Below are 96,349 nucleotides of genomic sequence, written 5' to 3'. Positions count from 1 at the left end.
TCCAAGCGGGAATGAAATTCATCTGGATGAAAATAACAAAAACATGAACTTTACGTCTCCCGAAACGGTCACTTTTAATTGCAAAAACTTTATAATAAATGCCTCAGAGGGGATTACTTATAATGCAGGAACAGATATAATACAAAAAGCAGCGCATGATATTGATATTAATGCTGGTGGAAATATTAATGAGGCCGCAGACAATAAAAGTGAAAATATAGAAAAAACAATTACCCGAAGCTCTCACGAATCTACCCATTATGCCGAAAAAGTAACTATTTTAAGTACCGACGAAAATATGCTTTTGGAGAGTAGCCAGAAAACAGTAGAAATAAATAGCGCAGAACAATCCAACTTTTTTTAATATTTAAAACTCATTTTATGGCAATTAATAAAACCGCAAAGAACTTAACTATAGAAATTAAGAATAAATATACCTGTATTGCAAAGACGATTTATGAAACCACTGGAAAGGTCGAGATTGTAGCAACCAAAGATAACCTAACACTAGTTTCGAATAAAAAAGTAATCATAAGAGGTAATAAATCATAACAATATGTCGAACATAATATTTGGAAAGCCCCGATTTGTAGTGCCAAAAAAAGATTTTGATGAAAGAAATGACGTAACGATTGGTGTATTCTTTGATGGAACATCGAACAATAGAGAAAATATTGAAGGGCGAAGAAAAAATCCTAATCTAAAAAAAGGGCTTGGAAACGTGAGTTTTGGTAACGACAATACCAATGTAGACAAACTCCAAAAAGCATATCCAGATGAAACACATTATTTCTCTATTTATGTAGAAGGTATTGGTACTAAAAACCCAAAAGAGAACAAAGATGGTTCATTGAGTTATTATGGTGATTTTACACGTGGACAAGCAGGTGGCAAAGGAGAAACAGGACTTTATGAAAAAGTAGAAAAAGGATGTTTTGATCTTATAAGGAAATTAAAGAAAAAAAATGAGGAAAATATAAGCACTTTATATATCGATGTTTTTGGTTTTAGCCGTGGCGCAGCCGCAGCACGCATTTTTGTAAATGAGTTGTATAAGACCAAAGATTCCGGAGACAGCGCTAGTTATGCAATGGGCTGTTTAGGCAAAGCCTTTAAAGAGCTGGATTATAAAGAAAAACCGTACCGTATAAAAATAAGACTCTTAGGTTTATACGATACAGTTTCGTCTTATGGAGGTAATGTTTTCGACGATATTACGGTCGATAAAATACCCTTACACATTCCTATAGTAGGCTTTACAGTACATCTTACTGCTGAGGATGAACATCGCGAAAAATTCCCACTTACTAATATTGCCAGTGCAGGTGCAAACAGTAAAGAGCTATACTTACCAGGGGTACACTCAGACATAGGTGGCGGGTATAAAAATAAAGAGTGGGAACAAACCATTTTATCAGAATCCTCACACATGTTAAGGAGCGAAATGCTAAAAATGCAGGAACAGGGTTGGTTCAAAGAAAAAGAAATGATAGAACATTTTGAATTTCTCGAAGGCAACAGATTCCCAAGCAATGAGTACAGTCTTGTAATCCTACACTTAATGGCAGAGTTTGGAAAACGTAAATATAAAATTCCGTGGGATTATAGAAAAGTTTTAAATAAAGAATATGAAATCCCGTCAGCACTTGATGCTATCAAAAAACGTCTTGACGAATATGCCTTTGAAGGCAAGCCCAAGATGACATTTTTTAGTAAAAAGGAATTAGAAGAAAAAGAGAAACGCTTAGGAAATAATGAAACCGAAATAGATAAATTTTATTCCCAAGCCGAAGATCATAAAATGTTAATGACATTACGCAATAAATACTTACATTGCTCTGCGAGCATGGACGGCATAGGCATGGAACCCCGCATGACAAAACCTACCGGAGTGGGATCAAACTCTTATAGAGAAATAATTTGGGAACGATTTATAATAAATGGATAATATGAAAAACAAAATAAAAGTAATCGTATTACTTACATTATTAAACCTAACACTGGCTTCGTGCCAAAAGAACATGGAACAAAAAAAATACAGCTGGACCACTGCTGCTTGCACGCCAAAAAACTATCCTGCCGAAATTTTCTCAGGGCATTTAATATTAGGAACGAAACCTAACAGTGCATATGTGTATATGCCTTTTGATTGTATTATTGATAGTAAAAATCTAGGAGATAATGATGGGTCATCTTCTGGTGAAACTACAGGAAATACACCAAAAGTATTAGATATTACTTGGATGTCTTATACTGAAAACAAAAGTTATTCAGGGATTTTTAATCTTGATACTGATAAAATAGAGGCATTGATGATTAACGGTAGTGAAAGACCTTATTGGGATGTACCAACTAAAAAAGCAGGAATTGTTAAAGATTATGATTTTACAATCAATGCAGCACTTTTCCCTGGTGGGATAGTGGTGTTATACGTATTTAGCCCATCTAGTATGACAATTGTAGGGCGTTACCAAGCCCATGAAGATAAAAATGTAGATTGGAAAGTTGCACATAAATCAATGACGGATAAAAAGGGAATTGATGAATATGTTAATTATATGAATGAAGATTTACCTCAAGAAATAAAAGACCAGATTACACAAGAAACAATACCTTTTGGCTATTGGGATACTTTGTTTCGAACCTACTCATTAACACCTGTAGTAAAACCCGAAGACAAAGTAGAGACGATAAAATTTAATTATATTAACGGTGAGTTCGAATCTATTTTCCTGAGTTTAAACAATAATATAATGCCAATAAAAAAGAGAGCAGCACCACGAAAAATGAATATTGTTTGGCACGATATAAACGACAGGCGCATGGAAAGCTATGTTTACTTTGATGAAAAAAAAATAAAAACTCTATTTGAGCAAACCAAACCCAATGAAGGTATTGGTTTTGTAATTAATATAGATAGAAATACCAAGCCACGAGAAACAACAGGAATCTCTATAAAACTAAAAACTAATGATAGAGAAATAGATTTACAAGAAGCAATAGTATCGCAAGAAACGTTTACAAAACCAGTACCGTATTAATTGATCCAAAACTAAAAATCCCAAAACCGATAAAAGTTTTGGGATTTTTTTTATTTCTGAAAAGAGTATTTTAAAACTGACTATTGTTTTTAAATACCTCTTGGTTTACTTCATCAATGTAATTTAAGACTTCATCTTTACCTGTTGATTCTGTTGCTGATGTTACGAAATAATGAGGCATTTCGGCCCAGTTATTGGCGAACATTTTCTTTTTGTAAGCGGCAACATGAGAATCGATTTTTACTTTACTGATTTTGTCAGCTTTGGTAAAAATGATGCAAAACGGAATTTCGCTTTCTCCCATGTACGACATAAATTCAATATCGATAGCTTGAGCTTCATGACGAATATCGATTAATACAAAAGCGCAAACTAATTGTTCGCGAGTTTCAAAATAATCAGTAATGAACTGTTGGAAAACAGATTTTGTTTTTTTAGAAACTTTGGCATATCCATATCCTGGTAAATCCACAAGGAACCAATTGTTGTTAATCAGGAAATGATTTATCAATTGTGTTTTTCCAGGGCGACCAGAAGTTTTTGCCAAGTTTTTATGATTGGTCAGCATGTTGATCAAAGAAGACTTTCCTACATTTGATCTTCCTATAAAAGCATATTCTGGCAAGAAGTCCTTAGGACATTTGCTAACATCAGAATTACTAATTATAAATTCGGCGGTATTTATTTTCATATCTATACTATTTCTAAAACCTCCTCAAATTCGAAAGCATTTATTATAAATTGGTTTTTTGCAACCATTCTTCAAGAATTTTGTTAAACTCTTCCGGATGTTCCATCATGGCAGCATGTCCACATTTGTCTATCCAGTATAAAGAAGAGTTAGGAAGTAATTTGTTAAACTCTTCGGCTACGTCTGGAGGAGTTACTTTATCATTTTTACCCCATATGATACAAGTTTCAACTTGCATCTTAGGTAGGTCTTTTGCCATATTGTGACGAATAGCACTTTTGGCAATCGTAAGTGTTTTAATTAATTTTATGCGATCATTTACAGAGGCATAAACTTCATCGATAAGCTCTGGTGTTGCAATTTTAGGATCATAAAAAACATCTTCAGCTTTTCTTCTTATGTATTCGTAATCGCCTCTTTTAGGGTAACTGTCTCCCATTGCGCTTTCATAAAGTCCGGAACTACCTGTTATAACAAGACCTATTACTTTTTCTGGGTATAGCTTGGTGTGGTATAGGGCAATATGTCCACCTAGCGAATTCCCTAGCAAGATAACTTTGTCGAATCCTTTGAAAGTAATAAAATCCTTAACGTATTTTGCAAAGCTCTTTACGTTTGTCTTTAAGATACTTTGTGTGTATATCGGTAAATCGGGTATTACTATTCTATACCCTTTATTTGAAAAATATTCGGCTACGGCATCAAAGTTACTAAGTCCTCCCATGAGGCCATGTAATATAACAATAGGTGTCCCTTCTCCAGCTTCATAATAGCTGTATCTACCTTCTTTTTTGTAATGTTTATCCATCTAACTAAGTACCGATTTCAATTTGGACAAATATAGGGTTTAATACATAAATATGGATTTTTGAAAACAATTTTTAACTAGATAATTTTAGTAGAAGTAATAAATACCTAAAAATCAGTCGCTATATGTTCTGATTTTTTTCTTTTTTATCATAAAAATAGTCAAAAACGGACAGTGAATTTTTAACAATATCGCTTTGGTTTTTATTATGTAGAATCATTCTTACAAGGAATTTTAAAAGAGGCTAACGTTCTGACTCTGCATAATTTAAGGGTTTTGGGGTAAAAGTGGTTAAACTTATCAACAAAGTGGTATATAGTGGTAAATTGTGGTAATATTTTTTATATTTTTGCTGTGTAACATATCCATACTTTTTTTTGAACACAATTGTCGGGACATATGAGTGTAAAGTCGATGCTAAAGGGAGGCTTTTGATGCCTGCACCTTTAAAAAAGCAGTTGGCAACCTCACTTCAAAACGGATTTGTTTTGAAGCGTTCCGTATTTCAGACTTGTCTGGAGTTGTATCCGATGGAAGAATGGGATTTGATGATGCAGAAAATTAATAAACTGAATCGTTTTGTAAAAAAGAACAATGATTTTATCAGAAGGTTTACCGCTGGAGTTAAGATTGTTGAGATTGATGCATTAGGACGTTTATTGATTCCGAAAGATTTAATGACTTTTTCTGGTATTTCGAAAGATGTAGTGTTTTCATCAGCAGTGAATATTGTTGAGATATGGGATAAAGAGTTATACGAAAAATCAATTAGCGGCGAAGATATGGATTTTGCAGATTTAGCCGAAGAAGTAATGGGAAATATAAATGACGACGACAATGGAATATCATAATCCGGTTTTGCTTCATCCAACAGTAGATGGCTTGAATATTAAGCCTGACGGCATTTATGTAGATGTAACGTTTGGTGGTGGTGGACACTCAAAAGAGATTTTAAACAGGCTAGGGCCAAATGGAAAGTTGTTTGCTTTTGATCAGGACGAAGACGCTTTGGCGAATGCCTTGCCTGATGAGAGGTTTACTTTAATAAATGAGAATTTTAGATTTATAAAAAGGTTCTTGCGTTTTCATGGTGTAAGAGGAGTAGATGGGATTTTGGCAGACTTAGGTGTTTCATCACATCAATTTGATGTTGCCGAAAGAGGATTTTCTACTCGTTTTGATGCTGAGCTAGATATGAGAATGAGTCAGAAGAATGATTTAAATGCATATCGTGTGGTTAATGAATATGACGAGCAGGATTTACGCAGAGTTTTTTTGGATTATGGAGAATTGAAAAATGCACCAGTTTTGTCAAGAACAATTGTAGAGGCCAGAGAGCACAGACCAATTAAAACTACAGACGAATTGAAAGAGGTTTTGGCGAAATATTTACCTGAAAGAGTTCGAAATAAAATATTAGCTCAGATTTATCAGGCCATTCGTATTGAGGTAAATCAGGAAATGGATGTGTTGAAAGAATTCATCGAGCAATCATTGGAGATATTAAACCCAGGTGGAAGATTAAGTGTTATTTCATATCACTCACTGGAAGATAGACTGGTGAAACGTTTTATTAAAAACGGAATGTTTGAAGGAGAGCCAGAACGTGATTTTTATGGAAACTTTACGGTTCCATTTAAAACCATCGGAAAGCTAATAGTTCCGGACAATGCGGAAATTAAAATAAATAACAGAGCAAGAAGTGCAAAGCTAAGAATTGCCGAAAAAAGATAGGTACTATAATAAGGTATAATGAAACACGGAGTATTTGACATATTAAAAGCAAGATTTCTTATTAATGATGACGCTGTGAAAAATTGGCGTTTTATCGTTTTTATAATTCTGCTGGCAATAATAATGATTGCAAATACACAACGATACGAACAAAAGGTTTTTGAAATTGCAAAATTGAATAATGAAGTAAAGGAATTGCGATCGGAGTTTGTAGACAGGCGTTCGGAATTGATGAAGTTAAAAATGGAATCGACAGTATCGGAAAAAATGCTTGCTAAAGAAATTTATCCATCGACAGTTCCACCGATTAAAATTGAAGTAAAGAAAGAAAAAGAAAAGAGCTTTTTTAAACGCATATGGCAGTAGACGATAAAAATATATCCTACAGAATTTATCTGGTAGCAGTTTTCATCTTTTTGATGGCAATTGGTATTGTCGTGAAGTTAACTAATATTCAGTGGGTTGAAGGTGATTATTATCGAAAATTGGCCAAGCAACGTACTGTGAAGAATTTTGTTATTCCTGCTAATAAAGGGAATATTTATTCTGCCGACGGAAGCCTTTTGGCAACTTCTATTCCTAATTATGAAATTCGATTTGACGCTGTTGCGCCAAAAACAGAAGCATTCGAGAAGAATGTAAAATTACTTTCGGATTCTTTGTCGGTAGTTTTAGGAAGACCTAGTGGCTATTATCAAAACGAATTAAGAAAGGCTAGAGCCAATAAAAACAGGTATTTTTTGATTGCTCGCAAGTTGAGTTATACAGATTATATAAAAATAAAGAGGTTCCCATTATTTAATTTGGGAGCTTATAAAGGAGGAATCATCATTGAGCAGGAAACGGTAAGAGAACATCCTATCGGGAAAATTGCAGAGCGTACTATCGGTTATGATAAAGGCGGTGTTAGTGGGGACTCAATGGGTAAAGGAATCGAATGGGCTTTTAGAAAATATCTGAATGGAAAAGACGGTAAAATTCTAAAGCAAAAAATTGCAAAAGGGCAGTGGAAACCTATTCGTGATGTAAATGAAGTAGATCCTCAAGATGGATATGATGTAATCTCGACAATAGATGTTTTTATTCAAGATATCGCGCATCATGCATTGTTAAAACAATTAGAAGATTATGAGGCAGATCACGGTTGTGTAGTTGTTATGGAAACCGAAACGGGACATATCAAAGCAATTTCCAACTTGGGTAGAGCAGATGATGGATCTTATTACGAAACAACAAATTATGCTATAGCTGAATCGCATGAGCCGGGATCAACTTTTAAATTGGTTGATTTAATGACGATTCTAGAAGATAAAGTTGCCGATACGAGTACCGTTTATGACAGTCATAACGGGATTGTAAAATATTATGGGCGTTCGGTACGTGATTCACATATAGGCGGTTATGGAAAAATATCATTGGCACGAGGTTTTGAATTATCGTCGAATACAGTAATGGTTCAGGCGGTATATGATAATTATAAAAACAACCCTTCTAAGTTTGTAAATCATATTAATGGGTACGGATTAAATAAAATACTAGGATTGCAATTTCAAGGAGAAGGAAGACCTTATATACCACAACCAGGAGACAAACATTGGTCGGGGGTTTCATTGCCATGGATGGCTTTTGGATACGGTGTTTCAGTAACGCCATTGCAAACGTTGACTTATTATAATTCTGTTGCAAATAATGGAGTAATGGTTAAGCCACAGTTTGTTTCGGAGATAAAAGAATGGAATAGAACGATTAAAAAGTTTGATGTCGAGGTTTTGAATCCTAAAGTATGTTCGCCGGAAACAATCAAAAAGCTAAAAGCAGTTTTGGCGAATGTGGTAAAAAAAGGAACAGGATCTAAGTTGTATTCGAAGGATTTTTCGATGGCAGGTAAAACAGGAACGGCTATGGTAAATTACGGAAATGTAGGGAGAGCAGGTTTGTATTATGCATCCTCTTTTGTTGGATATTTTCCGGCAGATCATCCAAAATATTCTTGTATTGTGGTTGTTCATAAACCAAATACATCCAGAAATAATTATTACGGAGCAGATGTAGCAGGACCAGTTTTTAAAAGAATTGCTCAAAAGATTTTTACAGATGCGCCATCGACAAATGAAATAAAGAGATTAGATACTAAAATTCCTAAGCAAGAAAGTAATTACGATGCTTATTATACTCAAGTACAAAAAAAGCAACAATCTATTCCAGATGTAAAAGGAATGTCGGGTATGGATGCTATTGCCTTACTTGAAAATTTAGGGCTTAAAGTAAAAATTAACGGAATTGGAAAAGTGAAAAATCAATCACTTCAGGCAGGGCAGAATATAGCCAAAAACACAACTATAGTATTAGAATTATCGTGAGCATATTAAAAGACATATTATACAAAGTAGCTATTGAGTCGGTAACCGGTTCAACAGATATTGCTATTCATAAAATAGATTTTGATTCTAGAAAAATAGAGGGAAATGATGTTTTTGTGGCCATTCGTGGTTCACTTTCTGATGGTCATGATTATATCCAAAAAGCAATCGATCTTGGTGCAACAGCTATTATCTGTGATACATTGCCAGAGGTTTTAGTAAAAGGAGTTACTTACATTAAAGTTAAAGATACCAATTCGGCTTTGGCTTTTATGGCGGCTAATTATTTTGATAATCCATCAGAAAAAATAAAATTAGTTGGTATTACAGGAACAAACGGAAAAACTACGATTGCCTCATTGTTGTATCAATTATTTAAAAAAGCAGGATTTAAAGTAGGTTTATTATCTACAGTAAAAATATTAGTTGACGAGACGGAATATAAAGCAACTCATACAACACCAGATTCTATTACAATCAATCATTATTTAAATGAAATGATTGAGGCTGGAGTTACGTATTGTTTTATGGAAGTGAGTTCACACGGAATTCATCAAAAACGTACTGAAGCATTGCATTTTGTAGGTGGGATTTTTACAAATTTATCACACGATCATTTGGATTACCATCCAACGTTTGCAGATTATAGAGATGTTAAAAAATCGTTTTTTGATTCATTACCTAAATCTGCATTTGCATTATCAAATATTGATGATAAAAACGGTCCTGTAATGTTACAGAATACTGTAGCTCAAAAACGTACTTATGCTTTAAAAACATACGCAGATTATAAAGCGCAAATTTTAGAAAATCAATTATCAGGATTGTTATTAAAAATAAATGATAATGAAGTTTGGGTAAAATTGATAGGAACATTTAATGCTTATAATCTATTGGCTATTTATGGAACTGCAATTGAATTAGGAATTGATAGTCTTGAAGCGTTGCGATTGCTATCGGATTTAGAAAGTGTTTCTGGACGTTTTCAATTCATTGTTTCAGATTCTAATATCACGGCGATTGTAGATTACGCTCATACTCCAGATGCGTTAGAAAATGTATTGAAAACCATAAATGATATTCGTACTAAAAACGAGCAATTAATTACGGTTGTAGGTTGTGGAGGTAATAGAGATAAAACCAAACGTCCGATTATGGCACAAATTGGTTCGGAATTAAGTGATAAGGCAATATTTACATCGGATAATCCTAGAAATGAAGATCCAGAAACTATAATTAGTGAAATGGAAAAAGGTGTTGAACCACAAAATTATAAAAAAACATTGGCGATTACAGATAGAAAACAAGCTATAAAAACAGCTTGTCAATTGGCTCAGCCTAACGATATTATTTTAATAGCAGGTAAAGGGCATGAAACATATCAAGAGGTAAATGGTGTACGTCACGATTTTGATGATATGCAGGTTGTTAAGGAAATTTTAGCACAACTAAACAAATAAAACCAGATATATGCTATACTATTTATTTGAATATTTAGACAAAACTTTAGATGTGCCAGGAACAGGTGTTTTTCAGTACATTACTTTTAGATCAGCATTGGCATTTTTGCTTTCGTTGCTTTTGTCTACAATTTATGGAAAAAGGATTATCAATTTTCTAAGAAACCAACAAGTGGGTGAAACTGTTCGTGAGCTTGGTCTTGCTGGACAAAATGAAAAAGCAGGTACGCCAACTATGGGTGGGTTAATCATCATATTTGCTACGCTTGTGCCGGTTTTGTTGTTTGCTAAACTTCATAACATTTATATTGTATTGTTAATTGTTACCACACTTTGGATGGGGGTAATTGGTTTTGTGGATGATTATATTAAAATTTTCAAAAAGGACAAACAAGGACTTAAAGGAATTTTTAAAGTTATCGGGCAAGTAGGTTTAGGCTTAATTGTAGGTTCTGTACTTTATTTTAGTCCAAATGTTACTGTAAGAACCGATACAGGGAACAGTAATATTTATAGAGTTCAATCAACAACGAGTGTTATAGTTCCAGCACTTATTGAAGAAAAATCAACGGTTACAACAATTCCTTTCTTTAAAAATAACGAATTTGATTATGCCGAATTATTGGCTTGGACAGGCGAAGGATATGAAAAATGGGCATGGTTAATTTTTATACCAGTTGTGATTTTTATTATCACAGCAGTTTCCAATGGGGCTAATTTAACCGATGGGATAGATGGTCTTGCAGCAGGAACTTCGGCAATATCGGTGCTTGCGCTCGGGATATTTACATTCCTTTCTGGAAATATTATTTTCTCGAATTACCTCAATATTATGTACATCCCCAATTCGGGAGAGATGACGGTCTTTATATCGGCCTTTGTGGGGGCATTAATTGGATTTCTTTGGTACAACTCCTATCCGGCATCGGTTTTTATGGGAGATACAGGAAGTTTAACAATAGGAGGGATAATAGCTGTTTTGGCAATTGCAGTTCGTAAAGAGATGTTGATTGTTTTATTCTGTGGTATTTTCTTGGCGGAAAGTGCTTCGGTAATTATTCAGGTAGCTTATTTTAAATATACTAAAAGACGTTTTGGTGAAGGAAGAAGAATATTCCTGATGTCACCATTACACCATCATTACCAAAAGAAAGGATATCACGAGAGTAAGATTGTGACCCGATTTTGGATCGTTGCTATCATGTTGGCCATATTGTCTATCATAACATTAAAACTAAGATAATATGAGGCTAGTAGTTTTAGGTGGAGGAGAAAGTGGTGTTGGTACCGCTATTCTTGGAAAGAAGAAAGGATATGATGTTTTTGTTTCCGATTATGGAAAGATAAACGAGAGTTATAAAGAAGTTCTTATCATTAATGGAATTGCTTGGGAAGAAGAAAAGCATACTGAGGATTTGATTTTAAATGCCGATGTGGTAATGAAAAGTCCTGGTATTCCTGAGAAATCACCAATAGTAAAAAAACTTGTTGAGAAAGGGATTAAAGTAATCTCCGAAATTGAGTTTGCAAAGCCTTATACCGAAGCGCTTACTATCGGGATTACAGGAAGTAATGGTAAGACGACAACAACAATGTTAACGCATCATTTGTTAAAATCGGCAGGATTAAATGTTGGATTGGGAGGGAACATCGGAAAGAGTTTTGCATGGCAGGTAGCCGAAAACAAATTTGATGTTTATGTGCTTGAATTGAGCAGTTTTCAATTGGACGGGATTATAGATTACAGACCTGATATTGCAATTATTACCAATATTAGTCCGGATCATTTAGACAGATATGATTATAAGTATGAGAATTATATCAACTCGAAGTTTAGGGTGACGATGAATCAAACAGAAAGTGATTATCTTATTTACGATGCCGATGATGAAGCAATAACCGAATGGCTTAAAAATAACACCACAAAAGCAAAACTAATTCCTTTTTCGTTGACTAAAGAACTCAATGAGGGAGCATTTATAAAAAACAACAAAATGGAAATTAAGATTAACCAAGAAGAGTTTACAATGGATACTGAGTACATTGCTTTAGAGGGAAAACATAATACGAAAAATGCAATGGCAGCAAGTTCAGTAGCTAAATTGATGCAGATAAGAAATGCAACAATTCGTGAAAGTTTATCTAATTTTCAAGGTGTTGAACACCGTTTAGAAAAAGTTCTGAAAATTCAGAACGTACAATATATTAATGATTCAAAAGCAACAAATGTAAATGCTACTTTTTTTGCTTTGGATAGTATGAATGCTCCAACAGTTTGGATTGTTGGTGGTGTTGATAAAGGAAATGATTATAACGAATTAATGTCATTAGTTCGTGAGAAAGTAAAAGCAATTATTTGTCTTGGTGTTGATAACAGAAAAATTATCGATGCTTTTGGAAATGTAGTTGATATTATGGTTGAAGTTAATAATATGAATGACGCTGTAAAAACAGCACAACGCTTAACCGAAAAAGGAGATGCGGTATTATTATCTCCAGCTTGTGCAAGTTTCGATTTATTCGAAAACTACGAAGACAGAGGAAAGCAATTTAAGTTGGCAGTACACAATCTATAAAAGTTTAAGGTTTAATGTTTAAGGTTGAGCAACTTTAAACATTAAACAAAAATAACTTTAAACAAAATTGAAGATGAAAGAACTAGTAAACAAATTAAAAGGAGATAGGGTAATATGGTCATTCGTGGCTTTATTGGCTTTGTTTTCGTTTATGCCTGTTTTTAGTGCGAGTAGTAATTTGGCTTATATAGGTCATGGAACAGGAAATACATTAGGTTATTTGGTAAAACATCTGGCTCATATTTGTATTGGTTTTTTAATTATTTACTGGGTTCACAAAGTACCGTATCATTATTTTAGAGCAATTTCCAAAGTGGCTTTACCAGTGGTTTGGCTTTTATTGGCTTATACGCTTTTAAAAGGAACTGTTATTGCTGGGGCAAATGCGAGTCGTTGGATTCAGGTTCCGTTTATCGGAATCACGTTTCAGACGTCTACATTGGCATCGATGGTATTGTTCATTTTTGTGGCACGTTATTTATCTAAAACCAGAGATGAAGATGAACCTTTTCAGGTTTCATTAATACAGCTTTGGATGCCGGTTTTTATTACGTTGATGCTTATTTTGCCAGCGAACTTTTCGACTACGGCACTTATTTTTTCGATGGTAATAATGCTGACATTTATTGGTAAATATCCTTTAAAATATATTGGATTCATTATAGGTTCGGGTGTTGTAATGTTTCTTTTCTTTCTTCTTTTGGCGAAAGCCTTTCCGGAATCTCGCTTTTTTAGCAGGGTAGGAACATGGGGAAGTAGAATTGAAAATTTCACGACCGATAAGCCAGATGAAGATGATTACCAGATAGAAAAGGCAAAGATCGCTATTGCATCTGGAAAATTAGGAGGTTTAGGACCGGGGAAAAGTGTTCAGAAGAACTTTTTGCCACAATCATCTTCCGATTTTATCTATGCAATAATTGTAGAGGAATATGGTTTAATAGGAGGTTTGACAATATTGTGTTTGTATTTATTGTTGATGTTCCGATTTGTAATCGCATCGCATAAAGCCAATACGCTATTTGGGAAGTTAGTCGTCGTCGGGCTCGGTTTCCCAATGATATTTCAAGCGATGATTAATATGGCTGTAGCTGTTGAATTATTGCCGGTAACAGGACAAACATTACCGCTTATTAGTAGTGGAGGTAGTTCGATTTGGATGACTTGTTTTGCACTTGGAATTATTATTAGTGTTACCAAAAAAGACGAAGAAATAGAAGAGGAGCTAAAGGAAAAAGAAAAAAGAGAAGAAGCGCTTCAAAAATTAATAGACAAACAATTAGAAGAAGAGAATGAAGTAGTGAATGGTGATGAAGTAGCAGCAGGTTATTCTATAGAAGATAATGCAAAGAATCCCATGGAACCTGTTATGAGATGATTAGACTAAAGAAAGAGAATATAATAATTTTTAAAATGTAGTAACATTTAAAAATATGACAAAATATAAATTCATATTAAGCGGTGGTGGAACTGGAGGACATATTTACCCTGCAATTGCAATTGCGAATGAATTAAAGTTACAATATCCCAATGCTGAATTTCTTTTTGTTGGTGCCAAAGACAAAATGGAAATGCAGAAAGTACCACAAGCGGGATATCATATAAAAGGTCTTTGGATTGCTGGATTACAACGAAAATTAACTTTTCAGAATGCCATGTTTCCTTTTAAGTTAATGAGTAGTTTATTGCAATCAAGAAAAATAATAAAAGATTTTAAGCCAAATGTAGTTATTGGAACAGGAGGTTTTGCAAGTGGTCCGCTATTACAAATGGCGGGTTCGGCAGGAATCCCAACAGTTATCCAGGAACAAAATTCATTTCCGGGAATTACTAATAAATTGCTTAGTAAAAAAGCTAGTGCTATTTGTGTAGCGTATAAAAATTTGGAACGATTTTTCCCCGTAGATAAAATTGTTTTAACTGGTAATCCGGTTCGTCAGGATTTAATTGATATTGATGGCAAAAGAGCCGAAGCAATTGGGTTTTATAATTTGGATTCAAATAAAAAAACGTTGTTAATTCTTGGAGGAAGCCTTGGTGCGAGAAGAGTAAACCAATTAATAGAAAAAGAATTACCAAATATCCTTTCTCAAAATATTCAGGTTATCTGGCAATGTGGGAAATTATATTTTGAAGATTATAAAAAATACAATCAACCAAATGTAAAAGTGGTTGATTTTATCGAAAGAATGGATTTTGTTTATGCAGCCGCTGATATTATCATTTCAAGAGCTGGAGCATCATCGGTTTCGGAATTATGTATAGTTGGGAAGCCGGTTATTTTTATTCCGTCGCCAAATGTAGCCGAAGATCATCAAACAAAAAATGCACAAGCTGTTGTAAATCAGAAAGGTGCGGTTTTATTGAAAGAATCTGAGCTAAATAGCGAGTTTAGCATTGTTTTTGAAGCGCTGTTGAAGGATGAAGGAAAGCAAAAACTGCTTAGTGAGAACATCAAACGCTTGGCTATGCCAGGTGCGACAAAAGCAATTGTTGAAGAAATTATAAAGTTGATTAAATAAAAAAATAGTTATAAAGTTGAAGGTCTATGCATAAAGTTTAGCGCCTAAAGCCTAAAGCAAAAAAGAAATGAATTTAAACCAAATACAGAACGTCTATTTTATAGGAATTGGAGGCATCGGAATGAGTGCTCTGGCTCGTTATTTCAAGAATATTGGAAAACAGGTTTCAGGTTACGATAAAACACCTTCAACGCTTACAAATGAGTTAATCGAAAGCGGAATTAATATTCATTTTGAAGATAATATTAATCTAATTCCTAAAGATTATTTTATAGAAAATACGTTGGTAATTGTTACACCAGCAGTGCCTGTTACGCATTCGGAATGGAATTATTTTATAGAAAGAAATTACGAGGTTAAGAAAAGAGCCGAAGTTTTGGGAATTATAACCAAAGGGACTTTTTGTTATGCAGTTGCGGGAACACATGGTAAAACGACCACATCAAGCATTTTAGGACATATTTTATATGTAAGTGGAGCTGATGTTACTGCTTTTGTTGGAGGAATTGTTGAGAATTATAGTTCGAATTTAATAGGAAACGGGAAAACTGTTACGGTAGTTGAAGCAGATGAATTTGATCGTTCTTTCTTGCATTTACATCCAAATATTGCTTGTATTACATCCATGGATGCCGATCATTTGGATATTTATGGCACAAGCGAAGCCATCGAAGCTTCATTTGTAGAGTTTGCTAATAAGGTTGAGGATAAGAGGAATCTTTTTATAACCAAAGAATTGCCTCTTGAAGGAGTGCAATGTGCTATTAATGAAGATGCCCAGTTTAAAGCGTTTAATGTTAGAATTGCAAAAGGTAGTTATGTTTTTGATGTGCAAACGCCATCAGAGACGATTAAAGATTTACATTTTGCATTACCAGGTATGCATAATTTAATGAATGCATTAATGGCTATTGCAATGGCAAAAACTGGTGGTACGCCAACAGCAGCTATAGTAAAAGCAATTGCTTCTTTTGGCGGAATAAGAAGACGTTTTTCTTATCAGATAAAAACTGATAATTTAGTTTATATAGATGATTATGCACATCATCCAACAGAAATAAATGCAGTAAATCAAGCTGTTAGAGAGTTATATCCGGGGCAAAAAGTGTTAGCTATTTTTCAGCCACATTTGTTTAGCAGAACGAGAGATTTTGCAGATGGTTTTGCTAAAAGTTTATCAGCTTTTGATGAAGTGATTTTGATGGATATTTATCCGGCTAGAGAATTGCCGATGGAAGGAATTACATCGCAATGGTTAATGGATAAAATGGACAATTCTAACAAGAAAATTGTTGCAAAAAATGATTTATTAGCATCGATTAAAGCTAGTGATGCAACGATAATTGTTACAATTGGAGCTGGTGATATAGGTGAATTAGTGCCGTCAATTAAAAATATTTTAAATGAAACTAATTAATTGGACAAATATCCGTTTAGTACTCATGTTTGGGGTAGTTATTTTTTTGTTTTCGTTCACTTCACATAGAAATGGAGAGCGAAAATTAAAGAAATCGACTGTGGTTTTTATAGGGGATAACTCACTTTTTGTAAAACAAGAAGCGGTTAATAAATTGTTAATAGAAAATAAAAGAGATGCTTCTAGTATTAAAAAAGAAGGGTTAGATTTGAATAAGATAGAGAAAACCCTTAATTCGCAAGAGATGATTGAAAAATCAGATGTATTTGTGAGTATAGATGGTATTCTAAAAGCAGTAGTAAAACAGAAGACACCGATAGCCCGCGTTATGAACGGGAATGAGTCTTTCTATATTGATTACGAGGGTAGTAAAATGCCTTTGTCGGATAATTTTACAGCGAGAGTTCCTCTTGTTTCGGGGGATATAAATAATAAAAATAACGAAGATTTAGCTACTTTATTTCGCATGATTTATGACGATGCATTTTTGAAAAAAAATATCATTGCAATACAGATTATGCCTAATGGTAGCTTAAAAATGCTTAACAGAAATTTTAATTACGAGATAGATTTTGGCAGAACGATAAATGTTGAGCGAAAATTTAACAATTATAAAGCCTTTTTTCAAAAGGCTGTTTTAGATAGTTCGTTATACAAATACAATAAGATTGATCTCAGGTTTACGGAACAAGTAGTTTGCACAAAATAATAGATAATGGAAAAAGATAATATTGCAGTAGGTCTAGATATTGGTACAACCAAAATTGTTGCCATGATAGGTAAGAAAAATGAATATGGTAAGCTTGAGATTTTAGGAATCGGAAAATCAAAAAGCTTAGGTGTTGCAAGAGGTGTTGTAAACAACATTACTCAAACAATACAATCTATTCAACAGGCGATACATGAAGCGGAGAATAATTCGGGTTACAAGATTAAAGATGTAGTTGTAGGTATTGCAGGGCAACATATTCGTAGCATCCAGCATACTGATTACATAAGCAGAAGCAATCCTGAAGAGGTAATTGGAGAAAATGATATTCAGCTTTTAATAGATCAGGTTAATAAACTTGCAATGTTACCAGGCGAAGAAATTATTCATGTTTTACCACAGGAATTTAAAATTGATGGACAATCGGAGATTAAAGAGCCGATCGGAATGTACGGAGGAAGATTAGAATCTAGTTTTCACGTTGTGGTTGGACAAGCGTCATCCATAAGAAACGTAGGACGATGTATTCAAAGTTCAGGAATTGAATTATCGGGTTTAACATTAGAGCCTTTGGCTTCGGCAGATGCAGTATTGAGTCAGGAAGAAAAAGAAGCTGGTGTTGCGCTTATTGATATTGGTGGTGGAACTACAGATTTGGCGATTTTTAAAGATGGAATTATTCGTCATACAGCAGTTATTCCTTTTGGAGGAAATGTAATTACTGATGATATAAAAGAAGGTTGTTCGATAATCGAAAAACAAGCTGAGTTATTAAAAATTAAATTCGGGTCGGCATGGCCAGGAGAAAATAAAGATAACGAAATTGTTTCGATTCCGGGATTAAGAGGAAGAGAGCCAAAAGAAATTTCTTTGAAGAATTTGTCAAAAATAATTCATGCTCGTGTAGTCGAAATCGTAGATCAGGTTTTTACAGAAGTAAAAGCTTACGGTCATGAAGATCCCCGCAAGAAATTAATTGCAGGAATTGTTCTTACAGGTGGTGGAGCTCAACTAAAACACATTAAACAATTAGTAGAGTACATTACAGGAATGGATACGAGAATTGGTTATCCAAATGAGCATTTGGCAGGTAACTCGGATGAGGAAATTTCCAGCCCGTTATATGCTACTGCAGTAGGATTAGTAATGAACAGTATTGAAAATAGAACTCAAAGTGCTGTAAGACAGGATGTGATAGAGCAACCTAAGGCACAACAATATAGAGCTCCGGTGCAACAGCAACAACAATACGAGGTTGAAGAGTCTTATGTAGAGGCTGTTGAAGAAGTGAAGAAGGTAGTTAAAGAAGAATCAACTGAAACAAAAATAAGAAGATCCTTTTTTGACCGATATGTCGATAAAATCAAAGATTTTTTAGACAACGCTGAATAAGCGATTTGAAATAATACAAGAATTAATATTTAATATCAAAAACCAAAAATATGATGGGCAACTCAGAATTTGGAAGCATTTCATTTGATTTACCAAAAAATCAATCAAATGTAATAAAAGTTATCGGTGTAGGCGGTGGAGGTAGTAATGCCATAAACCATATGTTTAAGCAAGGAATTAAAGGGGTAGATTTTATCGTTTGTAATACAGATTCACAAGCGCTTCAAAATAGTTCTGTGCCTAATAAAATTCAGTTAGGTGTTAATCTAACGGAAGGTTTAGGAGCTGGAGCCAACCCGGATGTAGGACAACAATCGGCTATTGAGAGTATCGCCGATATCGAGAAAATGTTGGATCGCAATACCAAGATGGTATTCATTACTGCTGGTATGGGTGGTGGTACCGGTACAGGTGCTGCTCCAGTAATTGCGCAGTTATCTAAGGAAAGAGAGATTCTTACAGTTGGAATTGTTACTATTCCGTTTCTTTTCGAAGGAAAAGTACGTCAGGAGCAAGCGCTTTTGGGTATTGAAAAGTTACGTAAACAAGTTGATTCATTAATTGTAATTAACAATAATAAATTAAGAGAAGTATACGGAAATCTTGGTTTTAAAGCAGGATTCTCCAAAGCTGATGAAGTTTTGGCAACAGCCTCAAGAGGTATTGCCGAAGTAATTACGCATCACTATACTCAAAATATCGATTTACGTGACGCTAAGACAGTATTGTCTAATAGTGGAACGGCTATAATGGGGTCATCTATAGCTTCTGGCGAGACAAGAGCTAAAGAGGCTATTGTTTCGGCATTGGATTCTCCATTGTTAAACGATAATAAAATTACAGGAGCCAAAAACGTATTGTTGCTTATTGTTTCAGGTTCTAATGAGATTACACTTGATGAAATAGGTGAAATCAATGATCACATTCAAGCTGAGGCAGGTTTTAATGCTAATATCATTATGGGGGTTGGTGAAGACGAAACCCTTGGTGAGGCTATTGCAGTTACAATAATTGCGACAGGTTTTGATGTGGAACAACAAAACGAAATCGTAAATACTGAGCCTAAAAAAATAATCCATACATTAGAAGATGAGCAAAGAAGTGTTCATAATCTAACGAATAGAACGCTTACTTCTTTTGATTTAAATGCAGAAACACCTTCAACACCAAAATCAGAAGAAAAAATAGTTTTTGAATTAATAGACGATACTCCTGCACCTACAGCAGTTGCGCCAATTGTTCAAGCGCCAGTGATTAACGAGGATGAGTTAGTTGTAATGTCTGAATTTATTAAAAATTTGGATGTAACTTTTGAAATCGTTTCTCCGATTACCGATATTGATTTTACAATTTCAGCTCCAGAAGTTGCCCCTGTAAGAGCTGTACAGCAAAAATTTGTAGAAAAAGAAGAACAAACAACTTTCTCTTTCGACCTGCCACTTTTTAGAACAGAACCGGAAGTTAAAGCTGAACCAGTAGTTGAAGATAAAAGAGTTTTATTTGAATTAACAAATGAAACACGTGATATTAAAGTAAATCAGCCAGTTCGATTTGTTCCTGTAACAGAGCTTTCTGATAACGGAATTATCAAGCATTCTCTTGAAGAGTATATGGAAGTTGAAAATGATTTGACTTCAGCAAAACCTGTTCAAAAAGTAGTTGAAGAAGTTATTCCGGAAGAGCTAAATATTACGGTTCACCATAGAGTTATGACGCCAGAAACTAATTTTTCTGCCGAAGTATCTCCAATGGAATTAACCATCGAAGAAACATTGCGCTTAAGAGCTGATGAAAGAAGAAAAAAATTAAAAGAATTTAATTATAAGTTCCATAATAACGTTTCCAGAGTTGAAGAATTGGAGAAAGAGCCAGCCTATAAAAGATTAGGTATTGATCTTTCTAATAATTCACAGAACAATACAAACTCCAGAATCTCTGTAGGAACAGATAGTAATAATGATTTGCAGTTGCGTTCCAATAATTCATTTTTGCACGACAACGTAGATTAATACGGTTAAATCAAAATGAAGTAACCCGAAAATTGAATTTAATTTTCGGGTTATTTTTTTTATCTTCGCACAGAATTGAAATCGATAGAATTCTATATATAGATTTTGAATTAAAAAATCAAATTTTCAAATCATATAAGCTTTGCTTATTAAAAAATAATACTAAAATGAGTTTACAAACATTAATCATGGACGAAATTAAAACCGCCATGAGAGCAAAAGATACTGTTGCATTAGAGGCTTTAAGAGCAATTAAATCAGAAATGTTATTGGCTGCTACAGCTACTGGATCTAAAGAAGAATTAACTGAAGATGATGAAATTAAATTACTTCAAAGACTAGTTAAAACACGTAAAGAAAGTGCTAGAATTTTCACAGAGCAAAATCGTCCAGATTTAGCTGAGCCAGAATTAGCTCAGATTGCTGTAATCGAGAAATTTTTGCCTGCACAATTAAGTGAAGAAGAAGTAGAAGCAGTTATTGCAAAAATCATTGCAGAAACTGGTGCTTCGGGAATTGCTTCAATGGGTAAAGTAATGGGATTAGCTTCTGCTCAATTAGGTGGAACTGCCGAAGGAAAAACGATTTCTACTATTGTAAAGAAATTATTAGTATAAAAAATAGAGTTTAGATTCCCAATTGGAAATCTAAACTCTAAAATAAAATGACTGCGTAGTTCAACTGGATAGAATATCAGATTTCGACTCTGAGGGTTGTAGGTTCGAACCCTACCGTGGTCACAAACCCAAGTTTCACATGGCGTGAACATTACATAAAAAATGTGTAATGTTCACGCCATTAGCTATTTAAGGGGTAATCGTAAAATTCCTGTTTATGTTATTATCTACAAAAAAAGACTTTCACTTCCCACTAAACTTCCCAATGAATTCTAGTGGGAAGTTGACAGCGAAAATTGTAATCAATGATTGTATTTTACGCAATCAACTCCTTATACATTAAATGTTTCATTATCATTAATTAAGGATAAATTAAATCTTTCGACATTTGTTATTTTACGCGTATTATATTGATATGCAAATTCTCTACCTCTATTTATTCTGTATGAAATGGCACACAGGGTATGTTATTGTCCTATTTTTACTAGGAAAATATAATTTTATTTTAAAAATTGTAGCCTATATTCTTTAGGTGTAATTCCGGTAATTTTTTTGAAAAGCTGTGTAAAATGAGAAGCTGTGTGAAAATTGAGTTGATAAGCAATTTCAGCAATATCTTTACTGGATTGAAGGAGTGCCTTGCTATAATTAATATCCATTTCGTTAATCCATTGTTTTGGTGATTTTTGAGTTATATTTTTCACACATTTATTAAGGTAATTTTCTGTAACAGATAGTTTATCTGCATAAAATGTGACTCTTTTTTCATCTCTGTGATATTTGAACAAAATGTCTCGGAATTGAAGAGACAACTCCATAGGACGAGTAGCTGATTTATGATGACTATCAGAATCTGTACTTAATATCTTAACCAAAATAAGATGAAGCATAGTAATAATGATCTCATTTAAATTTAACTCATTAAGCCATAACTCCTGTTCCATAATGGTAAGCAATTGTTTAATGGTTCCGTAAGTAAGGCTATCCAGATTTAGGAAAGGGGGCATAAAAAAAATGCTGGTTTTATGTTTGGGTAATTCCTGTTCGGATACAATATTGTTTTCATAGGCTAAGAAAAAACCTTCAGCATCATCAGATAATTCTATGGTTGCGGTAATTGTTCCTTGTTTGATAAAAATAACACCTCCTTTTTCTACACGATATTCTTTGTTTTCCAGATATTGTTTAAGATGTCCGTTGGTAATAAACAGAACAAAATTAAAAGTAGTGCGGTACGGAACTACAGGCATAAGAATACCTTTTAGGTAATCTTCAAGTCTGTAAAGCTGTATATCCGCATTATTAGAAAGTGTTTTTTCTGTAATATTGGGAAGAAAAAGCTTTTTATATTGAAAATTAGAAAGTGTTTCCATATTAATTATAATATTATAGATCGTGTAAATTTAATAATGAATATTATTTAAAACTTATAAAATAGTCCTAATTTTATTCCAAAAGGGCTTCCCGGAGTATAAGTAATATCTGTAATGGGTGCTGCCTCATTTTTCAATTGGGTTTCTGTAGCAAATTGAGCTTCATTCCATTTTACATTGAGTAAGTTATTGATTTGCAAATTAGCACCCCATTTTACACGGTTGTAGGAAAGTATCAAATCATTTACAAGATAAGGTTTTGTTCTCAGACTATTATCTTCAACTGCTGGTCTGTCACCCAGATAGCGATACTGCATTCCTATAGAAAAACCTTTCGAAAAATCCCAATTTATAGATCCGGTGCTGGTAAGTATTGGTGCCAATGGAATGTAGTCTTCTCCTTTTGGTTCCTCTATTAATCGAGCATGAGAATAATTAATATCAGCATTTAAATACAGATTTGGTAATGGCTGGTAGCGAATACCTAAATCGAAACCATAACGTCGTGATTTTCCCGAAGGTTCCACTACGGCATCATCACCTACATAAACAAATTCCTGTTGTAGAAACAAATACCATACTGTGGGGGTAATAATCAATGATTTCAAGGGATGAAGTCTTGTTCCGAAATCAGCTCCTATAGAATATGGTAAGGTATTAAGCCCGTTTTGAGGAATTACGACTCTCATATCATTAGAGTGAAATCCCATACCAGTTTTTAATAACCACACAACTTTGTCACTGGAAGCATAAGACAAATTAAGCTTAGGACTCAGTCTGGTTGCTTCTGATGATTGTCCGACAGGCAATTGCTCCTGATCCAGTAAATTATGCATATTGAAAATAAAATGATCCAGTCTTAACGCTGGAGCAACAGTCCATTTTCCGGTTTTCCATATCAATTCTGAATAAGCATGCAAATTGGTTTCTACGCCAGTATCATCCATTTTTTTATCCAACAATAAATCTCTGTGATAAACATGATTCAGCTGCAAAGTTCCAATATCGTCATTTCGGAACCCAATTCCGGATATCAATTCTATAGAACTATTAGAAAGGATGAAATTTTTGATATGTTTAAATTCGCTTCCATAAATATTTCTGCCGTCTTTTTGTTGAATTTCATCTCCATGAATGGGATCATTTAGGAAAAATGTAAAATCAGAATAGAGATTAAAATTATACTTAGAGTACCAACCCATCGCTTCAATATGCTCTGATGGAGAAATGATATGTTTAAAATTCATCTGAATATTGGTACGGGAAGTGCTGCCTCCTTCGGTAGGATCGATACTTCCCCAGCGATCAATAATTCCATCATTAACGGCACGTTCCGGATTTTGTCCGGAAGCATTCCAGGAAGAATTGAACGTAGAAAATTGAATGTTGAAGTAATCATTATCTGTTAACCACTGGTTATATTTTCCAAAGATATTAAGCCTGTTGAAATTTTGTTTTACATCAAAAGGTCCATCCGTGTAATTGTATTCTGTTGCTATATAGAAATTTTTCTTGTTGTCGGGATCGTTTATGATATTGAACATTCCCAGAATTCTTCTTGTATTAAAAGAACCTGCTTCGAGTTTAATCATACTATTTTTCAAAGAGCTATAAGTTTTAAAATCTACATACCCCGCAGTATTAAAATCTCCTCTGTCAGCATAGTAGGCTCCTTTTCCAAAATCGATATTATTAATGGTTTCGGGAATCACAAAATGCAAATCCGAATATCCCTGACCGTGGGCATGGGATACAATATTTACAGGCATTCCGTCTACATTCACACTAACGTCTGTTCCGTGATCTGCATCGAAACCTCTCAGAAAAATTTGTTCTGCCTTTCCACCGCCGGCGTGTTGGGCAATAAACAAACCAGGAACTTTGCGCAACAAATCCTGAGCCGAATTTACCGGAAATTTATTAAGATCAACCTTTGTAATATCTGAAAGAAATGAATTGTGGTTAATAATTATTTCGGAAATCTCAATAGGTTTACGCTGAAGAAAAACGATTTTATTCTCGTACTCTGTATTGCTATTAACAACCCATTTCTTCTGATCATATCCCTCATGACTAATTACAAGCGTATCTGGAAAGGATTGAATATGCAATTTGAATGAACCATCTGGTTCTGAATGGGTGTGTATGTTTCCGTGATTGTATTCTATCAAGGCGTTACCTATTGGGAATTTGTTGTCTGTATCTTTAAGGAAAGTTTGCATTTCCTTTTCTTTCTTCTGTGCTACAGAGGCTACACTTATCATTAAGACAAGGAAGGCTATTGTATTTTTAATTGTCGTCATTTTGGTTTTTAATATGAAATGTCAGAGCAAAGGCATTGATGTTTAGGCAATCATAGATTGCTTGCCCTGAGTATAATCTACAAAATCTGCTCGTAAAAGACCCACACAGATTTTGTGGATTTTATGTTTAATGTGACTCAAAAGTTTATTATCAGTAAAGGCTAGAATCCAACCATCATGCCTATAGCAATGCGATTGACTGTAGAAGACTGTGTATTTGTATTGATGATCTGTTTGGCACCAGTATCATATTCTAAACCTATTAAGAAGTTCTTAGTTACATCATACATGGCATTGATAGTAGCAGAAGGCAAAGCAATTCGCGTATTTGAATTCGAATTATTGTTAACAAAATCTGCAGTTGAATTATCATTTATAACTTTACTATTTACAAGCGAAATAGGAATTGCATTATACGTCAAGGTAGTATAACCTACAACTAAATTAGAATGTAACCTTTTCTTTTCTCCAAAGTAGTATTCTACGCCTGCAGAACCTCCGTAGATAGGCACTCTTTTAAAATTGCCATTCTGGTCATAAATAGCGTCATACATATTTCCTGCGCCTCCATTACCAAACAATGCACCGGATAAAGTATAGGAGCCTCCTATACCAGAACCAACAACAGCCTGAGCCATAAAATAACTCTTTTCATTAAGCATGGTTTTGTAATTGGCATTAACACCCCATCCCATTGTCATAGCATTAGCATTAGCGTCTTTTTCATAACGAAGAGTACGTCCCATAACAGCTAAACGTAAGAAACCTGTTTGGTCATGCAGTTTTTTGGTAAATGCTACAATTGGGTCTACAGAAAACTGACCTGGAGTAACTCCGCCAGCGATTTTAAGATATTCAGAAGAACTTTCGATACCACTTTCAAACTTCCACGATTTGTCAACACCGAAATCATTGTAATATTTTACCTGAAGATGACGCGCCCATGTACCACTATTAGGTCCTTCCCAATCTAGTGTATTGTACCAGCTTGGAACACCATTGCCAAAGAAAGTCCAGTCCTGACCGATATGCCAATGATTGTAATCTACATATGCTACCCTTAATTGTAAGTTACCGCCTGCACCAGGAGCGCCCCACCATTGTGCTTCGACATAAGTAACTAAAGGACCTTTCGAAAATCCATTATAGGTAGTCTTCCATGCCAACTGTGTTTGGTACATATTAAAACCTGCATTTTTCTGATCGATTGGATTGTAGGGATCGGCTGAATTTAAGTTGATTGACTGAGAATTCAAGTCATTACCTCCCAAATTTAAGTAGCCATTTAGTTTTAAACGAGGGGAAAACTCCATCTCATAAAGCGGTTTTCCGTCATCTGTTTTCTGTTGCGAAGGAAAATTAATTTGTGCTTGTGCTGTATAACAACCAGTAACAAACAATAATAAAAATGCGAATTTACTATTTTTCATAATTGTTTTTATTTTAAGTATAAGGCAATTTTGATTTTTGGAGTTCAATAAGAAACAACTGTACTTGTCTAATGCTAAAAACTTTTTTAGTTTTTTTGGATAAAAAAATCTAAAGAAGTAAAGCAGAAGGGTAAGGGGATAATGATATTACCCCCTTTTATAAATTATATTTTGAGTTGAATGTTTATCAAAATGAGATGCTATACTCATCTAAATAAATGACTGTTATACTTGTGGAGGTGTTCCTTCTGCATTTGATACAACGACATCAATTTGGATTAATGCATCTTGTAGTAATGCTGACACTCCAACTGTTCTTCGTGCAGGAATACCACCTGGAAAGAATGTGGTATAAACTTCATCTACAACATTGCTATCTGTGATGTTTTTAAGGAAAATATTAACTTTAACCACATCTTCGATAGTATGGGAGATACTTTCTAAAATTGCTTTGATATTTTTCAAGCATTGTTCAGTCTGCTCTTTTACACCTCCGGCTACCATTTTACCAGTTTTTGGATTCAACGGTAATTGAGCTGATATGTGATTATAATGAGAGAATGCTACCGTTTGTGTAGACAAAGAACTCTTTGGTGCATTTTCAGTATTGCTTACCTTTATTACGATTCCGTGCCTGTCTTCAATAGCTTGCGGAGGCGTTCCGTCTCCGTGTGACACCACTGCTTCAATTTGCACTAAAGCATCCATAGATAAAGCCGAAACGGCCACGATTGTTCTTGCCGGAACATAAGCTACAGCTCTGGCAATAGCAGAATCAGGAAAGAATGTTGTATAAACCTCATTTATAGCTTCAATGTCTGATAGGTTTTTAAGGAAGATATTAATCTTTACAATATCATCAAGGGGAACATCAATACTGTTTAAAATTGTTTTGATGTTTTTTAAACACTGTCCGGCTTGCTCTTTTACACCGCCTGTTACCAATCTGCCAGTTTCTGGATCGATAGGTAATTGAGCTGAAATATTATTGTAATGAGAGAATGATACTGTTTGTGCAGACAAACTACTCATAGGTGCATTTGCCGTGTTATTGATAAGTTTTATCAGATTACCTGCCTGAGGTGCATTGGGGATTGTACCCTCGCCATTTGAAACAAGTGCTTCAATTTGCACCAAAGCATCCATAGGTAAAGCAACAACTGCAACTGTAGTTCGTGTAGGAACATAAGTAGGGAAGAATGTTTTGTAAACTTCGTCTACAGCATCACTATCTTTTATATTCTTGACGAATATGGTGATTCTAACAACATCGCTCATGACGTGATCGATGCTATCTAGAATTGATTTGATATTTTTAAAGCACTGTTCCGTCTGTTCTTTTATACCGCCAGCTACTATTTTACCAGATTTTGGGTCTATTGGTAATTGAGCCGAAAGATTATTATAATGTGAGAATGCTACAGTTTGTGAGTATGGACCGATACTTTTTGGAGCATTTTCGGTATTTCTAGCTAGTATTGAATTTATTTTATTTGATGCCATTTTGTTTGTTTTATTAATGATTTAAGTAATTTTTAGCTGATGTATTCTGCTATCAAAGCAAGAAAAGCGGTTATTATTTGAATTTGATTTAGTGTTATTATTAGTAAAGGAGATGAGTTTAGTTTAGTTTTTTAGGAATAAAAAGTCTCTGAATAAGTAATGTAATACACGTTCCGGCAACAAAGGGAAAAGTTAATACTCCGCCTACTTCAGTCAGGATATTATTATCAATCAGGAAGTCATCAATACCAACTGTAATCAGGACTGCAATTAAGACCCACAATCCATCTGTTTTTTTGAAACCTGAAAAAACAATAGCAGAAAGTACCGCGTTAAAACCGAATAGTCCCATATGAATACCTTCAATCGATTCTCCATCCATGTAAGAAAAATAAGCTCCCAATAAAGATCCTGCAAGACCATATAAAGCTGCTGCAGGGGAACTGATAAAAATTGCAATAAAGAAAATGACTCCGGATAGTAATCCCCCTTGAAAAATAACTTCGCCAAAGCCATTTATAGGTGTTATGAATTCGCTATAAGCTACAGCTTCCGGTTTTGCGCTAATCATTTCCGAAGGTGGGATATTTGTAAAATGATGTAGTAGAAAAACACATACCCAAATTATAAAAATGAATGGAAATGTAAACACTGGAATTTTTTTGTTAATAAAAAAATGCTGGATGATACTTGCCAGTGCACCACCCAAAACAATCAGAATCCAGATTAATAGTGTGGCCTGAAAGAAAAAAGACAAAGCCACTCCCACCAAAGCCGCACTAAAGCCATATAATCCGGCATTAATTTCGTATTTGTCATAACCCAGTTTCATAGCTGTAAATGTTCCAACACTTGTAGCCAACAAAATAGCAATACCTCCTTGCCAGCTTCCTATAAAAATACCAATAAGAAACAAGAGTCCTGTCCATCTGTTTTCCTGAAGCATAATTTGCCCTATCCCTTTTAATACATTGTCTATAAAAGGAATTTTTGTAAAAATTTTATTCATCATGAATTGTTTTTTATTTTGATTTTACCATCCTAAAAAGACCATTCCAATACCACATACAGTGACTACTGCGCCACTTACAACACTCATATAGCGTTCTAGTTTGTCGGTCTTGAAAAAAGTTGAATATCCGTATCGTCCAAGTAAAACCATGCCGAGCATCGTTGCGACAGTTGTAAGTGCAAATGGTACTACTAGTGCAACAATTTCGGTCACGGAACGATTTAACCCCGAATAAAAAAGAAGTGGTGTAAGTGGTTCACTAGGTCCCATGACAAAAATCATGAACAACACAAAGGGAGTCACTTTTATTCGGCTCTGAGGCATAACTACTTCTCCGTGATTATGTTCATAAACATAAACATCATCTCCTAATACATCAAAATGCTTGTGAGGTTTATTTTTTATGGTCTGAATCACTCCATATATGAGATAAATTACACCAAAAATGAGCAATGCCCAACCTGAAATATTGCCTCTGATTTCCTGAAACCATGAGAATTTATTGAGTTGCCATCCCATAAAACCCCCAAGAGCGCCTAAAACCAAAGAACTCAAAACGTGGCCAAAACCACAGGCAATTGTTAGTAGAATTGTTTTGCTTTTGCTCCATTGTTTTGATTTCGACAAAACAATAAATGGCAAATAATGGTCTGGTCCTGATGCCGTGTGGATAAAACTGATAGATACAGCACTTAGTATTAATGCCCAAATAGTAGTATTCATAACTTATTTTTTATTCTAATTCCCAAAGGATTTCCTGGACCCTGAGAAAAAAATTATACATTACTTCTCCGCCATGTCCCAGTGTTCTAATAACGAATCCGTTATCTTCCATTGCCGAAATGCCGATTTCCATCTCGTCTTGAGATTTAATAATAGAATAGATCGTATCGACTAAGACATTTTTATCTACATTTTCTTTTGTACTATAAAAAATAAGTGTTCCCTGATGCGTAAATTCTTCCAGATTTCCTATACTATTTACAGGAATCAGATCGGGTTGGATAAGCACATTGTCCTTTACAACTAATTTATTTTTATGATAAATTTCTGTAAGATTCTGAAAACTTTTCAATTTAAAAAGCTCTCCGGAATGCTTTCTTCCACAAGTAATAATCTCACTGATTATCACTTGGCTGTTTGTACCAATACGGATTTCGGCTTTGCTTTTGAAATTAGAATTCTCATGTGGTACCACCGGATGCGGGACATAGGCAAAAGAAGTATCGTCCTCCATTGAGATAGTAAGTTGCTGCACAGCATCATCTTTCATATTAAATAATCTTTGATATGATTGTGACTGTAGCTGTAGGGCAGCTCCTTTCTCTAAAACAATATCCAATTGGTAACGGTCACCAGATAGAATTCCTGGCGAGGTACTCATCACAATTTGATAAAGCTTATTGTCACTTTTGCGTTGTCCTACTGAGACTACACGAAAAGGAGGAGATACATAGAGGTCTTTTACATAGGAACTTCCTTGTTTATAACCTGCTATAATATGTAAGCGACTGTCCATTATCTTACTAGATTCGGTTCTTCACATTCTTCCAGTAAAGCATATTTTTTGATCCAGCCTATAATTTCCGGCACACCTATATCTTTTTTAAGATTTGTAAATATAAAAGGGGTTCCTTTTCTCATTCTTCTTGTATCGTTTTCCATCACTTCAAGGCTTGCTCCTACATAAGGCGCCAAATCAATTTTATTGATAACCAGTAAATCTGATCTTGTAATACCTGGTCCTCCTTTTCTTGGAATTTTTTCCCCTTCAGCAACATCAATTATAAAGATGGTCACATCGGCAAGATCAGGACTGAAGGTTGCTGATAGATTATCTCCGCCACTTTCAATAAAAATCAATTCAATATGAGGAAATCGGTTTGCCAACTCATCTACTGCTTCAAGATTCATACTTGCATCCTCGCGGATAGCCGTGTGAGGACATCCTCCTGTTTCTACCCCAATAATGCGTTCATGAGGTAGAAGGCTGTTTTTAGCCATAAACTCTGCATCTTCTTTGGTATAGATATCATTTGTAATCACACCAAGGTCATACGTTCCGTATAAGTGTCTGCTCAATCGTTCTAATAAAGCAGTTTTTCCAGAACCTACTGGCCCGGCAACTCCTACTTTTATATATTTTCTATTTTCCATTTTTTTTGTAAATTAATTTTTAATTTTAATTAGGACATGTATAGTCTTGAATACAGTCTTTCGTGCTGCATACAGCGAATGTCAAAAGAGGTATTGCATAGTCCTACATATTCTCGCTCTAATGTTATAGTTTCCTGAGCTGTTTTTTCCATTATAGGATATAGGCGAAACAAAATATCCTGTCCGTCCAATTGTCCCAGTGGTACTAATTTTACAGCATTGGTAATCATTCCTGCGGTAGAAGTATAGTAAAATCCGAAAAGTGCTTCTTGCAAAGGAATTTTCAGCAGACAGCAATACATTCCAAAAACAATACAGTAATGAGAACTTGCTTCATGATTTCGAACAGCTTCTTCATAAGCTTCCATAAACTGGAAATTCTCATGTCTTTTAAAAATCTTAATCAAACGTAATCCCAATTTCTGGCTTGCCTGACGGATTTCTCTTGGGCACTTTAAAGCATTACATTCCTGATCCAGATCTAAAATGGTTTTTAGATCACCAGACTCAGTAGCTTCATAGGCCAATTTTACAAAAGCACCGTCGTTGTACTTGAGATTATACTTAAGCATGTTTTCTACAAATTCCTGTGCAGTTGCTGCATTGTGTACAATTTTATTTTGTATATACGTTTCAAGTCCGTTGGAATGAGAATATCCTCCAATAGGTAATGTAGGGTCGGAAATATGCAAAAGACTGGCTAAAAATTTTATATTATTCATCTTTTGGAGCTGCCATTTTTAGGATTTTAGTAAAAATTGTTGAACCCAAACTTCCATGTCCATGAGGTTCTACATTCGATTTTAGTAGATTCAATAATTTCACGGATTGTTTTTCGGGTTTAAAACCACTCACTTCCAGCCATCTGAACATTGGCATTTCGAAAGGCAGCAACACTTTGTCTTCTTGTATAAAAAGCGGAATATGTTTGTTTCCAATTTCATAGCATACGGTTCCCATTTCGAGCATTGAAAACGGAGAGATAACAATAGTTTCGGTCTCCAGAATATTGACGACAATTATTTTCTTTTCATTTTCAAAAAGAATATCTCCTTCTCGAAGACGTTGCCCTTCTCTAAGGAATTTAATCGCAATATCTTCGCCCTGACGTGTCTTTTTACGTTGAATTCTCTTTGTCGATTCGAACCATTCTAAGTCAAGATAATCTATTGATTTTCCATTAATTGTACTATTCGAAATAGTGCCTAAAGTTTCACTGATGGTCATCGTTTTTTTATTTTTTTATATTAGACCTAACAGGTTTTAAAAATCTGTTAGGTCTTTTTTAATGGATACTACTATTAAAATAAATAATACAATTGAGTCAATGGAAGTGTTTCTGCTGGCTCACAAGTAATATGTACACCATCTACCATTACATGATAGTTTTCCGAATTCACTTCAATTACTGGTGTTTTATCATTGTGGATAAGATCTTTTTTAGAGATGTTTCTGCAGTTTTTTACAGGAAGAATCATTTTTTCTAATTTGTAATTAGCAATAGATCCATTGTCAATTGAGGCCTGAGAAACAAAAGTTGCACAAGTTGTGAATTTAGCACGACCATGGGCTCCAAACATATTTCTGTAAATCACCGGTTGAGGAGTTGGGATAGACGCATTTGGATCGCCCATTTTAGCAGCAATTACAAAGCCTCCTTTTACAATCATCTCAGGTTTAACACCAAATAGAGCTGGTTTCCAGATTACCAAGTCAGCTATTTTGCCTGGTTCAATAGAACCAACATGGTTAGAAATACCATGAGCAATAGCAGGATTGATAGTGTACTTAGCTACATAACGTTTTGTACGGAAGTTATCATTTTGTGAATTTTCATCTTCTTCTAACTGACCACGTTGCTCTCTCATTTTGCTTGCCGTTTGCCATGTTCTGGTAATTACTTCTCCAGGTCTTCCCATAGCTTGAGAATCGGAACTCATAATACTGAAAACTCCCATATCATGTAAAATATCTTCGGCAGCAATAGTTTCAGGACGAATACGAGAATCAGCAAATGCTACATCTTCAGGGATATTTTTACTCAAATGATGACAAACCATAAGCATATCAAGGTGTTCATCTATTGTATTAACTGTGTAAGGACGTGTAGGATTTGTAGAAGCAGGCAATACATTTGGATACATTGCAGCCTTGATAATATCTGGAGCGTGTCCACCGCCGGCACCTTCTGTATGGAAGGTATGAATTACTCTTCCATTGATAGCTTTCATGGTATCTTCCAGGAATCCACCTTCATTTAAAGTATCAGTATGGATAGCCACCTGAACATCATATTTATCAGCTACTTTAAGTGCAGTATCAATTGTTCCGGCTGTAGCTCCCCAATCTTCGTGAATTTTTAAACCTAATGCTCCTGCTTCAATTTGTTCTTCAAGTGGTGCTTCTGCAGAACAGTTTCCTTTACCAAAGAAGCCTAAATTCATAGGAAAATCTTCTGCAGCTTCCAACATTTTTTGAATGTTGAATTTTCCTGGAGTACAAGTAGTCGCGTTTGTTCCATCATTTGGTCCTGTTCCTCCACCAATCATGGTTGTAATACCACTATAAAGAGAAGTTTCAATCTGTTGTGGGCAGATATAATGAATGTGCGTATCTATTCCTCCAGCAGTTACGATATAACCTTTACCACCATGAACTTCGGTAGAAGCCCCGATAATCATATTAGGAGTTACTCCATCCATTGTGTCTGGATTTCCCGCTTTGCCTATAGCTATGATTTTACCATCTTTGATTCCAATATCAGCCTTTACAATTCCCCAATGATCAATAATAGTTGCTCCAGTGATACAAAGATCTAATACTCCCTGATCTCTTGTACATTCAACATTTTGTCCCATTCCGTCACGAACAGTTTTTCCACCTCCAAAAACAGCTTCATCGCCATAATGGGTAAAATCTTTTTCGATCTCAATAATTATTTCGGTATCTCCTAATCTGATTCTGTCTCCAGTAGTTGGGCCTAATATATTGGCATACTGTTTTCTGTCTACATTTAAACTCATGTTATGAATTTTTATAATTTAATTGATTCGCTTTAGCTAAACTTTCATTTTTCTTAGAATCAGAATCTACCAATCCGTCAACAAGATTATTGAAACCCATTGCTTTTTTGTTTCCTCCAATTGCTACAAGTATTACTTCTTTTTCCTCTCCCGGTTCAAAACGAACAGCCGTACTGGCAACAATGTTTAGCCTTTTTCCAAATGCCTTTTCACGATCAAAACTCATCGCTTTATTCACTTCAAAAAAGTGAAAATGGGAACCCACCTGAATAGGACGGTCTCCTGTATTGGTCACTTTTATTTTTACAGTCTCTCTGCCTTCATTGCAGATGATTGTACCTTCTTTTACAAAAATTTCTCCTGGTGTCATAATAATTGGGATTAACGAATTGGATCATGTACTGTTACTAACTTGGTTCCATCAGGAAAAGTAGCTTCAATCTGGACATCATGAATCATGTCTGCTACTCCTGTCATTACATCATCTTTTGTGAGGATCTGAGCTCCTTCGCGCATTAGCTCGGCAACTCTTTTGCCATCTCTTGCGCCCTCCAGTAAAAAATGACTAATTAAAGCTATTGCTTCTGGATAATTTAATTTTAGGCCTCTGGCCTTTCTTTTTAGAGCAAGCTCTCCTGCTGTGTGTAACATGAGCTTCTCAATTTCTCTTGGTGTTAAGTGCATAGTTTTTTTTATTTTAAAATCGAATTAATTGTATTATTTGTCTTGTTAAAAATTTAAAAAAAATAAAATGAATGTATGAAAAGGAAATATTTAATCAGCAAAGAATTCATTTATAGGTTAGTATCTATTACTAAGAATTAACATGAGTTATATCAATATCTGTTTTTGGTTTTTCCAGCATATTTAGAGAATTAATCATAAAACACTGGCGGTGGAAAGAAAGTTAGCAACTCCTTTTCTGCAAAAGCAAAAGTTAAATTTTACCCGTAATTATAAACTTATAAATGAAGTTTAAAAAAGAAATTAACAACTGGGAATTCGTAGAGAATGAAATAATATATATCGGGGTAAAGTGATATATGAATAGTTATCAGTGGTTATAATAACCGGCTGGGAAGAATAAAAATGAAGATTTAAAGTATAAGGGCTCCATTTTTCAAATAATATATTAGCATCAAATAGTACTTGATTCAAGTCATCATCTATAGCAAGTCCTTCTTGAATATCGAATAAATTAAAAACATTAGTCGAAATTTGATTATCTGTTTTTTGTGAATATTTATCATTATTAGTTTTTAATAACAGATGATTTTCACTTTTAAGCATAAAGAAAACACCACAAAAAATTGTGAAAAAGAAAATGGCATAACGTCCAATTGACCCTCTTTTTGTTTTCATTATCATAAATGTAAAGGTATACTGGTGGATGTTTTTGTCACTATCAAAAAGATCACTTAAAATAGTCAAAATCGGGACAAAATATAAAAATGCAGTTTTCAACCCGTTGGATATGATTATTTGGGTTATAAAACACCCGTAAGACATTGTTAATTTGTTGATTATAAGAGTCTTTTACGTAGTTGCATTAGTAACTATTGGTTTTTAAACGTGAATTGGACGCTAAAAATGGAAAAGTAAGGATCGAAAAATTGATTTAACACATAGATATTTATGAATAAAAAGAGTGCAAAAAAAATATTTTTTTCACATAGCTAACCATGTGATTAATTTAATTATTTTTATAGAATAATCTTAAACAAAATCTCACAATGAAAACGAATTTATTTACAAAAAAAGGAATATTGTTAATGTTTGTTCTTGGATGTTTTTCTTCAAGTCTTTATTCATTTATAGATTTATCAACCAAATTGAATGTTGATGGGAAAGCATCTCAAGTATCAAATAAAGGTTCTGTTATCCGAGTAGGGTAAATTTTAAAAAAACACACAAGAAACCGTCTCAAAACAAAATAGAGGCGGTTTTTTATTAGTGTTCATTTAGATATTTATTGTATTAATTTTCTTTCTTAAGTTATGCTCTAAAGTTCAATTTCGAGTGATATTGATAGCTACACTTTTATAAAGATTGCTTATATGGAGCGTTTTATTGTTAAATAATCGTATTAAGAGTATTTCACGTAGTCATCAAATTAGGCAGTGGCTTTTTTGGGTTAAAGATTGTTTTAAACTTTTAAAAAATCAAATGCTTTTATTTTCAGACCTATGCTTGCTTAAAATCTGAAAATCTTCCAGTAAAAGATTCGAATTTTGTACCAAGGAGTTCACAAAAGCAAGTTTTCCATGGCCTGAACATTACACAAAAAGCGTGTAATGTTCAGGTTTTTGCGTGTTTAAGAGTGGCAGTTTATGCGTAAACGAAGCCTTTGAATCTTTGTTCCTTTATTTCTTCGTACCTTTTTCTAAGCAATCTTGTCACCTCGAAAGGAGTATGCAAGAAACTCCGTAATCTTTGTCGAACCACCTTCCTTCATCTGGATTGCTAGATTTGTGCGTAAACCAAGCCTTTGTACTTTCTTCAAACAAGCTTGTGATTGCTCTTTATGCACAATTTAAGCCTTTGCGACTTTGTAACTCACCAACTTTGTACCTCAATTACTAAAAGCCTTAAAACCTTACCTACTTAAACAGAACTGTAAGAACTAACTGTTTTTTGTAATAAAATTACAATTGTAACTTGTTGATATATATGAAGTTAGATAAATGATGAAAATTTGTTTTTATCTGTTGTACTACATAATAATATGCGTAATTATTTAATTATGTACAGAAATATTTGGTTAATTTTACTTTTAAATTTTTAAATATCTGTAAATCAGTAACTTATTATTTTTTTTTCTAAAGGAAAGAAATGTTGTTGATTATATTCTAATTAGGAAGCCTTTCTTTTTAATTCCCCTTATCATAAATATCTTTTACCCCAAATAATTAACTGATTTTTTTCATTATTAAAACCTACTATTATGAAATTAAAATTATTTTTATTACTCGTCTTTATTAGTTTTTATTCGTGGTCCCAGGCGGGATCGACGAAAATGTTCACCAATAACGGGACATTTCCTGTCCCCGCCGGTGTAACTAGTGTTATTGTTCAAGCGTGGGGCGGTGGCGGATCTGGCGGCGGAGCCAGTGATTCTCCATTACTTTTAGGAAGAGGTGCGGCTGGTGGAGGTGGAGGAGCATATGCCAGTGCTCCAATTTTAGTAACACCCGGAGCAACACTAAATGTAGTAGTTGCTAGTCAGACCGCGGGTACTAGTGGAGTTGGTGCTGCAGGAGGAAACTCTACTATTACAGGCTTTGAATCGTCTATCTTAGCAGCTGGAGGTTCAGGTGGAGACGCCAATAATACAGGAGGTTCACCCGCAGGAGGAACAGGAGGAACAATTGCAGCTTCTGCTGGTTCTAGTAAGTTTGCAGGAGTAAATGGAGGTAATGGTAACTCATGGAACCTTTTAGGATTATTGCTTTCGTCTGGTGCTGGAGGTGCTGGAGCAAATTCAGGAGGAGCAGGAGGAGGTGCAGTTTCAGGTTTAATACTAAGTAATGCACCAGGAATCGCAGGTTCACCAGCTGGAGGAGGAGGTAGTGGTGCTATAAATTCGGCATTGGGTGCTGCACAAATTGGGGGGGCAGGTGCTGCTGGAAGGGTGATTATTTCTTATTCTTGTCCTAATTATAGTATTACATCTACTACTGCTACAAGTATTTGTGCTTCTAGTGGTACAACATCTTCTATAGCAGTATCAGGTAATGCTGCGTCATTGCCTATTGGTAATTATGTGGTTACTTATAATAGAAGTAGCCCCAGTGGTATAGCATTAACTGCAAATCTAACGGTTAGTACTGCAGGTACAGGAACTTTTACAGCAGTAGGATTAACTACTGCAGGATCAAGTGCAATAACAATTACAAAACTTGATTCCGACACTTGTTCATCTATTATTACGACTAATAATACAGCTACAGTTACAGTATCGGCAGCAACAGTTGGCGGAACGGTAAGTGGCGGAACTACTATTAATGCAGGAAGTACAAGCGGATTGTTAACCTTATCAGGACATACAGGAACGGTTGTTAAGTAGCAATCTTCAGTAAGTTCGTTTTCGGCATGGACAGATATTGCTAATACAACCACAACCTATACTTCGAGAGTATTAACAGAAACTACTCAATTTAGAGCAGTTGTTCAGAGCGGATTATGTACTGCAGTTAATTCTGCCACAACAACGGTTATAGTAAATCCTAAACCAACTATAGAATTAGCTACCTCAGCAACTAGTGTTTGTTCAAGTGCTACCGCACAAAGTACAACCTTAAGTTATAGTGCGGTTACAGGAAATTCTACAACCTATAGTATTGTTTGGGACGCATCTCCTACGAATAGTTTTGCAGCTGTTACCAATGCTGCTTTGCCGGCTAGCCCAATTGCGATTACTATACCAGCGGGTGCATTTGCTGGTACTTATACAGGAGTATTGACAGTAAAAGACGCAAATGGTACCATTAGTAACCCAGGCTCTATTTTTAATGTAAATATAGGTTTACTCGCTAATGTTCTTGCAAATGGCAAGATTGCTTCAGTTACTACAAGCAGCAATTCGCAAAATACATCATTAGTATATACAGGAACTTTTGGGCCTCCTGCAGGTATGGGTATGCCTACAAAATATTATATTGATTGGGATGACACCGCAAATGCTGCTTTATTGGCGGATCAACCTACTTCGTCATTTACTTTTTTATCAAATGGAGGTACTATAAATACAATTGAAATACCAGCAAATGTTCCAGCGGGCACATACTCTGGTTTTATGTATGTTTTCAATGAAGTTTCTTGTGACCAAAGAGTAAAGGTATCTATAACAATAAATGGTTTACCAACTATCGCATTAGCAACTTCGGCAGAAAATGCTTGTATTGATCTTAGTCTACCTGGTAATACAACGACTACATTATCTTATAGTGGAACAACAGGAAACCCTACAACATATAGTATTGTTTGGAATGCGTCGCCAGTAAGTTATCTTAATCCTGTTACCGATGCAGTATTACCAGTTAGCCCAATCACAATTGGTATAGCTGGTCGATCAAATCCTGGAACTTATACAGGAACGTTAACTGTAAAAAATGCAAATGGTGCTGTTAGTAGTCCAGGTTCAGTTTTTACTATAATTATAGCTAATACGCCTACTATTAACACAACAGGAATAATTACTCCGGTTACTGCAAGTATTAGCAACCAAATTGCGGAATTAGCATATTCTGGAGTTACTAAAAAACCTACAAGCTATTCTATCGATTGGGATGCTGCGGCAAATGCAGCTTTATTAATAGACCAGAATAATGTAGCGTTTATTTTTGCAGCTGGCGGTGGTATTGTAAATAGCATTGAGATTCCAGCTAATGTTCCAGCAGGAACTTATATGGGTACAATGTATATTTCTAGCGAGACGACTTGTATTAAATCTCAACCTGTGTCTATAACGATTAATGATCCTGCACCAACCATACAGTTGTCAGCATCTACAGCAGATGTTTGTTTAGTAGCCGCTAGTTCTGCAGTAACTACAACATTAAGTTATACAGGAACCACGGGTGCTCCTATAACTTATAGTATAATTTGGAACTCCACTCCAACAAATTATTTTACAGCTGTCAACGATGCTGAATTACCATCTAGTCCAATCACGATTGTTGTACCTCTGGGTACAGTAAGGGGGACTTATACAGGGATATTGACGATAAAAAATGCAGATGGTGTTAGTAGTTCTGGTACTTTTTTTGATATGAATATAGGAGACTTCACTGAAATTAGTATAGATGAGCCTATTCAATCGGTTTGTTCAAGTACTAATTCTCAAACTACAACAGTAGCATATTCTTATGCAGAGGGACATCCCACAATTTACTACATTGATTGGGATCAGGCAGCAAATAATGCTTTGTTGCAAGATCAAAACAACACTGCATTTGCTGTTAATGAGAATAATAGTGGTATTATAAATGGAATTGAAATATCTGCCAATGCTCAACCAGGATCTTATACAGGTACAATGTATTACGTCGATGGTATTTGTAATGGATCTACTCCAGTAGCTGTTACAATAACATCATGTACAGCACGACCAGCAATTAGCACAAGTTTAGTACCGTCCAAGACAGATTCAGCTGGAAATACAATTTCGGTGTCTATTTTAAACAAAGTGATTAACATTAATGTTTTTGAACAGAAAATTAATCAGGTATCTGTTTATGATGTTTCGGGTAATTTACTCTATAATAGAGATAGAGTAGGAGATTCGAAATTGATTATCGATCACCTAAGATCCAGCAATCAGGTTTTATTGGTAAGAGTAGTTCTCGATAATAATCGTGTAGAGAATAGAAAAGTGATTTATTAAATATTTTAATTAGATTTTAAAAGCCATTTGTCGAAAGACAAGTGGCTTTTTTGTTTTTATGCTTGCTTGGCATACTTGATGAGGTTATTTCTGTACAGGAAACTTTTGCATCTCTGAAACTAAAACATACTGCTCTGTGTCTCTACAGAAAACCTTTGTTCCTTAGCCTCTCTGAATCTCAGAACCTATTTTTATTAATCTTCGGATTACTAAATGATTAGATTGTTTTATTTAAATTGAATCAAAATAAAAGCATATTCTTATATATTAAAATCTTATTATTGTTTTTATTGATTAAAATAGTTTGTATTTTGCCTGAATTAATTTTAGATAAAAAGTAAGTTCAACTTGTAATTTGGATCATAAGATTAATATGTTTTTTAACTAGAAAATTTGACAACTATGGAAATACTAGAGAATTTAGATCCTTTACTTAGAACTTTTTGGTTTGTAGCAATACCAGCAAGCTTAATTTTTGTTGTTCAAACCATAATGACGTTTGTTGGAGCTGACTCAATGGATGGGCTTGAGCCCGATTTTGATGGAGACTTAGGTGGAGCAGATGCACCATTTCAATTATTTTCTTTGAGAAATTTAATTAATTTTCTTTTAGGATTTAGTTGGACAGGAATCTCTTTTTATACAACGATATCCAATAAACTTTTACTTGTAATTTTATCCTTGGCAGTTGGAATTACGTTTGTTTTTTTGTTTTTTATCATTATTAGACAAATACAAAAATTAGCCGAAGACAATTCTTTTAGAATCATAAATACATTAAATAAAACAGCTGAGGTTTATTTGACAATTCCCGAAAATAAACAAGGGAAGGGTAAAATTATGATTAGTGTAAATGGAGCATTTCACGAATTGGCAGCAATGACCGAGAAAGATAAAATTCCATCGGGTGCAATAGTAAAAGTAGTAAGGATAGAAGATAATAACATTTTAATAGTAGAAACAATTTAATTTATTCAATATGACACCAATAATAGTCATTGTAGTTGCGGCAATAGTTTTCTTCGTAACAATTTCATCATTAGTATCAAGATATAAGCGTTGCCCATCCGATAAAATATTGGTTATTTATGGACGTACAGGTGGTACATCTGCAAAATGTGTTCATGGTGGAGGAGCTTTTATCTGGCCGGTAATACAAGATTTTGCATTCTTAGATTTGAAGCCTTTATCAATTGAGGCAAATTTAACAAATGCATTAAGTCGCCAAAATATTAGAGTAGATGTTCCGTGTCGTTTTACAATTGCTATTTCTACCGAAACGGATAGTATGAATACTGCTGCCGAAAGACTTTTGGGCTTATCATCAGAACAAATTCAGGAATTAGCCAAAGATATTTTATTTGGACAGTTGCGTTTGGTAATTGCTACAATGACAATTGAGGAAATCAATTCGGATCGTGATAAATTCCTTGATAATATTTCGAAAAATGTTGATAGTGAACTTAAAAAAATTGGTTTAAAATTAATTAACGTAAACGTTACGGATATTAAAGATGAATCGGGTTACATTGAAGCATTAGGAAAAGAAGCTGCTGCAAAAGCGATTAACGAAGCAAAGATTAGTGTTGCAGAACAAGAGAAAATGGGTGAAATCGGTAAGGCATTGGCCGATAGAGAAAAAGATACTCAAATAGCCGAAACTCATAGAGATAGAGATGTAAAGATTGCTATTACTCAAAAAGACAGAGAAATAAGTATAGCTACAGCCACAAAGGATGAAACCATTGGAAAGGCAGAAGCAGAAAGAGATACAAGGGTTAAAACATCCGAAGCAAATGCAATTGCTATAGAAGGAGAAAATCAGGCGAAGATTGCCATTGCAAACTCTGAAGCACTACGTAGAGAAAAAGAAGCCGAATCTTTACGTATTGCTATAACTGCCGAAAAAGTGCAGCAGGCAAGAGCTTTGGAAGAGTCTTATGTCGCAGAACAAAAAGCCGAATTGGCACGTTCGGAAAGAGAACGTTCTACACAAATTGCCAATATTGTAATTCATGCCGAAATTGATAAACAACGAGCAATCATCGAGGCACAGGCACAGGCAGAAACTATAAGAGAAAATGCAAAAGGAGAAGCCGATGCAATTTTTGCCAAAATGGAAGCTGAAGCAAATGGACTTTTCGAAATATTAACAAAACAGGCTCAAGGTTATAAAGAAGTTGTTGCTGCAGCTGGTGGAGATCCAAGTAAAGCATTCCAGTTACTTTTATTAGAAAAACTACCAGAACTTGTAAGAACACAGGTAGAAGCAGTTAAAAACATTAAAATTGATAAAATTACTGTTTGGGATTCTGGAAACGGAAATGGAGAAAATGGAAATTCATCTACCGCAAATTTTGTTTCGGGAATGATGAAAACAGTCCCGCCACTTAATGACTTGTTTAATATGGCTGGATTAAATTTACCAGCGTATTTAAAAGGAGCAGAAATTGCCGAAGAACCAGTAATTAAAAAAGACGAAAACCAAGGAAAATAAGGATTGAGTATATACTCTCATACTATTAATACTATATTTAATTAAAGAAAAATAGTTAAAAAATTAAACTACCTATTTAAAGATGCTCACATTGAGCATCTTTTTTTTTGCTTAAAATGTTTTAGCTAGGCTAATGATAATCGGGTGTTTTATAGCGGTTTGCCTATTGAGTATTTATTTTATTTGCATATAAGTGATATATCAATTATATTTGTATCAATTAAAATTAAAATTATGGCAAAACCAGAACAGACTATTTTCTACAACATAGAAGAATCGATCAAATCATACCGACAGTTTGCCCAGAAGAATATTAATGATGAAGGTTATGATATTACCATAGATCAAGGGTTAATCCTTAATATCATTCAGGAAAATCCGGGTATATCACAGAAAGAAATTTCGAGAAGAGCTTTTAAGGATCATGCATCTATAACAAGGATTATTGAACTTTTGGTTAAAAGAGATTTTTTAAAAAGAGATTTTAATTCAGAGGACAGGCGAAGATTTGATTTGAGCCTAACAGAATTTGGAAAAGATACATTGACTAAGATTGAGCCGATTGTCGATTTAAACCGAAAAAATGCTATCGAAGGGGTTTCTGTCGAGGAAATGGAATTATTGAAGAATATACTCCAAAAGATAACTGCAAATTGCAGGACTAAAGGCTAGTCTTATTTACTTGAACTTAAAGTGTTTTTTTTAATCTATTAAATCAATATACATGAAATTTCGTTCCAGATTTTTTGCCTTGGTTATAGGCATGATATTGATGTTTTCGACATCAATTACTTATGGTCAAATTAATGACAAAATAACCAATACAGACAGATATGAAAGCTATCTCAAATTTTTCGCACTTGTTCAGGGTAGTACAGTTACTCCACATTGGTATGCAGATGGGAATCGGTTTTGGTTTGCCGGAGGAACTCCCGAGAATACTGTGATTTATCTGGTTGATCCTAAAAAGAATACTAAGAAAGTTTTTTTCGATAAAGAACATCTTCGAAATAGTTTAAGACCATTTCTCGACAATGAGCCTATAAATAAGGGAATTCCTTTTACCGATTTTACTTTCGTTAACGAAAACGAAAACGGTCCGATACAGTTTGTTGTCGAGGGAAAAAAATTTCAGTTAAATTTAAATGATTATAAAATAGTACCTGTTAAAGAAATTAAAGAAGCTATTAAATTATTGCCTTCACAGATACCTTCCCCAGATAAAAAAAGTAATGTTTCTATTAAAGATAATAATCTGTGGCTTGGAGATTCAATAAATCCCAAAAAAGCACAGCTTACTTTTGATGGTGCCGATGATTATCCTTGGGATGTTCAGCCCAATGCATGGTCGCCAGATGGCAAGTTGTTGTTTGTAAAAAGGTCAGACGGGCGTAAGGTACATCATTTGCCAGTGATCAATTATTCAACACCAATTGAAACCGTTGATTATAATGTATATGCCAAAACAGGCGGAGCAATAGAAATACCCGAACTTTTTGTGCTTAATGCAAGCTCAAAGAAACAAGTAAAGATAGATCTAGGAATGGATTCTCAACAATATGTTTTTCCATTAGGATGGAGACCCGATGGCTCCGAAGTACTTTTTATGCGTTTAAGTCGTCTTGGAAATAAATTAGAATTACTTGCTGCCAATGCAAATACAGGAGTAAGCAGGGTGATTCTTGTTGAGGAACAAAAAACGTTTGTTGGTGGATTGGACTTTTTAATTAGCAACTGGAAAAAGCAGTTTACACCGTTAAAAGGTGGTAATAAATTTATATGGATTTCTGAAAGAGACGGATGGAAACATCTTTATCTCTACGGAATGGATGGAAAGCTTTTATGTCGTTTAACTACTGGTGATTTTCCAGTTACTGGTGTGGTTAAGGTTGATGAAAAAGCAAATTGGATTTATTTTACTGCCAATGGTGAAACGAATCTCTATTCTACGAATCTTTACAGAGTTGATTTTAAGGGGGAAAACTTCAAAAAATTAACCGAAGCAAAGGGATTACATAATTATTTACAGTTTTCACCATCTGGCAGCTATTTCATCGATAGATATTCTAGTCCGGAACATCCTTATTCGGTTGAGTTACGTAGTACAGATGGGAAATTTTTACAAGCACTAAGAACAACAGATATTAGTAAATTACAAGCTATTGGATTTAATCCTCCGGAAAGTTTTGTAGTTAAAGCAGATGATGGCGTGACAGATTTGTACGGAATCATGTATAAGCCGTATGATTTTGATCCTACCAAAAAATATCCTGTAATTGAATTTGTTTATGCAGGTCCCTTTATGAGCGTTGTACCCCACGGATTTATGCCATCTACAGGGCTGGCTGTAAATGCTCAGGCATTAGCACAGCTTGGTTATATCACAATCATGATCGATACCCGAGGATCAACCGAAAGGAGTAAGGCGTTTCAAGATGTCGTTTATGAAAATATAGGCAAGTATGAAATAGCCGATCGTGTAGCAGCACTAAAACAACTTGGGGATAAACACCCTTTTATGGATATGAAACGAATAGGGATTTATGGGCACTCGTGGGGAGGTTATTATGCTATTCGTGCTATGTTGATGGCGCCAGATATATATCGTGTAGGCATTGCTTCGGCCCCGGGAGAACTTACAGAGGGTGCAGAGATAAATGAACTCTACATGAAATTGCCAAGCGATAATAAGGCAGGTTATGAATTTGGAACAAATACAAATCATGCAGCAAATCTAAAGGGGAAATTACTTTTTATTCATGGTACAAGCGATATCAATGCACCACTTTCGACAACCATAAGAATGATTGATGCGTTAATTAAAGCAGATAAGCCATACGACCTGTTGTTGCTACCGGGAAGAACACATTATCTAGAAGGCGAAAAGTATGTAACCGATGCAATATGTCGTTATTTTGACGAAAACCTTAAAAATAAGAAAGAATAAAAGGCTTGGTAAGAGAATTAACTCCTTGCGGATTTATATTGTAGTGTGCAAAATATTTAAAATCCAGTCAAGACCGAAAGACAACAATTTATAAAACTTAACATTGTGACTCTGCTGTTTTATTGTAATAAACAATGAGAAGTTTTATATTACAACAAGAACTTAGCCAGACAATAGTGTCTACTTATAAAAAATATTCTCAATTATGAATACAGATCTTACATTTCGACTTGCAACAATAGATGATTTACTGGAAATAATTAGCATGCTTGCAGATGATGTTTATGGAGCCGAGAGGGAAAATGCTACTGCTATAGTTTCTGATAAATATATAAATGCCTTTAAAAAAATTCAGGAAGATCCAAATCAAGAGCTAACTATTGTGGAGCTGAATGGGGCTAAAGTGGCAACATTTCAGTTAACATTTATTCAATATCTAAATTTTGAAGGCGCATTAAGAGCTCAAATTGAAGCTGTAAGAACACACTCTAAATATAGAGGACAAGGAATAGGCACAAGAGTATTTGTGTATGCAATTAATCGTGCAAAAGAAAAAGGTTGTAACTTAATTCAATTAACATCTGATAAAAGAAGATTAGAGGCTATTAAATTCTATGAAAAACTCGGTTTTATACCAAGTCATGAAGGGTTGAAATTGAAATTAAGATGATTATGCTAATTGAAACTTATATAGTTAGCTTTTATGAAATCGTTAGACAATTTTTCGTTTTATGAGCTGTCTAATTGAAGCTAAATGTCCAAATAAAACGATAGGAACAATAAATGTAGGTAACCAACTAAATGGGAAATTTAAGATTGCGATGTTTGGTTGATCAAATGCAAACTTTTGTAATGGAGATGGAGTAGATAATAATGCATTAATAACTATATTCAATAAAAGAGCAAGGCAAATAAAGTTCCATACCAGAATGATTTTCTTATTTATTTTAGCTTTTGTGAATCCAAAATAGGCAATAAACGGTGCTGTAATTCCAGCGATTATATCAAAGTTTCGCCCTTCGAAAGTCATTAATTGTGGAATTGTATTATTCAAAAAAAGACCTAATAAAACAAGCTCAACAGGAATTCTTACAATGTTTAGATAAGTTAAATTTATCAATGGTAAATTGTCAATAAATGTTCTTCCTTTTTGTATCGAAAAAAGAAAAATGATTGTTAGAACAGGAGGTAAAATCCCAAACAATAAAATCTTTGGAGGAATTGAATTTGTGTCCGAATTATACACGCTTTTCAAAGTTAAAATTGCTTGAATTACCAACCAGATTATCAAACCCGAAAAAATTAGATTTGCATTTCTTTGTGTAGTTTCTAAACGAGATTTTTTGACAGCCGAATAAAATAGTAAGAGTGTCGCAGCTGTAGTTAGTCCGAAAATCATTGAAATATATACAGGCAAATTTTCTATCATTGCTTTTAAGATTATGTAAAAACTGTTTGATAAAATAAGTTTAGTTTACAGTTTGGAATGAAAAATCTAGTCTTGTTTAAATGTTTTTAATGTCCCATCATCATTAAATTGTATCGAATATCTTTCTCTACTACCATTTATATTTGTAGGATACCAACGTATTTGATTATCCCATATCAAGATATAAACACTTGTAGTAGGTTTTGCCCCTTCAATTTCTTTTGCTTTTTCATTGTAAATTTTAGTTACTCTGGCAGCATTCACAAAACGGGTTTTATTAAGTGCAACTAAACGATTTTGTATATCGTCCCGAACAGATAATTGGACAGGTTTAGGTTCCGACCATTTACCATCTTTATAATCATATTGATCTGCATATTTTGGAATTTTAGGATGCTGGAGCATAACATTAATCCTTCCATCATCATAAAAATAAAGAGTAGAGTAAACAAAAATTTCTTTCCCGGCATATTGAGGCAATTTCTTCAAAGCATCTTCGGCTTTTTGTAACGCACTTATATCTGTTAAGAAATTTATACTGTTACTTTCTATATGTTGTTGTGTGTGAGTTGTTGTATGATTTTCTATTACAGTATTTATAATTGTCTGAATATCGGGTTGTGTATTTTCGGGTGTTTCATTTTTCGGCTCTTTAGTTTGACTGTTTGCTAAAGTATCATTAGGATTGAGTGTATCATTAATACTTTTGGATATTTGCTCGCAACTTATAAAGAAGCTACTGCAACTTATTAAGATAATTATTTTTTTCATATCATATTATTTAAATCACTCGCAAAGACAATTTGTTTAGGGTCCTCTGGTAGATAAAAAATGTCTATTTGCTCTTGTTTTGTAAGGTCCAATTCAAGTAATCCAACAATTTTTTTCAAACTGCTTTTATGAGTATGATGATGATGATCGGTGTATTCAAGTTCAAAACGAATCATTGGTTGTTCATTAATATAAACTCCGGTTTGACTGGCTCTAATTAATTTTGCAGATGTTTTTATTCCCTTAAATTTTATAAGAATGCTGTTGTCATTTATCCCAGTAAGCTTATTATAGATAAATCTTGCAAGAAACCTGTAGAATAAAAGTATAGTTGGGCATACAATTAAAGGATGACCAAAACTCATAAAACGCCAGCCCATACCGTTACTTTCAGTTTGGTACGAATAGAGATAATAGCCTATTATTGCTGCCAAAAGAATTAACCAGCCTATTATTTTTAAGACTAGACTTACTATGTTAATTCTTGCCGTTGTAGTTGAGATAATGAAATAAGGAGGTTGTTTTGGATCTCTATTGAGTGTTAAATTTATTTTTTTTCCAATTTCAAAACGACGTTCATGAGGTTTGGCATCGGTAATAGTTGTTTTATGTGAGATTTCGGTATCAGATAGATTTTTAAACAACAATTCAAGTTCGTAGGTGTTGAGTTTAGCCCCTGATTTTGAAATTTTTTCGGCACTTATAATTTTGGCCTCACGTAGTACTCCTTTAATTTTTGCTCTTTCCAGAATTTTCTTTGTAATGAAAACCTGCAAAATCCATTTACGGAAATATCCAATAAAAAGTATTAACCAAAGAATTATAGATACCGATACAAGGATTAATGCCAACCAAGGATCTTTTTCTTTAAGAGGTATAATATCATATTCGTCATTAACAGAATAGTATATAAGCATAGGAAAAGGAATCGCAAAAAATAGCATGTAAACTGCCCCGAATGCAATAGCTAGATTTTTCTTCATTCGTTTTAATTATTTGGGGTTACTAATTAAAATGTTTTATAGATAATAATTATAAAAAACAGGAATGCCGGTAAGATATAACGAGATCATTATAAGATTGTTGTGTAATCCGATACTAACCAAATTTACATAAAAAATATAGTAGAAAAGAAATGTAGGATAAAAAATAAATTTGAAGAGTATGCTGTTTTTTTTATAAAGAAGTCTTTTGTCTATTAAGTATAGGCACATATTAAAATCGGATTTCATTTGTATGTTTTTAAAATTTGTATTTAAAGTAAATCCATTATGTATTACTTTTATGGCTTATAAGTGTTTTATTAAATAAGTTTTTTCTGAAATAATAAGAGTGATTAATTTCCGTTTTAAATCATGATGAAATCATATTTTTCCCTTTTTCTACTTTTTTTACTTCCTTATTTTTGCCAGGCGCAAATTGACACGACATATATTAAACCTTTCGAGAATAAGCTTTCGCTAAGAACATATTTTTCAATGAAACTTATTTCGATGGAACAAGAAGTAGATGGGAAGGTTAAAAATTTTATGCCCAATACTCCTATGAGTTTAGGTTTTGGAGTTTCTATAAATAACACAATAATTAATTTGAGTTATGGTTATGGCTTGAATTTTATGAAAGATAAAGACAAGGGAAGAACCAAAGCATTTGATTTCCAAATCCATAATTATGGACGAAAGTTTATAATTGATCTTTTTGTCCAAAAATATCGTGGATTTTATACTGCTGATCAAAATGATAAAAACATAGAATTATATCCAGATTTAAATATTCAGCAATATGGAGCGTTTGGACAATATGTTTTTAATAATAAAAAATTCTCCTATAAAGCTGCTTTTAATCAAAATGAAAGACAATTAAAATCGGCAGGAAGTTTTTTACTTGGAGGAGGAGTTTATTTTACAAAAATCGGTTCGGATAGTTCTTTTGTGCATAAGGATAAGAATTCATTGCGTAATTTCCAGTTTGGTGTAAGCGGAGGTTATGCTTATACTTGGGCAATTAATAAAAGATGGTTTGCCAGTGGCTCAATAACAGTTGGTGCTAATTTGAGTACTGAAAGAATAAATGATTTTGGTAAAAAGAAGATAGAAATATACCCAACTTTTTTCCCGAGAACGGCTATAGGATACAATAAAGAAAGATGGTCTCTTGGGTTGTCCTATGTTAATAATCTTATATTTTCTTCATTTTCAGATAATAACAATAATAATAGCAGTAACATAAGTTTATCTTCTGGAAATTTCCAGATTGCTTATATATGGAGGCTTGATTCTAATCCTTTTTGGGGTAAGAAGAAATCAAATTAATGTATTATAATCATATCCTGTGATTGAAGTACTGATTTGGCTAACGTCACAGATTGACTATCTAGGTATTTATAATTCAATGAAATTGCTTTAATACGATAAGTGATGCAAGTAAACATAAGCACTACTAATAATTAGCGTTAAACTTAGATGAACTTACATCACTTACATGATTATAATCTTAGATTTATTGTAATCTGATATAACTTAATTGGTATTTATTTGGCCTTAATAAGGAATTTTGCCACCGCTTCATATGCAGGCAGTGAGTAAGGATCATTTGCCGAGTTTGCAGCAACAGGATTGGATGCAAAACGCACAATAACCATATCGGCTTTTGGATCTATGTAAATAAGTTGTCCGTGTACCCCGCGAGCACAAAATGCTCCATTATCATTATTGGTTATCCACCACATATCTCGATAGCTCCATCCTTTTAGTAAAGAATAATTTGCTTTGGCAAATGCTTTTTTGTTTCCTCCTTTTTTAATATCATCAATTGCCGATTTTGGAATAATTTGTTCTCCGTTGGCTTTACCATTATCCAAGATTAATTGACCAAAACGCGCCATATCTCTTAAACCTAAATTATATCCGCCACCTGCAAAAGGTGTTCCGATAGCATCTACCGAATAATAACCATCTTGTTCGGTTCCGAGTTTTTTCCATATTTTTTCAGATAAAACTTCAGCAATAGTTTTTCCTGTAACTCTGGCGATAATCCATCCTAAAACATCCGAATTAACTGTTTTATAGCCAAAAGCTTCTCCATGAACTCCTTTTTTCTTTACAGTTGGTAGGTATTCATAATATGTTTTTGGACCATCATAATCTTTAGGTTTCGGTAGCGGATTACCAGCAGCAGAAAATTTCCATATCTCGGCATTAGGATTAGCGTAATCCTCACTAAATTGTAAAGCAGTTGTCATATCCATAACTTGTCTTACTGTTGCGTCTCCAAATGCCGAATTTTGAAGCTCTGGAATATATTCAGAAACAAGTTTGGTAGGATCTATAAGTCCTTCTTCAACTAGCATAATTCCAAGTGTACCTGTAAAAGATTTTGTAACAGACATAGCGGCATGTTGTCCTTCGGGAGTTAATGCTCCAAAATATTTTTCATATACAATTTTCCCATGATGCATAATAACCACACCATCTGCATAAACTTTTTGCAATGATTCTTCCCAAGTAATTGATTTTTTTTCGCCTAGAGGAGTGAATTTAATTTTGTCGATGTCCTCTTTGCTATTTGTTGCTAATGGGGTTGGTGTTTTTAAGCCGTTGGAAACATTTATTGTAGGCATAAATTGTCGCATGTGTGCTACACTCCATCTTAGTGCTGGAAATTGAAAAAAACTGCCATCATCAAAACGAAGAATACGATCTGTTGGTGGGGGAGAACCTATCATCCAGCCCATTTTAACAGGGTCGCTTTGTTCTGCATCTAAAAATTTGGTTTTTTCCTGAGCATTGTTACTAGTGCTCCATAGGAATATCGAGCAGGAGAATAATACACGGGGATAAAAGTAAGCTTGTTTCATGTTTTCTTAATTTGTTATTTAATGGGTAATAGAAAATCAAATTCTGAATGAATGATACTTTTTAGCCAGTCATTTGCTTAAAAATATAAGAATTTACGCTAAGTTAAGAACTTAATTTTGGATGTCTATTTTTTTTGGAAAAAAATTCATTCAAAATAATAAATAAGAGTGAGAATTAAGGAAGTTTTATATTATTAATATGCGCTAAAAAAATCACCACCAATGTCCATTTAATATCTGATATGATATAGGGTCATCTGGACAAAAGCCAAAACCACATTCCATAAAAGTGAAAAACACATTGGTTAATACAAGTATAAGAACTATTCCAAAAGCGATTTCGGTTAAGAAAAGAGGTGTGGGAGATAAATGATTTTTCTTTGTTTTTTTCTTAAATTGTTTTGGAGCTAGTAGTAAAATGCTAATTATAATAATGCTTACAACAAATGCAATTAAAGCCCACGTATAAAGATGCATGCCAAAAATAGGGGTGCCATAGCCATGATCATCTGGGTTTGGGCATATGTGTAGCAAGACTTGGCGATAAGATATAGAAGCGCCTATTATGGCGCTTAATATCGATAATCCGTAATGTGTTGGGTTAAAACCAAATTTTAAATTTAGATATAATCCGAAAATAATACCCAAAAAACACATGCGTTGCAGCAGACATAAAGGGCAAGGAAATTCATTTAATCTAAATTGGAAATAATAAGCACCACATAAAATAGCAGAAATTATAAACATTCCGAGAATATTAATATATGTGATGACTTGCTTACTCATAAATGCTAAATTTAGAATTGAAGGTTAAGCGAAGCTGTTATATGATATTGTAATAGCGCAATGATAAGTATCAAGCTAACTATAAATAGTGTTATTGCTGCTTTTCGACGGTTTCTCCATCCAAACCAGAATGCGAATGTGAGTGATAAAAACGGGAGCGCCATCGTAGGATATGTCTTTTGATTACATAAATATACTGAAAATTGTAAACAGAATATATTTCATCAGGAGAAGTATTTTGTTTAAGGTTTTGATTTTTAGATGTTAACGTATTTTTTGAATGTGTGAGTGTCCTAGTTTTTAATCTTAACTTAACTTCTTGGTAATAATTTTTTAAATCTTACTACTGCTTCTTGGATTAAAAATCACAAAACTCATTAAGGCTAATATCCAAACGCCAAACCCACCATACAATAATATCATGTCAAAACCATGTGCAAGGGCTGCGTGTACAATATATCCAGATGAATCTAACGAAGTTAGTTCGGGGAAATCCTGATGGAGAGATGAAAAGTTTCCTGCAGCTATTTTTTCTGCTAATGAACGTAATGCTATTTTGTCCAGAGATTTAGAAAAAGCATTTGTTATATGAGATAAAATTCCTTCGACCAATATAAACCCCATTAATGCAATATTAATAGATAATGTAATCAATCTGGCACTCATATCTATACCTGATGCCATACCTGCACGATTACTGGAAACAGAACCTGTGGTTGTATTGGTTACAGGAGTATTGGTTAGCCCAAGTCCTATACCAGCCAATAGAGACCCTGGAAGCATTGTTAACCAACTCGCGTTTTCGGCCAGACTCCCATATCGCATAACGATAAAACCTAATCCTAATATGAATAGACCTAATGGAATTACAATTCCAGAGCGATATCGTACCGAAAGATATTCGGCAAATGGAGGTATGATTAAAGTTGGCAAAGTGTAAGCAAGTAAAGAGAGCCCGACTGTTACTACATCGTAGCCCAAACAGCTTTGGAAATAAATAGGCAAATAAATTATAAATGGCCAAAAGCTAAAATTCATGCCTATGGAGCCAAGAATAGCGCCTGAAAAATTACGGATTCGGAATACTGAGAAATCAAACATAGGGTGCGGATTTGTTTTTTCGACCCATAAAAAAATAATAAAACTTAGTATTGCAATGATAATACTACTTAAAGCAATTGGACTTGTAAAACCTAAATCCGGACCTTGGGTAATAAAGTAAGTAAGGCCAAAAATAGCTATAGATAATGTGAGCATTCCCCAAATGTCTAATTTTTTGGCTTGTGTATCTTTGGATTCGTCTACATTGCTATAAACGAGGATTACTGCAATAATGGCTATTGGTACATGTATTAAAAATACCCATTGCCAAGAGAATAATGCGACTATTGAGCCGCCAATAATAGGACCAAAACCTAATCCTACACCAAGAATAATTCCCCAGATACTAAAAGCTTTACTGCGTTCTTTTCCTTCTTGAAATTGATGTGATAAAGTAGCCACTTGACAAATAAGCATTGCTCCGCCACTTATTCCCTGAAAGAAACGACTGATTATCAAGACGGCTATATTTTCTGCCAAACCGCAAATTAAAGATGAAATACCAAATAAAATTAAAGTAATTATGAGAATACGTTTTCGACCATATCGATCGGCTAAAGTTCCGGCAGCCATTAAGACAGTAGTACAACCAATAGTATAGATATTCATGATCCATTGCATATCTCGAAGGTTGGCATTTAAGACTTTTTCGAGAGTTGGGAGTATTACCGGAACACTCGAGATCTCTAGTGAAAACATTAGTGTGGCTAGACAAATGGCGATTAAGGCAATTGTATTTTTGGAGAGTTTAAATTTTTGCATCATTTCTTATATTTTTATATTTAGCAAAAATAAACTGAGTATGATTTATATTTCAGTATAATTTTATGATAAAGAAGTATCTTTGCAAGATGAGAAAAGAAAACATGCATCAATCTGTAGAGGTAATTTATAAGAAGGTTAATGAATGCCCTATTGGAAATTCACAATTCAGCTTTTTTCAGATGGTTTATGTTATCTCCGGAAATGGATTTCTTCATATTAATGGAAATTGTATTTCTTATCAAGCGGGGAATTTAATGTTGCTTACGCCAAATGATTATCATACGTTTGATATTGTGACTACTACAGAATTTTTATTAGTTAAAATTAATAGTGAGTATGTACGAGATTATAAGTCGAAAAGTATTGATCATATCGAATGTATATTGCATTATGCAAGTCATTTATCGGGATGTATTTTAAAGCGCAAAGAGGATGAATTCCTTGTTAAATCTATAGTAGAATCCTTGATGCAAACTATAGAGAGTAAGGATGTTTACGATGAAGATTTAATTATTCATTATGTAAATGCATTGATTGTAATTGCCGCAAGAAATATTGATAAAATAAAACCTGTTGGGATAAAAGAAAATGCCGATAAGAGAATTTTGGATATAATTAATTATATTCAGGCTAATATTTTTTGTCCTCAAAAATTAAAAGCTTCGGCGATAGCAGAGAAATTTGATATATCTGATACTTATCTGGGAACTTATTTTAAGAATCATTGTGGAGAAACAATTCAGTCTTTTATCTCCAATTATAAGATTCGCTTGATAGAACATCGGTTAAGTTTTAGTGATATGAGGATTAATGAGATTGTAGATGAGTTTGGTTTCTCTGACGAAAGTCATCTTAATAAATTTTTTAAAAAACATAGAAACATTAGCTTGACAGGGTATAGAAAGGCTAAGGTTATGTTGGATTAAGTTGTGAAAAAAACAAGTTTTTAGCATACCGTTTATCTTGTTTTTTATCCTAATTCACTTTTATATCAAATGACACTGTACTACTAAGAATAGGCATCATCTTATCATTAAATGTGTATTGGGTTATTGTCTTGATTTGATTGGGACCCTTATGGGTTAAAATTTCCTCAACAATAATTTCTGCTGGTTTTTTACTTTTAATAATTCTTTTAGCTTTGGAGTTTATCAATAGCAACATTTTCTATTTTAAAAGTTCTTTTAGCGTAAGGTATATTAGCTATTAAATAGTAATGCCTTATAATATCTCCGACTTTTATAGTGTCCTCTTTTTTAATTTCGTCCTGTTTTTTATTTATAATTTTATATAGACCAATTGGCAAAATTGAATAACCTTCGTATTTCTTAACGACTCTATCATCAAACTTAATAATAAAACGAGTATTCCCAAGACTATCACACATAATGTACTTATCTATTAAGCCTTTTGGATTGTAGTAAGTACTTTCTAAATTAACTTTACTATCTTTTCTGTAATAAACCGATTCTATTTTACCATTATCATAATAATAGAAACAATTTCCATTTGGTTCATTATTAATAAATTGACCTTCAGTAATTTTAATTCCTTTTTCATTATAATTTATAAATTTCCCTTGTAGAATTGTATCTCCATTTTTAATTATGTATTCATTTGTTCCTATTAATTTTCCTGATGGGCTGTATTCTTTTAAAGTACATACTTTTTCATCCTTAAAGTAAAAAAACAAGAATATTATACCAAGTATTACAATGAGTATTAGTAGGTATTTCTTTTTTTGTTGAGATTCCTAAGAAATCTGAATATTAGCTGACGTTAATGAACATTCACATCAAAAGAAAGTGTGTCATTAAAAACAGGCGTGACTTTATCATTAAATTTGTATTGAACAATACTTCTAATCGTGTTTTTACCTTTTTTAATTAAAACTTCTTCAACATCTATTTGGGTAGGATGTATTTGCTTTATTTCTCTCTTAATTTGTGAATTATCAATTCCTATATTTTCGATTTTAAAATTACGTTTTGCATTAGGAATGTTAGCAATAATATATCTATACTTTAAAACATCTCCTATTTTTAAATATTGATTTTCTTTAATGTTAAATTCTTTTTTATGAGAAAATTTATATTGATAAACTTCTAATTGAAAATAGCCATCATATTTTGTTGCTCCTTTCTCATCAAAATGAATAATAAAGGATGGTTTCGCCCTATCATCATATAACACATATTTATTTATTGTACCAATTGTATCATAAAAAGTACTTTCTAAAGTAATTTTGCTACTTTTTCTGTAATGGATTGATTCTATTTTACCATTATCATAGTAGTAAGAAGAAATACCATTTGGCTCATTATCTACAAATTGACCTTCTGCTATTTTTATTCCTTTTTCATTGTATCGTGTAAATTTACCTTCGAAAATAGTATCTCCTTTTCTAATAATATATTCTGATATATCTGTTATTTTTGTATCTGGAAAATATTGTTTTAAAATATGTATTTTCTCATCGTTAGAATTAAAAAAAAATAATATCAATCCAAAAATTACAGTAAACAATATCCCTGCTAATATTTTTTTTTTCATTTTTTCATTTTTTATGTTTCTCATAATCTTCCCTTCTTTCCCAAGTCTGATTTCCTGTTTTTGAATTATAGCCAGTTCTGACAAACTCATTTTCTAATGAAGGGGTTGAATTTGGTTTTTTCTTATTTGTTTCTTCTTTTACAGATTTCCCAGCCTTTATTGCATTCGCGCCATGATCTGTTGCAGTCATAAAATCATCTGCTTTGTTTTCTCGTGTTGGTTTTCCACCATTTGTTCCTTTTCCTTTGGAAGTACTTCCTTTTACTTCAAATCCCAATATTATAGTAAGAGCTTCAAATGCACCTCCAAAATCAATCCATGTAACATCTCTTCCACCCATGCGTAATGAGGTTGGGTCTTGGTAGTTTCCTCCATCGGAGAATGCAAATCCTCCACTAAAAAAGGGTGATTTCTTTTTACTAAAATTGTGAATAATTTCTCCGTTATAGGTTATTAGTTTGGTATCTCCATCTAATAATATTCTGTTACCATTAACAAACGTTTTGCCCCATGTATGTCCTAAATTAGAATAATGACAAATTTTAGCATGTCCGTCAAGCCAGATTAGTTCTCCTTTTTTTTTATTTCTGTACCAATCAAATGGTGTTCGCCCATAAAAATCGACCAATTGCAATAAATCTCTGTTGTAAGATGCATGGGAAGAATACTGCCCAAGATCGGCATTATCTTTATGAAAGTAATTTTCTGAGTCAAAGTTTTTAAACATAATACATTATTGTAAGTTATTACTTCTTTTTTACAATGATAGGTATAATTTTCAACTTACAATACCCATTTTTAATTATTTACATACTTTAAAATAAGTAATTAACCTAATCGCTCGGATGTATCGGACATAGAAAAAGCCGAGGATTTCTCCTCGGCTTTGGTATTTTTATTTGCTTCTGAAAAAATTAGAAAGAAGTCAGTATTTTTAAATCTGCAATAGTTGCTGTCGGGTTTTCGGCTTTAAAAACAAAACTTCCAGCTACTAGAACATCTGCTCCAGCTTCGACTAATTGTTTTGCATTTTTATTAGTTACACCACCATCAATTTCTATAAGGGTTGATGCATTTTTTCTGATAATTAAATCTTTTAGCTTTTTTACTTTTGCATACGTATTCTCAATAAATGATTGTCCACCAAAACCTGGATTTACACTCATGATACAAACTAAATCTATGTCGTTTATAACATCTTCTAGTAAATCAATATTTGTATGTGGATTAATTGCTACTCCAGCTTTCATACCTTCTGCTTTAATAGCTTGTAAGGTTCTGTGAAGATGTGTGCAAGCTTCATAATGCACGCTTAATATATTAGCGCCCAGATCGGCAAAAGTTTTGATATATCGATCTGGATCAATAATCATCAAGTGAACATCGATAGTTTTTTTTGCATGTTTATTAATAGCTTCCAAAACTGGCATTCCAAAAGAAATGTTTGGAACAAATACACCATCCATGATGTCTATATGAAACCAATCGGCTTGACTATTGTTAATCATCTCGATGTCGCGTTGTAAATTGGCAAAATCGGCTGCAAGAACAGACGGTGCAATAAGTGTATTTTTCATTGTGTAGTTGTGTGTTGTGTTATTTTTGCAAAGATAATTTTTTTAACCGCAAAGTTCGCAAAAGCTTTTAATCTATTTAATCCTTTTAATCGGTGGCTAAAAAATTAACCGCAAAGGGCGGGCGCAAAGAGCTTATAAATAAGATTAAACAAAACGCAAAGAACACAAAGCTTTGCGTTCTTTGCGTATCCCGAAGCTTCGGGATTGTGGCCTTTGCGGTTAAATCTCAATATAAGTGATAGAAATCTGAGGGTATTAAAAAAATAAAACTCCGGTAATCAGCCGGAGTTTCAATCATCAATCAAAAAACGAACAGTCAATCAAACTGTTGTTTGCTTTATAGCCGAAAGTCAAATGTCTCAAAGTCAAAAGGCTTTCTGATCTTAGGGTTTATTAACCTAAATAAGTTTTAAGAATTTTACTTCTTGAAGTATGTTTTAATCTACGGATTGCTTTTTCTTTAATCTGACGTACACGCTCACGAGTTAAGTCGAAAGTTTCACCAATTTCCTCAAGAGTCATTGGGTGTTGATCTCCTAGACCAAAATATAAACGAACTACATCGGCCTCTCTTGGAGTTAATGTTTCTAGTGAACGCTCAATTTCTGTACGTAGTGATTCGTGAATTAATTCTCTGTCAGGATTTGGAGATTCTCCAGAACGCAATACATCGTAAAGGTTAGAATCTTCTCCTTCTACAAGAGGTGCATCCATTGATAGGTGACGACCAGAGTTTTTCATAGACTCTTTTACGTCATTTACTGTCATGTCTAGTTCCTTAGCAATTTCTTCAGCAGATGGTGGACGCTCGTTAGATTGCTCTAATAATGCGTACATTTTGTTGATTTTATTGATAGAACCAATTTTATTTAAAGGTAAACGAACGATACGTGATTGTTCTGCTAATGCTTGAAGAATCGATTGACGAATCCACCAAACTGCGTATGATATAAATTTGAAACCACGTGTTTCATCAAAACGTTGTGCTGCTTTGATTAAACCTAAATTTCCTTCGTTTATTAAATCGGGAAGTGTTAACCCTTGATTTTGATATTGTTTTGCCACCGAAACCACAAAACGTAAGTTGGCTTTTGTTAATTTTTCTAATGCTTTTTGATCACCAGCTTTTATTTTTTGTGCTAACTCTACTTCTTCGTCAGCGGTAATTAGGTCAACTTTTCCAATTTCTTGTAAATATTTGTCTAATGAAGCAGTCTCACGATTGGTTACCTGCTTGGTGATTTTAAGTTGTCTCATGTTTTTGTCTCCTCAATTTTTAAGTGTACAAATAGTTATACGTATGAAGTTGCAAAAAAGTTACAAAATGCGAATAATATTTTTTATTTAAAATCATTATTCCACTTTGAATGTATCTTTTAAAGATACAGGGATTCCCTTTTCTGTAAAACCTTCCATGCTAATTTCGTATGTTCCAGGGATATCTGAAGTGAAAAATGAAATAGGGTTTTCAGTGCTATTTATTGTTACTTCTGGATTCCATAGTAGTTGATTCCTAAAATCAGGGATTCTTTCATATTTTTCTTTATCAGTATAGTCTGCTTTATAGTACGATTTTTTTATCGAAGGTCTAAGAACTGTAGCTTTTAAAATGTAGTTTTCTTTTTGCTGACTTGTAAAATCATTTTCTATAGTAATTAAACTTATTATACCATTAAAAAATTTTGGTCCTACGTAATATCTTCCTGTTATGATACTAATGCTATATACATTTTTCATGTTATAATTAAAAAGCTCGTTTATGTTTTGTAGTAACAAACCATCTACAAGTACTAATGCAGGCTCAGGCAACTGTGGGAAAATTTTATAGTCAGTTACATGTAAAGAATAATTATTTCCTTCTTTTTTGTGATATAGTTCGGTTGTAACTTCTATAATTGTCTCCATTAAGGATGGAAATCTGGTAAAGTCATTAAGAACATATTCTTTGGCAACAGGATAGTAAAAAGGGCTAATTTTAGCTGGCTTAATAATACTGTCTGCTTTGTCTTGATAATAAGCATTTTCTATCTGGCTTGCAATTGATCTTTCTAATAAGCTTTCTTTTACCTCGATCGGTAAGTTAAAGTCTGGTTGGAAGGATAGTTTTGAATAATCTGGTTGATTCATTTTATCCAGCTGTATAGTATAGTTTTCTCGCTCATCGCCTAGAATCTGAATGATTGTTTCGGGATTGTAATAAGCCTTGTCTAAATTAAAAACGAAATGACCGGTTTGATCTGTTTTTACAACTTTAAGAGCAAATGATTTTCCTGGAGATGATAATGCTACAAGGACATTTTGAACATTACCAGTATTGTTTTTTTGAAGAACTTTACCAGAAATCATTTCTCCGCGAAGTTCCGGAAGAATTACTTTTTCTTTATTTTGTAAATCGGTATCAATTGTTATAGGAATTTTAGAAAATTCATTTGTACTAATTTGATTTATTGTTGGCAAATTATCTATTTTTCGAACAGATAAAGAGTAGTTTCCTTTTTCGGGAGTTGTAGCGGAAGATTCAATTTCTAACGCCACCTTTTCTCTGTTAGAAAATGTTTTTTTGTTTAATTTGATTTTAAAATTTTTATCCAATACAGGTTCTTCGGTACGAGGGAGTGTAGCGGTATTTAAGTTGCCTAAATTTGGTTTTTCAGTAATTGTTTTATTTTCAAAAGTATTAGCTTCACTAACCTGATATGGATTTATAATTTTGATATCAATTTGGAATGTTTTTGAAGTCGATGAATTCAGCATCCAATTGGTATAACCGATAAGTTTGTAGTTACCAGTTTTAAGGGTAGTAGGAATAAAATAGCTTCCTTCGCCAGTACTATTTTCTAAGAATAGTTTGTTTTTAAAAATACTACTATTACTAGCATCAATAAGTTCTACATAGGCTAACTTGCTAACCGGACTTGGTGTTTTATCTATGGATTTAACACAATAAATTTTATACAAAATTGTTTCACCCGATACAAATGTTGTTGCATTTGCATGGATAAATACTGTTTCATCTACAGAGATGTTTTGTTGAGCGATAGTCTGCTTTGTATTGATAACCAATATCAATAATAAAATGTACTTTAGTTTTTCCAAAATGAAGGTATTATGTTAGATGAAAATGTTGTGCAATCTCCGCATTCAGAGTTTACCATGATATATTTTATTCCGCCGTTTGAAATGTATACAACGTTTTTGTTTACAAGCTTATAAATCATGGTTTCTCCTTCACAGTCTTCTCCGCCAAAACAGAATTTAAACGGAATATCTTCACATGTAGTAACATAAGAAGGTTGTGGGTTAGATGGGAAGAAATCTGTATAGTTAAAAAAGATTCTTTGGGATGAAACTGTTGCTACATCAAAAAAGCCAATAACTTTTTCGTCAATGTTACTGATGCATTTTATATTACCAGAAATAACACCGGGTTGCTTTGGTGATAAGACACTCGAAGAACTTGATATTTCCTTCATAGTTTTATGAAAAGTATAAGCTTCTAGGTTCTCTACATATTGTTTTACTAAAATGCTATATCTATGAGAAATGATATAATTGTTTTCTTCGATAAAGCGGATGGGAAAATTTACACGGTCTTCTGTTTGATTACCAGTGGTGGTCAAAATAATATCGGTGGATTTTTTGGTTGCGTAACAAACTTTGGTGTCAGGAGAACGTGGAACAAGTTCTACGGATTGTGGACCAGTTACAGCAGCATCAAAAGAAGTCCATCGAGGTGCTATGATTTTATAGGTTTCTTCATATTCGTATCGATAATATTTAGATGTATTGTTTGGGTCATAACTATTTACATTAATTTGTATGCCAGTTCCTTGTTTATTACTTGCTACAGAGGGAACAATACTTGTTATAGGTGTTTCTGTAGTTAAAGTTTCATTGGAGGACTTATATATTTTACCGTCTTTGGTTACTATTTCCAGATAATATGCTCTGCCTGGTGTAACAGTAAATTCCGTTTGTGAAACATAAATGCCCGATTGTTCTATAAAGCTGTATTCATTACCCTGATCGTCTTTAACTATAACATTTGCGCCTTTTTCTACGGTTACTCCCTCATCTTCGAATCTAGCTGTTTTGGTAACCTTTATTTCTTGTTTTTTAAATTCATTGGTTAAAGTGGCTTCGATAACAATAGCCTCTTCATATGTATCTGTTTGTAATGCATAGGTTTCCGTACAACTATTAGTGACATAGGTCAATAGTAGCAAAACAAGGATTTTATTTATTTTAGAATTCATTAATCTATGCTGTTTGGTTAGTTTAATTTTATAAATAATAATTTATTTAGGCTTTTTATTCTACCCAAAATGAGGGTACTATGTTAGCCGAAAACATTGTACAATCACCACATACTGAATCTACCATTGTGTAGCTACTACCACCGCCTGAGACGTATGTAATAGCTTTGTTTGTTATTTTGTAAAGCATTGTTTCTCCTTCACAGTCTTCTCCATCAAAACAAAATTTAAAAGGAATGTCATCACATTGGTTAATATAGGCAGGGTCTGGGGTATAAGGGAAAAAATCAGTGTAGTTGAAAAAGATTCGTCGAGATGAAACCGTTGTCACATCAAAATAACCAATGACTTTTTCATCAGTATTACTGATGCATTTTATATTGCTGGAGATAATACCCGGTTGTTTTGGTGATAATACACTTGAGGAGCTCGATATTTCTTTCATGGTTTTATGAAATGTATAGGCTGCTAAGTTCTCTACATATTGTTTTACCAATATGCTATATCTGTGAGATATGATGTAATCGTTTTGTTCAATAAATCGAATTGGATAGTTTACACGATCTTCTGTTAAGTTACTAGTGTTGAATAACATAATATCAGTAGATTTTTTAGTACTATAACAGGTTTTGGTGTCGGTAGAGTTTTGAATAAGATCCACTGATCGAGGGCCACTTACGACTGCTTTAAAGGTAGACCATCTGGGAGCTACAATTTTATATGTTTCTTCGTACTCGTAGCGATAATATTTAGATGTGTTGTTTGGATCATAGCTATTTACATTGATTTGTACGCCCATCCCTTGTTTATTGCTTACAACAGTGGGAACAATGCTTGTTATAGGTGTTTCTGTTGTTAAAGTTTCATTAGATGATTTGTAAATTTTACCATCTTTGGTTACTATTTCCAGATAATAGGCTCTGCTTGGGACAACATTAAATTCCGTTTGAGAAACATAAATGCCCGATTGTTCTGTAAAGTTGTATTCATTGCCTTGATCGTCTTTTACTATAACATTTGCACCCTTTTCTACAGTTACCCCCTCATCTTCAAATCTAGCTGTTTTGGTAATCTTTATTTCTTGTTTTTTAAGTTCATTAGTCAAGGTGGCTTCTACTACTATTGCTTCTTCATACGTATTTGTTTGTAGGGCATATGTATCTGTACAGCTATTAGTGATATAACACAATAGTAACAGAAGAATGATTTTATTTATTTTAGTATTCATGATTTATGTATTGAATAGTTCTTTTAATTTTAGAAAATAAGCATTTATATGTAAATAATGAATGGTTCTTAATCTATCCAAAATGATGGTTTTATATTTGATGAAGTAGCTGCTACATCAAAAAAAACAATCACCTTTTCATCGGCATTTGAGATGCATTTGAGATTTCCGTTAACCAATCCAGGTTGTTTTGGAGATAAGATACTAGAAGAACTCGCTATTTCTTTTATGGTTTTATGAAAAGTATATGCTTCCAGATTTTCTACATATTGTTTTACCAATATGCTATATCTGTTTGTTGTGATATAATCTTTATCACTGATAAAACGTATTGGTAAAGTTACACAGTCTTCTTTCAGAACCTCTTCATAGGTATCTGTTTGTAAAGCATACATTTTGGTACTACTATTTGTTATATAACATAATAGTAGTAATAGAGAAAGGGTTTTATTTAAATTTTTAATTTTCACTATTTGTGTACTATAAATTAAAATTTAAAATTATAAGTAATACTTGGAACTGGAATTGAGAAAATAGAAGTTTTGTATGCTTTTATTTGTCCTGCATCAGTTACAAAATAAATAGAGTATGGATTGCTTCTTCCTAATACGTTGTAAATAGATATGTTCCAGAAGCTATGAGCTAATTTCTTTATCTTATGATTACCTTCAATATTAATTCCAATATCTAAACGGATATAGTCAGGAATGCGATATTTATTTCTGTCGCTATATAGTGTATATTCTGCATTTCCATATTGAAAAGTCCCAATAGGATATGTGATTGGTCTTCCGGTTTGGTATAAAAAGTTGGTAGATAAACTATAGCGTTTTGTGAATTTATAATTTAAAACAGCGCTCAGATCATGAGGTTTGTCAAAATTTGCAGCAAAATAGTTTCCATTGTTTACTCTTTCTGAGTCAAATTTACTGTCAAGTTTTATAAAAGTTCGAGAATAAGTATAACCAATCCACCCGTTTAATCGACCTACTTGTTTTTTTATTAAAAACTCGATACCATATGCTTTTCCTTCTCCTTGTAAAAGCTCTGTTTCGACATTTTCATTTAATGTCAATTGTGCTCCCACTTTATAATCCAGAATATTTTGTGATCTTTTGTAATACCCTTCCAGACTAAGTTCTATTTCGTTATCATGTAAGTTTTTGTATAAACCTAGAGAATATTGTTGTCCGCTTTGAGGTTTTATATTTGAGTTAGAGAGCGTCCAGGTATCTGTAGGAGATTGTGTAACGTTGTTTGAAAGAAGATGTATGTATTGTCTCGTTTCATCAAAACTTGCTTTTATCGAGAAATCTTCAGTAAAGAAATAACGTGCAGCTATACGTGGTTCAAAACCTCCGTAAGTTTTCATTACTTGATTATTTCCATAATGTTCCGTACCAATAACAGATGCATCATCAAGAGGTACTCCGCTTTGATATATACGCTCATTAGCTTCGCCTAATGCTGCATAAAATGAATAACGCAAGCCCAAATCGATTAATAATTTATCGTTTATTTTAAAATTATCCGATATAAAAATGGCAGATTCAAGACCTTTTTCTTTGTCAATATCTATTGGAACTAAAGTTGATTCGGGCTTCTTAGGATGCTGATAACCTGGCGCGACATTGTATAATTTACTGGAAATACCATAGTTTATATTATGTTTTGGGCTATAGGCATAGTTCAGTTTTAATGCAAGTTGTGTTTCATCGATTTTGTATCCAAAATCAAAAGCATTATCTCCTGCAGAATTATAATCGATATTAAATTTATACTCGCTGTTTGTGAAAATTAAAGAACCTTTATTCTTCTTATTAAACGTATGATCCCATTTTGCAGAAGCAAGACGATTACTGTATTTATATAAAGAATCCGAACTTATACTAAAGCGGTCATGACTATAATATAAAGTTGCTTCTACAGCATTATTCTTGTTTATAGTATTGTTGTATTTAAGAATTCCATCGTAAAATCCTGCTTCACTATTTTTTAAGTTTTCATCATCCAAAGATTTTAAAATCCAATCAGAATAAGTTGCTCTGAATCCAACTATAAGGCTGGATTTATTTTTTTGAATTGGTAAACTTAACATTAGGTTGGAAGTTATTGGGCCTATAGCACCTTCACCAGAAATTTTTTCGGCATTACCATTTTTTGTAGTAATATCAAAAACAGATGATAAACGTCCTCCAAAATCAGCAGGGATACTTCCTTTGTAGATATCGGCTTTCTTTGCTGTGTATGGATTTATGGCAGAGAAGAAGCCTAAGAAATGTTGTGGATTGTAAAGAACTGCATTATCTAATAGTACTAAGTTTTGATCTTCTTTTCCTCCACGAACATTAAATCCGGCAGAACCTTCTCCAGTAGTTTTTATACCAGGAAATGTAGTTGCTATTTTAAGAATATCACGCTCTCCTAATATTAAAGGGACGTTTTTCATGGCTTCGATATCAATAGATACAAGCCCCGAAATAACAGTTTCAGTAGTTTTTGGTCTCTTGTTTTTTACAATTACTTCATCAAGTAAATTAGTGTCTTCTTGAATGCCAAAATCAAGTGTACCGTCATTGTAAACCATTACCGTTTGTACTACTTTTTTGTAATTAAGCGATTTTATTTCTATTACGTTAATTCCTGGAGGTACTTGCATACTGTAGTGACCTTCATTATCACTTATAGCGCTTATGGTCTTGTTACGTACCTTGATGTAGATATTGGATTCAGGTTTGTTTGTAATTGCATCTCTTATGTAACCAGATAGGATGCAGTTTTTTTTCTCCGTAATATCTGTTTCCTTTCCGATAAAGACTACAGAGCTATTTTTTTTGGAAGAACCTTTATTGTTTTTTAAAGAGTCATACTGTTGGTAAAAGATAGGGTTCTGAGCGATCTTGTCGGCTAGTTTGTCTGAATTATTTGTATTAGATGTAGCAAAATAATTAGGAGGTAATTTATCATGGATACTACTGCTATTTGTCAAAATTATTTTCTTCTTAAGAACTAGATAATTAAGATTTGTGTTGCTGAATACTTTATTTAATATTTCATCAATAGTAGCATCTTTATAACTTCCCGAAATTAAATTCTGGTTTGATTTAATCCATTCAGGGTCGAAATAAAACTTATATGAAGACGAAGTTTCAATAGATTGAATAACTGTCGTTAAATTGGCATTTTTAAATTCAAATGATAATTTATCATTTGTTTCTTGTGCGAATAAAAATTGATTGGAAAATAATAAAGTAAATATAATAAGTAGAATTTTTCTCATGGGTATATTTTTCAGTAATTTATAGAGAAGAGTTTATGTATTTAAATAAGTTGACCATAAATTGATTATTGTCTGATTTTCGCATTTCTCTATTCATTACATAAAAATCATTAATCTGTTTTTTCTGATTTGGAAATATTTTTAAAATATCATTCTTGCTATTAACACTATAATAGGTGTTTTTATAAAAGATAAAATAACTGTCGTTTTCTGAGAAATTGTAATATAATCCAAAATCGTTTATTCTTTTTTCAGCATCTTTATGATGCTTGGTATAAAAAATAAAGCCTTCTCGGATGGTATTTAATTCGTAGTAGCCAGTAGTTAGCTGTGGTAATGATGATATATTTTTATTTAGTTTTATGAAGTTTTTTCCATTTATAGAAAAAGAGTCTGTTTTGTCTCGTATAAGAGTTATAGCAATATATTCAGATTCTCCGTATGGGTTTAATATCAATTCATCTTTATGAGTATTGTATTTGATGTTTACATCATAATACATTTGCCCATCATAGTTTACACTACCTTTTGTGAATTTATTAGCAATATAATACATGTTGTTATCGCCAATTGTTTTGTAGGTATCTTGGTAGAGAGGACCATTATTAAGACCCATATTTTCTTTGCCAACGGTGTTGTCAAACCAATTGTTAATTGTGGCTTCTTTATTAGTTTGGCTATATAAATTGGGAATATTTAAGAATAATCCAAATAAGAGTATGTGGATGTATTGTTTTTTATGATTTTTCAAAGGAATATCTGATTTTGGTTTTGGTTGAATTCAAAAGTATTAAAAAAATGTTATAAGTATCACGTAAATATGTTAAAAAGTAATAAAATGATTATAATAAATTGAAAAACCCCAATTCAAATGAATGAATTGGGGTTTTTTCTATGAATAAACCTTTAGTAAACTAAGATCTGATTACTCTTTTTTCTCCTCACGTGGAGGTCTTGGAAGAAGTGCTTTTCTTGACACTTTTTCTTTTCTAGTTTTAGGATCAAGTCCTAAGTATTTAACTTGGAAAACGTCTCCCATGTTAACTACATCAGTAACGTTCTCCGTACGTTCCCAAGCTAGCTCAGATACGTGAAGTAAAACTTCATTTCCTGGTGCAGCAGTATACTCTACTACAGCTCCAAAATCTAGCATTTTGATTACTTTAACTTCATAAGCTTCGCCCATTTGAGGTTTGAAAGTAATAGATTGAATTTTAGCTAAAACAGCTTCAATTCCTGCAGGATCTGTACCTAAGATTTCGATAACACCTTGCTCATCAACTTCGTTGATTACAATAGTTGTTCCAGTAGCTTTTTGTAATTCTTGAATTACTTTTCCTCCAGGTCCAATTAATGCTCCAATAAAGTTTCCAGGAATAGTTCTAGTGATGATTTTTGGAGAGTGCGCTTTAACGTCTGCTCTTGGAGCAGCAATAGTCTCAGTTAATTTTCCTAAAATGTGTAAACGTCCTTCGCGTGCTTGCCCTAAAGCTTGCTCCATGATGTCGTAACGTAAACCATCAATTTTAATATCCATTTGGCAAGCTGTAATACCGTCAGCAGTTCCAGTTACTTTAAAGTCCATATCTCCTAAGTGATCTTCATCACCTAAAATATCAGACAATACAGCAAACTTTTCACCGTCAGTAATTAATCCCATAGCAATTCCAGAAACTGGTTTTACCATTTGAACTCCAGCGTCCATCAAAGCCATTGTACCAGCACAAACTGTAGCCATAGAAGAAGAACCGTTAGATTCTAAAACCTCAGATACAATACGGATAGTGTAAGGGCAATCAGCAGGGATCATGTTTTTCAAAGCTCTTTGAGCTAAGTTACCGTGACCAACTTCTCTTCTTGAAGTTCCTCTTAGAGGTTTAGCTTCACCAGTTGAGAAAGGAGGAAAGTTATAGTGTAAGTAGAATTTCTCTTCACCTTGCTCAGACGGAGAATCAATTTGGTTAGCCTCTCTAGAAGTTCCTAAAGTTACTGTAGCCAATGCTTGAGTTTCTCCACGTGTAAATAAAGAAGAACCGTGAACTCTTGGTAAATAATCAATTTCACACCAGATTGGTCTGATGTCTGTTGTTTTTCTACCGTCTAAACGAACACCTAATTCTAATACTACATTACGAACAGCTTCTTTGTTTGTTTTGTAGAAATATTTAGAAACTAAATCTCCATCAGCAGCTAATTCTTCTTCAGTAAATAAAGCTTTTACTTCTTCTTTTACTTCAGCAAAAGCAGCAGTTCTTTCGTGTTTAGCCGAACCAACTTTTGCAATAGCATATATTTTATCGTAAGCAGCAGCTTTTACTTTTTTGTAAATTTCTTCGTTTTCTTTCTCACCTTCGTAAGTGCGAATTTCTTTTTTACCAAAAGCAGCTTGTAAACGCAATTGAGCCTGAATTTGAACTTTAATAGCTTCGTGAGCAAATTTAATTGCCTCAACCATTTCAGCTTCTGAGATTTCTTTCATCTCACCTTCAACCATTGCAACAGAATCTAAAGAAGCTCCAATCATCATATCGATGTCAGATTTTGCTAAGTCTTCTCTGCTTGGGTTGATTACAAATTTTCCGTCGATACGCGCAACACGTACTTCAGAGATTAAGTTGTAAAAAGGAATGTCTGAAACTGCTAATGCTGCAGATGCAGCTAAGCCAGCTAATGCATCAGGCATAACTTCTTCGTCATGAGACATTAATTGAATCATAACTTGCGTTTCAGCATGGTAATCATCTGGGAAAAGCGGACGTAAAACACGGTCTACTAATCTCATTGTTAATACTTCGCTATCGCTAGGACGAGCTTCTCTCTTAAAGAAACCTCCTGGAAAACGACCAGCAGCAGCAAATTTTTCGCGATAATCTACCGTTAAAGGTAAGAAATCAACATTTGGGTTAGCGGTACGAGCTGAAACTGCTGTTGCAAGTATCATCGTGTCGCCCATTCTTACTACTACAGAACCATCAGCTTGTTTAGCTAAACGTCCTGTCTCGATTGTGATGCTTCTGCCATCACCTAAATCGATTTTCTCTACAAATAATTGTGGAATCATAAATTTTTCCTTATTGGTTATACAATGGGTTTTAGTTGTGTTGTAGTTGTTGTTGTGCGTAGTTAATGCCTAAAACCCAATGAAAAACCAAACTTTTTTTCTTTGTTTATGTAAAAACAAAAAGAGGCACTCTCGCACCTCTTTTTTATATTGATTATTTTCTGATATTCAATACTTTGATAATCTCACGATATCTGTTGATTTCTTTTTTCTTCAAGTAATCTAACAATGATCTTCTTTTACCTACTAGTAGTACTAGTGAACGCTCAGTGTTATAATCATGACGATTTTTTTTCAAGTGCTCAGTTAAGTGACTAATTCTGTAAGTGAATAATGCGATTTGAGCTTCTGCTTTTCCAGTGTTTGTTGCTTCACCGTGTTTTGCGAAAATCTCTTCTTTAATTTCTTTAGTTAAATACATTCCAATATTATTTAATGATTTTTATGTATGTCATACAACTTTTGTAAGACGGGTGCAAAAATAGTACTTTTTTTTCAAAAAATAAATTTTATCAAGGGTTTTTTACAATTGTTATAGGTAATGAATAAAGAACACTTATGGGAATACCTCTTTTTGGTCCTGGATTCCAATTTTTGGACTATTCAATTGATTTGATTGCTTTCTTATCCAGTCTGTAATCAAGCCCTTTTATTATTTTTTGTTTAACTAATTTTCCATCTTTGTTTACTGCAAAAGTCATAAGTATATTTCCCAATGCTGTCTTGTAGGCTTCTTTGGGGATATACATTGCTTTTACGATGTAACTATAAAAAGACTCCTTGTGTTTTTGGGTGTTGGGAATTGAAAAACAATAGTTTTTTTAATACAGCTTAGCGACTTCTTGATTTACAAATTCCAGAAACTTCTCATCAGCTTCGGTAAATGGATCTAAAACGTGGCTGTCAATATCGATTTGTCCAATATTTTGTCCATTAACAAATAAAGGAACTACTATTTCTGATTTTACAGTAAAACTACAAGCGATATAATTGTCTTGGGCTGCTACATCTGGAACAACAAAATTCTCATTTGATACTGCAACTTGACCACAAATCCCTTTTCCAAAAGGAATTACTGTATGGTCAGTTTCGGCACCTACATAAGGACCTAAATGCAATGTTTTGTTCTCGTGATTGGCAAAATAAAATCCAACCCAATTGTAATAGTCAACATTATTACTTAATAATTGACAGATATTTAATAATTTTTCGTCTCTAGTATTATTTGTATCTGCTACAATAGCAGTTATTTCTGGTTGTAATTCTTGAAAAGTCATCTTATTTAATTTTTTACAAAAGTATTTAAAGCCAGATTCAAAAAATATATAAATTTGTTAAAAATTTCTTTTGAAAAAATATTTAATTCTCTACAAGCCGTTTCTCCTCTTTATTGGGACATTTTTTGCGACTTATATTTTACTAACATTCGTTTATCAGTTCTATTTAAGTAGTTTCGGAACAGGTAAATTAGATGGGATAACAGAGTTGGTAGGGAATCATACCGAACAATTATTACAATTGTTTAATAGTAATGTTAAAATTGATCAAAATCCTTCGGAATTAAGTTTAGGAATACGGTATAATAATAGGTTGGTTGCTTTAATTATAGAAGGTTGTAATGCAATTAGTGTAATTATCTTATTTGTATCTTTTATAGTTGCTTTTTCAGGAAAATTAAAACCTACAGTATTTTATATTTTAGGGGGAAGTTTTTTTATTTATATTTTAAATATATCCAGAATCGCATTATTGACAGTTTTGTTGTATCATTTTCCAGAGAAAAATCATCTTTTACATGGAGTACTTTTTCCATTAGTAATTTATGGCTTTGTTTTTATTTTATGGATTATTTGGGTGAGTAAATTTTCGAAATATGCTAAATAAATTACTCCAAAATAAGGTGAGAATTATTTCTTTGATTGGTCTTGTATTGCTTTTGGCGATTATAAGAGCATTTGAAAATCAATTATTTTATGATCCGTTTTTAAGTTATTTCGAAGGGGATTATAATAAACTTCCTTTGCCTGAATTTAACTCGGTTAAGTTATTTTTTGGATTGTTATTTAGGTACTCTTTAAATATGATATTGTCATTGGCGATAATCTATATTCTTTTTGAAGAAATCGATTTGGTTAAATTCTCAACAGTATTGTATGTTTTGTTTTTCATAGTTTTGGTAATTGCCTTTTATAGTGTTCTTTATTTTTATACGAATAAAAATAATCTGATACTTTTTTATATTCGTCGTTTTCTGATTCAGCCAATTCTTATTTTATTGTTTATTCCGGGATTTTATTATCAAAAAATAAATAAATAAACCTTTTTTCGTATCTTTAATAGTTGGATTGTATTTGTTTAATTGCCAAATCACAAAACATATGAAGGTTGTAAAAAAGTCTGGAGATTTAGTTGTTTTTGATCGGAGAAAATTAGAACAATCTCTACTTAATTCTGGCGCTAGCCGATCGATTGTTCAGGATGTTTTGCAAAAAATCGATAAAGAAATTTATGAAGGTATTTCTACAAAGAAAATCTATAAGATGGCTTTTAGATTGTTAAGAAAGGACTCCCATTCTCATGCAGCACGTTATAATTTAAAAGAAGCAATCCAGCTATTAGGTCCGGCAGGGTTTTATTTTGAAAAATATATTGCCCGACTTTTTTCCAAGGAAAATTATGAAACCAAAACCAATCTAACTTTGCAAGGCAAGTGTGTTTCGCATGAAATAGATGTTTTGATAAAGAAAAATGACAGCATCGCGATGGTAGAATGTAAATTTCATATGGGAAAAGAAGCCAGTACCGATGTGAAAGTCCCTATGTATATCCTATCTCGATATAATGATTTAAAAGAAAGAAGGCATTCCGTTTTTACAGATAAAGATAGTATCTCAGGGTGTTGGATTGTAACCAATAATCGATTTACATCAGATGCAATTGCGTTTGGCGTGTGCTCAGGGTTAAATTTATTGAGTTGGGATTTTCCCAAGGACAGTAATTTGCGAACAATGAATGAAGGCCATAATCTTTATCCAATAACATGTTTGACTACATTAACTCTGGCGGAGAAAGATAAATTATTGGTTTTGGATGTTATTTTGGTAAAAGAGTTATTGAGTAATAAGAATCGTTTAGAAGAAATTGGATTGAGTTCTCAAAGAATAATAAGTATTGTAAAAGAAGCGTCGGAATTATGTCGGTATTCTTGAGGATAAAGTTTTTTCCAGTATAATATTAAATTCAAATGAAATGAAAGTCAAATTTATTGGAGGTGCAGGAACCGTAACTGGTTCTAAAACGTTGATTGAGAGTAATGGTGTTAGAGTTTTAATTGATTGTGGACAGTTTCAAGGTATAAAACCTCTACGGGAACTCAATTGGGAGCCTTTATCGGTTTTACCTTCTACGATAGATTTTGTGTTGCTTACTCATGGTCATTTAGATCATTGTGGTTGGTTACCAAGATTGGTATATCAAGGTTTTAAAGGGAGAATTTATTGTTCGGGTCCAACAAAAGAAATAGCCAAACTTATTCTTTTAGACAGTGCCAAAATTCAGGAAGAAGAGGCGAATAAAGCCAATGAAGAGCAATATTCCAGACATGAAATTGCAGAGCCACTTTATACGGTTGAGCAAGCCAAGAAAGTTTTTCCGCTTTTTAGAGTAGTAAAAATCAACGAGCCGTTTTTATTAGAAGCAGATATTTCAGCAGTTTTTTCTACTGCAGGGCATATTATGGGAGCATGTAGTATTGCATTGACAGCCGAGAAAAAAACATTGGTTTTCTCTGGAGATATTGGTCGTGATAATGATGTATTGTTGTACCCGCCGGAAAAACCCAAAAAAGGAGATTATATATTTCTAGAAAGTACTTATGGTAATCGACTGCATCCGGATACAGATGCCAAAGAAGAACTGGCAGAATATGTTAATAAAGCATTCCAAAAAAAAGGGACAGTCATTATACCAAGTTTTGCAGTAGAGCGAGCGCAAAGTATAATGTACTTGTTGTGGCAATTAAAAAAAGAAGGTAGGATTCCGAATATGCCATATATTATAGATACCCCGATGGGAATTAGTGCTTTGGAAATATTTATTAATAATAAAGACTGGCATAAATTAACGATGGAGGAGTGTGAAGGTATGACCAAGATGTTTTCTCTAGTCTCGGATTATCAGGAAACTATGGATATTATTTATAATAAAAGCGCCAAAGTGATTATTGCTGCAAGCGGAATGGCTACTGGAGGGAGGGTGTTGAATTATTTTGAACATTATATTAGTTTACCACAAACTACAGTAATCATAGTTGGTTACCAAGCTGAAGGAACTCGAGGTAGAAAATTATTAGAAGGTGCTGAAGAAATTAAAATTCGTGGAAAATATTTTTCGGTTCGTGCAAAAGTCTTAGAAATAGCAGGGCTTTCGGCTCATGGGGATCAAGATGATTTGCTTAATTGGCTTTCGGCATTGGAGCAAAAGCCCAAAAAGGTATTTCTTGTGCATGGAGAAAATGTTCCCGCAGATGCACTTCGTATAAAAATCAAAGAAAAGTATGGATTTAATTGTACAATCCCTTTAATGGGGCAGGAGTTTGAATTGTGATACTACTTTTTTTAATTTTTAACAAGAATTTCATTTTGGGAAATAATTATAATGCTAATTTTGCAGTATGAATTTAAAAAGATGCACTAGTTTGTTTTTGGCATTCCTGCTATTGGTCTCCAATGTAGGATTAGCTTTCGACGTGCATTATTGTGGAGGCAAACTAGCTTCGATTTCATTAAATACAACAGTACAAGCTTCATCTGGGAAAAGATGTTGCGGAGCAGCTCAGGAAAAAAAGTCATCCTGCTGTAAAGATAAAGTTGTTCATTTTGAGAAAAAATCAGATACAGCTACTATTAAGACATTTTTGTTTCAGCTTGATTTTCCTTTTACTATTCAAGAAATTAAAACAGTTGCTTTTTTCTCTGTTCCAAATTTTAAAAGCAAACAGTTAACTACTTATTATAGCGATGCTCATGCGCCACCGCTATTTAAACTCTATCATCAATATATATTTTACGCCTGATTTTAATGTTTTTAAAGTCAAATCATTTATCGTGATTTGAATGTACTTTTTTAAGCATTAAAAATTATTTTCATGAAAAAAAATATAGCGCTTTTTGCTATGCTTTTGCTTTGTATTCCTGTTTTTTCGCAAGAAAATCTAGAAGAAGTTAAGATTACTAAAAAGCAAAAAGGAATTAAAAAATCATATACCCTTACAGGAAATACTTCACTTATAACGAGTAAGGAATTACTAAAGGCAGCTTGTTGTAATCTTGCCGAAAGTTTCGAAACCAATCCATCAATAGATGTTAATTTTTCGGATGCGTTAACGGGAACTAAGCAAATTAAAATGCTGGGTCTTACCAGTCCTTATTTAATGATTACCGAAGAAAATGTTCCATCGGTTCGTGGTGCTTCTCAGGCTTATGGATTGTCATTTACGCCTGGAACCTGGGTCGAAAGTATTCAGATTACCAAAGGCGCAGGAAGTGTTGTAAATGGATACGAAAGTATTTCGGGGCAAATAAATACAGAATTATTAAAACCTATAAATGACATTCCGTTTTTTCTCAACGCTTATGGTTCTACCGATTCTCGGTTTGAATTAAATACTCATTTTACCAAACAACTTTCAGATAAATGGGCAACTAGTTTATTGGTTCATGGGAATGCACGTGTTGCAAAAACAGACATGAATCATGATGGATTTATGGATAATCCATTGGCAAAACAAATCAATATTTTAAATAGATATCAATATTATAACGCCAAAAAAGGCTGGGTAGGGTTTGTTAATTTGAGGTATATGAATGATAAAAAACAAACTGGCGAACTTGATTTTGATAAAGATCGAGATAAAGGAACAACCAATTATTGGGGATCAGAGATTAATACAGAGCGAATCGATGTATCGACCAAAGTAGGATATGTTTTTCCCGATATGCCTTTTCAGAGTATTGGTTTTCAGAATGCATTTAATAGTCATAATCAAAAATCTTACTTTGGTTTAAACCAATATAATATCAAGCAGAATAGTTATTATTCAAATTTGATTTTTAATTCGATTGTAGATAATACCAAGAATAAATTTGCAACAGGATTGAACTTTACCTATGATCAATACCAAGAGTTTGTAAATGTAACGGATTATAGCCGAATCGATAATTCTATTGGAGCTTTCTTTGAATATACATATGATAACACCGATAATTTTAGCATAATTTTAGGCGGAAGAATCGATAATCATAATCGCTTAGGGACTTTTGTAACACCACGTTTACATGTGAGATACAATCCTTGGGAGAAAGCAGTTTTGAGATTTTCGGCAGGTAGAGGAAAACGTTCTGCTAATATTTTTGCCGAGAATCAGCAGCTTTTTGCTAGTTCAAGAGTATTTTCGATTTTAGATAATAGCGGAAAGATTTACGGAATGAACCCTGAGATTGCGTGGAATTATGGATTAAGCTTTTCGCAAAAGTTTTCTTTGTTTAATAAAAATGCCGAAGTTGTTTTTGATTTATACAGAACCGATTTCAAAAATCAGGTTGTTGTAGATGTAATGCAAAGTCCGCAGGAGGTTTTGTTTTATAATTTAAACGGAAAATCATATGCAAATAGCTTACAAGTCGAATTTAACTATGAATTACTAAAGAATTTTAATTTCCGTTCAGCATATAAATATTATGATATCCGAACAGATTATTTATCAGGAAATTTCGAAAGACCATTACAGGCGAAACATCGTTTCTTTGGTAATTTGGAATATGAGACAAATCTAGTTAATGGGAAACAATGGAAAATGGATTATACCTTTAATTGGATTGGAGAACAACAATTGCCTAATACGGCCTCAAATCCTGAGAAAGACAGATTGCCCGAATTTTCACCTTCATATTCCTTAATGAATGCTCAGGTTACAAGAGTTTTTTCGGATACTTTTGAAGTCTATGTAGGGGGGGAGAATATTGGGAATTACCGACAAGACAAAGCGATTTTAGGAAGCGATAATCCATTTGGACCAAATTTTGACGCATCGATTGTATATGCTCCGGTTTTTGGACAAATGTATTATGCAGGATTGCGATTTAAAATAAAATAAAACTCAAAAATAAAATAATTAAACACTTTAAAATAAAACAAAATGAAGAATGTAATAATGGTTTTACTAGTAGCTCTTTTTTCTTTTACCGCTCAGGCACAAGATAAAAAGAATAAAAATGCTAAATACGAAACCGAAGTAAGTGGAAATTGCGAGCATTGTAAAAAACGAATAGAAAAAGCTGCTTTTGGTGTTTCGGGAGTAAAATCGGCAACATGGGATATTAGTACTCATAAACTAAATTTAATCCTTAACGAAGAGAAAACTTCTCCAACAGATGTGAAAAATGCTATTGCAAAAGCAGGTCATGATACTGACATTGCAAAGACTACACAGGATGTTTACAACGGACTTCCTATGTGTTGTAAATACGAAAGAAATTAATATTGAAGCCCAAGTGAGAATTTGGGCTTTTTTTAGCGTTAATAAAACTTTAAAATATGCCAATTTATTGTGGTTAAACTAATTTATTATTACTTTCACCAACTTATAAATTTAACGAATAAATCGCTTATATGAATAATTTTGATTGGACTCAATTAATCAATCCTGAGTTTTATATTACCCTTACCATCGGTGGATTTCAAATTGGTTTATACATTGTTTTATTTATAGTTTTTGCCGAAACAGGACTTTTTGCAGGTTTCTTTTTACCAGGTGACAGTTTACTTTTCTTAGCTGGAATTTATAGCCGTGATTTAATTCAGAACATGGTTTTTATCGAGAACGATTTTATAAATGTTTTTTTACTTGCTTTAATGGTTGCCGTTGCAGGGATTTTTGGTAACATGACCGGATATTGGTTTGGAGCCAAAAGTGGGTATTATTTATTTAAAAAAGAAGATACTTTTTGGTTCAAGAAAAAATACTTATTACAATCAAAAGATTTCTTTGAAAAATACGGAGGTAAAGCAATAATTTATGCACGCTTTTTACCAATTTTTAGAACATTTGCTCCTATAGTTGCCGGAATCGTATCTATGGACAAAAAGAAATTTATGTTCTATAATATTTTGAGTTCATTTTTATGGGCTTTTATTCTAATATTTTCCGGACATTATCTTTACGGAATATTTTTGAAACAAGGAATCGACTTAAAACAACATATCGAATACATTATTATAATTATTGTTATCATAACAACTTTTCCAGTTTTAATGAAACTATTAAAGAAAAGACCAGTAGATAAAATATAATAGATATATCTCGTCGTAAAAAACGATACAGATTATTAGGTATAAGCTAAAATGCTAAAAAGTAGTAAAAATAATTTTACTACTTTTTTTTGTTTTATATGTTCTCGTAATTAATTTTATTTTGATAACTCATTTAATTTGGAGTCACATGCAATTTAAATAGTGAGAGGATAAGTTGATTATAAATAGGGTAGGCTCTATTGTAATTTGATTGACTAATAATTGGTGCAAACAAGGATGAAGAACCCGAAATAAAACGAGAATGGTTTATATATATATGAAAGCGGTTCAACGAAATGCTTTAACCGAATTTTAAAATTTTGGCTAAAGCTGTTTTTTATTTTTATGTTATAATCCTCCGCTAAAGCAAGAAGCTAGTTATGCTAAAATTCTCTAATTTGCCAACATTGATTTTACTTCGCTTAACTTCCCGTCAACTTTATCAATTTTTAATCCTAAAATGTGGGCAATTAAAGGGTAAACAGAAACATTCTGAAATGATTTAACTTCTTTGTCTACTTTAAAAGCAGGACCTTTTGCATAAAAAATGGCATGCATATCTTTCTCTTTATTATCGTAGCCATGTGTACCTCCTTTTATATTCTGCGTTTTATTATTTACCAAACTATATCCTTTTTCAGCTTCAATAACAAAATCATGTACACGTGGATTTGTGCCGTAATGCAATCTCTTTGGAACGTCAGTTGATCTCCAGAACTTAATATGTGGTACTTTTTTTAAAGCTTTTGCAATAGAATCCTGATAACCACTTTTTGCCTGCAAACTCATAATAGGATTAATTACATTTTTATAATCCAACCATTCCGGTTTTAGATAGTCTAAGATAGCTACTTTTTTATCATTGCTGATACTAGCCATTCCGTGATCTGAAACAATAATTAAATTGATTTGTTTTCCAATGGCTAACTGATCTAATTTATGGGATAATTCTCCCATGATTGAATCCATTTTGATCACCATTTTTTTATTTTCAACAGAAAGCGGACCAAAATTATGTCCCGTATGATCCGGTTCATCAAAATACAAAGTAACCAAATGTGGACGTTGTTTCTCAGGTAGCTGTAACCATTTCAGTACTGTATCGATTCTGGTTTCGTACGGAATTTTATTGTCGTAATTTTTATAATAACTTGGTCTTTTCTGATCAGTATCAGATCCAGGCCAGAAGAAAGAAGCTGTTTTTATACCTTGCTGTTCAGCTACATTCCAAATTGGATTTCCGCCATAAAAACGGGAATCATTTTTTGCATTAGTTGATAATGAAAAAGATTCATTTAGTGTTGCATCATAAAAAACATTATTGATAATCCCGTGATGATCTGGATAAAGTCCTGTTACAATAGAATAATGATTGGGGAAAGTTTTACTTGGATAAGAAGGTTTCATAGACTTTGCGTGAATACCTTCTTTAGCAATTTGTTTTAGATTAGGGAGATTAAATTGTTTCGCATAATCCCAACGAAAGCCATCCATAGAAACTAAAACTACATAAGTGTCTTTATTGGATTGGGCATTTAAAATAAAAGAAAGGAAAAGAAAAATTAATGATAGAAGAGGAGTGAAATACTTTTTCATTTGTAAAAAATATTGAAGTAACAAAGTTACAGATAATTACTTTTAGCAGTAAAAGAAAAATGTTAAACAATTATAAAAGAAAGGTTTGCTACAGCACAATTGATAGGGAACGGACGAATTCATGTAATTTAGCAATTCATGGTAAAAAAAAAGCGTCAAATCGAAATTTGACGCCTTAAGTTTAAAAAAGAACGATTACATCATTCCTGGCATACCTCCACCCATTGGGTTTCCGCCTCCATTATCTTCTTTGATATCGATCAAAGCACATTCGGTAGTTAAGATCATACCAGCTACAGAAGCTGCATTTTCCAAAGCTACACGAGTTACTTTTTTAGGATCAATAATACCTGCTTTAAGCATATCGACATACTCATCTGTTTTAGCATTGTATCCAAAATCACCAGAACCTTCGGCAACTTTAGCAACAACTACAGAACCTTCAAGGCCTGCGTTTTCAACGATAGTTCTTAATGGAGATTCTACAGCACGAGATACGATTTGAATACCTGTAGCTTCATCAGCATTGTCAGCTTTTATTTCGCTCAAAGCGTTTTTAGCTCTTAACAAAGCAACTCCACCACCAGCAACAATTCCTTCTTCAACAGCAGCGCGAGTAGCATGTAATGCATCATCAACTCTGTCTTTTTTCTCTTTCATTTCTACTTCAGATGCAGCACCAACATAAAGAACAGCAACACCACCAGCTAATTTAGCCAAACGTTCCTGTAATTTTTCTTTGTCATAATCAGAAGTTGTAGCTTCCATTTGACCTTTAATTTGGTTCACACGGTTTTTGATGATATCTGCTTCACCAGCACCGCTCACAATTGTAGTGTTATCTTTATCGATAGTTACTTTTTTAGCAGTACCTAACATTTCGATTGTAGTGTTTTCTAATGTATAACCTCTTTCTTCAGAGATTACAGTCCCACCAGTTAAGATAGCAATATCTTCAAGCATTGCTTTTCTTCTGTCTCCAAAACCAGGTGCTTTTACAGCAGCAATTTTAAGAGCTCCACGTAATTTGTTCACTACAAGAGTTGATAAAGCTTCACCATCAACATCTTCAGCAATAATTAATAATGGTTTTCCTGATTGAGCTACTGGCTCTAGAACTGGTAAAAGTTCTTTTAAAGAAGAAACTTTTTTGTCGTACAAAAGGATATATGGATTCTCTAATTCTACTTCCATTTTTTCAGGATTTGTAACGAAATATGGAGAAAGGTATCCTCTGTCAAACTGCATTCCTTCTACAACATCTACGTAAGTATCTGTTCCTTTTGCTTCTTCAACAGTAATAACACCTTCTTTTCCAACTTTTGCAAAAGCAGTAGCGATTAATTCACCAATTACTTCGTCATTGTTTGCAGAAATAGATGCAATTTGTTTTATTTTTTCAGAATCACTTCCAACAACTTTGGCTTGTTTAGCTAAGTCGGCAACGATAGCTTCAACAGCTTTGTCGATTCCACGTTTTAAGTCCATTGGATTAGCTCCTGCAGCTACGTTTTTCAAACCTTCTTTTACGATTGCTTGAGCCAAAACTGTAGCAGTTGTAGTACCATCTCCAGCTAAATCATTAGTTTTTGATGCTACCTCTTTAACCATTTGAGCTCCCATGTTTTCTAATGGGTCTTTTAATTCGATTTCTTTAGCAACAGTAACACCGTCTTTGGTTACGTTTGGTCCACCAAAAGATTTCCCGATGATTACATTACGACCTTTTGGTCCTAAAGTTACTTTTACTGCATTTGCCAATGCATCAACACCACGTTTTAATCCGTCACGTGCTTCAATATCAAATTTTATATCTTTTGCCATTTTTTGTTTATTGTTTTCCTCACCCCAACCCTCTCCAAAGGAGAGGGAGCCAGGGTAGATGATTAATATTCTTTTTATGTAGTTTATTGCCCCCCTTCGGGGGTTAGGGGGATTTAAATAATTGCAAGAATATCGTCTTCTCTCATTATTAGGTAATCAGTTCCTTCATGTTTTAATTCAGTTCCTGCGTATTTACCATAAAGTACTGTATCGCCAACTTTTACAGTCATAGCATGGTCTTTAGTGCCATTTCCTACGGCTACAACAGTTCCTTTTTGTGGTTTTTCTTTGGCAGTATCTGGAATAAAAATCCCTGACGCAGTTTTAGTCTCAGCTGCAACTGGCTCAATAAGTACGCGATCTGAAAGCGGTTTAATGTTTAAAGTCATGATTTTATAATTATGTTATATTTATAATTTTGTTTGCTTATAAACTTTCAGAAACTATGCCACCTTAAATAAACTGACATTATTTCTTATAAAAAATGCCAGCTTTGACAGGCTGGCATTTTTATATTTTATAAAGAATATATTATTTCGCTGGATTAGTCGCAGCTGGTGTTTGTTGTGCTGGAGCTACAGGCGTTGTGCTTGGAGCAGTTGTTGTAGATTTTTCTATGATTTTAGATTCTACATCACTTAATGAACCAGTAAAGCTTAAACTAGAAAGTAAGATTAATGCAATTAAAATTGTAGCTAGAGTCCAAGTACTTTTGTCTAAAAAGTCTGTTGTTTTTTGTACTCCACCTAACATTTGAGATCCGCTAATTGTTGAAGATAATCCTCCACCTTTAGGGTTTTGAACCATAATTACTACGATCAATAGAAAACAAACTATTGTGATTAAAACTAAAAAAATTGAAAATGTACTCATTGTTTAATTATTATTGTTATTTTGTTGTAATGTCTTAATATCCGAAATACGGTCTGCAAAGAAACTAATTTTTTCTGGATATTTCAAAATTAATATTTCATATGCCTGTATTGCTTTTGTATATTTTTTTTGTTCCAAATATACTCGAGCCAAAGTCTCTGTCATTAAGTAAGAATTGTCATCTTTATTAATGTCGATTTGAATGTTTGCAGCAACAGTTGTGGTTTGTTTTACAGGAGAAATTTTTGGGCTAGTCTCAATGAATTTATCTATTAATTCGGCTTTTTTCTTTTTCTCTTCATCTATTATAGGTGATTCAACTTCAATTATAGGAGATTCAGCTTCAATAGGCGCTTCTTCTTTTTCAATTTTTTCTTCTTTCTTCTCCTCTTTTCGTTCAATAGGTTCAGTTCTGGAAAGTTGAAGCCATTCTTGAAAGGAGTGTTTTTCGTTTTTAGAAAAATCCAGAGGTTTGCCTATTTCCAGATTTTCTTCTGCAGTTTCTACAGCTTCAGTAATCTCTGTATTTATATTTATATCGATATTTGGTGCCGAAGCTTCTTTTATAGAAGTAAGAATAGATTGCTCAATAGTATTTGTTAATTTAGGTTCTGTTTTTTCTGTTACAACTTCTTCAACAACAATTTCTTTAATTACAGCTTTTTCTATTACAACTTTTTCTATTGCAACTTTTTCTATTGCAACTTCGGGTAAAAGGTGTTCACTATCAATAACTGTAATGTCTAAAAGTGCCAAAGCTTTCTTGTCGTAATATTCTTTCTGAATAGTCGAAAAAATTTCAGATGTTATAAAATCAAATAAAATAGCTCTGTCTGTAGTATGTGCAGCAGTGACTTTTAAAGCATAATTATACTTAAAGCTGTTTTGATTGTGAAGCCCTTTTAGACGCAATGCTCTTGCACTTTGAAAATATGGAAATTCATTCAACACATTACCCAATGCCTCCGTTTGCTTTTCGGTAATAGCATCGGGTCTATTTATTAGGTAAGTATAATCGTTGACATTCATTGTTTTGAAATTGTTTATTCGTTGAAATTGTTTATTCGTTTAATCCGGTCGTTTGTTTAATCACTTTTATCAGTTTAACGATTAACCAATTAAGCGAATCAGTCTTTTTTACCACTTAGCCAATGACGCATTAAATATATCCTGAGTAATTCGGTCAAAAATTTCTTTAAGGGCAGTGTCTAATGTAGCGCCTACAAGTTGTTGTTGTGCAGGATAATCATAATAAAATTCGAATGATTTCTCAAAATCATCAGTTTCTTTTTTTCTATTAGTGAATCTTACGTTAACTCTAATTTTTAATCTGTTTTGAGATGCCTGTTGATCTGCAGTTGCTGTCATTGGGCTAATTCTGTAATCTGTAATTTCTCCTTCGTAAACCAGATCACCACCTGTGCTTACCAAGTTAAGATTCGTTTGATTTTGAATAAGATCTTGAAGTTGCAAAGTAAAATCACGATCTAATCCAGGTTGAATTAAATCAGCATTGTTTTGAAAGTAATTTACTTGAAACGTCTTTGCATCGATTTTACCAGTTCCTGTAAAGTTGTAAACTGAACAGCTGCTAAAGGTGAAAACAATAGCAATTATTATTAGGTACTGTATATTTCTCATTTTATTTTTTAAAGAATCAAAGGTATTATTTTATTTTAATTATCACTTTTCAATTAATCTTGTAGAGTTATAAAGGATCAGTTTTTATAAATCGAATTGTTTTATTTTTCGATATAAAGTTCGCTCAGAAATTCCTAATTCATCTGCTGCTGCTTTTCTTTTTCCTTTATTTTTTTCTAATGATTTTTTGATCATTTCAATTTCTTTTTGCTCCAATCTTAAAACTTCTTCTTCCTCGATTGTTTCTGCAAATAAATAATTATCATCATTCGACTGGTATTGTTCCTCACGATTAGGAGTTGTCATAACAGCTGTTCTTGGTTCTTCTTCGTAGTCAATTTCACTATCATTTTCTTGCGAACCATATATTTTTTTAATCAAATTTTTATTGGTTTCCTGCACATTTGCGCTACCATTTTGCATTAATTCTAGAGTAAGCTTCTTTAAATCATGCAAATCACTTTTCATGTCAAAAAGTACTTTGTATAAAATCTCTCTCTCGGTATTAAAATCGCTGTCGTTCTTTTTCTCCTTAATGACAGAAGGTAAATTTGGCCCTTCGGCAGGCAAATAAGATTGCAATGTTGCAAGCGTGATATCGCGATTAGTTTCCAGTACCGAAATTTGTTCTGCCACATTTCGCAACTGACGAATATTACCGTTCCATCTAAACTTTTGCAGTAATTCGACTGCGTTATCATCTAGTCTTAATGGAGGCATTTTGTATTTATGAGCAAAATCAGATACAAATTTTCTAAATAATAAATGAATATCGTCTTTCCGCTCACGCAATGGAGGGAGGGTGATTTCAACAGTGCTTAAACGATAGTATAAATCTTCACGAAATTTACCTTTTTCGATTGCATTAAAAAGATTGACGTTGGTTGCAGCTACAATTCTCACATTTGTTTTTTGTACCTGAGATGAACCTACTTTTATAAATTCACCATTTTCTAGCACACGAAGTAATCTTACCTGTGTGGTAAGTGGTAATTCTCCAACTTCATCCAAGAAAATAGTTCCTCCATCGGCAACTTCAAAATAACCTTCACGAGTACTTGTAGCACCTGTAAAAGCTCCTTTTTCGTGACCAAATAATTCACTGTCTATAGTTCCTTCAGGAATTGCACCACAGTTTACAGCAATGTATTTTCCGTGTTTTCTATGCGAAAGTGAATGTATGATTTTTGGGATACTTTCTTTACCAACACCACTTTCTCCAGTTACCATTACCGAAATATCGGTTGGCGCAACCTGAATTGCTTTTTCGATGGCGCGATTAAGCTTAGGATCATTTCCAATAATTTCAAAACGCTGTTTTATAGCTTGAACTGTCTCCATTTATATTTTTTATCTTTTACCACGAATTTCACAATTTTTTGAAATCGAGTCAATGAATAACTTTTTTTGAGTAATATGATTATTATTAAATTAACCACAAATTACGCAAATTAGCGCAAATTTATTTTATGAATTTATTAATCGTTTGTGTATTAATGATTTGTTTTGAAAGTTTGCGATTATTCCAACAGGAGTATCAGCTAGTTTCATATAATTTAATGTCTGTGCAAGATGATCATTGCTTATTTTTTTTACAGATTTTACTTCTAGTATTATGTCATCATGAACTATGAAATCCGCATAAAATTTATGAGGCAAAATAACTCCTTTATATTCAATTGAAAATTCCTTTTCTCGTTGATAAGGAATTCTATGATTTTTGAATTCGATTTCTAATGCGTCTTTATATACAATTTCAAGTAAACCAGGGCCTAATAATCGATGCACTTCCATGCAGATTCCTACTATTTGGTAATTCTCATCTTTTTTGTAATAATATTCGGTTGTACTAGTCATGAAGAATTAATTTGTCAAAATTTGTGAAATTTGCGGTTAAAAGCTTAATTCATGTCACTTAATCCAACAGCTTCACCTTTTAAAGTTCCGCTGGTACAACTTGTGATTTTTACGTTTACAAAATCACCTATTTTATAATCTTCTTTTGGGAAAACTACGGTAATACTTTGTGAATTTCTTCCTGAGAATTCTTCAGTTGATTTTTTTGAAACCTTCTCAACTAGAACTTCTACGGTTTGTCCGATAAATTCTTCAGAGCGAAACCAAGCGTGTTTTTGTTGTAAATCGACAATTTCTTGTAATCTTCTTGCTTTGGTTTCTTCGGTAACATCATCTTCCATTTTTCTTCCAGCCAAAGTTCCAGGACGTTCCGAGTACGAATACATATAACCAAAGTTATATTTCACATACTCCATTAAGCTCATGGTATCTTGGTGGTCTTGCTCGGTTTCTGTTGGGAAACCTGCAATCATATCTTGAGAGATGGAACTGTTTGGAATTATAGTTTTGATTTTATCAATCAAAGTCATGTATTCCTCACGTGTATGTAAACGGTTCATTTCTTTTAGGATTCTGTTACTTCCAGACTGAACCGGTAAATGAATGTGTTTACAAATATTAGAATATTTTGCAATAATATGCAAAACACTTTCGTGCATATCTTGTGGATTTGAAGTCGAAAAACGAATACGCATTTTAGGAAAAGTAACCGCTACCATTTCTAGTAATTGGTCGAAGTTTACAGCAGTAGCTTTTTGCATATCTGTAGCATTATCGAAATCCTTCTTTAATCCGCCACCATACCATAAATAACTATCCACGTTCTGACCTAAAAGTGTAATTTCCTTAAAGCCTTTATCCCATAAATCCTGAATCTCGTTCATAATACTTTGCGGTTCACGACTGCGCTCACGTCCGCGAGTAAAAGGCACTACGCAAAACGTACACATATTATCGCAACCACGAGTAATTGAAACTAAAGCTGTAATTCCGTTGCTCATCAATCGCACAGGCGAAATATCACCATAGGTTTCATCTTTAGATAAAATTACGTTTATAGCATCGCGACCTTCTTCAACTTCACTTAATAAATTAGGTAAGTCTTTATAGGCATCGGGACCAACAACAAGGTCTACGATTTTTTCTTCTTCCAGAAACTGACTCTTTAAACGTTCGGCCATACAACCTAAAACACCAACTTTCATCTTTGGGTTAATACGTTTTACAGCATTGTATTTCTCTAAACGTTTACGTATAGTTTGCTCGGCTTTATCACGAATGGAGCAGGTATTTACCAAAACCAAATCAGCTTCTTCAAGCTTTTGAGTTGTGTTAAAACCGTTTGCCGATAAAATAGAAGCTACGATTTCGCTGTCCGAAAAATTCATCGCACAACCGTAACTTTCTATAAAGAGTTTCTTTGTATTCTCAGGTTTATGTTCTAAAACAAGACTTTCTCCTTGTTTGCTTTCTTCAATAATCTTTTCCATAAGTCACTTTCAAAAGTGTATTTTAATAAGGTTGCAAAGGTACAATTATTTGTATGATTATGACAAGATGTCATATGAAGATTTAACATTGTTTTTGTATTTTAAAATTAGCACAAAAAAAGCTCTCTTTTGAGGGAAAGAGAGCTTTGATTAACAAATTAAAAATCTATGCAATGGTTAGAACAAATTGACGTCTAACTGTACTCTTGCAATTTTATTTGCAGGGTTCCACATAGCAGTTGCGGAAACAGGTAATTTATAGTTAAATACCGAAATATCTTTGGAAGCTTTTATCCCTGTGTTTACAATATCGAAACTGCTTTCTGCTTTAGTGGTATATAAATATTTTTTTCCGTCAATTGCAAAACCAGCTCCCATGAAAACATTTAAATTTACTTTTTGATTTCGGATAACGGGGTAGCTTAATTCGACGTAAGTTGAATATCTGCTTTTGTATTTATTATTGTTGTCTAATTCTCTATCGTTTAAACCGCTATAAAGTAAAACGTCAGCTTCTATTCGTATAGGGAATGATTCAGGAAAGCGATATGAAGTTCTTAAATCAATTAGGTGAGTAGTGGTTAGTTTATTGTAATTAAAAACTTCAGGGTTTTCAATTCCTGTAGTATTAAATAAATCCCATAGTCCGATTGATAAATTATTTTTTTGATATTGAATATAATAATTTATCTCGCGATAGGTTCCGTCAAATCCAGCACCTCCCCAAATTCCAACTGTATAATTTCGTCCTTCATTTAATGCATAATGGATATTTCCAGTTGCGGTCATACCATCATTGATAACGAGTCCTCTCCATAGATGGCTGGTTTCTAGACCTACATTAAAGTCTAGACGAGATGGCTCAGTATTTTCTACTGGGGTAGAAATGCTATCTTGGATAGTTCTTTTTTGAGCGTATCCGGCTAGCCCTATAATCGAGATTATAGAGAAAAATAATAATTTTTTCATGATTTTTTGATTTATAAAGCCATACTAAAGCATTGTTACATATAAGAGTGCTGCTAAGCAAGCTCCTATAATTGGGCCAATAATTGGGATCCAGGCATAGCTCCAGTCACTGTTTCCTTTAAGAAGAAGAGAGTGTATAATACGTGGTCCTAAATCTCTAGCGGGATTAATAGCGTAACCTGTAGTGCCGCCCAAAGACAGTCCAATCGCCCATACCAAAATAGCAACAGGTAGAGCGCCAATAGATCCAAGTCCGATTTTAGCGTCAGAAGCAGTGCTGATGCTGAGCTCTGGACCTGCAATATAAAAGATTACGAAAATAAGAACGAAAGCCCCGATAATCTCACTAATCAAATTAGAAAAGGTGTTTCTTATTGCTGGTATTGTACTAAAACAAGCAAGTTTTCCGCCTTCATCCTCGGTAATGGCAAAATGATCTTTATGAAATAGCCAAACTAAGAATGCCCCTAACATAGCTCCGATTATTTGAGCAATAATATAATAAGATACCTGGCTCCAGGCAAATTTACCAATAAGAGCAAGTCCTATTGTTACAGCGGGGTTTAAGTGTGCACCACTAATTGGTCCTGCAACTGTTACGCCTACAAAAACGGCAAATGCCCAACCTGTAGTGATTACAATCCATCCCGAGTTGTTTCCTTTTGTTCCTTTAAGAACTACGTTTGCAACAACACCATTACCTAGTAAGATAACGAGCATTGTTCCTATGATTTCTGCAATAAATGGCGACATCTTTTAAAATTTAATGATTCATATTTTAGTCCTCAATCCAGTTTTTGGTACGTCCAACGGCTTTATCCCAGTTTTTTACTAGTTTGTCTACTTCTACTTTTGGCATTTTGGGAGAAAATACCTTGTCGACAGACCACTGTTGTTGTAATTCGGCTATATTTTTCCAGTATCCTACGGCTAATCCAGCTAAGTATGCTGCTCCCAAGGCAGTTGTTTCTAGTGTTTTGGGTCTTATTACGTTAAAACCAAATATATCTGATTGAAATTGCATCATTAAATTATTGATAGCTGCTCCGCCATCTACTCTTAGTTCTTTTCCTTTTCTTCCAAAATCAGCTTCCATTGATTTTGCTAAATCTAATACTTGATAAGCAATTCCTTCTAATGTAGCACGCGCTATATGCGCATTTGTCGTTCCTCTTGTAATTCCTAGAATTGCACCTCTGGCATATTGGTCCCAATGTGGTGCTCCTAAACCTGTTAAGGCTGGAACGAAATATACGCCGCCATTGTCTGGTACACTTGCGGCTAAGGTTTCAATTTCGTCGGCAGAATTGATCAATTTGGCGCCGTCTCGGAGCCATTGTACTGCTGCTCCGCCTACAAATACACTTCCTTCTAAGGCATAAGTTGTTTCACCATTAATTCTCCACGCCACGGTGGTTAGTAAGTTGTTTTTGGAATAAACAGGTTTGTTTCCAGTATTCATTAACATGAAGCAACCTGTTCCGTAGGTATTTTTTACCATTCCGGGGTCAGTGCATAATTGTCCGAAAAGCGCAGCCTGTTGATCTCCGGCTACGCCAGAAATTGGAATTTTTGTAGAAAATAGGGTAGTGCTGGTTTCTCCATATATTTCGCTGCTTTGTTTTACTTCGGGTAACATTGCTCTCGGAATGTCAAATAATTCTAGTAATTCGGTATCCCATTCTAATGTGTGAATGTTTAATAATAAAGTTCTACTTGCATTAGAGACGTCGGTCATGAATATTTTACCTCGAGTAAGTTTCCATATTAGCCATGTGTCCACTGTTCCGAAGCATAATTTTCCTTGTTCTGCTTTTTCACGTGCACCTTTGACATTGTCTAAAATCCATTTTATTTTAGTTCCGGAAAAATAGGCGTCTAATATTAATCCTGTCTTTTTTTGAATCATCTTAGCATGACCTTTTGCTTTTAATTCATCGCAATATTTTGCTGTTCTGCGATCCTGCCAAACAATGGCATTGTATAGAGGTTCGCTGGTTTCTCTATCCCAGACAATTGTTGTTTCGCGCTGATTGGTAATTCCAATTGCGGCAATTTCTTTTCCAGATACGCCTACTTTGGCAATGACTTCGGCAGCGACGCTAATTTGTGAAGACCAAATCTCGTTAGGATCATGTTCTATCCATCCCGGTTTTGGGAATATCTGTTCAAAGGGTTTCTGAGAAATGCTTACGATTTCTCCGCCATGATTAAATACGATGGCTCTGGAAGAAGTTGTTCCTTGGTCTAGTGTTAAGATTAATTTGTCTTGCATGATCGTATATTGTTAATGATGTTTTTTTTGAAATTCTGACAAAAGGAATCCGTTTGCAATGGTTTTAAAATGTGATATTTGGGTTTGTGTCCATGTTTCGTCATGCCCAAGTTCTTTTGCTAGTAATTTTCCAACTTTTTCGGATGAATCAATGGCAGCACGTGCATCTAGAAATAATAAACGTACTCTTCTTGCTAAGACATCATCTATTGTTCTTGCCATTTCAGAACGAATCGCCCAGGCTACTTCTGCCATGGTATAATCGTAATCAGGGTGTAGTTTTTCTTTTAATTCAGGCTCTTGTTTTTGTAATTCTAATATTTTTGGGATATCAGTTCCGTATATATATAAATGATTTTCTCGAGTCTTAGAATTTGTTTCTTTACTTCCATGAATTAAAATATGTTCCGTTTTGCATTTCTTTTTTGGTAAGTGGTGTACAACGATTGCTTTGTCTATGATGTCTTCGGCAATTTTTCTATAAGTGGTCCATTTTCCGCCAGTTATAGTTATCAATCCAGTTTCGGAGACAATTATTTTATGACTTCTTGAAACTTCTTTAGTGCTTGTTCCTTCTTTTTCTGGCGCGGCCAATGGTCTTAATCCTGCAAAAACGGATAAAACATCGGCTCGTGTAGGTTTTTTTGCTAAGAATCTTTGTGCTGTCTCTAAGACGAATTCAATTTCTGATTCTAGTGCAATAGGTTCTAGGCTATGCTTTTTAATTAGAGTATCTGTTGTTCCTACTACTATTTTATCATGCCAAGGCACGGCAAATAATACTCTTCCATCGCTTGTTTTTGGAATCATTAAAGCATGGTCGCTTGGTAGGAAAGATTTGTCGAATACAAGGTGAATTCCCTGACTTGGTACGATGTATTTTTTATATACAGCATCGTTTAGTTTCATTATCGCATTAGTAAAAACGCCAGTAGCATTAATAACAGCTTTACCTTTTATATCATATCTCTCGCCAGATTCATGATCTACTATTTGAACGCCGATAACTTTATCGTTGTCATTTTTTAATAGATCCATAACTTTGGTATAGTTTAAAATACAAGCGCCGTTTTCTGCTGCAGTTTGTGCAATATTTATAGCCAAGCGAGAATCGTCAAATTGTCCGTCTTGGTAGATAACACCACTTACTAAACCCTTTTGTTCTATAGTAGGGAGCAATTCAATAGTTTTTTTCTTCGAAATATACTTTGATCGACCCAGGCTTAGTCTCCCAGCTAACAAGTCATAGATAGTAAGTCCTATAGTGTAAAAATAACCACCCCACCAATTGTAATTTGGTATAACAAAAGATTGGTTTTTGACCAAATGGGCTGCGTTTTGAGCCATTAAACCTCTTTCTTTTAATGCTTCTCTTACCAAAGAGATGTCGCCTTGTTCTAGGTAGCGAACTCCACCATGAACTAATTTTGTGCTTCTGCTTGATGTTCCTTTGGCAAAATCTATTGCTTCAACCAAAACTGTTTTGTAACCTCTACTTGCAGCATCGAGTGCTGTGCCTAGTCCGCTAGCTCCGCCACCAATCACGATTACATCCCATTCAGGTGTTTGTTTTAGTTTTGTTAATTGTTCGAGTCGTTTCATTATATGTTTTATTTGTTGCGTTTTGTGTCTTTTCGCTTTCGAATAACGAAGTTAGCGAAATTAAATGAAACTAAATAAAATTAAATGAAATTTATTTTTTTATTTTATTTTTGTATCTTTCAATTATGCGAAATCTTAATATTAAAGAGGAATTATGACTATAATCAATAGAAGACAAGAGGATATACTTAAAGAATTAAATCAAAAGGGATATGTGAATGTAGTTGATTTATGTGAAACACTTAATGTTTCAAGTGTAACCATACGAAAGGACTTGAATTTTTTGGAAAACCAAAAGCTATTGCATCGTACGCATGGAGGAGCAAGTAAACAGCCTATTTATGCTTTTGAAAGGGATGTTAATGATAAAGAAGGATTGCAGGTAGAGCAAAAAAAACAAATAGCAGAAGAGGCGGTAAAATATATAAGTAATCACGATTATATTATATTAGGGTCGGGTTCGAATATTCATTATTTATCTCAGGTTATTAAAGGATTTCAAAAATTAACGGTACTTACACCTTCGTTAAAAGTGGCTTTGGAACTTAGTAAAGAAATAAATATCGATACAATACAATTAGGGGGAGATATTAGAAATAGTTCGACTTCGGCTGTAGGTCCGATTGCAGAGGCAACTTTAAGTCAGTTCTCTTGTAATAAATTATTCTTAGGGACAGATGGTGTTCATTTAGATTTTGGTTTGAGTACATCAAATGCTTTGGAGGCACATTTAAATCAAGCTATGATCGAAGTTGCAGAGAAAGTTATAGTTTTGGCCGATTCAACAAAAATGAATGTCAGAGGTTTTGGTAAAATTTGTGATTTAAATAAAATTGACGTATTGATTACAGATGCCGGTATTGATCTTGAAACTAAAACGAATCTCGAAGAAATGGGAATTGATGTAGTCATTGCCGGTAAATTATAGTTTCTCTTTCATTATTCAGATTTTTTTAATAGTCTTAATTCAGGTATTTATCGGGTAATCGTTTTGTAATAAAGTTTTCGATTTTTACTTCGTTTGAAAGAATGAGGAAAGTAATAACGCGAATATTTTTGTTATATATTAAGGTATAAATTAACAACTGCGAAAATAGATTTTTTTCAAAAAACGATTTGCGTGCACTCTCATTTAAAAAAAATAGATACTTTTGTTCCAGAAAAATAGAGTAATGGCAAAGAATTTAGTAATAGTTGAGTCACCTGCAAAGGCAAAAACGATAGAGAAATTTTTAGGAAGTGATTTTCAAGTAGAGTCAAGTTATGGGCATATTGCCGATTTACCTTCCAAAGAAATTGGTGTAGATGTAGAGAATGGTTTTAAACCTAAATATGAAGTTTCTCCCGATAAAAAAGCTTTAGTTAGTAAACTGAAAACATTAGCTAAAAATGCCGAAATGGTTTGGTTAGCAAGTGATGAGGATCGCGAGGGTGAGGCTATTTCATGGCATCTTGCCGAAGAATTAAAGCTTGATGTTAAAAAAACCAAGCGAATTGTTTTTCACGAAATCACAAAAACAGCAATCTTAAAAGCGATTGAAAACCCAAGAGAAATAGATTATAATTTGGTTAATGCACAGCAAGCGCGTCGTGTATTAGATAGATTAGTGGGGTATGAATTATCTCCTGTATTGTGGAGAAAAATTAAAGGAGGTTTATCAGCTGGACGTGTACAATCAGTTTCTGTACGTTTAATCGTAGAAAGGGAACGCGAAATTCAGAATTTTAATGCAGTAGCATCATATTCTGTTGTGGCAGAGTTTACCAATGAAGCCGGAAAAACTTTTAAAGCCAAATTACCTAAAAACTTTAATACTAAAAAAGAAGCCGAAGATTTTTTAAATAAAAATATTGGTTCTTCATATAAGGTTTCAGATTTAGAAACGAAACCTACCAAAAAATCACCAACAGCACCATTTACAACTTCTACATTGCAACAAGAAGCTGCAAGAAAATTGTATTTACCAGTTGGAATCACAATGCAATTAGCACAACGTTTATACGAAGCGGGACTTATTACTTATATGAGAACCGATAGTGTTAATCTTTCCAAAGATGCAATGGATGCAGCTCAGGCTGAAATTATTAAATCATACGGAAAAGAATTCTCTAAGCCGAGAACTTTTGCTAATAAAAGCAAAGGAGCACAAGAGGCGCACGAGGCGATCCGTCCTACAGATATGTCACGTCATACAGTGAATATCGACAGAGATCAAGCTCGGTTATATGATTTGATCTGGAAAAGAACATTGGCTTCACAAATGAGTGATGCACAATTGGAAAGAACCAATGTGAAAATAGAAGCTAATAATCATAGCGAAATTTTTACAGCATCTGGAGAAGTTTTGCTTTTCGAAGGATTCTTAAAAGTGTATCTTGAAGGTCATGATGATGACGAAGAAGAGCAAGAAGGAATGTTGCCGGCGATGAAAGTGAATGAGAAATTAATAAATAATTACATCACGGCAACCGAAAGATATTCTAGACCGCCAGCACGTTATACAGAGGCATCTTTGGTTAAGAAATTAGAAGAATTAGGTATTGGTCGTCCATCTACTTATGCGCCAACTATTTCTACTATTATCAATAGAAACTATGTAGAAAAAGGAAACCTTGACGGGCAAGAACGTAATTATACACAACTTACTTTGCAGTCTAATAAGGTAGGGGAGAGGTTACTAAAAGAAAATACAGGTTCAGATAAAGGGAAATTAGTCCCTACTGATATCGGAACAATTGTTACAGATTTCTTAGTAAAGAATTTCGAAACGATATTAGATTATAATTTTACTGCAAAAGTAGAGCAGGATTTTGATGAAATTGCCGAAGGAAATATTGACTGGGCACAAATGATGAAGGAGTTTTATGATAAATTCCATCCAAATGTAAAAGATGTTGAGGCTAATGCCGATAGAGAAAGTGGAGAAAGAATCTTAGGTAAAGATCCTGTTTCTGGAAGACCGGTTTCTGTTCGTTTAGGTAAATTCGGCCCAATGGCTCAAATTGGAGAGCCGGATGATGAAGATAAAAAATTCGCCAGTTTAATGGCAGATCAAAATATTGGTAATATAACGCTGGAAGAAGCTTTAAACTTGTTTTTATTGCCTAAAAACTTAGGGGAATATAAAGGAGAAGAAGTAGAGGTGAGTAATGGACGTTACGGACCGTATGTTCGTCACGGAAGTGTTTTTATTTCATTGCCAAAAGGAGAGGATCCTCTGGATGTAACAATAACAAGGGCTCA

At 33.6% G+C, this 96,349-nt stretch carries 88 protein-coding genes, 1 tRNA gene and 1 pseudogene (1 of these 90 cut by a window edge); 39 read left to right on the top strand and 51 right to left on the bottom strand.

Annotation, left to right across the window (positions count from 1 at the left end; genetic code table 11):
- From OIU83_RS03740 to OIU83_RS03725, 4 genes and pseudogenes are all read left to right on the top strand, one after another.
- Positions 1–364: pseudogene (locus OIU83_RS03740) on the top strand (hypothetical protein); the annotation flags it as partial.
- A gap of 17 nt (positions 365–381) precedes the next feature.
- Positions 382–552: a hypothetical protein gene (locus tag OIU83_RS03735; protein WP_264204926.1), complete on the top strand. Its 171-nt coding sequence runs from the start codon at positions 382–384 to the stop codon at positions 550–552.
- A gap of 4 nt (positions 553–556) precedes the next feature.
- Positions 557–1,948: a T6SS phospholipase effector Tle1-like catalytic domain-containing protein gene (locus OIU83_RS03730; RefSeq protein ID WP_264204925.1), complete on the top strand. Its 1,392-nt coding sequence runs from the start codon at positions 557–559 to the stop codon at positions 1,946–1,948.
- Position 1,949: 1 nt separating this feature from the next.
- Positions 1,950–3,041, top strand: a complete 1,092-nt coding sequence (locus OIU83_RS03725; protein ID WP_264204924.1) for a DUF2931 family protein — start codon at positions 1,950–1,952, stop codon at positions 3,039–3,041.
- A gap of 70 nt (positions 3,042–3,111) precedes the next feature.
- On the opposite strand, the gene yihA is transcribed toward OIU83_RS03725, so the two are convergent.
- The gene (gene yihA / locus OIU83_RS03720) at positions 3,112–3,732 is read right to left on the bottom strand and encodes a ribosome biogenesis GTP-binding protein YihA/YsxC (protein WP_264204923.1); all 621 of its coding nucleotides are present in this window, start codon (positions 3,730–3,732) and stop codon (positions 3,112–3,114) included.
- Between the two features lie 43 nt (positions 3,733–3,775).
- Positions 3,776–4,540 (bottom strand): alpha/beta fold hydrolase, encoded by a 765-nt coding sequence (locus OIU83_RS03715; protein WP_264204922.1) that lies wholly within the window; start codon positions 4,538–4,540, stop codon positions 3,776–3,778.
- Between the two features lie 377 nt (positions 4,541–4,917).
- On the opposite strand from OIU83_RS03715, the gene mraZ reads away from it, so the two are divergent.
- From mraZ to OIU83_RS03640, 15 genes are all read left to right on the top strand, one after another.
- Complete coding sequence (gene mraZ, locus OIU83_RS03710; RefSeq protein ID WP_264204921.1) at positions 4,918–5,391, top strand: division/cell wall cluster transcriptional repressor MraZ; 474 nt, start codon at positions 4,918–4,920, stop codon at positions 5,389–5,391.
- The gene (gene rsmH, locus OIU83_RS03705; protein ID WP_264204920.1) at positions 5,366–6,274 is read left to right on the top strand and encodes a 16S rRNA (cytosine(1402)-N(4))-methyltransferase RsmH; all 909 of its coding nucleotides are present in this window, start codon (positions 5,366–5,368) and stop codon (positions 6,272–6,274) included. Before mraZ ends, rsmH begins: the two co-directional genes overlap by 26 nt.
- 18 nt (positions 6,275–6,292) lie before the next feature.
- Positions 6,293–6,640 (top strand): FtsL-like putative cell division protein, encoded by a 348-nt coding sequence (locus tag OIU83_RS03700; protein WP_264204919.1) that lies wholly within the window; start codon positions 6,293–6,295, stop codon positions 6,638–6,640.
- The gene (locus OIU83_RS03695; RefSeq protein ID WP_264204918.1) at positions 6,631–8,634 is read left to right on the top strand and encodes a penicillin-binding protein; all 2,004 of its coding nucleotides are present in this window, start codon (positions 6,631–6,633) and stop codon (positions 8,632–8,634) included. Before OIU83_RS03700 ends, OIU83_RS03695 begins: the two co-directional genes overlap by 10 nt.
- The gene (locus OIU83_RS03690; protein WP_264204917.1) at positions 8,631–10,094 is read left to right on the top strand and encodes a UDP-N-acetylmuramoyl-L-alanyl-D-glutamate--2,6-diaminopimelate ligase; all 1,464 of its coding nucleotides are present in this window, start codon (positions 8,631–8,633) and stop codon (positions 10,092–10,094) included. The genes OIU83_RS03695 and OIU83_RS03690 overlap by 4 nt, the downstream gene beginning before the upstream one ends.
- A gap of 10 nt (positions 10,095–10,104) precedes the next feature.
- Positions 10,105–11,337, top strand: a complete 1,233-nt coding sequence (gene mraY, locus OIU83_RS03685) for a phospho-N-acetylmuramoyl-pentapeptide-transferase (protein WP_264204916.1) — start codon at positions 10,105–10,107, stop codon at positions 11,335–11,337.
- Between the two features lies 1 nt (position 11,338).
- Positions 11,339–12,670 carry a UDP-N-acetylmuramoyl-L-alanine--D-glutamate ligase gene (murD, locus tag OIU83_RS03680; protein WP_264204915.1) on the top strand — a complete coding sequence of 444 codons (1,332 nt, stop codon included), beginning with the start codon at positions 11,339–11,341 and terminating at the stop codon, positions 12,668–12,670.
- Positions 12,671–12,743: 73 nt separating this feature from the next.
- Positions 12,744–14,048 (top strand): FtsW/RodA/SpoVE family cell cycle protein, encoded by a 1,305-nt coding sequence (locus OIU83_RS03675; RefSeq protein WP_264204914.1) that lies wholly within the window; start codon positions 12,744–12,746, stop codon positions 14,046–14,048.
- A 55-nt stretch (positions 14,049–14,103) separates the two neighbouring features.
- Complete coding sequence (gene murG / locus OIU83_RS03670) at positions 14,104–15,192, top strand: undecaprenyldiphospho-muramoylpentapeptide beta-N-acetylglucosaminyltransferase (protein WP_264204913.1); 1,089 nt, start codon at positions 14,104–14,106, stop codon at positions 15,190–15,192.
- 67 nt (positions 15,193–15,259) lie between these two features.
- A complete protein-coding gene (murC, locus tag OIU83_RS03665; RefSeq protein WP_264204912.1) occupies positions 15,260–16,609 on the top strand; it encodes a UDP-N-acetylmuramate--L-alanine ligase in 1,350 nt (449 codons plus the stop codon).
- Positions 16,596–17,318 (top strand): cell division protein FtsQ/DivIB, encoded by a 723-nt coding sequence (locus OIU83_RS03660; protein ID WP_264204911.1) that lies wholly within the window; start codon positions 16,596–16,598, stop codon positions 17,316–17,318. The genes murC and OIU83_RS03660 overlap by 14 nt, the downstream gene beginning before the upstream one ends.
- A gap of 6 nt (positions 17,319–17,324) precedes the next feature.
- Positions 17,325–18,710 (top strand): cell division protein FtsA, encoded by a 1,386-nt coding sequence (ftsA, locus tag OIU83_RS03655; RefSeq protein ID WP_264204910.1) that lies wholly within the window; start codon positions 17,325–17,327, stop codon positions 18,708–18,710.
- Between the two features lie 50 nt (positions 18,711–18,760).
- Positions 18,761–20,719 (top strand): cell division protein FtsZ, encoded by a 1,959-nt coding sequence (ftsZ, locus tag OIU83_RS03650; protein ID WP_264204909.1) that lies wholly within the window; start codon positions 18,761–18,763, stop codon positions 20,717–20,719.
- A gap of 167 nt (positions 20,720–20,886) precedes the next feature.
- Positions 20,887–21,336 (top strand): GatB/YqeY domain-containing protein, encoded by a 450-nt coding sequence (locus OIU83_RS03645; protein ID WP_039114496.1) that lies wholly within the window; start codon positions 20,887–20,889, stop codon positions 21,334–21,336.
- A 49-nt stretch (positions 21,337–21,385) separates the two neighbouring features.
- Positions 21,386–21,459, top strand: a tRNA-Arg gene (locus OIU83_RS03640).
- A gap of 377 nt (positions 21,460–21,836) precedes the next feature.
- Here the strand turns inward: OIU83_RS03640 and OIU83_RS03635 are convergent.
- From OIU83_RS03635 to OIU83_RS03570, 14 genes are all read right to left on the bottom strand, one after another.
- Positions 21,837–22,709, bottom strand: coding sequence for a helix-turn-helix domain-containing protein (locus OIU83_RS03635; RefSeq protein ID WP_264204908.1), 873 nt, complete (start codon positions 22,707–22,709; stop codon positions 21,837–21,839).
- A gap of 47 nt (positions 22,710–22,756) precedes the next feature.
- Positions 22,757–25,012 carry a TonB-dependent receptor gene (locus OIU83_RS03630; protein ID WP_264204907.1) on the bottom strand — a complete coding sequence of 752 codons (2,256 nt, stop codon included), beginning with the start codon at positions 25,010–25,012 and terminating at the stop codon, positions 22,757–22,759.
- 161 nt (positions 25,013–25,173) lie between these two features.
- Positions 25,174–26,442 carry a hypothetical protein gene (locus tag OIU83_RS03625; RefSeq protein WP_264204906.1) on the bottom strand — a complete coding sequence of 423 codons (1,269 nt, stop codon included), beginning with the start codon at positions 26,440–26,442 and terminating at the stop codon, positions 25,174–25,176.
- A gap of 225 nt (positions 26,443–26,667) precedes the next feature.
- Positions 26,668–27,945: a RidA family protein gene (locus tag OIU83_RS03620; RefSeq protein ID WP_264204905.1), complete on the bottom strand. Its 1,278-nt coding sequence runs from the start codon at positions 27,943–27,945 to the stop codon at positions 26,668–26,670.
- A 118-nt stretch (positions 27,946–28,063) separates the two neighbouring features.
- Positions 28,064–28,957: an urea transporter gene (locus tag OIU83_RS03615; RefSeq protein ID WP_264204904.1), complete on the bottom strand. Its 894-nt coding sequence runs from the start codon at positions 28,955–28,957 to the stop codon at positions 28,064–28,066.
- Positions 28,958–28,978: 21 nt separating this feature from the next.
- Complete coding sequence (locus tag OIU83_RS03610; RefSeq protein WP_264204903.1) at positions 28,979–29,680, bottom strand: hypothetical protein; 702 nt, start codon at positions 29,678–29,680, stop codon at positions 28,979–28,981.
- 10 nt (positions 29,681–29,690) lie between these two features.
- Positions 29,691–30,476: an urease accessory protein UreD gene (locus OIU83_RS03605; RefSeq protein WP_264204902.1), complete on the bottom strand. Its 786-nt coding sequence runs from the start codon at positions 30,474–30,476 to the stop codon at positions 29,691–29,693.
- Positions 30,476–31,114, bottom strand: a complete 639-nt coding sequence (gene ureG / locus OIU83_RS03600) for an urease accessory protein UreG (RefSeq protein WP_264204901.1) — start codon at positions 31,112–31,114, stop codon at positions 30,476–30,478. The genes OIU83_RS03605 and ureG overlap by 1 nt, the downstream gene beginning before the upstream one ends.
- Before the next feature lie 29 nt (positions 31,115–31,143).
- Complete coding sequence (locus OIU83_RS03595) at positions 31,144–31,836, bottom strand: urease accessory protein UreF (protein WP_264204900.1); 693 nt, start codon at positions 31,834–31,836, stop codon at positions 31,144–31,146.
- Positions 31,829–32,341 (bottom strand): urease accessory protein UreE, encoded by a 513-nt coding sequence (gene ureE, locus OIU83_RS03590; RefSeq protein WP_264204899.1) that lies wholly within the window; start codon positions 32,339–32,341, stop codon positions 31,829–31,831. The genes OIU83_RS03595 and ureE overlap by 8 nt, the downstream gene beginning before the upstream one ends.
- Before the next feature lie 74 nt (positions 32,342–32,415).
- The gene (ureC, locus tag OIU83_RS03585) at positions 32,416–34,137 is read right to left on the bottom strand and encodes an urease subunit alpha (RefSeq protein ID WP_264204898.1); all 1,722 of its coding nucleotides are present in this window, start codon (positions 34,135–34,137) and stop codon (positions 32,416–32,418) included.
- Between the two features lies 1 nt (position 34,138).
- Complete coding sequence (gene ureB, locus OIU83_RS03580) at positions 34,139–34,507, bottom strand: urease subunit beta (protein ID WP_264204897.1); 369 nt, start codon at positions 34,505–34,507, stop codon at positions 34,139–34,141.
- A gap of 11 nt (positions 34,508–34,518) precedes the next feature.
- A complete protein-coding gene (ureA, locus tag OIU83_RS03575) occupies positions 34,519–34,821 on the bottom strand; it encodes an urease subunit gamma (RefSeq protein WP_264204896.1) in 303 nt (100 codons plus the stop codon).
- Between the two features lie 303 nt (positions 34,822–35,124).
- On the bottom strand, positions 35,125–35,499 hold the full coding sequence (locus tag OIU83_RS03570; RefSeq protein ID WP_264204895.1) for a hypothetical protein: 375 nt from the start codon (positions 35,497–35,499) through the stop codon (positions 35,125–35,127).
- Between the two features lie 371 nt (positions 35,500–35,870).
- Here OIU83_RS03570 and OIU83_RS03565 point away from each other — a divergent pair, with 371 nt between their 5' ends.
- The 8 genes from OIU83_RS03565 to OIU83_RS03530 all read left to right on the top strand — a co-directional run bounded on the left by OIU83_RS03565 (position 35,871) and on the right by OIU83_RS03530 (position 46,636).
- Positions 35,871–36,032: a hypothetical protein gene (locus tag OIU83_RS03565; RefSeq protein WP_264204894.1), complete on the top strand. Its 162-nt coding sequence runs from the start codon at positions 35,871–35,873 to the stop codon at positions 36,030–36,032.
- Positions 36,033–37,081: 1,049 nt separating this feature from the next.
- Positions 37,082–38,203 carry a glycine-rich domain-containing protein gene (locus OIU83_RS03560; protein ID WP_264204893.1) on the top strand — a complete coding sequence of 374 codons (1,122 nt, stop codon included), beginning with the start codon at positions 37,082–37,084 and terminating at the stop codon, positions 38,201–38,203.
- 327 nt (positions 38,204–38,530) lie between these two features.
- Positions 38,531–40,522, top strand: a complete 1,992-nt coding sequence (locus OIU83_RS03555) for a T9SS sorting signal type C domain-containing protein (RefSeq protein WP_264204892.1) — start codon at positions 38,531–38,533, stop codon at positions 40,520–40,522.
- 402 nt (positions 40,523–40,924) lie between these two features.
- Positions 40,925–41,491 (top strand): NfeD family protein, encoded by a 567-nt coding sequence (locus tag OIU83_RS03550; protein WP_264204891.1) that lies wholly within the window; start codon positions 40,925–40,927, stop codon positions 41,489–41,491.
- A 10-nt stretch (positions 41,492–41,501) separates the two neighbouring features.
- A complete protein-coding gene (locus OIU83_RS03545) occupies positions 41,502–43,019 on the top strand; it encodes a flotillin family protein (protein ID WP_264204890.1) in 1,518 nt (505 codons plus the stop codon).
- Between the two features lie 234 nt (positions 43,020–43,253).
- The gene (locus OIU83_RS03540) at positions 43,254–43,691 is read left to right on the top strand and encodes a MarR family winged helix-turn-helix transcriptional regulator (protein WP_264204889.1); all 438 of its coding nucleotides are present in this window, start codon (positions 43,254–43,256) and stop codon (positions 43,689–43,691) included.
- A gap of 52 nt (positions 43,692–43,743) precedes the next feature.
- Positions 43,744–45,966 carry a S9 family peptidase gene (locus OIU83_RS03535; protein ID WP_264204888.1) on the top strand — a complete coding sequence of 741 codons (2,223 nt, stop codon included), beginning with the start codon at positions 43,744–43,746 and terminating at the stop codon, positions 45,964–45,966.
- A 205-nt stretch (positions 45,967–46,171) separates the two neighbouring features.
- Entirely contained in the window at positions 46,172–46,636 is a 465-nt protein-coding gene (locus OIU83_RS03530) for a GNAT family N-acetyltransferase (protein ID WP_264204887.1), read from the top strand.
- Positions 46,637–46,678: 42 nt separating this feature from the next.
- Here OIU83_RS03530 and OIU83_RS03525 read toward each other — a convergent pair whose 3' ends face one another.
- The 3 genes from OIU83_RS03525 to OIU83_RS03515 all read right to left on the bottom strand — a co-directional run bounded on the left by OIU83_RS03525 (position 46,679) and on the right by OIU83_RS03515 (position 49,149).
- Entirely contained in the window at positions 46,679–47,395 is a 717-nt protein-coding gene (locus OIU83_RS03525; RefSeq protein ID WP_264204886.1) for a hypothetical protein, read from the bottom strand.
- 66 nt (positions 47,396–47,461) lie between these two features.
- A complete protein-coding gene (locus OIU83_RS03520; RefSeq protein WP_264204885.1) occupies positions 47,462–48,166 on the bottom strand; it encodes a hypothetical protein in 705 nt (234 codons plus the stop codon).
- On the bottom strand, positions 48,163–49,149 hold the full coding sequence (locus tag OIU83_RS03515) for a hypothetical protein (protein ID WP_264204884.1): 987 nt from the start codon (positions 49,147–49,149) through the stop codon (positions 48,163–48,165). The genes OIU83_RS03520 and OIU83_RS03515 overlap by 4 nt, the downstream gene beginning before the upstream one ends.
- Before the next feature lie 372 nt (positions 49,150–49,521).
- On the opposite strand from OIU83_RS03515, the gene OIU83_RS03510 reads away from it, so the two are divergent.
- The gene (locus OIU83_RS03510) at positions 49,522–50,478 is read left to right on the top strand and encodes a DUF4421 family protein (protein WP_319005344.1); all 957 of its coding nucleotides are present in this window, start codon (positions 49,522–49,524) and stop codon (positions 50,476–50,478) included.
- Positions 50,479–50,696: 218 nt separating this feature from the next.
- Here the strand turns inward: OIU83_RS03510 and OIU83_RS03505 are convergent, their stop codons facing one another.
- From OIU83_RS03505 to OIU83_RS03495, 4 genes are all read right to left on the bottom strand, one after another.
- Positions 50,697–52,022, bottom strand: a complete 1,326-nt coding sequence (locus OIU83_RS03505; RefSeq protein WP_264204883.1) for a serine hydrolase domain-containing protein — start codon at positions 52,020–52,022, stop codon at positions 50,697–50,699.
- Positions 52,023–52,235: 213 nt separating this feature from the next.
- Positions 52,236–52,808, bottom strand: a complete 573-nt coding sequence (locus tag OIU83_RS03500; protein WP_264204882.1) for a disulfide bond formation protein B — start codon at positions 52,806–52,808, stop codon at positions 52,236–52,238.
- Between the two features lie 11 nt (positions 52,809–52,819).
- Positions 52,820–52,972, bottom strand: a complete 153-nt coding sequence (locus tag OIU83_RS23595; RefSeq protein WP_404827641.1) for a DUF5993 family protein — start codon at positions 52,970–52,972, stop codon at positions 52,820–52,822.
- A 169-nt stretch (positions 52,973–53,141) separates the two neighbouring features.
- Positions 53,142–54,674, bottom strand: a complete 1,533-nt coding sequence (locus tag OIU83_RS03495) for an MFS transporter (protein WP_264204881.1) — start codon at positions 54,672–54,674, stop codon at positions 53,142–53,144.
- An 86-nt stretch (positions 54,675–54,760) separates the two neighbouring features.
- Between OIU83_RS03495 and OIU83_RS03490 the strand changes: the two genes are divergently transcribed.
- Positions 54,761–55,600: an AraC family transcriptional regulator gene (locus OIU83_RS03490; RefSeq protein ID WP_264204880.1), complete on the top strand. Its 840-nt coding sequence runs from the start codon at positions 54,761–54,763 to the stop codon at positions 55,598–55,600.
- Between the two features lie 209 nt (positions 55,601–55,809).
- Here the strand turns inward: OIU83_RS03490 and OIU83_RS03485 are convergent, their stop codons facing one another.
- From OIU83_RS03485 to OIU83_RS03415, 15 genes are all read right to left on the bottom strand, one after another.
- Entirely contained in the window at positions 55,810–56,367 is a 558-nt protein-coding gene (locus OIU83_RS03485) for a toxin-antitoxin system YwqK family antitoxin (RefSeq protein ID WP_264204879.1), read from the bottom strand.
- An 86-nt stretch (positions 56,368–56,453) separates the two neighbouring features.
- Positions 56,454–57,227 (bottom strand): toxin-antitoxin system YwqK family antitoxin, encoded by a 774-nt coding sequence (locus tag OIU83_RS03480; RefSeq protein ID WP_264204878.1) that lies wholly within the window; start codon positions 57,225–57,227, stop codon positions 56,454–56,456.
- A gap of 4 nt (positions 57,228–57,231) precedes the next feature.
- Positions 57,232–57,954 (bottom strand): hypothetical protein, encoded by a 723-nt coding sequence (locus OIU83_RS03475; RefSeq protein WP_264204877.1) that lies wholly within the window; start codon positions 57,952–57,954, stop codon positions 57,232–57,234.
- Positions 57,955–58,141: 187 nt separating this feature from the next.
- Positions 58,142–58,804, bottom strand: coding sequence for a ribulose-phosphate 3-epimerase (gene rpe, locus OIU83_RS03470; RefSeq protein WP_264204876.1), 663 nt, complete (start codon positions 58,802–58,804; stop codon positions 58,142–58,144).
- A gap of 393 nt (positions 58,805–59,197) precedes the next feature.
- A complete protein-coding gene (locus OIU83_RS03465; RefSeq protein WP_007137700.1) occupies positions 59,198–60,061 on the bottom strand; it encodes a sigma-70 family RNA polymerase sigma factor in 864 nt (287 codons plus the stop codon).
- Positions 60,062–60,157: 96 nt separating this feature from the next.
- Entirely contained in the window at positions 60,158–61,900 is a 1,743-nt protein-coding gene (locus tag OIU83_RS03460; protein ID WP_264204875.1) for a hypothetical protein, read from the bottom strand.
- Positions 61,888–63,060 (bottom strand): DUF4249 domain-containing protein, encoded by a 1,173-nt coding sequence (locus OIU83_RS03455; protein ID WP_264204874.1) that lies wholly within the window; start codon positions 63,058–63,060, stop codon positions 61,888–61,890. The genes OIU83_RS03460 and OIU83_RS03455 overlap by 13 nt, the downstream gene beginning before the upstream one ends.
- 55 nt (positions 63,061–63,115) lie before the next feature.
- Positions 63,116–64,288 carry a DUF4249 domain-containing protein gene (locus tag OIU83_RS03450; RefSeq protein ID WP_264204873.1) on the bottom strand — a complete coding sequence of 391 codons (1,173 nt, stop codon included), beginning with the start codon at positions 64,286–64,288 and terminating at the stop codon, positions 63,116–63,118.
- 68 nt (positions 64,289–64,356) lie between these two features.
- Positions 64,357–64,683, bottom strand: a complete 327-nt coding sequence (locus OIU83_RS03445) for a DUF4249 domain-containing protein (RefSeq protein ID WP_264204872.1) — start codon at positions 64,681–64,683, stop codon at positions 64,357–64,359.
- 92 nt (positions 64,684–64,775) lie between these two features.
- Positions 64,776–67,568 (bottom strand): TonB-dependent receptor, encoded by a 2,793-nt coding sequence (locus OIU83_RS03440; protein ID WP_264204871.1) that lies wholly within the window; start codon positions 67,566–67,568, stop codon positions 64,776–64,778.
- A gap of 19 nt (positions 67,569–67,587) precedes the next feature.
- Positions 67,588–68,319, bottom strand: a complete 732-nt coding sequence (locus OIU83_RS03435) for a hypothetical protein (RefSeq protein WP_264204870.1) — start codon at positions 68,317–68,319, stop codon at positions 67,588–67,590.
- Between the two features lie 174 nt (positions 68,320–68,493).
- On the bottom strand, positions 68,494–70,629 hold the full coding sequence (locus OIU83_RS03430) for a polyribonucleotide nucleotidyltransferase (RefSeq protein WP_264204869.1): 2,136 nt from the start codon (positions 70,627–70,629) through the stop codon (positions 68,494–68,496).
- A 154-nt stretch (positions 70,630–70,783) separates the two neighbouring features.
- On the bottom strand, positions 70,784–71,050 hold the full coding sequence (gene rpsO, locus OIU83_RS03425) for a 30S ribosomal protein S15 (RefSeq protein ID WP_129537341.1): 267 nt from the start codon (positions 71,048–71,050) through the stop codon (positions 70,784–70,786).
- Positions 71,051–71,228: 178 nt separating this feature from the next.
- A complete protein-coding gene (locus tag OIU83_RS03420; RefSeq protein WP_264204868.1) occupies positions 71,229–71,378 on the bottom strand; it encodes an energy transducer TonB in 150 nt (49 codons plus the stop codon).
- Positions 71,379–71,450: 72 nt separating this feature from the next.
- Positions 71,451–71,906 (bottom strand): GAF domain-containing protein, encoded by a 456-nt coding sequence (locus OIU83_RS03415; RefSeq protein ID WP_264204867.1) that lies wholly within the window; start codon positions 71,904–71,906, stop codon positions 71,451–71,453.
- Positions 71,907–71,976: 70 nt separating this feature from the next.
- On the opposite strand from OIU83_RS03415, the gene xrtF reads away from it, so the two are divergent.
- The 8 genes from xrtF to OIU83_RS03375 all read left to right on the top strand — a co-directional run bounded on the left by xrtF (position 71,977) and on the right by OIU83_RS03375 (position 78,978).
- Positions 71,977–72,513 carry an exosortase family protein XrtF gene (gene xrtF / locus OIU83_RS03410; protein WP_264204866.1) on the top strand — a complete coding sequence of 179 codons (537 nt, stop codon included), beginning with the start codon at positions 71,977–71,979 and terminating at the stop codon, positions 72,511–72,513.
- Positions 72,503–72,946 (top strand): exosortase F system-associated membrane protein, encoded by a 444-nt coding sequence (locus OIU83_RS03405; protein ID WP_264204865.1) that lies wholly within the window; start codon positions 72,503–72,505, stop codon positions 72,944–72,946. Before xrtF ends, OIU83_RS03405 begins: the two co-directional genes overlap by 11 nt.
- A 61-nt stretch (positions 72,947–73,007) precedes the next feature.
- On the top strand, positions 73,008–73,838 hold the full coding sequence (locus OIU83_RS03400; RefSeq protein ID WP_264204864.1) for an ATP cone domain-containing protein: 831 nt from the start codon (positions 73,008–73,010) through the stop codon (positions 73,836–73,838).
- A 40-nt stretch (positions 73,839–73,878) separates the two neighbouring features.
- Entirely contained in the window at positions 73,879–75,234 is a 1,356-nt protein-coding gene (locus OIU83_RS03395; RefSeq protein WP_264204863.1) for an MBL fold metallo-hydrolase RNA specificity domain-containing protein, read from the top strand.
- Positions 75,235–75,301: 67 nt separating this feature from the next.
- Entirely contained in the window at positions 75,302–75,703 is a 402-nt protein-coding gene (locus tag OIU83_RS03390) for an HYC_CC_PP family protein (RefSeq protein ID WP_264204862.1), read from the top strand.
- Positions 75,704–75,775: 72 nt separating this feature from the next.
- Positions 75,776–77,782, top strand: a complete 2,007-nt coding sequence (locus OIU83_RS03385; protein WP_264204861.1) for a TonB-dependent receptor plug domain-containing protein — start codon at positions 75,776–75,778, stop codon at positions 77,780–77,782.
- Positions 77,783–77,824: 42 nt separating this feature from the next.
- Positions 77,825–78,166 carry a heavy-metal-associated domain-containing protein gene (locus OIU83_RS03380; RefSeq protein ID WP_264204860.1) on the top strand — a complete coding sequence of 114 codons (342 nt, stop codon included), beginning with the start codon at positions 77,825–77,827 and terminating at the stop codon, positions 78,164–78,166.
- 131 nt (positions 78,167–78,297) lie between these two features.
- Complete coding sequence (locus OIU83_RS03375) at positions 78,298–78,978, top strand: DedA family protein (RefSeq protein ID WP_264204859.1); 681 nt, start codon at positions 78,298–78,300, stop codon at positions 78,976–78,978.
- Positions 78,979–79,371: 393 nt separating this feature from the next.
- Here the strand turns inward: OIU83_RS03375 and OIU83_RS03370 are convergent, their stop codons facing one another.
- The 13 genes from OIU83_RS03370 to OIU83_RS03310 all read right to left on the bottom strand — a co-directional run bounded on the left by OIU83_RS03370 (position 79,372) and on the right by OIU83_RS03310 (position 93,105).
- Complete coding sequence (locus OIU83_RS03370; RefSeq protein ID WP_264204858.1) at positions 79,372–80,574, bottom strand: alkaline phosphatase family protein; 1,203 nt, start codon at positions 80,572–80,574, stop codon at positions 79,372–79,374.
- Between the two features lie 195 nt (positions 80,575–80,769).
- Entirely contained in the window at positions 80,770–82,398 is a 1,629-nt protein-coding gene (gene groL, locus OIU83_RS03365) for a chaperonin GroEL (RefSeq protein ID WP_264204857.1), read from the bottom strand.
- 113 nt (positions 82,399–82,511) lie between these two features.
- Entirely contained in the window at positions 82,512–82,787 is a 276-nt protein-coding gene (locus OIU83_RS03360) for a co-chaperone GroES (RefSeq protein WP_264204856.1), read from the bottom strand.
- 142 nt (positions 82,788–82,929) lie between these two features.
- Positions 82,930–83,271: a preprotein translocase subunit SecG gene (gene secG, locus OIU83_RS03355; protein ID WP_264204855.1), complete on the bottom strand. Its 342-nt coding sequence runs from the start codon at positions 83,269–83,271 to the stop codon at positions 82,930–82,932.
- Between the two features lie 3 nt (positions 83,272–83,274).
- Complete coding sequence (locus OIU83_RS03350; protein WP_264204854.1) at positions 83,275–84,300, bottom strand: tetratricopeptide repeat protein; 1,026 nt, start codon at positions 84,298–84,300, stop codon at positions 83,275–83,277.
- 108 nt (positions 84,301–84,408) lie between these two features.
- Complete coding sequence (locus OIU83_RS03345) at positions 84,409–84,912, bottom strand: LptE family protein (RefSeq protein WP_264204853.1); 504 nt, start codon at positions 84,910–84,912, stop codon at positions 84,409–84,411.
- A gap of 84 nt (positions 84,913–84,996) precedes the next feature.
- Positions 84,997–86,253 carry a sigma-54 interaction domain-containing protein gene (locus OIU83_RS03340; RefSeq protein ID WP_264204852.1) on the bottom strand — a complete coding sequence of 419 codons (1,257 nt, stop codon included), beginning with the start codon at positions 86,251–86,253 and terminating at the stop codon, positions 84,997–84,999.
- Positions 86,254–86,379: 126 nt separating this feature from the next.
- The gene (locus OIU83_RS03335; protein ID WP_264204851.1) at positions 86,380–86,769 is read right to left on the bottom strand and encodes a GxxExxY protein; all 390 of its coding nucleotides are present in this window, start codon (positions 86,767–86,769) and stop codon (positions 86,380–86,382) included.
- A 44-nt stretch (positions 86,770–86,813) separates the two neighbouring features.
- Complete coding sequence (gene miaB, locus OIU83_RS03330) at positions 86,814–88,259, bottom strand: tRNA (N6-isopentenyl adenosine(37)-C2)-methylthiotransferase MiaB (protein ID WP_264204850.1); 1,446 nt, start codon at positions 88,257–88,259, stop codon at positions 86,814–86,816.
- A gap of 177 nt (positions 88,260–88,436) precedes the next feature.
- Positions 88,437–89,228, bottom strand: a complete 792-nt coding sequence (locus OIU83_RS03325) for a hypothetical protein (protein WP_264204849.1) — start codon at positions 89,226–89,228, stop codon at positions 88,437–88,439.
- A 24-nt stretch (positions 89,229–89,252) separates the two neighbouring features.
- On the bottom strand, positions 89,253–89,981 hold the full coding sequence (locus OIU83_RS03320) for an MIP/aquaporin family protein (RefSeq protein ID WP_264204848.1): 729 nt from the start codon (positions 89,979–89,981) through the stop codon (positions 89,253–89,255).
- 25 nt (positions 89,982–90,006) lie between these two features.
- Entirely contained in the window at positions 90,007–91,503 is a 1,497-nt protein-coding gene (glpK, locus tag OIU83_RS03315; RefSeq protein ID WP_264204847.1) for a glycerol kinase GlpK, read from the bottom strand.
- Positions 91,504–91,515: 12 nt separating this feature from the next.
- Positions 91,516–93,105 (bottom strand): glycerol-3-phosphate dehydrogenase/oxidase, encoded by a 1,590-nt coding sequence (locus tag OIU83_RS03310; RefSeq protein ID WP_264204846.1) that lies wholly within the window; start codon positions 93,103–93,105, stop codon positions 91,516–91,518.
- Positions 93,106–93,259: 154 nt separating this feature from the next.
- Between OIU83_RS03310 and OIU83_RS03305 the strand changes: the two genes are divergently transcribed.
- A complete protein-coding gene (locus OIU83_RS03305; protein WP_264204845.1) occupies positions 93,260–94,033 on the top strand; it encodes a DeoR/GlpR family DNA-binding transcription regulator in 774 nt (257 codons plus the stop codon).
- A gap of 244 nt (positions 94,034–94,277) precedes the next feature.
- On the top strand, positions 94,278–96,349 hold the 5' portion of the coding sequence (gene topA / locus OIU83_RS03300; protein WP_264204844.1) for a type I DNA topoisomerase. Its footprint extends 448 nt past the window's final position; the window shows 2,072 of its 2,520 coding nt (coding positions 1–2,072); its start codon is at positions 94,278–94,280; the stop codon falls past the right edge of the window.

The sequence above is a fragment of the Flavobacterium shii genome (genome assembly GCF_025847235.1).
GTDB classification, from domain to species: Bacteria; Bacteroidota; Bacteroidia; order Flavobacteriales; family Flavobacteriaceae; genus Flavobacterium; species Flavobacterium shii.
The sequence above is the reverse complement of the archived record's forward strand: the minus strand, read 5'-3'. Positions and strand labels throughout refer to the sequence as shown.

Bases quoted from the DNA above. Each gene is read 5' to 3' on its own strand.
- OIU83_RS03495 (WP_264204881.1), bottom strand. From the start codon at position 54,674: ATGATGCAAAAATTTAAACTCTCCAAAAATACAATTGCCTTAATCGCC.
- OIU83_RS03375 (WP_264204859.1), top strand. From the start codon at position 78,298: ATGAATAATTTTGATTGGACTCAATTAATCAATCCTGAGTTTTATATT.
- ureB (WP_264204897.1), bottom strand. From the start codon at position 34,507: ATGACACCAGGAGAAATTTTTGTAAAAGAAGGTACAATCATCTGCAAT.
- OIU83_RS03525 (WP_264204886.1), bottom strand. From the start codon at position 47,395: ATGATAGAAAATTTGCCTGTATATATTTCAATGATTTTCGGACTAACT.
- OIU83_RS03505 (WP_264204883.1), bottom strand. From the start codon at position 52,022: ATGAAACAAGCTTACTTTTATCCCCGTGTATTATTCTCCTGCTCGATA.
- OIU83_RS03360 (WP_264204856.1), bottom strand. From the start codon at position 82,787: ATGACTTTAAACATTAAACCGCTTTCAGATCGCGTACTTATTGAGCCA.
- OIU83_RS03380 (WP_264204860.1), top strand. From the start codon at position 77,825: ATGAAGAATGTAATAATGGTTTTACTAGTAGCTCTTTTTTCTTTTACC.
- murD (WP_264204915.1), top strand. From the start codon at position 11,339: ATGAGGCTAGTAGTTTTAGGTGGAGGAGAAAGTGGTGTTGGTACCGCT.
- OIU83_RS03490 (WP_264204880.1), top strand. From the start codon at position 54,761: ATGAGAAAAGAAAACATGCATCAATCTGTAGAGGTAATTTATAAGAAG.
- ftsZ (WP_264204909.1), top strand. From the start codon at position 18,761: ATGATGGGCAACTCAGAATTTGGAAGCATTTCATTTGATTTACCAAAA.
- ureG (WP_264204901.1), bottom strand. From the start codon at position 31,114: ATGGAAAATAGAAAATATATAAAAGTAGGAGTTGCCGGGCCAGTAGGT.
- OIU83_RS03635 (WP_264204908.1), bottom strand. From the start codon at position 22,709: ATGGAAACACTTTCTAATTTTCAATATAAAAAGCTTTTTCTTCCCAAT.
- OIU83_RS03415 (WP_264204867.1), bottom strand. From the start codon at position 71,906: ATGACTTTTCAAGAATTACAACCAGAAATAACTGCTATTGTAGCAGAT.
- OIU83_RS03320 (WP_264204848.1), bottom strand. From the start codon at position 89,981: ATGTCGCCATTTATTGCAGAAATCATAGGAACAATGCTCGTTATCTTA.
- OIU83_RS03405 (WP_264204865.1), top strand. From the start codon at position 72,503: ATGCTAAATAAATTACTCCAAAATAAGGTGAGAATTATTTCTTTGATT.
- OIU83_RS03465 (WP_007137700.1), bottom strand. From the start codon at position 60,061: ATGAGACAACTTAAAATCACCAAGCAGGTAACCAATCGTGAGACTGCT.
- secG (WP_264204855.1), bottom strand. From the start codon at position 83,271: ATGAGTACATTTTCAATTTTTTTAGTTTTAATCACAATAGTTTGTTTT.
- OIU83_RS03455 (WP_264204874.1), bottom strand. From the start codon at position 63,060: ATGAATTCTAAAATAAATAAAATCCTTGTTTTGCTACTATTGACCTAT.
- rpsO (WP_129537341.1), bottom strand. From the start codon at position 71,050: ATGTATTTAACTAAAGAAATTAAAGAAGAGATTTTCGCAAAACACGGT.
- OIU83_RS03325 (WP_264204849.1), bottom strand. From the start codon at position 89,228: ATGAAAAAATTATTATTTTTCTCTATAATCTCGATTATAGGGCTAGCC.
- murC (WP_264204912.1), top strand. From the start codon at position 15,260: ATGAATTTAAACCAAATACAGAACGTCTATTTTATAGGAATTGGAGGC.
- glpK (WP_264204847.1), bottom strand. From the start codon at position 91,503: ATGCAAGACAAATTAATCTTAACACTAGACCAAGGAACAACTTCTTCC.
- OIU83_RS03340 (WP_264204852.1), bottom strand. From the start codon at position 86,253: ATGGAGACAGTTCAAGCTATAAAACAGCGTTTTGAAATTATTGGAAAT.
- OIU83_RS03700 (WP_264204919.1), top strand. From the start codon at position 6,293: ATGAAACACGGAGTATTTGACATATTAAAAGCAAGATTTCTTATTAAT.
- rpe (WP_264204876.1), bottom strand. From the start codon at position 58,804: ATGAAAAATACACTTATTGCACCGTCTGTTCTTGCAGCCGATTTTGCC.
- OIU83_RS03715 (WP_264204922.1), bottom strand. From the start codon at position 4,540: ATGGATAAACATTACAAAAAAGAAGGTAGATACAGCTATTATGAAGCT.
- OIU83_RS03675 (WP_264204914.1), top strand. From the start codon at position 12,744: ATGAAAGAACTAGTAAACAAATTAAAAGGAGATAGGGTAATATGGTCA.
- OIU83_RS03440 (WP_264204871.1), bottom strand. From the start codon at position 67,568: ATGAGAAAAATTCTACTTATTATATTTACTTTATTATTTTCCAATCAA.
- OIU83_RS03430 (WP_264204869.1), bottom strand. From the start codon at position 70,629: ATGATTCCACAATTATTTGTAGAGAAAATCGATTTAGGTGATGGCAGA.
- OIU83_RS03620 (WP_264204905.1), bottom strand. From the start codon at position 27,945: ATGGCATCAAATAAAATAAATTCAATACTAGCTAGAAATACCGAAAAT.
- miaB (WP_264204850.1), bottom strand. From the start codon at position 88,259: ATGGAAAAGATTATTGAAGAAAGCAAACAAGGAGAAAGTCTTGTTTTA.
- murG (WP_264204913.1), top strand. From the start codon at position 14,104: ATGACAAAATATAAATTCATATTAAGCGGTGGTGGAACTGGAGGACAT.
- ureE (WP_264204899.1), bottom strand. From the start codon at position 32,341: ATGACCATCAGTGAAACTTTAGGCACTATTTCGAATAGTACAATTAAT.
- OIU83_RS03480 (WP_264204878.1), bottom strand. From the start codon at position 57,227: ATGAAAAAAAAAATATTAGCAGGGATATTGTTTACTGTAATTTTTGGA.
- OIU83_RS03310 (WP_264204846.1), bottom strand. From the start codon at position 93,105: ATGAAACGACTCGAACAATTAACAAAACTAAAACAAACACCTGAATGG.
- OIU83_RS03565 (WP_264204894.1), top strand. From the start codon at position 35,871: ATGAAAACGAATTTATTTACAAAAAAAGGAATATTGTTAATGTTTGTT.
- ureC (WP_264204898.1), bottom strand. From the start codon at position 34,137: ATGAGTTTAAATGTAGACAGAAAACAGTATGCCAATATATTAGGCCCA.
- OIU83_RS03550 (WP_264204891.1), top strand. From the start codon at position 40,925: ATGGAAATACTAGAGAATTTAGATCCTTTACTTAGAACTTTTTGGTTT.
- OIU83_RS03335 (WP_264204851.1), bottom strand. From the start codon at position 86,769: ATGACTAGTACAACCGAATATTATTACAAAAAAGATGAGAATTACCAA.
- OIU83_RS03400 (WP_264204864.1), top strand. From the start codon at position 73,008: ATGAAGGTTGTAAAAAAGTCTGGAGATTTAGTTGTTTTTGATCGGAGA.
- ureA (WP_264204896.1), bottom strand. From the start codon at position 34,821: ATGCACTTAACACCAAGAGAAATTGAGAAGCTCATGTTACACACAGCA.
- OIU83_RS03390 (WP_264204862.1), top strand. From the start codon at position 75,302: ATGAATTTAAAAAGATGCACTAGTTTGTTTTTGGCATTCCTGCTATTG.
- OIU83_RS03345 (WP_264204853.1), bottom strand. From the start codon at position 84,912: ATGAGAAATATACAGTACCTAATAATAATTGCTATTGTTTTCACCTTT.
- OIU83_RS03515 (WP_264204884.1), bottom strand. From the start codon at position 49,149: ATGAAGAAAAATCTAGCTATTGCATTCGGGGCAGTTTACATGCTATTT.
- OIU83_RS03660 (WP_264204911.1), top strand. From the start codon at position 16,596: ATGAAACTAATTAATTGGACAAATATCCGTTTAGTACTCATGTTTGGG.
- OIU83_RS03475 (WP_264204877.1), bottom strand. From the start codon at position 57,954: ATGTTTAAAAACTTTGACTCAGAAAATTACTTTCATAAAGATAATGCC.
- OIU83_RS03725 (WP_264204924.1), top strand. From the start codon at position 1,950: ATGAAAAACAAAATAAAAGTAATCGTATTACTTACATTATTAAACCTA.
- OIU83_RS03595 (WP_264204900.1), bottom strand. From the start codon at position 31,836: ATGAATAATATAAAATTTTTAGCCAGTCTTTTGCATATTTCCGACCCT.
- OIU83_RS03520 (WP_264204885.1), bottom strand. From the start codon at position 48,166: ATGAAAAAAATAATTATCTTAATAAGTTGCAGTAGCTTCTTTATAAGT.
- ftsA (WP_264204910.1), top strand. From the start codon at position 17,325: ATGGAAAAAGATAATATTGCAGTAGGTCTAGATATTGGTACAACCAAA.
- groL (WP_264204857.1), bottom strand. From the start codon at position 82,398: ATGGCAAAAGATATAAAATTTGATATTGAAGCACGTGACGGATTAAAA.
- OIU83_RS03350 (WP_264204854.1), bottom strand. From the start codon at position 84,300: ATGAATGTCAACGATTATACTTACCTAATAAATAGACCCGATGCTATT.
- yihA (WP_264204923.1), bottom strand. From the start codon at position 3,732: ATGAAAATAAATACCGCCGAATTTATAATTAGTAATTCTGATGTTAGC.
- OIU83_RS03535 (WP_264204888.1), top strand. From the start codon at position 43,744: ATGAAATTTCGTTCCAGATTTTTTGCCTTGGTTATAGGCATGATATTG.
- OIU83_RS03615 (WP_264204904.1), bottom strand. From the start codon at position 28,957: ATGATGAATAAAATTTTTACAAAAATTCCTTTTATAGACAATGTATTA.
- OIU83_RS03625 (WP_264204906.1), bottom strand. From the start codon at position 26,442: ATGAAAAATAGTAAATTCGCATTTTTATTATTGTTTGTTACTGGTTGT.
- OIU83_RS03385 (WP_264204861.1), top strand. From the start codon at position 75,776: ATGAAAAAAAATATAGCGCTTTTTGCTATGCTTTTGCTTTGTATTCCT.
- OIU83_RS23595 (WP_404827641.1), bottom strand. From the start codon at position 52,972: ATGGCGCTCCCGTTTTTATCACTCACATTCGCATTCTGGTTTGGATGG.
- OIU83_RS03545 (WP_264204890.1), top strand. From the start codon at position 41,502: ATGACACCAATAATAGTCATTGTAGTTGCGGCAATAGTTTTCTTCGTA.
- OIU83_RS03570 (WP_264204895.1), bottom strand. From the start codon at position 35,499: ATGAAAACAAAAAGAGGGTCAATTGGACGTTATGCCATTTTCTTTTTC.
- rsmH (WP_264204920.1), top strand. From the start codon at position 5,366: ATGACGACGACAATGGAATATCATAATCCGGTTTTGCTTCATCCAACA.
- OIU83_RS03630 (WP_264204907.1), bottom strand. From the start codon at position 25,012: ATGACGACAATTAAAAATACAATAGCCTTCCTTGTCTTAATGATAAGT.
- OIU83_RS03560 (WP_264204893.1), top strand. From the start codon at position 37,082: ATGAAATTAAAATTATTTTTATTACTCGTCTTTATTAGTTTTTATTCG.
- OIU83_RS03645 (WP_039114496.1), top strand. From the start codon at position 20,887: ATGAGTTTACAAACATTAATCATGGACGAAATTAAAACCGCCATGAGA.
- OIU83_RS03420 (WP_264204868.1), bottom strand. From the start codon at position 71,378: ATGTATATCCCCAAAGAAGCCTACAAGACAGCATTGGGAAATATACTT.
- OIU83_RS03530 (WP_264204887.1), top strand. From the start codon at position 46,172: ATGAATACAGATCTTACATTTCGACTTGCAACAATAGATGATTTACTG.
- mraY (WP_264204916.1), top strand. From the start codon at position 10,105: ATGCTATACTATTTATTTGAATATTTAGACAAAACTTTAGATGTGCCA.
- OIU83_RS03370 (WP_264204858.1), bottom strand. From the start codon at position 80,574: ATGAAAAAGTATTTCACTCCTCTTCTATCATTAATTTTTCTTTTCCTT.
- OIU83_RS03735 (WP_264204926.1), top strand. From the start codon at position 382: ATGGCAATTAATAAAACCGCAAAGAACTTAACTATAGAAATTAAGAAT.
- OIU83_RS03445 (WP_264204872.1), bottom strand. From the start codon at position 64,683: ATGTATGCTTTACAAACAGATACCTATGAAGAGGTTCTGAAAGAAGAC.
- OIU83_RS03540 (WP_264204889.1), top strand. From the start codon at position 43,254: ATGGCAAAACCAGAACAGACTATTTTCTACAACATAGAAGAATCGATC.
- OIU83_RS03510 (WP_319005344.1), top strand. From the start codon at position 49,522: ATGATGAAATCATATTTTTCCCTTTTTCTACTTTTTTTACTTCCTTAT.
- OIU83_RS03730 (WP_264204925.1), top strand. From the start codon at position 557: ATGTCGAACATAATATTTGGAAAGCCCCGATTTGTAGTGCCAAAAAAA.
- OIU83_RS03500 (WP_264204882.1), bottom strand. From the start codon at position 52,808: ATGAGTAAGCAAGTCATCACATATATTAATATTCTCGGAATGTTTATA.
- OIU83_RS03450 (WP_264204873.1), bottom strand. From the start codon at position 64,288: ATGAATACTAAAATAAATAAAATCATTCTTCTGTTACTATTGTGTTAT.
- OIU83_RS03305 (WP_264204845.1), top strand. From the start codon at position 93,260: ATGACTATAATCAATAGAAGACAAGAGGATATACTTAAAGAATTAAAT.
- OIU83_RS03610 (WP_264204903.1), bottom strand. From the start codon at position 29,680: ATGAATACTACTATTTGGGCATTAATACTAAGTGCTGTATCTATCAGT.
- OIU83_RS03605 (WP_264204902.1), bottom strand. From the start codon at position 30,476: ATGGACAGTCGCTTACATATTATAGCAGGTTATAAACAAGGAAGTTCC.
- OIU83_RS03395 (WP_264204863.1), top strand. From the start codon at position 73,879: ATGAAAGTCAAATTTATTGGAGGTGCAGGAACCGTAACTGGTTCTAAA.
- OIU83_RS03695 (WP_264204918.1), top strand. From the start codon at position 6,631: ATGGCAGTAGACGATAAAAATATATCCTACAGAATTTATCTGGTAGCA.